Source organism: Belliella calami (genome assembly GCF_022549695.1).
Lineage (GTDB): Bacteria > Bacteroidota > Bacteroidia > Cytophagales > Cyclobacteriaceae > Belliella > Belliella calami.
In genome coordinates, this window is record NZ_JAKZGS010000004.1 from 173,015 (window position 1) to 288,357 (window position 115,343).

Genomic DNA, 115,343 nt, shown 5'->3' on the forward strand with positions numbered 1-115,343 from the left:
CGAGCACTAATTGAAGTTAGTGCATCTTGAAACACTACATTTTCTTCTGAAAAGGCAGACCAACATCTAAAATCGGATTTAAATCCTTTTTGAATTAAAAGAAGAGGAGCATTGAAAAGGCTGTTTTCTCTAGCCCTATGTACAAATTGTTTGTCCCACAACTTATTCGAATTTAAATTAATCCAAAATGCATTAATGTCTCGCTTTGCATCTATGTATTTTTGACCTATTTTATCTGATACATCCATTTTACTTCCACCCCCTGACTGTATTCCTTGCCCATAGGTATACTTTTGCGAATCAGCGATTTTTTCACCAATTGTCTTGTATGACTCTCTTAGACGTTGAATCAAATTAAAGTCCAAATAATTACCATAAACCAATACTTTCCATAAATAGTCAAATTCCTTCAATCTACTTTGGACTACTTTCTTATAGTCTCCTCGTTGAATCGTGAAGACTTTAAAGAGGGAGAAGAAACGACTTGGTTTTAGGGTAATGTGCTCAACAATATTTTCATTTGTATTTTTATCAAAAGCGAATTGATAAAACAATACTACGGCAGGAGCGATGGCTTTATCATTTGATTTATCAAAAACCTCCTTTCTAACAGGTGCAAGTTCAAAGACTTTGTTAATAACAAACTGGTCAAGTAAATATTTTCTAAACTCTTGTGCATTAATATTATACAAGATTTTACTTGTCGCTATAAAAGCAATTTTAGTTTTATCTAAGCTAAAATCACTGACTCGGAGAATAAAGGCTTGCGCTATTTCACTATTGCTAATCTCTATCTCAATCGCATATTTACCTTTTTCTAATTTCTTTCTTTTGTTTATATATTGATCGAATAACGGTTTTTTTTCTCCTTTTCCTCTTCTCCATGGAGGATTACCTAAAATGAATTCGAAAGAAACATCCCCTAAAAGGGTATTAAATTCAGCTTCTGTATTAAAAAAATCTTCTGAGAAAAAATTTTTATTATACAATAACGGAAACTTAAAAGACTCAATATCTGAAGGCTCCTGATAATCTAAAAGCGTGAGGTAAATTGAGAATATAGCAACATTGATTGCACTTTTATCCTTGTCTATTCCAAAAATATTATCGGAAGCCAACTGTATTAATTGCTTTTTGTATTCCTCAGGATTATCTAGATATGAAGGGTTGTTAAGTTGAAATTGCTCTATTATTTTACGCAATGTCTCAACCAAAAATATCCCTGAACCACATGAAGGGTCAAGCACTTTGCAATCATGTGAGTTTGGTTGATTTCTAAACTTCATCCCAACAGTTTCAGAAAGCATATAGTCAACTAAGAAAAGTGGCGTATAGTACGCTCCTTGATTTTCTTGCTGATTTTGCCCAATGAATAGCTCGTAAACATTACTGATAAATTCCACGGGGATAATTGAGAAATCGTAAAGATTGAACAAAGATATTTGCCCAGAAGCTACTTCATCTCCAGACAACAATTTAACAATGATTGAAAGACTACTTGATGAAATCGAATCAATGTCATCATCGGATATTGGAAATAAATCTCCGTTAAATTTCTTTTTCAAATACTTAAAAAATGCTTTAACATTTTGTTTATCCGATAAAAGACTACAAAACTCAAGGTTAGTCCATTTACGTGATGTCCCTTCTTTTTCAAAATCCAATTTTACCTCTCGATCAATTAGGTAACGGACAAAAATGACTTTCCCCAACAATGAATTCGTAAGATCAATGGGTAAGCCGTCATCAATAAGTAATTCTCTTGTCGCTTTAATATTGTTTAGAAGGTGATAATCAATTCGGTTACTATAACTAAAGTCTTTTTGATATTTTTCCCAAGTTTTATCTGTTACAAGTTTGAAATATGAAAAATCCTCTAGCTTTTCTGATTTTCCAAATAAGCGCAACGAATCTTTCTTTGTAATGAATTCAAACCCATTATAAATTTCCAATGAATCACCTTCTGTAATAATGACAATAGGTGATTCATTGAAATTCCATACTTCTTTGAGCTTTTTCTTTTTATCTATCGGTGAATCAAAAAATAAAATGAATGGTTTATTGTCAATTGAGAAAAAAGCATCAGGTTCAATGACATTATTCAACAGCCTTTCTACACGATTGGAAAACAAACCTTTCCAGCTGTTCTCACTCGTGAAAAAAAGCCCATTTTCTTTTGAAAGCCCAAGCTTATCAAATATTTGCTCTAAATGTCTCAATTAAAATATTATTTATCAAAAACCATTTTATTAAGATTAAATCTATCAAATTACAGCTAACTTCATTAGAAGCAAATAATTTATAAAGTCAAGTTACAAACTAAATTTGTTAATTTTTTCTTTAAATTTTATTATCCTGTAAAATTGAATTTCGATCAGGCAAAAGTACAAAATCTAAAGTACTTATTCGCTTTTAAAAAATAGTTTTCATACTGGAAATCTTATTCCCAACTCTAATTTTCAACAAAGTATTTTGCTTATTCTTTTATCAATTAAGACTAAAACTTGAAAGTCGAAGATTTACGCTAGTTTGTTAAAAACAACAGTCTACATAATTTACAAAAAATCACCAAGGGACACTTTTAATCCCTTGGTGATTATTTAAGGTTATGCTAAACTTTTGGATTAATATCCAGGATTTTGATAAGCTGATCTTGTTGCTTCATCCAATGGCGCCCCGGTTTCATCTGTCAATTGCACCAAGTAGTTGAATGGCCAAGGTCTGAAAGTATGGAAAGGTTGCATTTGTCCTTTTCCATTTCCATTTTGTCCATTTCCTCCTCCGGTATTGGAAGCCACAGGCCAAAGTCCAGTTCTGTTGGATGCCATCTGATTGTAATGCATCACTCTGTCATAGAGTATTCCTGCATTGTGCAGATCTTCCCACATGATCCCTTCGGCCAAGAACTCTCTGTTTTTCTCATTGTATATAAAATGGATAAACATGTCTCTTTTTGAACCTACCGAAGGAATATAACCCTCACGGTTAGCTTCAGGCGTACCCGGAGTGAAGTGGTTTTCTGTTATCATGATTGCATTGTAGGAATCACCAATGGCAGCATATGGTGCTTCCAATTCTGAAGCATCCAAATCTTGTGCTTCAGGGTACCACTGTGCAAAGAGTGATGGTCTGTTTTCTCCAGCCTTGAATGCCGCTCTTTGTCTCAGTACATTGATATCACCTACAGCAGAACCATAGTCTCCTTTGCGACCATAAGCTTCTGCCCTAATCAAATAAGTCTCTGCCAAACGCATCAAAATCACATCTCTCGTACCGGCTTCTGAATTGAAGTTACCTTCGTCATTGCTACCACCTCTCAAAGGATCGACATATTTTTTAACAGACAAATATGGGGCAGTTTGCGTTGCCAAGCCCATGTTCGCACCGTTGATAAACAATCTGTAGTAATACCTTCCTGTAGTGGAAGACCTCACCCATCTTACCATAAACTGATAAGGTTGGCTCATTACTTCCATTGAATCCAAAGCATTTTCACGGTCATTTTCCAAATAAATAATAGCTCTTTGGCCATTCTGAATCCTTCTGTCTCCAGCTCTTACTTCAGGTTGGTCTGCAGGCTTGTTGGCATTCCACCAAGCTGCAGTTTCTGCTGTCCAAGCAAAGGATGAGGAATTGGATCCCATATTACTGATGTATTCATGTCTGAAGGTTTTTGCATACCTTGAATCATGCATCTTGTCTTTGTAATTGTCATAACCATGATCTGTAGGCTTGAAAGTACCAAAAGGTCTTCCATAGATCATCGCCCTTGCTACTCCTGACTGCTCGGTATAGTTGCCAACGTGGTAATTGACAGATCGATTTCCGAATCTACCATTTAGTCCAGTATTCACATCAAACTGACCTGCCCACAATACTTCAGCGTGTGGACTTGTTTCAGAAATTGCTGGATCAAACAGCATGTCATAATCAGGTGCCAATCCACCAGCTCCATCAATTACCTCGGTAGCTATCTGAATGGCATTGTCAAGATCTGTAGGAACATTACCTTTATAGAGCATTCTCAAAGACTCTTCACTGCTGTTTGCAAAGTCTGCTGCCTGAGCCCTGTTAAGGTAAAGCTTGGCCAAAAAATGACCCGCTGCCCATTTTGTCAACCTACCCCTTGGAGCTGTGGTTGGCAAATTATCATAAGCAAAAGTTACGTCTTCTATTATTTGCGCATAAATATCTTCCAATGATGATTTAGGAAAATTATATACCCCATCATCTGTCCTTCTAGGTTCAAGCAACAAAGGTACATCTCCCAACTGATTGGAAATAAGATAGAATGCCCATGATCTTAGGAATAAGATTTCTCCTTTTCTTTGGTTTGCAAAAGCTTGATTTGTACCAAATACTCCAGGGGCTCCATTTTCCAATACATCCAAAGCGATGTTACAGTTGTTGATATGGGGATAAGCTCCCATTGGTGCAAAATTCGAATTGCCTGCTCCTAAGTAATTGAAAACATTATTTGCAACACTACTTAAATCATTTCCATAAATCCCAACTTCCATTCGGGCCCATGCAGGGGTAGTACTCATGTAAGCATCTGTTTCAGCTTGCGTGATTCTTGCTCCATTGGCATCCCATTCGTGCTTTACTCTTGCGTATACATAAAGCCCATTGATCAGAGATTCTAATCCGTTTTCGTCGTTGTAATAATCTTGTGTTAGATTGGAGACTTGTCTTTCGTCCAAAAAGTCCTGGCAGGAATTGAGCACTCCCAACATTGCCAAGGCTACTATCCAAATATATTTTTTCATCTTTTTTCCTTTTAAATTTGATTAAAATCCTGCTCTCAAAGTAAATACTAAACTCTGTGGTAAAATGGTGTTACTGTTCATTCCACCAAGTGGATCTCCTGCACCATTTCTGTTTTCCCATGCGGTATCATCATCAGGATTGATTCCCCATCTGACAACATCTCCACCAAAAATAAACGGATTTACTACTTGCATATTCAGCTGTAAATTTGCCATGCCAAGTTTCTCGATATACTGGATCGGAAAATCGTAAGCCAAAGAAATGTGTCTAACTGTTACAAATGAACCATCATTAAATTGCATTGGATTAGCAATATTTTCTACATTGGCACCTATGGTAGGCATTGGCCATCGTCCATTTGGATTATCAAAGCTCCATCGATCATTTTCAACTCTTCCATTTGGAAATGTTCCTCCCATACTTGGGTATCCACCAAAATAAGTCTGTCCAAATCGACCATAAGCCATAAAGCTCAAAGTCCAATTTTTGTAATTGAAAGTATTGGTAATACCACCAGTCCATCTAGGCTGTCTAGTACCCACCACAACTCTGTCATCACCATCGATTCTAAAATCTCCATTTTGATCCACGATTTTGACAGTTCCAGGATAGAAATTATGACCATTGGCATTGAAAAGAGCCATTTGCTCCAAATCTTCCGTTGTATTTTGCCAGATTCCATCATGTTTGTAATCGAAGAATGAATGAATAGGATAGCCAATGAAAAGATTGTTGGCAATCATATCTTCTGCGCCATTCACTAGCTCAAGAATTTGCTCTCTGTTAGCACCAAAGTTGAAATCTGTCTGCCATGTAAAACCATTTCTCTCAAGATTGATCGTAGATAAGGTTACTTCTAATCCTCTGTTTCTGGTACTTCCTATATTTTCAAATTTTTGGACATAGCCTGTCACAGCAGGAACCGATCTTCCAAAAATCAAGCCTCTGGTAGTCATGTCGTATACTTCAACTGCACCCGTCAACCTTCCATCAAAAAGGCCAAAGTCCAAACCAGCATTCCACTGAGTCGTTTTCTCCCAACCTAAATCAGGATTCTGTACAAGCTGAGGCAAAAACCCAATAGCAGCATCACTTCCGAATACATATGGATTTTGACTCAAAGGACCTGTTGTAGTGTATGGATTTACAGCTGAGTTACCTGTAATTCCGAATCCAAACCTTGGCTTCAATTCATAAATCCAGGCTACATCTCTCAAAAATCCTTCTTCTTGCATTTTCCAAGCTGCCGAAAAGGAAGGGAAAAAATCCCACTTATTTCCAGGCGCCAATACTGATGATCCATCATATCTTCCAGATGCAGTCAAAAGGTATTTATCTTTCAAAGAATAATTTACCCTCAACATCCAAGACTGGAGCGTGTTTTCTGTAAAAGAAGTACCATAACTGTCTGGACGACCTACTGTATTGGAATTTAGTGAATACCATTGACTTGCTGGAATCACAATGTTTGAAACACTCATCCCCATTCCTTCTCTTCTTGAATATTGAGAAGATTGAAGCAAGGTGATTCCAAAAGTATGGTCACCGACAGTTTTATCAGCAAACAATAAGTTTTCAACTACCCAGGAGAAATTTTCATCTTTTGACATTCCTGCTGTGTTTGGTCTCAAGTTGAGGTGATTTGAAGAGTTTGGACCAGTCCAAGAACCATTTCTGAAGTTCCTTATTTGTCCACCAAAATTCACTCGGTACTTCAACCATGGAGTGAAAGTCACCTCAGAAAAAATATTGGCTAAAATAGAAGTAGTCCTTCTTTCGTTAAGTGCTTGATCGATATCCATCAATGGATTCCACAAATTCAAATTACCTCCAGGATTTTGGATAATTTCACCATCTGGGGTCCTTGGCACTGCATACGGAAACTGATTGTTGGCTCTAGAGAACAGATCTTTGGCACCAGTATTACTCGTGTTAGGACCCATAAAGCCGTAATTTTGGGTTGAAAATGATCCCAAAACTGAGGACCCTACAGTCAGCCATTTGGTTGGAGTTACATCTCCGTTGATGTTTAGTGTGAACCTTTCGAAATCCTGATCCCTCTGTACACCAGTCTGGTTGTGATATCCTAGAGATAGATACAACCTTGATTTCTCTGTTCCAGATGAAAGTGACAATTGGTGGATATTGGTAATACCCTGTCTAGTAACATCATCTCTCCAGTTGTAATCTCCTACATTGTTTGAGTTGTAAATAGGGATTTGATCTGGCCATCCCAAAGCTCTTTCTTCGGCTGTAGTAGGCCTAGTTCTTGGAGTCACACCAAATTCTTCCCATTCATATCCTTGCCATACCATATCCCTTGCGATAGGATCCTGACCAAGCCCCATTACTTGTTGGTCCAAAAATGGATCTGGATACCATGGTTGGGCTGGCTCGTTTAGGTTTTCATTTTCTGCATCACCATATAATCTTCCGTTGATCAGTGATTGTCTCCAAAGGTCTACATATTGTCCTCCATTCATCCAATCAGTTAAATTTCTGTAAGAATCCATAGAGACGGTTGCACTATAGTTTACTTTTATAGAACCCTTTTGACCTTTTTTGGTAGTCACCAATATTACGCCGTTTGCACCTCTCGAACCGTAGATTGCCGTAGCCGAAGCATCTTTCAAAACTTCTATGGACTCGATATCATTGGGACTGATGTCATTGAGAGAAAAAGAACTCACACCCAGCTGAGATACGATCGGGATCCCATCGACTACATAAAGCGGCTCGTTTGAAGCATTGATCGATCTGTTTCCACGAATCCTGACAGCAGGCAATTCTCCCGGACGCATGTTTGTAGTCACATGAACACCTGCTGCATTTCCTTGTAGTGCTTGTGAAATGTTAGCTATCGGCCTTTCTTCCAATTCTCTGGAACCTACACTGGTAATGGCACCAGTCAAGTCACTTTTTTTCTGAGAACCATACCCTACCACGACTACTTCTCCAAGTTGCTGCAAGTCTTGTGAAAGTTCAATATTAATTGTACTGGAAGAATCAACTCGCATTTCTTGTGTAACATAGCCTATTGATGAGAATACCAAAATTGCATTATTGTCTGGCACAGTAATACTATATGCACCATCAATATCTGTAACCGTTCCTGTTGTGGTGCCTTTGATGACCACATTTACTCCTGGCAGTGTTACGCCATCCTCTTTATCAGTAACTACTCCAGAGATGGTGACATCTCTTTCATTATCTATGTTATCGGCACGGGACACTGTCAGGCCTAATGGAACCGTCAGCGCCACTACTAGCGTCAGACGAATCCTAAAATAGTACTGAAGCAATAAATTTTGTTTCATTTGTCTTGGGGTTTCGTTTAGGTTTATTATTGAAAATTGTTTGGATGTTTTTAATTTTAGTATCCCTTTAGTTATGAGTTTTTTGAATTGAATGATTTTTAAATTTAAATGGATCAATTAGGAAATCAATCCTGTTCTGTCATGCCTACATTCATATAAAACAAGTTTAGTTAAAATAATGAATTTAAAACTCAGGTTAGGACAGGATGGATAAAAAGCAATTTTACCATAGTTTTCCGAAGAGATTAAAACATATAAAATCAATTGAAGTCTGTGAAAGCAAGTCAAAGCCAAAACCCATGAACCAAAAAAAATTCCATTACTTTAGTTTAAAAGCCATATTTCTTGTTGTTTTTACGTGTGCTTTGACGAGCTTTACAAATGTTCACCTGATATCCTCGGATTCTTCTGAGAAAACAAAAATTTACTTAATTGGTGACTCCACTGTCAGAAACCAATCTGGATCAGGAGGTCCAGGTCAATGGGGATGGGGAACATTTTTACAGGATTTTTTCGATAGTGCAAAAGTGGAGGTTCATAATCACGCAATGGCAGGGAGAAGTACAAGGACATTTGTAAAAGAAGGTCGATGGGAAAAAGTGATGGAAAACCTCAAGCCTGGGGATTATGTCATCATGCAGTTTGGTCACAATGAAGGAAGTCAGCCTGATACGACAAGAGCAGGATATCGTGGAGTTCTGAGGGGAATGGGTGATGAAACCAAAGAGCTAACCTGGCCTGATGGTACAAAGGAAACAGTTCATACTTATGGTTGGTACTTGATGAAATTTATCGAAGATGCCAAGTCAAAAGGTGCAAATCCAATAGTCGCTTCCATGATTCCAAGAAATAAATTTCAAGAAGGATCTGTCGAACGAGCCAGTATGGATTTCGGACTTTGGGCGAAGGAAGCTGCTAGAAAAGGAGGTGCGGAATTTATAGACCTAAATGGAATTGTTGCTGACCAATATGACAAATGGGGTCAAGAAGTAGTCAAAGGCCTTTTCGAAAAAGACCACACCCATACCAATGAAGCTGGTGCCAGGATTAACGCTTGGTCAGTCATCCAGGGAATCAAATCCCTTAAAAATGAAAAACTCCTTTCCCTTTTACCAGCCAAAAAACCAACCTTGTACCTGATTGGAGATTCTACTGTCAAAAATGGTCAAGGTGATGGCGCAGGAGGATTATGGGGATGGGGAGATTTTATAACCCCGTTTTTTGATCAAGAAAAAATAAAGGTGGAAAACCACGCTTTGGGAGGGACGAGTTCACGAACATTCCAGACTTATGGACTTTGGCAAAAAGTACTTGACAAGATTGAGCCGGGGGATTTTGTTATCATGCAGTTTGGACATAATGATAGCAGTCCACTGGATGACGAAGCTAGAGCCAGAGGAACCATTCGAAGTGCCGGTTTGGAAGCACAGCATATCTACAACCCAATTACCAAGCAGCAAGAGACCGTCTATTCTTATGGACAATACCTTCGAAACATGATATTGGACACCAAAGCAAAGGGAGCTACAGCCATCGTCTGCTCTTTAGTGCCAAGAAATAGCTGGAAAGAAAACAAAGTCAACCGAGCAGCTGATGGATTCGGGCTTTGGGCAAAGGAAGCTGCTGAAAATTCCGATGCGATCTTCATAGACCTCAACGCAATCATTGCTGATGCTTATGATGAAAAAGGCGAAGCTTATGTTAGAGAACATTATTTTAACACAACTGATCACACGCATACCATTGAAGCTGGAGCAAAATTCAATGCAGAAGCTGTAGTAAAAGGAATTTCCTCTAAGCCTGAGAATCCGCTAGCCGGATTTTTGAAATAATTATTGATTGAAATTGCAATAGATATTATGACTATCTGCAATGTCGAACAATAGATAAAAAGAGACTCTAAATGTTGTGGGTAATCGTCAACAACTTAAACGCCGTGTCCTAGACAATAGGTTATAAACAACAAAAACTCAAAGTCTTCACCCAACAATATTTGTTTGGCTTTGTGCGAGCTTGTGGATAACCTTATTTGACATAAATAAACCAAATTCAGTCAACTTAACTATCCTGTAGTATGGTATACCAACGGTACAGGACGAATCAGGATGGGATGATCAATTTATCATACTAACTTTAAGATTTACTTAATCAAACCTTAAACCTTAATATTTAATGAAAGAATTATTTGACTTGAGTGGCAAAAATGCCCTCGTAACAGGAGCAACTCACGGATTGGGAATGGCAATGGCTACTTCTTTGGCAAAAAGTGGTGCTAACTTAATTTTCAATGACATTGATCAGTCAAAAATAGATCAAGCGATCAAAGATTACGCCGAAAATGGCATAACTGCACATGGATACCTTTTTGATGTAACTGACCAAAAGGCAGTAGATCAAAACATCACAGCAATAGAGAACAAGTTTGGTCCGATTCATATTTTAGTCAACAATGCAGGTATCATCATGCGTGTTCCAGCTTTAGAGATGGATCCAGAGGATTTTAGAAAAGTAATTGATATAGACTTGGTTTCTCCGTTTATTGTGTCACAACGTGTGGCCAGGACAATGAAAGATATCGGTGGAGGTAAGATCATCAACATCTGCTCCATGATGAGTGAGTTGGGTAGGGATTCTGTATCAGCTTATGCAGCAGCAAAAGGCGGCTTAAAAATGCTGACAAGAAACCTAGCCACCGAATGGGCAAAATACAATATCAACGTGAATGGCATAGGGCCGGGCTATTTTGCTACTTCCCAGACTGCTCCAATCCGAGTTGGCGGTCATCCATTCAATGAATTTATCATCAATAGAACTCCAGCGGGTCGTTGGGGTGATACTGAGGATCTTCAAGGCACGACTGTTTTCCTCGCAAGCAAGGCAAGTGACTTCGTCAATGGACAAGTAATCTATGTAGATGGCGGAATCTTGGCCACAATTGGCAAGCCAGCAAACGAGTCTTAATAATTGATTTGGGGAATATAAAAGCTTAGCTTTTTGTCTTTCGCATCTCTCGCAAACTACAAAAGAAAATGCAGTGAGTTCTGAGCTAATTTATTGTTGATTTGATCAATTCCAGAAGTCTAAAAATTAGGGGTAGGTCACACCTACCCCTAGTTGTTTTACTTTTTTATCAAAAATTCCTCCGTTGGGATGCGGACTTTTTTCATAGAACCCAACCAATCTCCTTCAGGATTAGCATAACCTACGTACATCAGAGATACACTTTTCAACCCTTCTTTTTCCAACTCCAGAACTTGATCTACAACCTTGTTATCAAAACCTTCTGCTGGTGTAGAATCTATCCTCAATTCAGCTGCTTGAGCCAACGAAAGTCCTAATGCAATATAAGCCTGACGGACAATATGTGCGAAATTCTCCTCAGCTGACTGCTTTAGGTAAATTGCCTTGAGCATGTCTGTATATGAACTAAAACGACCACGAGGTAGTCCTCTTTCGTCAGTCGTGAAATCATAGACTTTGTCAATTCTCTCAGCTGTATATCTGTCCCATGCTGCAAACACAATTACATGCGAGCAATCTCGCATACAATCTGGATTCAAAGATCCTTTGACAAGCTTTTCTTTGGTTTCTTGGTCCTCAACTACGATCAACCTAAACGGCTGCAATCCCGATGAAGTCGGGGCCAACCTTGCCGCTTCTACGATTTTATCGATATTTTCTTTACTTACTTTTTTGGATGGGTCATACGCTTTCACAGCGTGTCTCCAATTCAAATCTTCAATGAGTGACATATTTTTTATTTTGAAATGATTACAAACAGAATGACCAGCAAAGCTGGCAAAGCTTGTATGATAAATATTCTTTTAAATTATTTGATAACAGATTCAGAAATGATCAAAAGGCGATTTCAACACCACAAAGATAGCGGTAAATTTAATTGCGCACAATTAAAAACCAACACACCTTTACTTTAGTTCAAAAAAGTTAAAAAGACTTTCTTTAATTAGATATTCCCAACCTTCCATACAACTCTCTCTGCTAAATTCTGGAATATGATCAGGAAAATCTTCCAAAATCTCCACGGTAAGTCTGAGACGTGTAAATTTGCCTTCTTCAAACAATTCAAAAGAAACAGTCGAGTCTCCTTCGTAACCACCATATTTCCAGTTATACTTGATAGATTTGCCAAGTTCTACTTGGATGATTTTCCACAAGTGAAGAAAGTAATGCTTGTTGTGACGAACAAAAAATCTTGTTTCAAATCCTTCCTTGGTTTCAAATGCTTTAATTGAATTAAAAAACCAAAGTTTCATATATTCAACTTCTGTAATTACAGTCCAAACAGTCGATATCGATGCTTCAAATGTCTGCTCTACAACAATTGGGGGATCAGTTTTTTTCATCTTCAATTTGGTTTTTTTTAATACCTCAAGATCACATAGGCTTAATGATTATCATACCTTTCCCATGATATCTGCATAGCTAATTCCCATGTGGCTATTGTCGTACACAGCCTTTCCGTTTTTGATCAAAATGACTTGTGGGCTTTCATGGTAAACTCCAAAATCCTCAGCAATCTGATTGGATATTGCTCTGTAGGAAAGCAGATCAAGGTAGTAGGGTGTTACTTTTTCAAGATCCTCTTCCTTCCAATTTCTCTGCAGCCTGTTCCAAGCCATGCCACTTATGGAACAAGAGGTAGAATGTTTAAAAATCAAAACAGGTTTTTGCATACTCTGTTCTTTGATAGCCTCCAATTGGGCTGCGTTTTCGATCGTTAACCAATTTTTCATCTTAATTTTTCTTAATCTATTATCTCGTTCAATTAATTAACCGTAAAAATAGTTCCTTTGTAAATGAAGTTTCGATAGCTGGCAGGTTTTTTGAAACGAGTATATAACTTTAGCATTAATTATCCCTGAATGTCAATTCAATGAAAATAACATCCCGTGTACTGATTTTCCTTCTAATTGTATCTGCTTGCAAAAGCATCAATCCCAACAAACCCACCTATTCTGGCGAACCTGTAGTGCTTCCGCGAGCGACATCTGAGATCAATATTCCTATCGAAATTCCATTTGCTATGATAGAGGACAATCTCAACAAAGCATTGGGGCAAAAGCTCTTTGCTGAAAAAGGATTGGATTTGGGTTCAGGCTTTTTCACTGATATTGATGTCAATAGGACAGGTATGATCAAGTTATCCACATTGGATTCCAAGAAAATGTCTATCAAAATCCCAATGAAAATGACCGGTGACTTGAAGTTTGAAAAAAGGATTTTTGGTCAGAATGTAAATACTGCCATTCCATTTGACGAAACACTCACTCCCGAGATCAGTTTTAGACCGAAAGTAGGGCAAAACTGGGATTTTTCCCTAGAAGATATCAACATCGAAAATTACGGCAGATCGATGAAGTACAACTTGTTGGGTTTTGAGATTGATCTGGATCCGATGATCCGCAAGCAGCTCCAAGGGGTACTGAACAATCAGCTGAGTACATCGAACCTGTCCCGCCTGGATTTCAAAGAGATCGCTCAAGAGGCTTGGGATAATTTCTCCAAACCAATTGAAATTGACCAAGATGGGGTTAAGGCTTTTGTCTACACAAAGCCAACAAAACTCAAAATCCGAGAAGAGGTGACAGCAGATCAAAAGCTGAGATTCTTTATGGGCATTGAAGGTGAAGTGTACTCCCAAGTCGGAAAAACACCACAGACAATCAAAACACCTCTGCCTAACATTTCCTACAATGAAAGCAGTGAGAATAAGCTAGATATCATAATTCCACTCGCCATAACCTATGAAGAATTGGATCAATATCTGAATGAAAATCTTGCAGGAAAAAGATTCAAAACAGACAAGCGTACAGAACTGGAAGTGTCCAATCTAGAGTCCCAGAGTTTTGGAGATCGAACTTTGCTCAAAATGGATTTTTTGGCCATCAGAAAAGGAAGAAAGCAAATCACTGGTCAAATGTATCTGGTAGGCAAGCCAAAATATGATGCTGCGACAGAATCCATCAGGTTTGACGAGATAGAATTTGACATCAATACCAAAAATATCTTAGCTCGAAGTGCCACATGGATGAAGCAGGGTCAGGTAATCACACAGATTAAGAAACTGGCGAGCTACCCAATCGGTGAATATTTGGCTGAAGCAAGGCGTGAGTTGAGACTTCAAGGACAGCTAAGAACAGAATTTGCCGACTTCTCCCTAGTCAATCCCCAACTAGACGTAGAAGGCATCTACAACACCGAAGAAGATATCCGCATCTATCTCCGCTCCACTGGAAAAATGAATGTGAGGGTGCGGGGGCTGTAAGCTGAATTTGACAAATTTATAAATTGTTTTAGGCAAAAACATTCTTCGCCTATTTGGTATCATCTGCCTGTCACTAAATGAATTCTATCTTCTTGCAAATTCCTCTTTAGCTGTATCCAGAAAGTTAACAAAACTCACAATATTGGTTTCATAACCTATTGGTTTTACCAGCAATTCTTCATTATGATCCAAGATCACATAATAAGGCTGGGCATTGTTGTTGAACTTTGTGATTTGGAAATCTGCATTTTGTTTGCCAATGGTCTTCTTTTCCTTTCCATCATACTCAGAAACAAACCATTCTGATTCTGGCAACTCAAATCTCTCATCGATATACAATGCCACCAATACAAATTCTTCATTCAATCGCTGCATCACCTGAGGATCAGTCCAAACCCTTGCTTCCATTTCCCTACAGTTCACACAGCCATGGCCTGTGAAATCAATAAACAATGGTTTGCCGGCCTTCTTTGCTGCTGCCAAGGCTTGATCGTAGTCAAAATAACCCTGAAATCCAGGAGGAAAATGCAAAAGGTCAGCATATTTTGGGATTTCATCCAATTGGTTTGCTTCTGATATGGACGAACTTCTGTTTACCATGATGTTAAAGTCATGTGTAGCCATAGGAGGTAAGTAGCCGCTCAGGGCTTTTAGAGGTGCTCCCCAAAGACCCGGAATCAAGTAAACTACAAATACAAACGTGGAAATTGCCAGCATCAACCTTGGTACGCCGATCGTTTCCATCGGAGAATCGTGCTTTGTTCTGATTTTTCCCAAAAGATAAAACCCCAGCAAAGCAAAAATAACAATCCAAATGGCAATGTAAATATCTCTATCCAACAATCCCCAATGATAAACCTGATCTGCTACTGACAAGAACTTGAAAGCCAAAGCAAGTTCCAAGAAGCCCAAGACAACCTTCACTGAGTTTAACCATCCACCGGATTTTGGCAATGAATTTAACCAATGTGGAAAAACTGCGAATAGTGTAAAAGGAATGGCAAATGCTAAAGAAAAGGCAAACATTCCCAATATTGGCTTGATCAATGCGCCACCTGCTGAGCTGATCAATATCGACCCCACAATAGGACCAGTGCATGAAAACGAAACCAAAACCAAAGTGAATGCCATAAAGAATATTCCAGTCATTCCGCCTTTGTCTGCCTTTTCATCCATTTTGTTCACAAAACTGCTTGGCAATGTCAATTCGAACATTCCCAAGAATGCGAATGCAAAGAATATAAACACCAAAAAGAAAAAGACATTTGGTACCCAATGAGTGGAAAGCCAATTTGCAAATTCAGGGCCTTGGATAGCAGCTACGGCTGTACCTGCAATGGTGTAAATTGCAATAATCGAAAAGCCATATACAAAGGCATTTCTAATTCCCACAGCTCTGGATTTTGACCTTCCCGTAAAAAAAGTGACTGTCATAGGGATCATAGGAAATACACAAGGAGTCAACAAAGCAGCCAATCCAGCCAAGAAGGCCAAGATCATAAATCCAATCAAACCTTCCTTGTCAGAATCTCCCTCCAAATCAATGTATGTTCTTTCTTGATCTTGTGTAGCTACTTCTTCTATATTTGGCGTTTCTTCAACCTGATCAATCGAAGCCTCAATAGCAATGTCTTCTGTATCAGTTGCTGTTGTGACTTCCGAGTCAATTGAACTTGCTTGATTGGTGGTAGTAGATGCTTTGGCTTTTATGGTAAAATCCTCTTCAAATGGCACACATTGACCTGTGACATCTGTACACATTTGGTAACTAAGCAAGCCTACAATGTTGATAGTTTCAGAGGTGATTTTGATCGTTTGCTCAAAGCTTCCCGAACCTTCAAAATAAGTCACATCACCTTCCCAAACTTCATCAAACTTTTTCTTGGGATTGATTGCTTTCAGTTTCCCGACCAAGGTGAACCCGGTCGATTTCTTTTCATCCAGTTCCAACTCTGTTAACATCGGTCCCAAATCAGGATCAAAATCATTGGAATAGATGTACCAATCTCTTGGAATCTGAGCTTTGAAAACCACTTTTACTTCATCACCCACTTTTACATCTTTTTCAGACAACTGAATAGACCAGCTGGGCGGAGAAATCATCTGAGCACTCGCGATGTTGGTTAAGAATAAAAAGAGCGATAGGATCAGTGAAGATTTGATAAGTCTTGACATGGTATGTAAATGGATGCTAAACTGATTGTAAAAAGGATAAAAGAACTAAGAAAGTTCAGTAGGAAATAATTCTTGGTGAATAATGAAAAGAAAACTCCAAACAACTTAATGTAAAGTGTTTGGAGTTTGAGTGAAAACCTTTATTTGCTCGCTTCCTCTTTGAAATACTTGAAGAACAAAGCGATGGTCTCTATGCCCATGTAGTAGTTTTTCACACCATAATGCTCATTTGGAGAATGCAAGGCATCTGTATCCAAGCCAAAACCAAGCAAAATCGGATCTAATCCAAGCTCATGCTGGAACAGAGAACAAATAGGAATCGATCCTCCTTCTCTCGTAGGGATCGCTTTTTTTCCGAATGCTTCTTGGATTGCCAAGTCAGCTGCTCTGTAGCCAGGCGTATCTGTAGAAACAACGGCTGCTTGTCCTCCATGATGCGGTGTAACTTTCACTTTCACAGAAGCTGGAGCTATAGTATTGAAATGTGCTTCAAATAGCTTTGAGATTTCTTTGTGGTCTTGATTGGGAACCAATCGCATGGAGATTTTTGCGTAAGCTTTGGAAGGAAGGACTGTCTTCGCTCCTTCGCCAGTATATCCTCCCCAGATTCCATTTACATCCAATGTAGGACGAATACCAACTCTTTCGATCGTCGAGTACCCAGCTTCTCCATGTACATCATTGATGTCCAACTCTTTTTTGTATGCTTCCAAATCAAAAGGAGCATCATTCAAAGCTTTTCTATATTCAGCCGAATATTCCTCAACTTTGTCATAAAATCCAGGAATTGTAATATGGTTATTCTCATCCTGAAGAGAAGCTATCATCTTGCAAAGAATATTGATTGGATTGGCAACTGCTCCACCGTATGTGCCCGAATGTAAATCTCTGTTTGGTCCGGTCACTTCTACTTGCATATAAGATAGACCTCTCAGACCAACTGTCACAGAAGGATCTTCCAAAGAAATCATATGGGTATCCGATACCAAAACTACATCAGCTTTGAGCTTTTCTTTATTTTCTTTCACAAAAATGTCCAAATGCTCAGATCCGACTTCTTCTTCTCCTTCTATCATAAACTTGATGTTGCAGGGAAGGTCTTCATTAGCCATCATTGCTTCAAAAGCTTTGACATGCATATAAAATTGCCCTTTGTCATCTGCCGATCCACGTGCAAAAATCGCTCCTTCGGGATGTCTTGCGGTGGTTTTGATTACCGGTTCGAATGGTGGAGAATCCCAAAGCTCGTAAGGATCTGCTGGCTGCACATCATAATGTCCATAGACCAAAACAGTAGGAAGTGATGGGTCTATTATTTTTTCTCCATATACAATCGGATAGCCTGCAGTCTGACAAAGTTCTACTTGATCAGCACCTGCTTTTTCCAAACTTTCCCTTACAAATTCCGCTGCTGCAAAAACATCGTCCTTAAACTTCGGGTCAGCACTTACCGAAGGGATTCTTAGCAAGGCTATAAGTTCGTTGAGGAATTTCTCCTGATTGTCTTGGATGTATTTTTTTACTGACATATACTTGGGTTTGGATTTTTTTTCACAAAAGGCTCTACACAAACTGTTTGCAAAAGATTAAAATATTGTTTTTTATCTGAAAATGGGCATCTTCTAGGGGCATTTTCGTTTGCAAAATTACGTTTTTAATCATCAATTGCCTATTTTAGTCAAAATTTTTATCTATAAAATAGAAGCTGCTCAAAGCAGAAAGCATGGCCGAAGCTCTAGAATTTGATGAAAATAATTTCTAAATGAAACAAAGACCTTATACGTGAATTACAAATCATGTGGCCACATGAAATCGAGCTAGCCTGAGACTGTCATGAAGTGTATACCTTCCATATTGATTTCATAGCCTGTCCCGACAAATCAGGGTTATATTTGAAAAGCAAATTTTAAACACATGAAAGCAATACTTTGCCAAGAACACGGATTACCTGATTCTCTAATGTATTCTGACATTCCTGAGCCATCTATAAATAGCAAAGAGGTATTGATCAAGGTTGCCGCTTGCGCAGTCAATTTTCCAGATGTGTTGATCATCCAGAACAAATATCAATTCAAACCTGAACTGCCTTTTGCACCAGGAGGTGAGGTTTCTGGAATTATTGAGAAAGTAGGAGCTGATGTGAAAAATCTCAAAGTAGGTCAAAGGGTTTTGGCTCTGTGTGGTTGGGGAGGATTTGCCGAAAAGGTGAAGGTGAACTCAGACAGGGTGTTCCCCATTCCAGACCAAATGGATTTTACCACAGCAGCATCAACTTTGTACACATTTGGAACAGCATATCATGCTTTGAAAGATCGTGCACAAATCAAGTCTGGTGAGACCTTGCTGGTACTTGGCGCATCTGGAGGTGTTGGTTTGGCAGCGGTAGCTTTGGGGCAAGTAATGGGGGCAAAAGTTATTGCAGCAGCATCTACAGATGAAAAGCTTCAAGTTTGTGAAGAGCAGGGTGCAGAGATATTGATTAATTATGAAGCGGAGGATCTCAAGCAGCGGATCAAAGAACTCACAGATGGAAAAGGAGTAGATGTGGTCTTGGACGTAGTAGGAGGAAAATATGCAGAGCCAGCCTTGAGGGGAATGGCATGGAAAGGACGCTACCTTGTGGTAGGTTTTGCAGCAGGAGAAATTCCCAAGCTCCCTTTCAATTTGGCCTTGCTCAAAGGCTGTTCTGTGATGGGAGTTTTTTGGGGGAGATTTTCAACAGAGGAACCAGAGCAAAACCAACAAAATATCCTTGAACTGGTCGAAATGATACAAGAAGGAAAAATCTCCCAACATATTCATCAAACCTATTCCCTAAAAGATTCCCCTCAAGCTTTACAAGATATGCTAGATAGAAAGGTGATAGGGAAGGCGATGGTGAAAATTAATTTGGAGAGCTTTAGTGAAACTAGTAACTAAATTGACAACCCAACCCAACTAAGATCAAATATGATTTTCTAGAAATGAAACTTAATTATAAGACCAATAATGATAATCTTATTCTGACGTTAATTATATTCGTGCAAATTGATGGTCACAAATTTATTTGATTATGAAATCTCTTTCAGCTTTGCTGTTGTTTTTTTTGCTTATCTCGAGTTCTTATAGTCAAGGGACTTTGCCTGATAGTTTTTTGAATGGAAAATCAGTGGTATTGATCTCCAACTCCCCTCAAGCAAAACCATTATTAGGTTGGGAAAATTTGGCAGAAGAAATCCACACTGGAATTGTTGAAGCTGGAGGTGATCCTGTCGCCTATTATGAATTGGAGGAGATTACGCTGTCAGAAGAGACCCAGGCTGGTTATGCAGAGGCTTTCAACAAGAGGTTGATAAAAAATATCGTTATCCTCACGAGGAAATCTTCCGGAGAATTGATACTTCATATTGCTCCTTATACTAACAATAAGAATATGGTATCGAATGCAGGAATCTATTCCATGCAGGCAGAGAGTGTGGTTAGTATGCAGGAAAGATTGATTGCATTGGGGAGAAATATAAGGTCAAAAAACCTTTTAGTTTTGGACGTTCCAGAATTTCCAGCAAGCGAAACTTCTTTGGCAGGAGGAAATTCGAGATTTTTGAATAGGAATCCATTAAACTTAGACGTTTTCAAGCTCGGTGTGCCATTATCAGGAGCGGTTGGTGAGTCAGCATTTCTGAGTATGTATCGATATGATTTGTTGGGGAAATCTGCTGAAGCTATTGCCAACGCCCAAAAAGATGAGAAAACTGGGCTTGAAGGTATATTTAAAACAAGTTATCCACATCAAGTTGAGTATTTGTCTGAAGCAAAAACAGAAGCAGAACTTATAAAAGAAAGAGTTCAGTTTGTATTGATGCGTGTGGAAGGTAGAGAGTCAGATTTAAGAAGTAGCATGGGGCTTTCTGATTTAGAATCAGGAGATGATTCTCGGATAGTCGTGAAATATTATATCAAATTCCTCGTCCGAAACGAGCTCTACATCGGACCAGAATGGGATGCCGATCCTAATTGGAGAGTAGCTTTGAGGAAGTTTTTGGAAAATCTGAAAAAATAAAATAGGGCTCCGAAGAGCCCTACAAGAAAGCGGTGTTTATCGGGTGATTTAAAACAACTTCTCGCTTTTACTTTTATTTATCTATCGATCCGGTGACACGCTTCATGAAAGCGTTCATGGCTTCTTTTTTATCTGTACCATCCTTTATCATTTGATTAACCTCCAATGTACCATAAAGGTTCGAGAGCAATTCTCCCATCACTTCAAGTTCCTCATCCTTTAACGATGAAATCTCTGTCATATTTTCCAAAAGCTCTATGGTTTCCTTTACCCAGTCCTCATCATGGGACTCAATAAACCCTAGCACATGCTTAATTATCGGCAATCTCATTGATCAGGGTTTTAAGTGCGTCTTCTTTGTTTGTCTGAATTTGGTTGACCAATTGACCATTCTTGAAAGTTGCAAAAGTAGGAAGGTTGGTTACGGAGGCCAATTTTCTTGATTCGGGTAATTTTTCGGCATCTACATAAAGAAAAGTAATTCCTTCATATTCACCTGATAACCTCTTCATTTTTGGCTTGATTATCCTACAGTTTCCACACCAAGTAGCACCGTATTGTACCACTACTTTTTCATTTTCGTTTACAATATTCTGTAATGTGTCAGTTTCTAGTTCTTGTAACATATATAGTTTTGTTTACGTCAATATCGAAATACAAAAGTACGAATATATAAGCCCTTTCACTAATAGATATTTTCAATGCATCATCGGAATTCCAATGGCACAATGTCTCACATTTTCCTATTGATAAATACTTTCGTTGAGGAAAGGGATGAGCGCTAGGATTATAGCTTGACTGTAATAATCCTTTCTATTTACAACCCCGCTAGTCAATATACCCACTGCTCCACTTCCTTGCTTACTATTATCTTTCATAAATACTTGGTCGTCTGCCTCTCCCAGTTCTTTCCCCTCTTTGACCAAATCTGAAACGATGGACGGTAGATAGAATGTCGCTGTTTTGGCTTTTCCCACCCTTCCTTTTCTGTCCATAATCACGACCCAAGCAAAAGCATACATCTCATTGTTCTCTTCATTGATTCCTCCTTCAATTCCTACCCAATAGTCTGCTTCTGGAAATACTTGTTTTGCATTTTTTGCTCTATTGAAAGCTCCCAAATATGTTTCTTCATATCCGATAGGTTGATCACTTACCTCGGAGCTTACATTTAGTCCTTCTACCAAAAATGCCGATTCAAATGCTGCATGAAACCCAATATCTGTGCTGTTGATTTTTACAGGATTCTTACTTCCTACAATAATGAGTTGCTGTCTTTTTTCTTCTTTTATATTTTTTCTCTGTGGAAATGCCATGATTTCTTTTGTAAATGTAAAAACCTGTAGGTGCCTTTCTACAGGTTTGGAAGCTTACGCCATATTGGTAAAAACTTGATTGATATCATCATCCTCTTCTAATTTTTCGATGAGCTTGTTGATCTCCTCTTCCTGATCTTCCGGTAACTCTACCGTTGTCGTCGGAAACCATTGGAAATCAGCATTAATGATGTCTATATTTCTGTCTTCTAATGCCTTCTGCATGTTGCCAAAGTCTTCAAAAGCTGTGTAAACGAAGATTTCTCCTTCATTTTCATCTATTTCATCCAATCCAAAATCAATAAGCTCTAATTCTAGCTCTTCGATTTCATATTCACCTTGGGCAAATCGAAAAACCGCTTTTTTGTTGAACATAAAGCTTACAGATCCAGATGTACTCAAAGATCCATTGGATTTTGAAAAGTAACTTCTAATATTTGCTACTGTTCTATTGGTATTATCCGTAGAAGTTTCGATGATTACAGCTACTCCATATGGGCCGTAACCTTCATACAACACTTCTTCGTAATCTTTTTCATCTTTATTGGAAGCTCTTTTGATCGCTGCTTCTATGCGATCTTTTGGCATTGCAGCGCCTTTTGCGTTTTGAATTACTGTTCGGAGTTTAGTATTGTTGACAGGATCAGGCCCTCCAGCTTTCACTGCCATGACGATCTCTTTGCCCAAGCGTGTGAATACTTTGGACATCTTGTTCCAACGCTTAAATTTTCTCTCTTTTCTAAACTCGAAAGCTCTTCCCATATTCAGATGTTTTTTAAAAATGTAAAATTAATAAATCTTTTTAAAACGATTCATGTAATGACATGTAATCTTTTATGATTATCCCTTTCTTTGCTAAATAGGGTTTAAAATATTATAATTATCCGCTTTCATGAACGCAGCCAAACAATGGATTGGTGGATGAACGATTTGTGGTTCTATTGACCGTGAATTGTTGTCTGACGGCGAGTATCCGCAACTCACAAAGTTACTTCTTACCCTACATGCAACGTTTCGGTTACCCATATTAAATATTCAGCAAAAGCTTTTTGATGGCAATCAGGTGATGAAGGGTTTTTATAAGGAGTTTTTGTTTACTTTTTTTAAGTTAAAACCTTTCTATTGGCATTTTCAATCACTAAAAGCGCTGCTCCATAGACTCCTGCACTGTCTCCAAGTTTTGCCTTGATTATTGGTGTTTCGAATTCATTGTTGAATATCATTTGCTTTAGCAAGCTTGTGTCGTCATAGAGTGAATCTATGTGGCTCACACCTCCACCAAGAACTATGACATCTGGATCCAGAATATTGATAACTATGCTCAAGGCTTTTGCAAATCCTTCTTTTAACCTTTCGATAGTTATGCTTGCGTAAGGGTCCATTTTGCTTAAGTGTCTTTCGTGAATTTCTTTCAATGATCTGGAAGTACCAGATTGTTGGAGGTAAAATTTTTCCAATGCTGGTCCAGAGATAATTTGCTCATTACACCCTGTTTTTCCACAATAACAAGGATCTCCTTCTCCTGGAAAAAGGTAATTGTGTCCCCACTCTCCTCCAATTCCGTGCTTTCCTTGGATCAATTTTCCATTTGCTACAACGCCTCCACCTACTCCTGTGCCTAGTATAATTCCAAAAAGAACTTCATTTTCTAGGTTAGTTTCCTTTCCGACACCAAGTTTGGCTTCTGCCAATGCGAAGCAGTTTGCATCATTTGCCAAAAGTATTTTTACTGCCAATTTCTTTTCCAAATCAGTTTTGAAATCTCGACCATTGATAACTGTGGCATTGCAATTTTTCATAATTCCTTTAGAAGGAATATATGTACCAGGAGATGCAAGACCTATCACTTCTGCTTTATACCCTGAATGAGATTCCATCTTTTCGATCAATTTCTCAAATTGATTCAAAATATGGTCATATCCCAAATGAGCTTCTGTGGGTATTCTGAACCGAAACAATTCTTCAGGAACTTCTGCTGAGGCCAAGATGATTCCTTCTATCTTTGTCCCTCCCATATCAATACCCCAAAGATTATCTGAATTGAAATAGCTCATATTTACTTTTAGATTTTTGCTTGATTTATTAATTACTTTTCTTTCGTTTGGTTGCTTACAGTAATCAATGTAAAGATCGATGAATTTGCTCGGCGGAATTTCTCGTCATCATGATTTTTTTAAATTGTGCTCACATTTCCTTGATTATTTCGTAGGTCTTATTAATGGGTAATTTTCCAACTACTTCTTCCAGATTACCACACCGACTTTGCTATCTGCAGTACCATAATAGAGGTACCATCTTTCTTGAAATAAAACCAAGCCTTCCACAAACGTTGTTCCGTCCACATATTGACCAGATTTCTCAAAATCTTTTTCTGGCTTTATAAATGGTTTTGTTGATCGGTCAAGAAGTTTCCACGGTTCCAAGGGATCAAAAAGAGCTTGCCCTCCTGTGTACATTCGATTTGGTAAATTCCCAACCCCAATTGATTGGGAATTTCCTGCATTGTACAAGACGACGATTCCATCATCTGTCAATACTGCTGGAGGGCCAGCCTCTACCAGCCAAGAATCAAAATATCCTGCACGCGGGCTCAAGACTGGAACTAAGTTTTCTTCATGATTTTCCAGAGGTTCCCAATTGATCAAGTCTTCCGAACTGGCTAACCAAATGTGCGGTACACCATAATACATCCAATACTTGCCATTTATCTTGGTAGCTACCAATTTTCCATTTATTTCTTTTGTAACTAGCGCTCCAGACTTTGTCTCCATATTGAGATATTTTCCTGATTTCCAATTTTTGAATACAGGTCCATGCTTTTTCCAATTTTTCAAATCTTCTGAAGTCGCTACTGCAAGTCTTGGGTACTCCCGATTCCATTGGGTATATGTGAGGACGTAGGTACCATCTTCTGTCTCCACTAATCGTGGGTCTTCAGTTCCTCCTGTCCATTCGTAGTACTTTTGCTTATCTTCCTGCGGAAAAAATACTGGTTCGCTTTCTCTGGTATAATTGACACCATCTTGTGAAATTGCGACCCCCAATCGAGATGTGTGGCCACCTATTTCTTTCTCACCTAATTTTTCTTCAGCTCTGTAGAAAACATGGATTTTGTCATCTTTCACAATCGCTGCTGGATTAAAGGTCGCCATGGATTCCCAGTTGACAAGCCTTCCTGACATAGGGTCTTGAAAGGAAGTTGCGTCAGTAGGTTCTATGATTGCTGTTTGATTCACTTCCCTTTCGAATGGACCCAGCATCCAAGGTTTTTCATACCCCTCAGGAGGGTTTGTGCATGAAGTACATACTAAAAGAAAAAAGAAGGCTATCTTTTTCATTTTTGAATTAAATAATTAGGGTAAAACTCTCTTAAAAAAGTAAAATTAGTTTTTAATAAAACGTTTTAGCTACTCAAATTTATTTGATTTTCGACAAAAAACAAATTCCAATCAGGATCTGTAGCGGTCTTTCAGAATTTATCGTGACGCAGCAGGAAGGACAACCTTGAAAACATTTGAAAAAACTGGCCAAAATCACGTCCTTTATATTCATACTTCGTATAGTAATATGAACCTTTTGTATCAACAAAATGAACTTTTACAAACAAAATCCAATTCCGAATCTTCCGGAAACAAAATCAAAAAGAGTTGTAATTATTGGTGCTGGATTTGCAGGTCTTAAATTAGCAAGAAAGCTGATGGGAAGTGCTTATCAAGTGCTTTTGCTGGATAAAAATAATTACCATCAATTTCAGCCTCTATTCTACCAAGTTGCCACTTCTGGTCTTGAGCCAAGTGCGATCTCTTTTCCTTTGAGGAAAGTATTTCACAACTCAAAAAACATCATTTTTAGGATGGCAGAAGCAGAGATGATCGACCAAGAAGCAAATAGACTATACACTTCTGTAGGCTATATTGATTATGACTACTTAATTTTGGCAATGGGAGCAGACACCAACTATTTTGGATTGGAAAATATCGAAAAGTACAGCACTCCTATGAAGACTGTTTCTGAAGCACTTTTTATCAGAAACAAAATCATCTCAAATTATGAAACGGCCATCAATATTGGAGAGGAGGAAAAAAGGAAATCGATCATGAATGTGGTGATAGTAGGTGGTGGTCCAACAGGTGTGGAGCTAGCCGGTGCTGTGGCAGAGCTGAGAAACAATGTGTTTCCAAAGGATTATCCTGAATTGAATTTCAAAAACATGAAAGTTGTACTCATAGAGGCTGGACAAAGCCTTCTATCAAGTATGTCTGAAGAAGCCAAATCAAAGTCAAAACAATATTTGGAGAATTTGGGGGTGGAGGTTCTTGTAGATACCCAAGTTTTGGATTATGATGGGGAAAAAGTGACGCTGAAAGGGAGAGAAGCTATAGAAACAAAGACGTTGCTTTGGGCAGCTGGGATCAAGCCAAATGGAATCAGTGGAGTACGCGACGCCCAAAAAATCCCAAATGGGAGATTGATTGTAGATGAATTCAATCAGTTGGAAGGAAGTGGAAATATCTATGCTTTGGGAGATATCTGTATTAATTCGACAGTCGAAAATCCAAGAGGGCTTCCCCAAGTAGCTCAGGTAGCACTGCAGCAAGGTGACAATCTTGCAAATAACTTGCTTGGAGAATTGAAGAATAAACAATGGAAGTCGTTTAAATACAAGGATCTAGGATCCATGGCTACTATTGGGAGGAAATTGGCCGTAGTAGATCTGCCATTTGTCAAATTTCAGGGCTTGTTGGCTTGGATGACTTGGTTGTTCGTTCACCTGATGGCAATACTAGGAGTGAAAAATAAGTTGTTTATCTTTTTGAATTGGTCTTGGAATTATTTGGCTTTCGATCCAAGTTTGAGACTTTTGATTCGACCTAAGCAAATTAAAACAAAAAAAGACGAGGAACTGATGCAAGATTGATCACCTGATTTTTCCAGCTCGATTGATGATGCTTGCTAAGTACCCACTAGGAATATTGTTTGATTTGCCACCATTGATGATGGTTTCAAGATATTCCTGGTGGGGGAAGATGCCTTTTACAATTTTATCCGAAATAAAGGTAAACGCCCTAAAAGAGCCATTTTTGGTGAAAATTTCATGCTCTACAAAATCATAGCCTGGTTCAGATTTTAGGAAATAATCCTTATCTGATTCCGATACTTCGAAAAGCAAGCCATATACTGATTCATTCTTACTTTCGATTATGTTAGCCCGTGCTGAGCCATCTGGGTTTTGATAATTGAACCGAAATCCATAATGTGGCAAAACGGCTTGACTTATTAGTTTTGGTTGTTGTCCCAGCCTACTTTCTAAAGTGCTTATGTCAAGGTTGCTGGCATAACCAAAGTACAAAAATGTATCTTTATCTTTCATGTTTTTTTCATTGAAGTTAATCAAGCTTTTATCAAAACTACGAATTTTGACTTGGATCGATAGCTTTTGGCTTCAGTGAAACTTTGAGCTTTTCATCTATTTTGATTTTATGAATATACGCTTTCTTACCAGTAGCCAAACAAAATCATTTTTTTAATACCAATTGATTCACTAATAACCTATCGACTTAGAGCCAATAACGATTATCCGCAGGATTTTATGTAAAAAATCAATTACTGATAATATTGCGGATAATCATATTAACTTTTGTTAACATTTTTATTTGGCATCCATATTAAACCATCTATCAGGCGTACTGTCTAATAGTCATATTCCACAATAAAATGGAAATTAACCCAACGACCATTTCACTCCCGGGAAGTGATGGTTTTTTAAACAAATTGACTAAATATTCAAAACACAATAATATGAAAAAGCTATTATTAGTACTCGCAATATTCTCTGTAGGAATCATTACTGCTGAAGCGCAAAGAGGCCCCAGAGGAGGACAAATGTCACCTGAAAAAAGGGCTGAAATGAGAACACCTGAGAAAAGAGCTGAATTGATGACAAATCGATTGGCGGAAAAACTTGATTTATCAGAAGATCAGAAAAAAGAAGTGTATAACATACAGTTGGAGAATGCTACCAAAAACCAAGTAGAAATGGAAGCAAGACGTGAAGAGATGCAAGCCAAAAGAGAAGAAATGCAGGCTAAACAAAAAGAGCAGCAATCAAAAATCGAGGCTGTCTTGACTCCTGAGCAGATATCTACATGGAAAGAGCTCAGGAACGAAGACAAAGAAAAAATGAAAAACTTCCGTGATGCAAGAAACAACCCTGATAGAGAAAAATTTCAGCAAAGAAGAAGAGGTGTAAAAGGCAGTAAAGGAAACAAATAAATCATTTCATATAAACGGTTGGTTAATTGATATCTGAGAAAAATCTCAGAAAACATAAAGAGCAGGTCTATGACCTGCTTTTTCATTTATTTGACTTAGCGTAATTTTGGTTTTTATCTCTTCTCGTAAGCTGGCCTTTTTGGCTTGCTAAAGGCATCTTTACTGTTCAAAAGCCTCATAACTTCTTGGATCGCCGCTTCTAGCTGTGCATCTTTTCCTTTGGCAAGACTGCCAAAATCCTCCACTACTTCAATATCAGGATCTACTCCATGTCCTTCCTTGAACCATGTTCCGTCAGGGTCATACATCCTAAAAGTAGGCACAGTCACAGATCCGCCATCAATCAAAGCAGGTGCTCCTGAAATTCCTATCAACCCACCCCATGTTCTAGTACCGATCAAAGGTCCGATTTCGCGCTTTCTGAAATAGTCAGGAAAGGCATCTCCCCCTGAACCTGAGAAACCATTGATAAGCATCACTTTTGGACCAAAATTTCCAGAAGGAGGCCATGCCCAATCTTCACCGTCTCTTACAGCCCAGAAAGCCAAAGGACCTCTATCCAAAAGCTCGACAAACCTATCAGGAATCTGTCCGCCATTGTTGAAACGCTCATCGATGATAAACCCTTCTTTGTTCATCTGACCATAAAACTGACGGAACAATTCATTCTGACCATCGACACCTGTACTTGGTACGAAAATATATCCAATCTTTCCATCTGTAGCTTCTTCTACGCGTTCCCTGAATCCATTGATCCAAGCGAGGTTTCTGAGCCTAGCCTCTGAGGAAAGCGGCTTAACTAATACTTTCTTCGCACCTGTCAGGTTTGGTTGATTGTTGACTGTAAGCTGCACAGTTTTATTTGCCAATCCCTGTAATGCCGCAAAGATTGATTTTTCCGAGTCCAATGCCACTCCATTGACTTCCAAGATATAATCTCCCTCTTTCACATCTACCCCAGGCTTTTGGAGTGGTGATCTTACTTCCAAATCCCATGGGGCGCCAGCTACTATTTTTTTGATTCTGTATGCATTATTTTCAAAGGAAAAATCAGCTCCAAGATATCCTACGTTGATGTTTTCTGCACTTTCCATGCTGCCTCCACTCACATAGGTATGTGAAGCATTCAGCTCAGCGATCAAATTACCAATGATATTATTGACATCTCTTCTGGAATTAGCCTGTGCTACCAGAGCACCATATTTCGTCTTCATACTTTCCCAATCCACGCCATGCATAGTTGGGTCATAAAAATAATCCCTCTCCAATCTCCATACTTCATTGAAAATCTGCTTCCACTCTTCCGCTGGTACTACTGAAATCATCATGTCTTTTGTAGGAACTTGCTTATCCAACTTCTGACCTGGAGCTGGATCGATTACAGCCATCTGACCTCTTGCACTCACCAATAATTTCTTGCCATTGGCAGCAAGTTGAAAGCCATTGATACTTTCGATGATAGTTTTTGTTTCTTCTTCTTTAAAGTCAAAGAATTCCAGCTTTGTTTTTACATCTGAAGCACTTCCCGAATTCGGGTATCTAAGGAAAAGCAACTTTCCATCAACTGATGCTAAGGAAACGATATTTCCGGCAGGAACATCCAACATCTCCAACCTATTCTCAAAACCTTCAACTTCGAAATTGATTTTTTCAGGTTTCTTATCTTTTTCCTTGTCGGCTTTCTTTCCTTCCTCATCTTTCTTGCTATCATCATCCTCTTTTTTCACTTCTTGTGCATCATTTTTCAAAGCAATTATGGAAGGAACCGATTTGGCAACAGTACCCACGGCTATCTTGGTAGTGTTAGGATAGATAAAGGTATTGTCCAAATCAGAATATATTGGATTAAAAGTCCTGTTGGTTGTGAAAAAGACATATTTACCATCTTCACTGAAGACAGGGGAGTTATCAGAATAAAAACCGGAAGTGATTTGATTCACTTTACTATTGCCAAGGTCGTAGAGATAGATTGCAGAAGTTGCCCTGTTTTCTTTTGACATGCTATACACCAAATACCTGCTATCAGGAGACCAATTGACTTCAAAACCTTGAAGATTTCCTTCAAACATGTACTTCCCTTTGTCAATAGTCTTGACTGATCCAGTAACCGCATCAACTAACAAAACTTCCATAGCTTGATTGATCGTTACAATTTTTTTGCTGTCTGGTGACCAATAGATATTGTAGTAAAAGCCATTTTTGAATGAAGTAAGTTCTTTTGTGCTTTTGTTTTCAAGGTCTTTGAGCGCTAGTTGGTATTCACCAGAAGCATCTGTCCAATAAGCCAAGTACTTGCCATTCGGTGACCATGCTGGGTAACGCTCTGCAACACCACTGCTCGATGTCTCATTTACAACAAACCCATCTACTGCTGGCAAGTTGAAGACGTCACCACGAGCAGATACCAAAACCCTTTTTCCATCCGGTGAAATACTAGCAGACTGGATGTCACCAGAAGCATTTTTCAGTACAGGCATCAAAGCTTTTTGATCAGAGATTACCTGAACAGCCACTTCCTTTGTATTGCCCGAAGAGATATCGTAAAGATGAAGTTTACCACCCGCTTCAAATACAATCTCTTTTTCACTATTTGAAGGGAAAGTAATGTCAAAATCCTTGAATTCTGTCAGTCGCTCTTGGGTTTTGGTATTCAAATCATACTTCCAAAGATTGTTTCTGCCTTCAGGCCCTTGATCGGACATAAAATAGATAGCCTCTCCAATCCACATTGGAAGTTCGTCATTTGCATCATTAGAGGTAATATTATCGGTTTCAAAATTCTCCAAATTGAAAACAGTGATATCGGGTGCTGTTCCTCCACGATACCTTTTCCAATTACGATTTACCCTACTTCTATCAGTATAAGCGATATGTTTTCCATCTCCCGAGAAGGAAGCAAATTCTCCATAAGGTATCGGTAACTTCTCCGCAAGTCCCCCATCAACAGAAATGGTATAAAATTGGGAAAAACGTTCTTTTCCGCTTTCCCTGCCTGAAGAAAATAAAATTGATTTGCCATCAGGTGTCCAACCTAAAACGAGGTCAGACATACCATGATAGGTAAGTCTTTTGGGGATACCTCCAGTAGTAGGAATTACATACACATCATAGTTTCCATTATAATTGGCGGTAAAAGCGATTTTGCTTCCGTCAGGAGAAAATTTGGGATACATTTCCGGTCCTTCAGGTGAAGTCAGGCGCGAAGCAGTTCCTCCATCTTTTGGCAATATCCAGATATCATCGCCATAGCAAAATACAATATGGGTCTCCGATACATCTGGATGCTGCATCAATCTTGCGTCCAATTGTGCCAATGAGGAGAAACATGGCATTAATGCGAAAATTAATAATAACAGTTTTTTCATTAATATTTGGGTTAAAAGGAATCCACACTCCAAGACTGGAACATGTAGCGGTTGATTGAACCAAAGATAAATTTTATCTCAAAATACAGAATTTGATTTACAACAGTAAATCAAGTAAAGGAATACGAGACTAGTAAAAGATTGAAAATATAGTGCCATCGAAACACTCAAGATCATATCTTGCTGATTTTATGACATTTAAAACGCAACAAACAAATAAACTATATGAACAGAGCTAGAAACTGTCCTTACATCGAACAAAATATCGTTCAGTAGGCTAAAATGTTCGATTTAAGTACATAAGTTATCAATTTAGCTTTATCCTTACAAATCCCAATTCATCGTCTATATTTTCATAAAGCCAAATGGTATTGTCGAGAAAGAAATGTCTTGGTGGCTGCTTGGTGTAACTCTCCAATTTTGTTTCTTTGACTATTTTCAAGTTTTTATCTAAAACTGTCAAAAACACCTCTGAATCAAGTTCTTTTGTATTTCCATATTGGTCCAACTCTTCTCCAAATCTACTTTTACTAGACAACCTAATGTATTGCTGAGAGATTGGATCCCAAGAAATAGGCATAAAGTTGATGGATTCATAAAACTGCTTCCTGTATTCATCTGCTTCTTGCATTTCTACTTTTTTGGGCAACTTCGCTTCATTTTTGTTTCCAGTCAAAGTACTGTTCCAAGATACCAAATAAAGAGAATCCAAAATCAAATCATAGACATAGGCTTCATTGAATCCACTGTTAGTCATAATTATTTTATTATCTGCTACTGTAGCTACTGGTGGAGGTCCAAAACCACCTGCGGGATTGCCGTCAACCTCAATTTCCATTCTAAATTCATTAAGCTTAACTGTTTCAGGTAAAGCTATTCTTTCAAATGTTTCACTTTCCAGGTCAAACTTTAGCAAAAAATATTCATAATCTTCCCATTTTACATAAAGTCCAAATATGGTATTTGAGTTTTGGGGATGCTCTATCAACCTCATTGGGAAAGATCCAGAGCCATTGATTTCTTCTTCGGCAATTTGGTCAAGTTTGAAATCTTTCAGTTTTTCTCCAGATTGGTCAAAAACTGCATTGAGTCCGTATGACCATAACAAGATTTGGTCTTTGGATGTCAGTGAATAACCACCAATATACGTTCCCATGCCATTTGGACCTTCCTTTTCAAACTGAAGGGGTTCTTCCAATTTCAATTGCTCTAAGTTGATTTTATCAAACTTAGCTTGATTATGATTATAGTGAAATAAGTATTTGTTGTCTGAAGAAAGCTCAGGAGAAGACAAACCATATTGAAGGTTGATGATACCATCACCAGCATCCACCACCACCGTATCCTGGGTGAGGTTAAATTCAAAATTCTCTGAAGACTCACTTTTCTCAGTTGAACAAGCTGATGTTAGAACCAAGCCTGAAATCATTCCAATTATTAATTTTTTCATCTTATTTTAGTTTATGGATATCCTCACAAATCCCAATTCATCGTCTATATTTTCATAAAGCCAGATCTTACCATCTTTGACAAAGTGTTTGGAAGGTTTATTCTGAATTTCAGGGATTTTTGATTCTGCTATGAGGTTAAGATCTTCATCATAAATGCTGAGAAAAACTTCCGCATCAATTGGTTTGTATGCCCCATAGTCGTACTTCTCTTCTCCAAAAATAGTTTTAACAGCAAAACGATAATACCGCTTATTTTTTTCATCCCAATTAAAAACACCAAAGTTCATATCCTCTTCTGATAGTCTAGCAGTCTCCCACAGTTTTTCATAATCAACTTCTTTTGGATACTGAAACTTCTTTTTGTCTCCAACCAATGGGCCATCCCATGCCTTAAATGATAAAGAATCCGTGATCATATCATAGATATAAGCATAATTATAAGCGTTTGATACAATGATTGTCTTATTCTGATCGACTGTATATTCTACATCTTTATTTAAGCGCCCAACCTTGGAACCATTAAATAAAATCTCCGAATAAAATTCAGTGGATTTATTTATTTCTGGGAGATCTATCTTTTTGAAACTGGCATCGGAAAAATCAAAAATCAGGAGATTTATTGTGTTGGTATCCCATTCATCGTATAATGTCAGAAACTTATCCTGCTCATTTGGGAATTGGGTTATTTGAAACAACTCAAAGTCTTCAGGAAAATCTGCATCTTTCAGAATACTATTGATAGATAAATTACGAAAAAGCTTACCTTGCTGATCCCAAATCCCCTTTTTTTCATAAGACCAAAATATGGTTTTGCCTTCTGGACTGCAAGCAACGTGTCTTACAAATGAACCCACACCATCAGGTCCTTCTTTTTCATACTTGATATTATCCACTAACTGAAGCTCGTCAAGGTCAATTTTCTCAAGTGAAAAAGCATTGCGATTCCAATTGTACAGGTATTTTCCATCACTAGAAAGATCTGAAATTAAAAGTCTATCATTCAGATGCAAATACTCGTCCCCAGAATCTACCAGGACAGTATCAATGGAATATTTCAGCTCAGTCTGTATAGCATATTCCTTTTCTTTTCTTTCTGCACAAGAGAGAAATAAGACGATGCTGATTGGTATTAACAAATACCTCATCTGAGATTTAGTATAAATCATTTGATCGTCATTCTCACAAAAGCCAATTCATCATCTATATTTTCAAAAAGCCAGATTTTTCCGTCTTTGATAAAGTGTTTGGCAGGTCTATTCTGGATTTCAGGGATTTTTGATTCTGCTATCAAGTTGAAGTCATTATCAAATATGCTTAAGAAAACATCAGCTCCGCTAACTTTATAGGTTTCAAATTCCGTCAATTCTTCACTATAGATAGTTTTGAGAGAAAACCTGTAATATTTTTTGTTTTCATCGTCCCAAATAAAAGCACCGTAATTAATTTCTTCATTCGCTTTTCGCATCGCTTCGGCTCGCTCTTTCCCTTCAGCTGGTACTTCTTTTGGAAGCTGTGCAGTTTGTTTACTTCCAACCAATGGGCCTTCCCATGTTTTGAAATAGAGTGAATCCAGTCTCATATCATAGATATAAGCTTGATTGAATGAATTTAACCCCAAGATGGCTTTATCATCATAAATGGATTGCATGGTTCCTGCATTGAAGCTCCCCATCCATTGCCCTTCATACAGCATAGTGATTTCGAATTCAGACAGCTTCTGCAATTCCGGCAATTCTATCTTTCTGAAACTGTCATCAGAAAAATCAAAAATCAGGAAATAAAAATCAAGAGACTTCCATTTTCTATGCAGCGTAAGATATTTATCAGACTCATTGGGGATTTGTACAAGTCTTGATAGCATCACTTCTTCGGTATGCTCGGTATTTTCCAATAACTTGTCTATTGGCAATTCGCGAAGAAGGTTGCCTTCTTGATCCCACACTCCTTTTTTGGAAGACCAAAAGAGACAATTGTCATCCTCTGTTAAGGCAAAATCAAAAGCGAAAGCTCCGACTCCATTTGGACCTTCCTGCTCAAATTTGATTTTGTTGAGCAATTTCAGTTCATTCAGGTCGATTTTCTCAAGATTATTCGCCTCTCTATTCCAATTGAATAAGTACTTATTATCAGAAGAAATTCCGGAAGTAAAAAGCCGATTATTCAAATACAAGAACTCATCCCCTGAGTCCACCATGACCGTGTCGAAGGAATAGGTTAGGTTGCTGTTGATTTGAATATCTTTGCTAGTGTCTAATTTGCCTCCACAAGAGATTAAAAATAATAAAGCAATTAAAGTAAACAGATTTTTCATAAGAATAGAGATTAGGTGTTTAAGTTCTATAATTGATTTAACTAGTCCACATCATTGAATTTTAATTGATTTTCATCCTTACAAAACCCAATTCATCGTCTATATTTAAGTAACTGTAAATTTGACCGTCTTTTACAAATTTGGCTGTTGGTTCTGAATTGATGATTTCTGTGATTTCCCTTTCTCCGATCACTTCAAACTTCTCATTGATAATACTGATAAATACTTTAGATTTTAACTTTTCATCAGCTATTCGGGGTAACTTGTAAGAACAAAATCTGTAAAACACTTCGTTTTTTTCATCCCAAAAAAGCTCCGTAAACTTGACTTCTTCATTCAATTTGGTTTCCATTTCTGTCCTTTCTTCACTAGAGGAAACATCATTCGTATAAGTCCCTGATTTTTCATTGGCAAAAAGTGTATTGGTAATCCTATGGTATGTCAAGCTATCATTTTTGGGATCATATTCGTAGATAGCATTGAAGGCATCAGACCAAAAAATAACTTTCCCTTTATGATGTGTCAATTCAAGATTTGGTTCACTTGCATAAATTTCCATAAATCCTCCAGACTCATTTTTAAAGGTTACCCTGAAATTTTCACGTTTTTGATACTCAGGCAGCGCGATCAATTTGCTGGTTTGATTTGCCAAATCAATATGGACAATATCCGAATTCAGATCAGAAAAAAAATCTTGTATCCCACAATACATAATATCTCCAGATTCAGAAAAGCCAATTATAGACAGAGACTCTTTCTCATCTATTTTGTCCCTCAACCAATCATCGTTTAGCTTGATCCTTTGAAGGACATTTCCATCAATATCCGCTATATTAAGCTGCCCCCACTCCATGAAACCAATTTGGTCTTCTTTGACAATAAAAGTCTTGTAGGGATATTGACCTACACTGTTTGGCCCGTCTCTTTCAAATGGCTTTTTTTCAATGAGCTTCAAAGCACTGAGGTCTATCACCTCAAGATTGGAAGATTGGACATCCCAAAAATACAAAAGTGTCTTATCAAGGTTGACAAACTGACCATTGGAACTGGTAGCCGCCATCAGGATCTCATCACCAGAATCAACGACGACAGTATCCATGCTGATGGAAATTTCAGAGTAGTCTCCTGCTGATTGATTTTCTCTGCTTTCACCGCAGGAAAAAAGTAGTAAAACGAATATTGGTAAAATAAATTGTTTCATATCATAAATGTCAATTGATTTTTATACGTACATATCCCAATTCATCATCCACGTTAAGAAAACAATAGATCAAACCATCTTTAACAAATTGAGCTGAGGGTACTGTTTGAAAAACATCTGATACTTCCTTTTCTGCCATTATTTCAAAGTTTTCTTTGATGATGCTGAGAAAAATTTTCCCCTTTGTCTTCTCGTCAGCTATCTTGGGTAAGTTATAGGATGAAAATCTGTAATAGACATTGTTTTTATCATCCCACAAGAGCTTCGAAAAACTTACTTCAAGGTAGATTTTATCCATTTCTTCGGTCATCGCTTCATGGGAAGTAACATCATTTTTGTAGGTCCCCATTTTTTCGTTGGCAGTAAGTTTGCTTGTAATCATTTCAAATTTTAGAGAATCAGTCTCTGAATCATAAACATAGACATTATTGAATGCGTCAGACCAAAAAATGATTTTGTCGTAATTTTTTCCTAACTCAAGACTTGGAGAAATCATAGACATGGAAGTTCCCCCTTCTATTTCTTCCTTATGTGTAATCCGGAAATTTTCCCTTTTGTCATACTCCGGCAACTCGATCAATTGGGTAGTTTTATTTTTCAAGTCCACTTTCACTATATTGGAGTTCAACCTTGAAAAATTAGTGATTCCACAATACATCAAATCCCCATCATCCGAAAAACCAAGTACTGACAAAGAGCTCAATTCATCCAAACCCTCCTTTATCCAGTCTTCATTCAATTTGATCCTTTGTTGTACATTTCCTTTCATATCAACTAATGTCACTTGGTTCCAATTACCCAATGCAAGTAGACTATCGCCAATCATAAATCCTTGATACATATTTTGGCCAACACCATTTGGCCCTTCTTTTTCAAATCCTATCTTTTCAATTAGTTCAAGTTTATCCAAATCTATAATTTCCAAATTCGCAGATCTACCATGCCAAAAGTAAGCTTTACTCGGATCAGCGTTTGTTGGAAAAGTCGGAAAACTCGTCGTAGCCATCAAGATCTCATCCTTGGAATCTACAACAACAGTATCCATGGATAATTGAATGTCATCGTAGGAGTTTCCGTAGGTTGTCTCTTTCCTTTCACTACAAGAAGCCAAAAAAATTAAAATGATGATAGTAAGTAGGTTTTTCATATAATTCAATTTTTTTGTAATCCATAAAACCCGAAACATGTTGCTCTAATCGGTTGGTGTACTGTAATAAAAAACCTTTTATGTTTCTTCCAGCTAATCCTGTTACCTAATTGATTATCAATATAAAACGAAAGGTTTTCGTGTTTTAGATAATCAATGAATCTTCAATCTAACAAATCCCAATTCGTCATCGATATTCAAGTAACAGTATATTTGGCCGTCTTTTACAAACTTCGCAGAAGGGGTTGACTTAAATATATCAGTAGTTTCTTTTTCGCCTACGACTTGATAATTTTCATCGATAATACTTAAAAATGTCTTGTACTTGATATCCTCATCAGCGATTTTTGGAAGTTGCTGATAGGCAAATCTATAGTAAACGTGGTTCTTTTCATCCCAAAAAAGATTTGAAAAACTTATTTCCTGATTGATTTTTGCCATTTCATTGCTAAATGCTTCCTCGGAAGATACTTCATTATTATACTTCCCCATTTTTTCATTTGGAAAGATACTGTTGGTAATCATTTCAAACTTCAAAGAATCTGTTTGGGGATCATAAACATAAATATTGTTGAGGGCATTGGTCCAAAAAATAACTTTATCGTAATTTTTCTCCATTTCTAAATTTGGATGGTGCATTGATATTCCTCCACCTTCAAATGTCATTGTTACTCTGAAGTTTTCCCTTTTATCAAACTCTGGCAATTCAATCAACTTGGTATCCTTATTTTCCAAATCTATTTGTAAAATATTGGGGTTTAATTTTGAGAAATTTGTAATACTGCAATACATCAACTTGCCATCATCAGAAAACCCTCTCAAACTCAAAAATTCCGATTCATCTAAGCCTTCTTTCATCCATTCTTCGTCCAATTTGATCCTTTGCTGCACATTTCCATCAAAATCAGCAAGTGTAATTAAATTCCAATCAAAAAATGCAATTAAATTGTCATTGATGAGCATTGATTGTTGATAATCGCTTTTCCCTACCCCATTTGGACCTTCCTTCTCTAAGAGTTTTTTCTCAAGCAATTCAAGTTTCTCTAAATCTACAATTTCCAAATTGGACGACTTGCCATCCCAAAAAATCATCCTGCTTTTATCAGAATTGTAGGTCTGGGCATATGAACTGGTGGCAGCCATCAGGATTTCATCTTTAGAATCCACGACTACAGTATCCATGGATATTTGAATGTCATCGTAGGAATTACCGGAAGTTTCTACATCCCTTCCGCCACAAGAAGCCAATAAAGCAATGGATATTGCGAAAATCAATTTTTTCATAAAATGATAGTTTATAATATTTGGATAAATACTGATAACGATTCAGTTCCAACATTACTTTTTCAAGGTAGCAAAATTGAAGTCCCACCAATCACTTAACTAAACCTCCTCCTAAGATAAACTACACTTTTAAAAAATCATATATTTCTTTGGATAAATTAACATCTTCTTTGATCTTCTTGATTCCGCTTAATGCAAATGTGACGAGAGGTCCATAAAATACTAGCAAAAAATCCTCACCATAATGGATGAATTTTTGAATCCTTTAAACAAGTTAAAATTAAGACTCAATGAAAATTAGAAGCAATTCACCCTCTTGGATATCATCAATGCTTTTTTTTGTAGGTAGGATGCTTGGTTTGGAGCGAAGTGTTTTGCCACAGATTGCAGAAGTTGGGTTTGCTATAAGAGCGATTCTTACTGGTACCATCGCAGAAACCTTCGGAATAGAAATGTCAATTTTGACCATCGGTGGACTGACAGTTTTGTCTGAGTTTGTTATTCTTTTGAGAATGAAAAAAGTTGGATGATCTGAATAACTTTTCTTGAGAAAAAGAATACGAAAATTTCTGAGATGCTTTTGAAATTAAATCTGGTTACTAGCAAGAGGGATTACAACCATTTTTTTATCGTCCGTGCCTCGGGAACTGTTTCAAATGACAATCAATTTTTGATCCCAGCAATAAATTACTTGGCTATTGTTTCAGCCATGCCTACGGCATATACAATCTTATCGTAAAAATTTTCTGATTTTTGAACCTTTTATCCCCTTGAATCACTTAACTTAATTTTTTAAAATTCTTCTATTTAGCTTATATTCAATCATATGCCTTCAAATGTTTAGGACAGGCATTTCAGAGCATGTTAATCACGTCTCAAATCTTGAATCAAGTGTCTTATATCTTATCCGCCAAATCTAAAATCTACCCTCTAAAATCTAAAATTCTAATCCAAATAATACACTCTCTTGACCCGACTACTGATATTGGTGAGCAACTCGTAAGGAATAGTGCCGATATTGGTAGCCAATTCTTTGAGGGAGATGCCGGGACCATAGATCAAGACTTCATCGCCTTCTTTTGTGTCGATTTCTGATACATCTACCATACACATATCCATACAGACATTGCCAATGATTGGAGCCTTCTTTCCGTGAATCAAGACAAATCCTTTTCCATTGCTAAATCTCCGATCATAACCATCCGCATATCCGATAGCTATCGTTGCGATTTTTCCATTTTTTCCCATTTGGCCTTTGCGACTGTAGCCTACACTTTCGCCAGCTCCTAAATGCTTGATTTGGGATATTGTGGTTTTGAGCGAAGATATTGGTCTTAGCTTTTGGTCAAAAATCCCATTCACTTCAACTCCATACAATCCGATTCCCAATCTTACCATATCAAATTGGTAGTCTGGGTATCTGATGATTCCAGCGGAATTGAGTGCATGGCGCAATGGTTTGTGGTCTAAGTATTCAGAAACTAGCTCGCACATTTGGGAGAAAAGTTCTAGCTGCTGCAAAGAAAAATCTTCATGCACAGCCTCATCTGCACCTACCAAATGGGTGTACAAACTTGTTACAATCAATTCAGGAAACATTTCCACCAATTCCTTCAATTCCCCCAACTGCTGTTGGTCAAAACCCAAACGATGCATACCAGTATCCAAATCAAGGTGTATTTTCATCGAGAATTGATGGGTTCTACAGTATTTCCCGAGTTGTCTGTAAAAAAGCGGACTATAAACGACCGGCTCCAAATCATGCTTCTTAAGCAAATGAAAAGATTCCTGTGCTGGATTCAGAACCATAACCGGTAAAGTGATCCCCTCTTCTCTCAATGCAACCCCTTCGTCAGTGTATGCTACAGCCAGATAATCTGCTCGCAGCTGCTGCAAGTGATTGGCGATTTCGGTCGCTCCACCCCCATAAGCAAAGGCTTTTACCATGACCATGATTTTGGTTTGGGGAAGGACTTTGGTTTTATAGAAATTATAATTGTGGGTCAAGGCATTGAGGTTGATCTCAAGTGTAGTTCCGTGAATTCTTTGTTGTAGTTTATTCACTATACGCTCAAATCCATAGATCCTCGCTCCGGTGACCAAGATCAGGTCATTGTCAAAATGATCCTCTTGAAGCTCTGCCAGTAAATCTTCCGTATTTTGATAAAACAAGGTTTGGCATGGCAACTCTCCTTCCAAAACCTGAATTGTCTCTCCAACACCAATTAACAAATCAATTCCATAATGCTTTAGCAATTGGGCTACCTCTTGATAAACTTCGCCAGGCTGCCCGACCTGCATAAAGTCAGAAAGAAATACCACTTTTCTGTTTTTTGGCCTTTGTGCAGCCATAAAGTCCAAGGCAAGCCGCAATCCTGCCAAATCATTGTTGTAAGTATCATCAATGATCAAAGTTTCATTGTAACCTGACTTGAGCGTCAGGCGCATATCCACGGCTTTGAGATGATTGATCCCTGCTTGGATATCTTTGGCTTGCATTCCAAGCGTAAGTGAAGCAATTATCACATGTCGGATATTTTCCAATGATGCTACATCTGAAAAAGGTACCTGAAAAGTAAACATTCCCATATCAGGTTTGATCAAAAGGATTTTGGTTTTTTCAGCGTCTTTTTTGATCGTCAAAGTATAATCTGCACCTGGCTGATCGGACCAAGAAATCAAATTTTCGCCTTCAAAAGCTGACTCTAAGTATTCTGAAATCTGATCATGTTCTTTTCGATAGATTACATATTTGGAGTCCTCAAAGAGCAAAGCCTTTTCCCTCAATTTTTCAGCGATTGAAGAAAAGCCATCTTCGTGAGCTGTTCCGATGTTGGTGAAAATCCCGATATCAGGTTTGATTATTTTTTGGAGGATTTCCATTTCCCCTACCTTCGAAATTCCTGCTTCTAAAATGGCTACCTGATGATATGGAGAAATTCCAAAAACTGAAAGTGGGACTCCAACTTGACTATTGTAGCTTTTTGGGCTTTTGGCAACTGCATATTTTTGGGCCAGTACCTGGCCTAGCCACTCTTTGATGATTGTTTTCCCATTACTCCCAGTAATTGAAATGACTGGAGATTGAAATAGATCCCTTTCGAAAGTTGCCAAAAGCTGTAAACCAACCCTAGTGTCTTCTGCAAAAATCAAGTCCAATTTTCCTGATAAGCCATTTGGTTCTTTGTAGCCTTTTTTTACCAAAAAACACTTCACACCCAATTCATAGAGCTCAGGAATAAAATCGTGCCCATCAAACTTTGCCCCTATCAAGGCTACAAAAAGTGTTTGCTCAGCCTGAACCATTGATCTCGAATCAATAATGACATGCTGAATCAATACAGCTTCGAAGTTAGAAATCATTTGATCCCCTACTATTTTTCTGATTTGATTGGTAGTGATTGCCTGAATCATGGAATTGATTAAGAAAGTTAAATTAAAGTTCTCTCTTTTTGAAATATACATACTTGATCCACCTAGGAAGGAAAATCGCTCCCAGAATCAAATAAGGATAGTAAGAAAGCATTCTCCATAAGATACTTGTCACAAAAGTATATCCCGACAAAAACTCAGTAAAGAATTGGGCAAAGAAAAACTCAGCCGTACCACTACTTCCAGGGGTCGGAGAGATCATCATCACAATCCACATGATCACTTGTCTGGCAAATACAATCACATGTTCGCTTATACTTAAAGTTTCGTAAGCTGCCACCAGTGCATTTAGCATCAAGTACCTGGAACTCCATATAAAGATCGTCACTGCTATAATTGGTAGCCAATACTTCCAGTTTTTCCCTTTTAGCTCTTTTGATGCATCTATGATCTGATTGCCATATTCATTTGCGGAGCGCTTCCACTTCAATAGCCATTTGATGGAATAAATTTTTAGTAAAACCCATTTGAAAACCCTGGGTCTGTAAAACAAGGCTGCTGCCATTACAATAGAATACACCGCATAAAGACCATAGCTTGTCCAGAAAAGTATTTCAAGGCTTCTTCCAAGCTTCATTTCCATTACCCTACTTGCAGGAAAAATATTTCCTTGGGCAAAAAACAAGATTATAGGAGCTCCAATGACAAAAAACAAATTGTCCAATATTGCTGTGACCATTACATAAGCTATGGCTTTTCCCAATTTGATGCCTTCTTTGTTGAGAATAAAAATCGCAACAGCTGTCCCTCCCACGACGGAAGGAGTCACTGCAGAAGCAAACTCCCAAAGGATAATCACATAGATTGCTCGTTTCCATGTGAGCTCTTTATCTGTAATGGCTCTTATTCTATAGATATATCCAAGATCTCTAAATAAGATTACCAATATTGCTATCAAAATCGCGACGAAAGATGCATCAAAGACACCCCTTAAGGTTTTGGCATTGACGCTTGGATCCAAATAAAACATCAGGAATACGATTCCTAAGCCAATAATGACAGGAACCCAAACCTTATTTGGATTAAGCGTTTCAAAAATCTTCTTGTTGTCTAACTTCATACACTAAGCCAAAGATACCGGCTCTGTTTTTTCTACCCAAAAATTATTAAACCCTTCCCCAATCTTTATGGTAACCACAGAAAGTTGGAGAAGTTCCAAGATGGCTAAGAAAGTATAGATCACAAAAATTTTATCTGGTTTGTAGTTTATAAATTCTGTAAAAGGAACCTTATCCCTGAAACTAATTTTATCCATCACAAAGTTTTTCTGCTGTTCGATAGAATAAGGATACTGAATCACCGTGTGCTTTGTTTCATCTACTCTTGAAGAAAATTTAGCCATCACCTTCTGATAAACCTTCAATAGTTTATATAAATCCAAATCTTGCATCTCCGCTTCTACATCGTCCACTTTGGATAATTGCTTCAACTCAGCCACAATATTTCCTCTTTTCTCTTTTGCCAACTGATTGACCTCCAGAGTAGATAGATCGCCAATAACAGATTTATACTTTTTATATTCCAACAAGTGTCTGATCAGTTCCTCTCTTGGATCCACTTCTTCTCCAAGTTCATTGATTTCTGGTCTTGGAATCAGCATTTTTGACTTGATTTTCATCAACGTAGCTGCAAAGAGAATAAATTCGCTGGCAACTTCTATCTCCATTTTCTCCAAATGATGAAGATAATCAAGGAAATCATTTGTGATCTTGAATATGGGAATATCATAGATATCCAACTCATCTCTCTCTATAAAGAAGAGCATCAAATCGAACGGTCCTTCGAAAAGTGGTAATTTGATTTCGAAACTCACTGGATACTATTTATTTTATCTTAATTTTGCAGCACAATAGCATTCAAAGATATCTAAATTAATGCTAAATTAAACCCTGTCAAGACAAAAGCTTTTCTATGGATCGCTTTGGCTTGAATCTTGACAAGTACAAAACAATAGGCCAGTTAAGAGAGTTTATAATTTTTATAAAGACAAAAAAATCGCTGATGATTATTAACCCAGGTAAATTACTCGCGCAGATCGATTCCCCAGCCGATCTGAAAAAATTTTCCAAAGACCAACTTATACAAATCAGTGATGAACTTCGTCAGTTCATCGTAGACAATGTGTCCATTTATGGAGGTCACTTTGGGGCGAGCTTGGGTGTAGTAGAGCTGACTGTAGCGTTACATTTTGTCTTGAACACACCTGAAGATCAATTGGTCTGGGATGTTGGTCATCAGGCATACGGACATAAAATCCTCACTGGACGAAAAAACCAATTCCACACCAACCGGATTTATGGGGGTATATCTGGATTTCCTAAAAGAAATGAAAGTGAATACGATACTTTTGGAGTTGGCCATTCAAGCACTTCCATTTCTGCGGCTCTGGGTATGGCCATGGCTTCCAAATACAAAGGAGACAAATTAAAGCAGCATGTAGCAGTCATTGGTGACGGGTCGATGACAGGCGGGATGGCTTTCGAAGCGATGAACCATGCTGGTGTCTCGGACACAAATCTGATTATCATTCTCAATGATAATTGCATGTCTATAGATCCGAATGTTGGTGCATTAAAGGATTATTTGACTGACATCACTACTTCGCATACATATAACAAGGTAAAAGACGAAGTTTGGAACCTTCTAGGCAAGTTCAGCAAATTTGGAACATCGGCACAAGAAGTAATTTCCAAGGTTGAAGGAGCTATCAAAGCAACTGTATTAAAACAAAGCAATTTATTTGAATCCCTAAACCTCAGGTATTTTGGCCCAGTAGATGGTCATGATGTAAATCATTTGGTGGAGGTGCTTTCAGATTTGAAAAATATCCCTGGACCGAAAATTTTACATTGTGTCACTGTAAAAGGAAAAGGATATGCCCCTGCGGAAAATGGCAATAAAACTACATGGCATGCACCGGGACTTTTTGATAAAGTAACTGGAGAAATATATAAAAAGAAACCAACAGCGCCACAAGCACCAAAATACCAAGATGTATTTGGTCATACTTTGGTAGAATTGGCCAAGGAAAATGATAAAATAATGGGTGTGACACCTGCTATGCCTTCTGGTTCATCCATGAATATTATGATGAATGAGATGCCTGACAGGGCATTTGATGTAGGTATTGCAGAACAACATGCAGTTACTTTTTCAGCAGGATTGGCTACACAGGGTTTGATTCCTTTTTGCAACATCTATAGCACATTTATGCAGAGAGCCTATGATCAGGTTGTTCATGATGTTGCGCTACAAAATCTTCAGGTAGTTCTTTGCTTGGATAGAGCTGGGTTTGCTGGAGCAGATGGCCCAACGCACCATGGTGCATATGATATACCTTCGTTCAGATGTATTCCCAATATGGTAATCTCTGCTCCGATGAATGAAGAAGAACTCAGAAACCTGATGTTTACCGCAACAACATACCAAGGACCTTTTTCTATCAGATACCCAAGAGGCCAAGGTGTCATGCCTGAGTGGAGAACACCAATGCGGAATATTCCAATTGGTCAGGGAAGAATCGTAAAAGAAGGAGAAGAAGTTGCCATTCTAACCATTGGACATATTGGTAACTATGCGGTGGAAGCTTTTGAATCTTTGGAAAAGGAAGGCTTGAGCCCTGCTCACTACGACATGCGTTTTGTGAAACCTCTGGATGGAGAGCTACTTCATGAAATCTTCGGAAAATTCAAGAAAGTGATCACAGTCGAAGATGGAGCGTTGATGGGCGGATTTGGTTCAGCAGTAGTAGAATGGATGACTGATAATGGCTACTCAGCTCAAGTGAAGAGATTAGGTATTCCAGATAGAGTCGTAGAACACGGAGAGCAAATTGAGTTGCATAGAGAGTGTGGCTTTGATCCTGAAGGAATAGCTGAGGCTGTGAGGGAGATGGTTGAGGTTCAGGTTAGAGATTGATTTATGCCCACGGTTTTGAAAATTGGAGGTTTAAGATTCTTCTTTTATTCTAATGATCATGAACCAATTCATATTCATGTAGAATCTGGAGATTCAACTGCAAAGTTTAACCTTAAACCAATTCAAAACGTAAAATCAAAAGGTTTTGATTCAAAAGAACTAAAAGAAATTAGTAAATTGATTGAAATTAATATAGAGGTTCTAATTGACTCTTGGTATGAATATTTCGGTAATACATAAATCTCCATTAGCAAAAAAGGTCTGGTTTGACAAAACCAAATTCTATGTATTACTCGATGATGAAAGAGAAATAGGGATACCATTAGAATGGTTTAGAAAACTCAAATCTGCTAGTACTGAAGAACTAAATCAATATAGACTGATCGGAAATGGAGAAGGAATTCACTGGGAAGTATTAGACGAAGATATTTTAGTAGAAGCCTTGCTGTAAATTCAGCAAGGCTTTTATATTTTTACAATATGATCTCATTTACCAAACAAGGCACTGGAAAACCAATTATCTTTCTACATGGATTTTGCGAGACAAAAGAAATGTGGAAAACTTTTTCATCACAGTTATCCACTGAATTTACGGTTTACTGCCTTGATCTTCCTGGATTTGGTAGCTCTGCTTTGCATTTGGATCAACTGAATCTTGAAGAAGTGGCAGTTACCCTTCATGATTGGATGGAAATAAACAAAATCAATCAACCCATCATCATAGGCCATTCCTTAGGAGGTTATGTTGCTTTAGCTATGGCTGAGTTGCTTGGGTCAGAACTTGCAGGAATCGGATTGTTTCACTCCACAGCATTTGCTGATGATGAAGAGAAAAAACATACAAGAAACAAGACCATAGCATTTGTCAAAAAACATGGAGTGGAGAAATTTATCGAATCCTTTGTCCCTCCTTTGTTTGCTGCCCACCATCAAGAAATGTTGGAAGGTGAAATAGCAACTTTGATTCAATATGGAAAAATGACACCAAAGAAAACTGTATTAGCCTACATTGAAGCTATGCGTGATCGAAAAGACAGGTTTGAAGTGTGGGAAACTTTTACAGGCGCAAAACTAATGATAGCTGGCACGCTAGACCAAGCTGTGAAAATTGAAGCAAGCAAACTTCACCAGCCTTTCGCAACTGCTTACCATGAATTAGAAGAGGTGGGTCATATGGGAATGTTTGAAGAGGAATTGAAATGCTTGGAGATAATCAAAGCATTTTTGATTTCTTAATAAAAGATGAAAATACGGAATGATTCCAGTAATTTTAGAAAAATAACATCTTTGATTCATTTTCGATCCAACAGAGGCGGACAAGTTATTTTTATACATTGATCTAAAGCAAACATTAATATTAGAATTTTATCTTCTGACAAAGTAGAAGGTAATAATAAATAAAGGCTCTATGTTGTAAAATAACAAATTCTCAACAGAGAAGGGCGGTTGTATGCAGAGAGTAATTTATTTCTGATGAACACAATTTCAACCAAATCAAAAACCCTGAAAGGGTTTAACTTTTCAATAGCCTCCGGTGAAACCGGGGGAGAATATATCATTTACAACACCCACGACTCTGAAGGAGTCGAATTTTGTTCAACGCTATTCAATAATTTATGCATAGGAAAGACCCTGACTTTAATACTATTAAACTATAAAGATATTTTAGCGTAGTAGAAAACTACGCTTAGTCGGAGTCAACTTCCCTTTGCGTTTCCTAGCGTTCCTTTGCAATTTAATTAAACTAAAACTTCGGTATCTTGACCATCGGATGTGGATAAGTACCTCCAAGTGAAATCTTATATTCCTTCAGCTGCTTTGTGGATAACTCGAAAGGCTGATGAATATCATAACCTGGAATGGCTTGAAGCTCTGGAATCCATTGCCTAATATAATCTCCTTTTCGATCATAATTATTCGCTTGCTTGAGGATATTGAAATATCTGTTTTCCCTCGGATCATTGCCTACCCCAGCCACATACATCCAATTACCCCAATTGGAACAGACATCATAATCTATCAGTTGGCTTTCAAAATACGCTGCCCCCCAGCGCCAGTCAATGTTGAGATCATTGACTAGAAATGAGGCAACATTTTGTCTTCCTCTATTGGACATGAAGCCAGTCTCATTCAATTCACGCATATTGGCATCTATAAATGGAATGCCCGTTTTCCCTTCTGCCCATTTCCAAAAAAGTTGTTCATTTCTCACCCAGTTATCCACATTATCTTTGATTCCAGAAACCAAAAATATCTTTCGTCCATGCTTCTTTGCAATAAATCTAAAGTAATCCCTCCAAATCAACTCAAAGATCATCCAATATGTCGATTGGTTTTTCTTTCGCTCACTTTCATACTTTTTAACTTCTTCGAAAATAAATCTCGGGGAAATACAACCTAAAGCAAGCCAAGGCGAAAACTTGCTGCTATAGTCTGCACCCAATAAACCATTTCGGGTCTCTTTATATGTTTTCAGACAATCTTTCTCCCAAAAATAAGAATCTATCCTAGCCATACCTGCATCCTCGCCCCCTTTGAATTCCATTACTGCACGGAGAGAAACAGGCACTTTACCAATTCCATAACTCGAAAGATCAGGGAAATCTCCCCAGTTTATTTTAGGTGAATTGACAACTTCTGGTGCAGATAAGGGCTTTCTAACCTCCGAAAATTTCTCACATTCTTTTCTAAATTGAGTAAATACTTCCGGTGTTTGATTAATCGGAAACGGCAAATCGTCTAAATGAAATAAAGTACTTTGCCAAAAGGTAATTGCCTCAATGCCAATTTTCCATAGCGAGGATTCTAGCGCTTTTTCTACTGCTATCTCTTCAGATGTTACTTCTTCAGAGAAATAAACAGCATCAATTTGATATTCCTTAGTGATTTCAGGGATTAAATCTTCTGGTCTTCCATTCAAAATCAAAAGATTTGAGCCTAGTTCCTGAAGATTTTTTCTCAAGTTATCCACAGCTTGAATTAAAAATTCTGATTGATGGCTTCCGGTTTTTGGAAAGCCTAAATCAAGTATCCTAAATTGCCTTGGATCAAAGCAGTAAACTGGAATAATCTCTTCGGATTTTTCTATAGCGGAAAATAAGGCTACATTATCATGCAGCCTTAAGTCATTCCTAAACCAAACTAATGTACGCTTGTACTTCATTAGATTAGTAACAAGCTGTTCAAATAAAGTGTTTGGGTAATTCAAAATATTTTCCCTTACTTGATACCCGTAAACTTTTCCTGTAATATATATCTCTACAAGAATAAATTTTACATTGTAACCAATTTAAATGCAAACAGCCATAAAATGAAGAAACTAGTATTTATTTTCTTGACTCTTATTTCTACGAACCTGCTAGCCCAGAGACCACAAACGGAACAAGGAAAAGGCTCTTTGGCGTTTTGGGAAAATTTGACCAAACTATGTGGAAAATCCTTTGAAGGAGAAATGATCAATGCTTCAGAAAATGATCAATTCTATGGTAAAAAATTAGTGATGCATGTGAGAACCTGCGAAGATGGCAAAATCACAATCCCATTTCATGTAGGAGATGATCATTCTAGAACATGGGTTTTGACAATGGAAGAAGGAGACGTAATCAAGCTGAAACATGATCACAGGCATGAAGACGGTACAGAAGACAGAGTAACTCAATATGGAGGAACAAGCAGCAATACAGGCATGTCGAAGGTTCAATTTTTCCCTGCCGACCAAGAGACTACAAGCTTGATCCCTTATGCAGCAACAAATATTTGGTGGATAACTTTAGACGACACTACATTTTCTTACAACTTAAGAAGAATCAACAACGACTCTTCAATAAATGTAAAGTTTGACTTGACCAAAGAAGTTGATACTCCACCAACTCCTTGGGGCTGGGAAGATTAATGAAAATTAAAAAGGGAAGAAATCTTAAATCTTCCCTTTTTTATCTTTTAGGTAATTTTGAACTGATTTTTTGGAGGTATACCACACACGACCCTCTTTGTACGCTTCTATTTTTCCCTGGCGTGCCAGCAGACTGATGTATTCCTGTCCATAAGGCACTTCAGGCTCTTTTACTATATTGGAAATGGCATCAAAATCACCTGTAGTATCCTCCAAACTGTTTAAATAGATGGTAAGCGACCTATCGACAGCTTGCACAATTAGAAATAGCAGCTTGTCAAAATTGCCATTGTTAGCTAGATTCAAAGCTTGGTAATAGCGCTTTCTATCCACACCCAATATCACCGCAGGAGGAAAACCTTCTTTCATTAACAGTAAATTCATTAGCAGCCGAACCGTACGCCCATTCCCATCAAAAAAAGGATGCACCCACACAAACCGATGATGAAACAAAGTGACTTTTTCAAGAATATCCATTTTACTAGTATTCTCCCAGTCAATAAGATCAGTAATTAAATCAGGCACTTTTAGTGCATTGGGCGGTATAAAATTAGCACCTCCAATACGAACACCAGCCGTACGAAATCTTCCAGCAAAATCCTTTTGGATTTTATTGAGCACCAACTCGTGTACATCCAAAACGTCTCTTTCAGTAAGTTTATAATCTGATGACACCAAAGACTCTACATAGTCTATAGCATCTCTGTGGTTGACAATTTCCAAATGCTCGTTTAATGATTTGCCACCCACTGTAATCCCATCTTCAAGCACCATCCTGGTCTCTTGCAGTGTGAGTGTATTTCCTTCAATGTGATTGGAATTATAAGTCCATTCTACATTCAAGTTTTCTCTAATATTGGCTAGCAGTGCATGGGGAATTGGACGGAATATATCCAATCTTTGCTTTTTCTTATGCACTGACTGCAGCAGCTGCGAGGTATTTTCGCTTAATTGCCCTATATTAAAATCATATTTCATACCTCAAAGGTACGATTTTAAATTGAAAATCGGTAGTATTAAATTATATCCTACCCGATTTTTTTACATAACAATTCATAAACAATTACACAATCCTAAGCAATAGAAGCAACCCTTAGCATAGACAAAACTGAAAGTATCATTCCCAATAATGCAGAGATCAAATTGTTAATTCAACTGTAAAATTGAAATGATAAAGTATGATAATTGAGGCGTAAGACTTACATTTATTGTTAAGTTTGATATCTTTCCTTATGAATAAATTAACCCTAAGTAATCCTTACTTCATTTTTTTAGGTATTTTGTTATTCGGATGCAAATCCGAACCGCCTAGAGTAAATTTCCAAGACCTTTATACTGATCATTCAAATCTAAGTGGCAAAAAAGAATATCTCAACTCCCCCTATGTGACAGCTGGGGACCGGGTTTATATGGTTGGCCATCAAGATGGGACTTTTCCTGATTTGGGATGGCATGTTGAAGGAGAAATGGGAGGAATTTGGAATCACCCAATCAAATTGATGGACGGTTTTACAAATTCTATTCAGATTGAGGGAAGCTCATATTGCCTTGATAGAGCTGATCAATTCATAAATTACCCTTTTGGCAATAAGCATATTTTTTCATCTTCAATCCCCGAACTAGAAGTTCAGAGATTCCAGTTTGTTCCTGAGGGAATAGAAGGAATGGTTATCGAGTTTTCATTTACCAATAAAGGAGATGAAAAAAAGTCATTTGATTTCAATTTCACAGGGCATACTGACTTAATGCCTGTTTGGCTTGGTGATAGGGCAGGAATGATCGATGATGTGGATAACTTAACTTTTGATGAATCACGGAAAGCGTGGAGGGGAAAAGATGCTTCAAATGATTGGTATGTACTCTTCGGTTCAAATCAAGCTGGAACTGAAGATGAGGGGATCGACATTTCTTGCCTATATGAACCACAAGGCAATGGTGTGTCGGCCAATCTCAAATATACAATTACGGTAAAGCCTGGAAAGGTCAATACCCTCCGATTTTTTATAGCTGGTTCATACAAAGATCAAGATTCTGTGGAAAAAACCTACGATCTTTTGTCAAAGCATGCGGACACATATTTGAAGGAAAAAATCGAACATTATGAGAAAATTGCCTCCAAATCAAGAGTAACCATTCCAGACAAAGAACTTGAATTGGCTTTTGAATGGATCAAATATAATACAGAATGGTTGGTCAGAGATGTCCCAGAGATAGGAAGAGGCTTGGGAGCAGGAATGCCGGATTACCCATGGTGGTTTGGTGTGGACAATGAATATACGCTCAAAGGTGCAATTGCGACGGGCAGAAAAGATTTGGTCTATAGCACGATCGAACTTATCCACAAACTATCTGAAACAAATGGGAACGGCAAAATCATCCATGAAGTAAGTTCCAATGGTGTGATTTTCAACCCTGGAAACATCAATGAAACTCCGCAGTTCGCATCCTTGATATATTGGGTTTACCAATGGACTGGGGACAAAGAGTTTTTGAAAAAATATTACCCTTTCATTAAGAAAGGTTTGAAATGGCTAATGGAAGAAAATGATCAGGATGGCAATCTTTTCCCTGATGGATATGGAATGATGGAAATCCATGGACTTGAGTCGGAGATGATCGATGTGGCTGTTTACACCCAAAAGGCCTTTGCTGATGCTGCTAAGATGGCGAAAATCATGGGTGAAACAGAACAGGCTGAGAGTTATCAACATACAGCTGATTTGCTGAAAGAAAAAATCAATAAGGAATTTTGGGTTGAGGAATACAACGCTTACGCAGATTTCATTGGTACTACATCTGAGGCACTGCATTTGATAGATGCGGCAATTGTAAGAGCCGATACACTTCAAAAGCCTTGGGCGGTAGAGGAGCTGAAAGCAACTAAACAGAGGTTATCCACATATCCAAGGAACAAAAAGCAAGGATTTGTTCTCTTCCATAACTGGGTGGTCAATACACCTATGGAAATGGGAATAGCAGAAGAAGAAAAGGCAATCAAAGCACTAAACAAGGGAAGCAAATTCGTAAATCCTTTTGGGGTGTTCGTTACCGGAATAGATCGAGATGAAGCCTCCGAATCTGCTGATGGAAAATTTGAAGGGAGTAAAGTCTTTTCATACACTGGCGCAGTGATGACTTTGCCAACAGGTGTCCAAGCTATTGCAGAGAACAACTATGGAAGACCTGATGAAGCTTTGGGTTACTTACAAAGAATGACCAAATCCTTCGGATTTGCACTCCCTGGTTCGATCTATGAAGTATCGCCCGACTATGGAATGATGGCACAGGCTTGGAATCTCTACAGCTATGCGGTTCCTTTGGTGACACAGTTTTTTGGGATAAATCCGGATGCTCAAAACAAAGTTGTCCACATCAAACCTCAAATGCCAAGTTCTTGGAATTCAGCCAAAATCGAAAATGTAATTATGGCCGAAAACAGTATTTCTATGGATTTCAAAAAAGAAGGTAACGAGATTCTAATTGAAGTCAAACAAGAGAATGGAGATTGGGAAATACATTTAGATCCTTCATTTTATCCTGCAAAGTCAATCAAGCTCAACGACACAGCGTTTGATTCTGTAGAAAAGGGAACCTACTCAAGCACTGGCAAATCGATTATCTATACTTTAACATTATAATCAAATCCCAAAAGCTGTCAAAACAAGCTCTCTGGGGCCACCATGATTTCTGAATTCACAAAGATAAATTCCTTGCCAAATTCCGAGGTTAAGTTTTCCACCAGTTATAGGTATTTGAAGACTATTTCCCAAAAAACTGCTTTTTAAGTGCGCAGGCATATCATCTGACGCTTCATAAGTGTGGATAAATCGTGGATAACTATCCGGAACTAACTCATTGATAAAGGTTTCAAAGTCCCTTCTGACAGTAGGATCAGCATTTTCATTGATAGTCAGACCAGCTGAAGTATGTTTAATAAATACCTGAAGCACTCCTGCCTGTATTTGACTGATTGCTGGAATTCCATTTTCCACAATCTCGGTGATCAAATGATATCCTCTTGGATAACTTTTTAGCTGAATTTCTTGTTGGTAAAGTTTCATTTTCTAGTTAATAGCTTAAAAATAATGTCCATAAGCGCCAATTATACTTACTGAGATTTTTTTCCCATCTATCCTATATACTAGACGATGAACCTGATTAATCCTTCTAGACCAAAGGCCCGATTTACTATGCTTAAGCTTTTCTGGTTTACCAGTGCCAGTTTCTGGATGTATTTTCAACTCCTCAATCAAATGGTAAAGCTTTTTTAAAAGCGTAACATTTCCTGCTTTTTTGAGCTTTTTAATATCTTCTATAGCCTCAGGTGAAAAAATGATTTCGTAGGTCATAATCCAAATAAATCCTTAAGCTCCTGATCACTCAACTTAACTCCCTTTCCTTCTTCAAGAGATTTCAAACTCTTTTCAATTCTCTCTTTGATTTTGGGATCATCAAAGAATCTATCATTTTTTATTTTAGAAGTCAATTCATACGATTTATCTTTTCTTTTGATGACTACTCGCTCATTTTGATCTACTAAATCGAAATACTTCTTTTGATTTTCCCGAAATTCCCTAGAATTAATAACTATCATAACCTCATATTTTTGTGTACACAATAAAGTACATAAATATATGAATAAAAGTTCGAGACCAAGTATTTTTTTCAAAGGAAAATACTCCTAAAGTTATTCACACTTTTAACAGAATTTCAAAATAAAGCCTAAATATCCAAAGCTAACAATCCACTATTATTAACCCACCATCTCTGCTCCAATCCCATTCCCATCAGGAAAAACTATAGAATCCGAAGTGATCACAACCCCTCTTGCAATATCCTTTTTCAAAAGCATGGCTCCATCCATATCAACATAATCCAACAGCGGAGCAATATGGGCAATTGCAGTGATGCCGACCGAAGATTCGGTCATGCAGCCTACCATTGTTTTCATTCCCAATTTTTTTGCTTCTGCAATCATTCTTAATCCAGGAGTAATTCCTCCAGCTTTTACCAACTTCACATTGATTCCATGAAATAGCCCATGGCATTTTTTCACATCAGACTCCACAATGCAACTTTCATCTGCGATTACAGGCAATTTGCTGTATTTATACACTTCCTTCATTCCTTCCAAATCATCTTTGCCCAAAGGCTGCTCCATAAACTCCACATTCAACCTTTTCAGTTCTTCAGAAAACAAGATGGCTTGTTCTGCAGTCCAAGCACAATTTGCATCTATCCTAAAGGGAGAATCAGTATGCTTTCTAAGCTCCCTGATGATCTCCATATCATGTGGAGTCCCAAGTTTGATTTTATACAAAGGCCAATCAACCTCCTTCATCTTTTCGACCATCTTCTCAACCGAATCTATCCCTATGGTGAAATTGGTCAAGGGAATATCTTTTGGGTTCAAGTTTAAGTATTCGTATAGTTTTCTTCCCTTTTTCTTGGTAAAAATATCCCAAGCAGCCATATCCAAAGCACACTGGGCAAAAGGATTAACTTCAAAAATACTTTTACATAATTCCCAAAGTTCTTGAGGCGTTTCCCACTTTCCATTTTCCACTAAATCCCTTGCATTTTCTAGTGACTCGCAAATATTCTCCTGCGTCATTCCATAAAAAGGATTGGTCGTCGTCTCACCCAAGCCATAAAGGCCTTCGTGCTCAAGCTTCACAATGACGGTATCTTGCACATCTCTACTCTGATGCGCGATGGTAAAGGTATGCTTGAGCTCAAGGTCTCTTATAAAAAAAGATAATTTCATGGGTTCAATATTTGAAGTATGGGATAATTAATTTTTAGCTAAATTTAGCTAAAGATAATCATTCACTTATGAACACTTTAAAAAATACACTGAAAATTACAATGCTGATTTTTGTTTTGGCATGTAGTAGCAAGGTAGAAAATACGACAAATATCGACGTCAGCAATTTAGAAGTAGCATATGAACAATTCAGACAAAAAGAGCTCAATCAAAGAAGATTTAAATATGAATCAATCACAGATTTGATCACAAAGAGAGCGCCTCTTTTTCAATTTGAAGAGATCGGTAAATCAGTTGAAAACAGACCGATTTATCAATTGACTACTGGCAAAGGAGACACCAAAGTAATGCTTTGGTCACAAATGCATGGAAATGAAAGTACAGCAACCATGGCGCTCTTCGACCTGATGAATTTTATGGAAGGAAAAGAAGATGCTTTCACAGCAGTAAGGGAAAAAATATTGTCAAAAATCACGTTAAGGATAATTCCGGTGGTGAATCCAGATGGAATGAACCAATGGAAAAGAAGAAATACGCTAGATATTGACCTCAATCGGGATGCTGCTTCTCTCACCTCTCCGGAGTCCAAAATCCTGAAAAATGCAAGGGATACTTTCTCTCCACACTTTGGATTCAACTTACATGATCAACAGATATATTACAACGTATCCCAAACAGAAAAACCAGCCAGTATATCAGTTTTGGCTCCTGCCTACAACTTTAATACAGAAGTAAATGATGTTAGGGAAAAAGCAATGCAAGTAATTGTTGGCATCAATAACCTTTTGCAGGAAGTGATCCCAGGGCAAGTTGGAAAATATGATGATGCTTTTGAACCCAGAGCCTTTGGGGATAATTTCCAAAAATGGGGCACAAGCACAATTTTGATAGAATCGGGCGGCATGGCAAATGACCCTGAGAAGCAGGAAATCCGGAAATTGAATTTTATGCTACTGCTTCACGCGTTGACAGAAATTGCGGACGAAGCATACAAAAATTACGAGCTTGAAGATTATTTCTCAATTCCTGACAATGACCTGAAGCTAATGGACTTGATCATTAAAAACTTGAGTTTGAGCCAATCTGACTATCCACATCAAGTTGACATGGGGATTAGAAGAAGAGAATATGAAACGAGTGAAGGATATTACAACAATGGGAGCATCGATGACTTGGGTGATCTGTGTGTTTTTTATGGCTATGAAACTTTGGATGCAAGCGGATTGAATGTAGTCGAAGGAAAAATTTTTGAAACGCCATTTTCCAAAACTGAAGATATCACAGAAGAAAAAACCTTGGAATTGTTGCAAAAGGGATATTTAGCCGTGCGAGTTGAAGACATTAATGATAATGAACTGTATAATCTACCGATTTTGATTTTGTCAAAAAAAGACCAGATTCCATTTGGTATCAAAACTGGAGGCAATCCAAATTTCTTTCTGGAGGAAAATGGCAGTTTAAAATATGCTGTAGTAAATGGCTTTTTGATCGATTTGCTAAATAAAAAAGATCAGGTATATCGCATGAAAGTCCTATAAATCCATAATATTATCTTTAAATTTGAATAAAAGTTTCTATACTGCTTCACTAAGGGGCGAGACCTGTCAAGTTTGATATTCAAATTTACAGGATCAATTTTATTAACAAAAAACCTTTCAGGTCTATTAGAAAGAACCTCGAGGTATTTAACATACATCTATGAAACAGCATCTAACAGCCGCCATTTTTGCATTGGCTATCATCATTTCGGCCGCAATATTAGGCAATTCAATTGTCAACAGAAACAAAAAATCAGGTACAGTGGATGTCACTGGTTTGGGAGAGCAGAATTTCTCTTCTGATTTGGTTGTGTGGGAAGGGAATTTTAGCAGAGAAAGCTATGAAATCAAGGATGCTTATGCTGATTTGGAAAAAGACCGAAAAGCAGTCACAGATTATCTAGTCAACAAAGGAATTCCAAAGGAACAGATCATTTTCAAAGCTGTCAATACCAACCCGCAATACCAGCAGAATTACAACAGCAATGGGAATTTTATGGGCCGTACCTTTTTGGGATATCAATTGGATCAATCTATACAGATCGAGTCCAGCGAAGTCGATAAAGTCGAGCAAATCTCCAGAGAAATCACAGAGCTTCTTCTTCAGGGTGTCAAATTTTATTCTCAGCCTCCTAGATACTATTACACAAAGCTGGAAAGCCTCAAAATAGAAATGATCTCCAAAGCTACAGAAGATGCAAGGCTAAGAGCTGAACGTATCGCTGAGAATTCTGGATCAAAACTGGGACAATTGATATCTGCTAATATGGGAATCTTTCAGATCACAGGTCAAAATTCGGCAGAAGATTATTCTTGGGGAGGCACATTCAATACAAGCTCAAAAGAAAAAACAGCTTCCATCACAATGAGATTAAGCTACAGAGTGAAATAGGAATTGGATTTTTGCTATTTTAAAAGCAACAAAAATCCTCAAACCTTTCAGGTTTTATTGACAATCAATTAGTTATTACAATAAGCTAAATGAAACCTGAAAGGTTTTTTATCTCTATAATTCAAAATATTCCCAAATAAAAGCATACATGACAAACAACGATATATTAAGAAGCCTGCGCTATACTTTTGATTTTTCGGATGACGAAATGATTTCAATTTTTGGATTGGGAACGTTGGAAGTTGGCAGACCAGAAGTAAGTGATTGGCTCAAAAAAGAAGATGATCCTGAAAGTAAACCCATTTATGACAAAGATCTAGCTGCATTTCTGAATGGTTTGATTGTCAAAAACCGAGGAAAAAAAGATGGAGAACAGCCCTTGCCTGAGAAAAAACTTAACAACAACGCAATTTTCAGGAAACTGAAGATTGCTATGAATATGAAAGATGAAGAAATCTTGGATACATTGGATTTGATTGGTTTCAGGTTTGGTAAGCATGAACTCAGTGCCCTATTCAGAAAACCTGAACAAAGCCAATACAGACCATGTAAAGATCAAGTATTGAGAAATTTTTTGAGGGGATTGCAGGAGAAGTTTAGGCCTAGTGAGAGCTGAGTTAACCATACAATGACAACGAGGTTAAACACCTCTATGTGACACTTTCTCCAGTTCTAATTCTGGACAACTCTACTCCGAAGCATCTTGTGACACCTAATTTTCAGTGTCCACCGGAATATGAAACTTTATAATTATTGGATTATCCTCACTCTCAAATTTACTGGTATCAACATGCTTGAGAAGCGGATGGTTATCAAATGATGATCCTTCATTTTTGAGCTTTTGATAGACATTTGGTGAGATAGAACAATAAAAATACTTGGAATCAGAAGCTATCATCTGAACCCTAAAATCTTTTAATTTTCCTGTAGAGATTATTTTTTTATTCTTAGAATCAAAGAGCAAATGGTAACCAACGCCATTTCCAGTATAAGTAAAATAAATATGCTGATTGGTTTCTCTTATATTGGAAATATGTTTGAAGTATTTTGAATATCCGAATTCAACTTCATTTCCTATATAATTTTCTAAATCTTCCTGAGGCGGATTGTTTGAAGCAAAAGGGAAACTAATTTTTGGAAACATTCCATCTTTTGTTAGGCGATAGATGGTATTACTGCCTAAAATTGGAGAAATATTGAATTCGCCATCCACATTGGAAGGATAAAACTTATCATCAAGCACAACACCGTGTTGATATTGAGTAAAATACTCGATGTCATCACCATCTTTTTTGATTAAGTGATATTTATTGTATTCGGACATTTCAATCAAATCCAACCTTTGGTTTGCTGTAATGGGTGTCCACAAATAATAAATGGTGTCAATAGATGCTAAATTATTATAATTAATATCTCCTTTTATATTTAATAACGAAATGGTTTTTAGATGTTCAAAAGTTTGCAAACTGTAAACCTGTATATTTCGATATTCAAGAATTTCAATAGTTTCAGTTTGAAAATTTATATGAACGTCTCGAAAATGTAAATATTCATCAGGTGCAGGGCCTTTTTTGTCAAATACTTTTATGTTATTCCCTAATTGATCAAAAATTAAAATTTTCTTCAATTGTTTATCCACAACAATGTACCTACTCCTATCAGGAGAAATTACCAATTTGCCCAATTTTGAGATAAGCGTTTCTTTATTAGTCTGTAAATAAACGACATCATCAACCACCAAATCTGATGGCCATGCAAAATTTTGGCTTTCATTGACAACTATCTCAAAAGTTTCATCATCTTGGTTTTGACTTAAGATTTGGTTCGAACCTGAGTAGTTACATGATATAAAAAATAAATAGGCAGGAATTATTAAATAGTATTTTTGATTCATTAAAGCTTAGTAAGTTAATTTCTTTTATGTGTATCCGTTTGTTTGCACGTAGCCAATCAATAGAATGTTTGATAAATGATTTGAGCTTCTGTTGACAGTTGTCTGGTGACGAGAATCAACACATAGTACCTCTTCTGAGCCAACGTGCAACATTGTGGATGCTCATGATTTCTTTCTAATCCGAATTCATCCTTTTGTCCAGGTGAACAGTGCTTCATATTAGCTAAACATTTCTAAAGTTCAAAAACTTTGGAAATGTTTGAAATGCAAAGACTATTAAACCAAAAAAAGCGAGACTATTCAGTCTCGCTTTTTACGTTTAGTTCTATTTCTTCTCCTGAATTGTCCAGGAATCTGTACTCCGTCACTGGAAGTGATGAATCTTTGATCAATTTTACCCATTTGAAATATTTGAAAAACCACCTTACCCTTTGTGATATGATGCCATTCGTAAAGAAGGCATGAAGGTATGGGTGTAATCCAATCTGGATATTTGAAATATTTTGGATAGTAGCCATATGCTCTAGGTCTTTCTCCAGTTTATCCGCCACCAATATGGAGGCCTGGATTTTGCCCGTTCCGTTACATGAAGGGCAAGTTTCTTTAGTGACAATGTTGACTTCAGGTCTTACACGCTGTCTAGTGATCTGCATCAGACCAAATTTGGTCAATGGCAGCACCGTGTTTTTGGACCTGTCATCTTTCATCTCATCTTTCATTGCATCATAGATCGCCTTCTTATTCTCGGCTCTTTTCATATCTATAAAGTCAATGACGATGATGCCTCCCATGTCTCGAAGGCGCAATTGTCTAGCAATTTCTTTGGCAGCCACCAGGTTGGTCTTCAATGCCGTAGTTTCCTGATCGCTTTCTTGGTTGGATTTATTCCCACTGTTGACGTCGATGACGTGCAGGGCTTCGGTATGTTCAATAATAACATAACCACCTTGGGGAAGACTTATCGTCTGACCAAACAAGCTTTTGATTTGCTTTTCTATTCCAAAATTTTCAAAGAGCTTAGCTTTACCATTGTGAAGCTTCACTATTTTTTCCTTTTCAGGAGCGATAGATCTGATATAAGATCTGATCTGATCGTAGATCAATTCATCCTCTACTGTGATTGCATCGAATGATTCGTTGAGCAGGTCTCTTATGATAGAGGATGCCATGCTCATTTCTCCGATTACCTTGTCTTTTGGTTTTGCTTTTGGAAGCTTTTTCATACCATCTTCCCAAGTGCTTACCAGATTCCTTAGGTCTTTGTCAAGTTCTGTGACTGACTGACCTTCGGCTACTGTTCTGATAATCACGCCAAAATTGGCTGGTTTGATGGAAGTAATTAAGCGTACCAGCCTTTTTCTTTCGTCTGCACTACGGATCTTTTTGGATACGTTGACAGTGTTGGAAAATGGTACCAATACCAAATAGCGACCGGCAATGGAGAGCTCACAGGATAGTCGAGGGCCTTTCGTTGAGATAGGCTCTTTTACAACCTGAACCAATATTTGGTTGTTTTTAGGAAGGACATTGGAAATTTTTCCAAGCTTTTCTATATCAGGCTCTAGGTCAAACCCTTTTAAATTGTAACTGGTGTAGTTACCGTTTTTGGCCAATTTCGAAAATTTGTTAAGGCTATTGATCTGAGGGCCAAGATCCTGATAATGCAGGAAGGCATCTTTTTCATAACCTACATCAATGAATGCTGCATTGAGCCCATTGACGATTTTCCGAACCGTTCCAAGATAAATATCACCGACTTTGAACTGATTATCTTCTCCATCGGAATGGAGTTCTACCAGGCTTTTGTCTTTTAAAAGAGCGATACGACTACCGCTTTGAGCAGAATCGATTACTAATTCTGTGCTCAAATCGTGTCTCTGTTTATGTGAATGAACGTTTACTGTAAAAACTCAAAAAGAAGAAGTAATTAATTACTTCTTCTTATGTCTGTTTTTTCTAAGTCTCTTCTTACGCTTGTGCGTAGCGATCTTATGTCTCTTTCTTTTTTTACCGCAAGGCATAGTTTTAAAGATTTAAGTTGAACAATTATTTATAGCCTTTCGAGGTAGCTATCGATACTAGACAAGATCATCTGATCTGTTGTCATACCTTTCACTTTCTCAAACTGCCTTTTTGATTTATTAGTTTGCTTTGATTCGAAATAACTTACAGCTAAATAAAATTGCCCCTGAAGATTGTCAGGATGGTATTGAACCAACTCCTCAAATCTTTCAGCTGCTCTATTATATTGACCGGACTGCATAGAAAGTGCTCCCATATTAAATAAGGCATCTTCATTTTTAGGATCTGCTTCCAATATTTCCCTCAGCATGGTAATACCCTGCATAGGATTGGAAGAAGACACGTAAGTCATGGCCACTTTAGTTTTCAAATCAAGGCGTTTTGGATCTTTTTCCAAAACTTGATTCAGATAACTTCTTGTCTTTTCAGCCAATGTAGCTATTTTCTTCTCGTCCAAAGCGAATGTGTACGCTTCATAGTACGCATTCCCTGTTTTTTCTACTCTCTCTAGCTCGTTTGTCTTTTCCAAGGCACGTTCGTAATAGAACGCTGCACTGTCATATTTACTCGCCTGATAATAGAGTGAAGCAATAGAGTCTGCGAAGGTAACAAATTTTTCCTTATTATCTTCCGTTTCCAACTTTGCCAAGAGAGAGTTGATGTCTGACTTGATGGATTCATCCACTTCAGCCTCATGCATCCCAGCTTGATTGTTTGGCTCTGATTGTTCGGATTCGGTGATTTGAGCACCTCCCTCTTCATTATCCACCACAACTCTTGGAAGTGAAAATAGAATTGCTACAGCGACAATTCCAACGACGATGGCTATGATTTGAGATTTCTTCATAAGGAAAAATAGTCCTCAGGACTATTCCTGAGGAGCTAACTCTTTAATTTTTTTGCTACTCTTGATTTTCTCAATAAACACTTTGGATGGCTTGAATGCCGGTACATAATGTTCGTCGATTACAATCGCAGTGTTTTTAGAAATATTACGGGCGATTTTTTTAGCTCTCTTCTTGTTTATGAAGCTGCCAAATCCTCTCACATAAATATTGTCTCCCTCTGCCATGGAATCTTTGACAACTTTGAAAAATGCCTCAATCGTTTGAGTCACATCATCTTTCTGGATTCCAGTTTTCTCGGAAATCTTGGTAATTACTTCTGCTTTAGTCACGTTCTAATTATTTTAAATTATTATCGAATAAGCTTAACAACCTATTAACCAACTAATTTTGGGACTGCAAATTTACAAGAAGCATTTCAATATAAAAACAATTTGACCAAAATTAGCTTCATTTGTTTAACGAAATATTATTAATAAAAATTTCAATGTTTTGAATAACAATCATTTTGCCTCTATTTTATTGGACTGGTATGGTCTTCACAAAAGGGATTTGCCATGGAGAAACACCAAAGACCCATATATCATTTGGTTGTCTGAAGTAATACTTCAACAAACTCGAGTGGCTCAAGGATTGCCTTATTTTGAAAAATTTCTCGAAAATTTTCCAAAAGTAGAGGATTTAGCCAAAGCTCCATCCGAAGAAGTCATGCGACTGTGGCAAGGACTTGGCTATTACAGCCGAGCACGCAATCTCCATTACTGTGCAAAAGACATCGTGAACACATATGGTGGGAAATTCCCCAATGATTATAAATCATTGCTCAAACTTAAGGGTGTGGGAACTTATACTGCTGCTGCAATAGCTTCTTTTGCCTTTGACGAGTCTGTTGCTGTAGTTGATGGAAATGTGTTCAGGGTTTTGGCAAGATACTTTGGGGTCAGCACTGATATTGCAAGTAGCGGTGGGAAAAGAGAATTCGAAAAAATCGCCAATGAGCATATCAGCAAAAAGTATCCTGCCGAATATAATCAGGCAATTATGGAATTTGGTTCACTTCAGTGCACCCCAAACAATCCCTCCTGCAATGATTGCCCTCTAAATTCATCCTGCTTCGCGTACAACAATGACTTGGTCTCACAACTTCCTGTCAAAATCAATAAAGTAAAAGTGAAAGAACGATTTTTTACTTATATATATATAGTATGCGGCGAGTATGTAGTTGTCAAGCAAAGAGAGGCTGGTGATATTTGGCAGGGTTTGTATGATTTTCCATTGGAAGAAGGTGAAAAGAATGTTCTCCAAGAAATAAAAGAGCTAACTTTAATGCATGAATTAAAAGGGTTTGATCCAAAAGTACATTTTGATTCGGAAACAAGATTCAAACATATCCTTACACATCAAAGAATTTTTGCCAACTTTGCAACGTTTGTGATTGGTGAAAGCCATCTTTCTAAACTTCTAAATTGGGTTGAAAAAAATGACTATGAACTAGTCGATTTTTCAAGACTAGAATCAGTAGGCAAGCCTAGATTGATCGTGAAGTTTTTGAACGATGAAAAATAATACTTAAATTTAATCGTAAACTTTTTGTCAAACATTTAAACATTTACAAATATGGCTGGAGTAAATAAAGTAATTTTAGTAGGAAATCTGGGGCAAGATCCAGAAGTCAAACATTTGGAAGGTGACAAAGTCGTAGCCAATGTAAGTATCGCCACCACAGAGTCTTACAAAGACAGATCTGGAAACCGTGTGGACAACACCGAATGGCACGATTTGGAACTTTGGGACGGACTTGCAAAAATCGCTGAAAGTTATCTCAAAAAAGGGAGTAAGATCTATGTCGAAGGCAAGATCAAAACTGACAGTTGGCAAGACGAGCAAGGCAATAACCGCAAAAGAGTTAGGATAAGGGTTCAGAATATGACCATGCTTGATTCTCGTGCAGATGGCCAAGGTCAAAGCGGGCCAAGCAACAATAGCAGTACAAATTATGCTTCCAACAATAGCAGTCCACAGTCAATGCCATCACAAGCAGTGTCTGAAGGTCCAGCTGATGATGATGATTTACCATTCTAATCCTAAGTATTTCAATTGATAAACTTATTTATCAGAGATTATCCAAGATAAATTTGACTCTAATAAAATAAATTTTCAAATTTAGCTTAGTTGTGAAATTAAAAATTAGAGTACTTTATCAGAAATGGTTAATTTTGCAGAAATAATTTAATAATTAATGGACGACCCCTATCCGAGTATTTTATTGCTGGCTGAAATTTCAGAAATTTCGGCCAGCTATTTATTGATCAATGGATTGATTTTTATCCTTTTACTAATTTCTTCCGGTCTAATATCTGGATCAGAAGTAGCGTTTTTTTCGCTTACTGCTGAAGATTTACATGAAATAGATACCCAGGGAGAAGAAAATGCAAGTAAGGTTATTCAACTTATAGAAGAACCACAACGGCTTCTCAGTACTATCTTAATCCTAAACAATCTAATCAACATCGGTATTGTCACCTTGACCACTTTCGTGTCTTGGACTATTTTTGGAATGGGGGCTACTGGTATAGTAATTATCCTTGTTCAGACCATTGGGGTCACTTTTGCCATTGTTTTCTTCGGAGAGATTGTGCCAAAAGTCTACGCAACAAAAGCAAAAGTAGAATTTTCGCTGATGATGGCTCCTCTTATCAATATATTTTCGATTATCCTCAAGCCACTATCCATTTTTTTGATGAGCCTTAGCAATATCATCGAGAGAAGAATTGAGAAAAAGGGATATTCACTTTCGGTAGATGAGCTGCATCAAGCCTTGGAAATCACTTCAGAAGATACTACAGACGAAGAAAAAGATATTTTGAAAGGTATTGTGAACTTTGGGACACTTTCTGTAAAGCAGGTTATGCATTCCAGAATGGAAATCACTGCAGTAGATTTGGATACAGATTTTCATGAATTGATGGACAAAATCAACAAAAGTGGCTACTCTAGAATTCCTGTTTACAATGAAACCATTGACAGCATTGAGGGCATTCTTTATATCAAGGATTTGCTTCCACACATTGAAAAGGAAGAAGATTTTGAATGGCAAAGTTTGATTCGAAAAGGTTTTTTTGTTCCTGAAAACAAAAAAGTCGATTCGCTTCTGAAGGATTTTCAGAAAAAACACGTCCACATGGCCATCGTAGTAGATGAGTATGGTGGTACCTCTGGTTTGATTACATTGGAGGATTTGATCGAAGAAATTATCGGGGAAATCAATGATGAGTTTGACGATATCCAAGATTTCTTTTTTCAGGAAATAGATCCACAGACCTTTATTTTTGAGGGGAAAGTTTCATTGAATGATTTTTGTAAAAAATTGGATCTTGATCAGCAGATTTTTGATGAAGTGAAGGGCGAAAGTGAATCGTTGGGAGGATTGCTCTTGGAAATGAATTCCAAATTGCCAAAGAATGGTGTGAAAATCAACTTTGAGCATTTTGAATTTACCATCTTGGCTGTAGATACCAGAAAAATCAAAAAAGTGAAAGTAAGACTAAAAGATGAAGACGAAAAGAATCTAGATTCTCATGAAGATTGAGTTATATTCAAATTTGCGATCCAGTATAATATTCTGCGTCTAGCACTTTTTACAAAATGATTGTTATTCACAATTTTCAATAAAATCGAAGTTGAATCTACTGAATTCATTTTTGCAGGAGAAAAAATTAAAAAAAAATAATTTTTTTTTGTGACACCTTATAGTTTGATTTTTTATGTTTTGATTATGTTTTTTGGTTTGTTTTGAAACCATTAAAATCATAATTTACATTTATTTTTTAAGTAATGTATTTTTTATTGACCAAAGCATATTTTTTATTTAAGGTAATTAATGTCAATAAACAATACAAACTACGCAGTTAAATTGTCAATTAGTTGCTTAAATTTTAATAGAAAGAAAATATTTTGTAAATTTTGCAACTCAAATTGAAACCTATTAAACTTATTGATAATGAAAAAAGGATTATATCGTTCAGAATTCGAACATGATTCTTGTGGTATAGGTGCAGTAGTGAATGTCAAAGGAACAAAAACCCATGAGACAATCAGTGATGCACTCTATATGTTAAGTAACATGGAGCACAGAGGAGGTAGGGGAAGTGATCCCAAAACTGGAGATGGTGCGGGAATTCTCATTCAGGTTCCGCACCCGTTCCTGAAAGAAGTAACTTCAAGAGCAGGATTCTCTATTCCTGATGCTGGAAGCTATGGTGTTGGGATGACATTTTTTCCTAAAAACAAGCAACTATATAAAAGATCGAAAGAAAGACTAAACCAAATCATCAAAGAACTTGATTTCAAACTAATTGGATATCGTGAAGTTCCCGTTGATGAAACCGTACCTGGGTCAGGTGCTTTGGATGTTATGCCTGTAATTGAGCAGGTTTTTGTCTGCCACAAAGACGGACTTCAAGGCATTGATTTGGAGCGTAAACTATATGTGTTGAGAAACTACGCCACCAGCCAAATCAATAAAGAAATACCTGGTGTAAACAATGCTTTTTACTTTGCTAGTTTCAGTTCGAATACCTTAATATATAAGGGACAGTTGAGAACTGACCAAGTATTGCCGTTTTACAAAGATCTACAGAATAATAAAATCACTTCTGGACTTGCCATAGTACATTCGCGATTCTCTACCAATACCTTTCCTAACTGGAGACTTGCACAGCCATTCAGATACCTTTCCCACAATGGTGAAATCAATACCATCCGAGGAAACCTGAACAAGATGAAATCCAAGATGTCACTGATGCGTTCTGTGAATTTCACGGATTCTGAATTGTCTAAATTGATGCCTGTCACCAATAAGCAATACTCAGATTCTGCAAACTTGGATGCTTTGGTGGAATTGTTGACACTTAGTGGTCGTAGCCTTCCCCATGTGATGATGATGCTCGTGCCAGAGGCATGGCAAGACAATCAGATGATGGACAAGGATAGAAAAGCCTTTTATAAATTCCATGCTGCATTGATGGAGCCATGGGACGGACCTGCCGCTTTGCTTTTCTCTGATGGAAAATCTGTAGGAGCTACCCTAGACAGAAATGGCCTGAGACCATTGAGGTATTTTATCACCAATGATGATCGTCTTATTCTTTCATCCGAAGCAGGTGCACTGCCAATCCGTGAAGCAACCATCACAGAGAAAGGTAGAATCAGTCCAGGAAGAATGCTTTGGGTAGATTTGGAAAAAGGAAAGATCTCCTTTGATGATGAAGTCAAGGCATCTGTATGTGACAACAAACCTTATGACAAATGGGTGAGAGAAGAAAGGCTGAAACTCAGGTTGATGCCTGATCCAGAGAAACTCTCAAATCCTTACACCACAGAGGAGATCAAAAAACGCCAAACAATCTTTGGATACACTTCCGAAGAATTGAATATGATCCTCAAGCCAATGGGAGACACATCTTACGAGCCAATTGGTTCTATGGGAGCGGATACTCCATTAGCAGTTTTATCAAAGCAAAGCCAACACATATCCAATTACTTCAAGCAGCTTTTTGCTCAGGTAAGTAACCCGCCGATTGATCCAATCAGGGAAAAATTGGTAATGTCACTTTTCACCAGAATCGGTGAGAGCCATAATATATTGGACGAAAGCCCAAGACATACAAGACAGATCCATATCTCGCAGCCAGTCTTGCTAAATGAAGATTTGGAAAAACTCAAACACCTCGAAGAGCAAGGCTACAGAACTGTAACACTTCAGGCACACTTTGAAGCTGATCATCAGCCAGGAAGAATTCTTGAAGCTTTGAATAGTCTTTGTAGAGAAGCAGAAGGGGCAATTTATGCCGGCAAAAACATTATCATCATTTCAGACCGAAATAGTACTGAGTCAAAAGCGCCAATTCCGTCATTATTGGCTATAGGTGCTGTTCATCATCATTTGGTGAAAAAGAAACTGAGAACCAGAGCTGGCTTGGTAATAGAGGCGGGAGATATTCGTGAAACGCATCATTTCGCAACAGTAATTGGATATGGCGCCTCTGCCATTAATCCATATTTAGCGCTTGAAAGTTTGGTTCATCTGAACGAAAAAGGTCATCTTTCGAAAGAGATTCCAACCAAACAGCTTTTTGCCAATTATCAGGCAGCTGTGGGTAAAGGATTGCTAAAAGTACTATCCAAAATGGGGATCAGTACACTACAATCCTACCAGGGGGCTCAGATTTTTGAAGCGATAGGATTAGGTCCAGAAGTGATCGATAGATGTTTCAAAGGCACAGTAAGTAGAATTTCTGGAATTTCCTTTGATGAATTGGCTGAGGAAGTATTGATCAGACACCATGCTGCATACAATACTGACAGCCCAATATTGGAAACTGGAGGGGTGTATCAATGGAAAAGGAGAGGTGAAAAACATCTATTCAATCCAGAGACAATCCATTTACTCCAAAAATCCACTAGGCTGAATGATTTCAATCTCTACAAGAAATTTGCTGAAAAAATTAACATCCAAACAAAGGATGCCTTGACTTTGAGAGGGCTTTTTGAATTCAAAAAGAGGATATCTATCCCAATCGAGGAAGTAGAGCCGATCGAGTCAATCTTAAAAAGATTCGCTACCGGTGCCATGTCTTTTGGTTCGATCTCACATGAAGCACACAGTACGTTGGCTATAGCAATGAACAGAATCGGAGCGAAAAGCAACAGTGGAGAAGGTGGAGAAGATGAGATCAGATTCGAAAGAAAAGAAAATGGTGACTGGGAACGCTCTGCCATCAAGCAGGTCGCTTCAGGCCGATTTGGTGTAACTAGCAATTACCTCAGCAATGCTGCTGAGATTCAGATAAAAATGGCCCAAGGAGCAAAACCTGGTGAAGGTGGTCAGTTGCCAGGCCATAAAGTAGATGATTGGATAGGAAGGGTGAGACACTCTACTCCTGGAGTAGGATTGATTTCCCCACCTCCACACCATGACATCTACTCCATTGAAGATTTGGCACAATTGATATATGACTTGAAAAATGCGAATAGAAAGGCAAGAATCAATGTCAAGCTTGTATCACAAGCAGGTGTAGGAACTGTCGCCGCAGGTGTAGCAAAAGCCCAAGCAGATGTGATCCTCATTTCAGGTGCTGATGGTGGTACAGGAGCTTCTCCTTTGAGTTCTATCAGACATGCAGGATTGCCATGGGAACTTGGTCTTTCCGAAGCCCATCAGACTCTGGTGAAAAACAATCTTCGCAGCAGAGTTGTGCTACAGACAGATGGACAGCTCAGAACAGGTAGAGACATTGCCATCGCAACGCTTTTGGGAGCTGAGGAATGGGGAATTTCTACAGGAGCTTTGGTAGTAGAAGGATGTATCATGATGCGTAAGTGTCATTTGAATACTTGCCCAGTTGGGATTGCTACGCAAAATCCAGAATTGAGGAAGCTATTTACAGGAAGTCCTGATCATGTAGTGAATTACTTTATGTTCCTCGCTCAGGATCTTAGGGAGATCATGGCCTCTTTAGGCTTTGCTACGATTGATGAAATGGTAGGACAAAGTGATGTCTTGAAAGCAACAGGAAATATGAACCATTGGAAGTGGGATAAGGTAGACCTTACACCAATTTTCCACAAAGTGGAGGTTCCAGACCATGTGGGAATCCATAAGCAAATTGATCAGGAGTTTGAGCTGAAAAAAGTTCTCGATAGAAAATTGATCAAGCAAGCACTTCCTGCCTTGGAGCAAGCAAATCCAGTAACAGGCAAGTTTGAAATTAAAAATACTGATAGAACAGTTGGTGCCATGCTTTCGCATGAAATTTCAAAAATCTTTGGCAGTCCAGGACTTCCGGAAGATACGATAAGGTTCAAATTTATCGGATCTGCAGGACAGACATTTGGAGGCTTCTTGGCCAAAGGTGTAAGCTTTGAGCTGGAAGGTGAGGCGAATGATTACTTTGGAAAAGGACTTTCTGGAGGAAAATTGATCGTATATCCAAGTCGAAATGCAAATTTCAAAGCAAAGGATAATATCATCATCGGAAATGTGGCATTCTATGGAGCTACTTCAGGAGCAGCCTATATCAATGGCAAAGGTGGTGAAAGATTTTGTGTGAGAAATTCAGGTGTGGAGACAGTAGTAGAAGGAATTGGTGATCACGGATGTGAGTACATGACTGGAGGATTGGTAGTGAACTTGGGAGAAATCGGCAGAAATTTTGCCGCAGGTATGAGTGGAGGTATCGCTTATATCCTCAAAGATTACATACACTTGATCAACCCAGAAATGGTCGATCTGGATCCACTCAATGAAGATGATTTTGTAACTATCAAAAATCAACTTAAAATCCACCAAGAATTTACGAACAGTCTTTTGGCATCAGAATTCATTGAAAATTGGGAAGAATACAAAGAGCGATTTATCAAGGTCATTCCTAGAGATTACAAGGAAGTATTGAAAAAAAGAGCTTTGGAACAATCAAAAACATTAGTTTAATATGGGAGCGAAAGAAGGATTTATCCAGTATAAAAGAGAGCTGCCCGAATCACGCTCTCCAGAAGATAGAATAAACGATTACAAAGAAATATATCAACCATTTGACGGCAAAAAACTCAACGAGCAGTCGGCCAGATGTATGGATTGTGGAATACCATTTTGCCATCAGGGATGTCCGCTGGGCAATGTAATACCTGAGTTTAACGATGCAGTGTACCAGAATGAATGGGAGGAAGCTTTTCACATTTTAAGAAGTACTAACAATTTCCCAGAATTTACCGGTAGGATTTGCCCAGCGCCCTGTGAAGCATCATGTGTATTGGGGATCAACAAAGATCCTGTTGCCATTGAATTAATTGAGAAAAACATTGCCGAAAAAGCTTATGAATTGGGTTTTGTAAAGCCACGAATCCCAAAAGTTCGCACAGGAAAAACTGTAGCAGTAATAGGTTCTGGCCCAGCTGGACTCGCAGCTGCGGATCAATTGAACCAAGCGGGACATGAAGTGACGCTTTTCGAAAAAGACAAAAAAGTAGGAGGATTACTCCGCTACGGAATCCCAGATTTCAAATTGGAGAAATGGGTGATTGACCGTCGTGTAGAAGTGATGGAGCAAGAAGGTGTGATCTTCTCGACCGAAACAGAAATTGGCTTCAATATCAAAGCAGAAAATATTCTTTCAAACTTTGATGCAGTAGTACTGGCCACAGGTGCAGCACAACCACGAGCATTAAATATCAAAGGTTCAGATTTAAAGGGTGTTCATTTTGCGATGGAATTTTTGGGAAAACAAAACCAAGTAATCGCTGGTGAAATCAAGGAAAACCCAATTTCTGCCAAAGATAAACACATCATCGTCATCGGCGGTGGCGATACTGGTTCTGATTGTATTGGAACATCAAACCGTCATGGTGCAAAAAGTATCACACAGCTTGAATTGCTGCCTAAGCCTCCTCAGCAAAGAACTGTACTCAATCCATGGCCAGAATGGCCGATGACCTTGAAAACTTCAAGTTCTCACGAAGAAGGTGCTGAGCGAGTATTCTCTATACTCACAAAGGAGTTTGTCGGCAACAAAAAAGGAGAAGTAACAGGCCTTGTATTGGTGGACTTGGAATGGAAAGAAGAAAATGGAAGGATGCAGTTTGTGGAAGTTCCAGGAACGGAACGTACTGTCCCTTGTGACCTTGCATTCATAGCAATCGGCTATACAGGTCCAGCAGAAAATGGCCTCTTAGGAGCATTTGGCGTAGAAAAAATGGAAAATAGCCTTCCAAAATCAAAAGGCTATCAATCTACATCGAAGAAAGTATTCTTAGCAGGAGACATGAGAAGAGGTCAATCACTAGTCGTATGGGCAATTTCTGAAGGAAGAGAAGCTGCCGTGAGTGTTGATGAATTCCTGATGGGGAGCTCATCCCTACCTAGAAAAGATGAAGGCTTCTATCAAGTAGAGGAAGAAGTCACTTTATAATTTTACAATAAACCACTAGTTCAACCTAAACCGATCCGGGATTTCTCGGGTCGGTTTTATATTTTTCTATAAGTATCCACTAAGTTTTATGTTGGATACTATGAGGCCTTGTTTATTACCGCATCATGAATCCCATCCCACAGTACTTTTCTAGCTTCCAAAGCTTCTATGGCAGCAAGCTTGGTTTCTTCCCACTTTACAGGATCGTTTCCACAAAGGTGATCCAACATCTTCATCGCTAATGGTCCATGATGATCTTCATCCAGATGAATATGTCTTTCAAAGTAATATTCCAATGTTTCCAGTTCACCCGGCTTGCTTTTGATCAGGTCATTGACAAGTTGTCGAAATAGGTCTGGAATCAATTCTTCTCTGCCAAGTGTAAATGATGCTGCTATTTGGTGAGGCTTTCCAGCTTGCACTACGGCAAAGTTTGTTCTTAGAAAATGCTTTACAGAATTTGGCTGATCGAGACTTTCTACGGCTTCATCAAATGACTTTCCAGTTCTCAATTCTTCTATCACACTTTCGATCTTGCTTGTATCTGCCCCGGCTTCTTTCATAGCTCTCAAGTACAATTCAAAGTGACTGCAATATCCTCCTTGTCCATCTTCATCACTTTCTTCTGCCAAGACGATGTCGTTGATCAATCTTGTGACCATAGGTTCGTTGGAAGGAATCCAAGGAATACTAGTGCCAGTCAATTTCAATTGCAACGCTTTCAGTAATGTCATAAAATCCCAAACAGCATAGACATGCTGCTCCATGAATACTTGGAAGTCCTCCAGAGTTTTGAGATCGTTATAAATTGGATGTTGTAAGAGTGTAGTTCTATGTGGCTCAATGGCCTCCATTAATTTTTCAATATTCTTATTCATCGTATCAATGGGGTGTTTTTTTGATATAATTAACCTACGACTTAAAAATATGTTTGGATCTAAAAAAGCATAGTAAGATTCAGTTCATCGACTAGGCTTAGATAATCCAAAATTAAAATCTTAATCCAATCTTTATTGGGATTATGCTAGCCTGCTGTTGGATCATCATGCCAGTTTTAGCATATAGCTGAGTTTTTGGAGAGAGCTTGATCATAGGGCCTGCTGTGATTTCTCCGTAGAAGTTTCTGCTACCATTCTCATATTGATTCCAAAGTTGGCCATTACCCAATTTCAAATTTATTATGGGAGAAACCTTCTTCTTGTAGTTTGCATATTCGAAGTTAAAGAAAGCTGCTAATCCATGGTAAGTTGAAGAGGATGCTGCATAGAATCTCATATAACTAATGCCTAAACCAAGATTAAACTTATCTCGAAAGATGATTCCGTTGATGACAGAGAGTTCATATCCATTTCTATCGGATAGTGGATGACCTTGCCAGTTTGGTCCGGGATCTACATCTACTATTGTATTTCGAAACTGGAGATGTCCAGCCTCAATATTTAATGAATACTTTACTTGGCCAAAAGCAATCTCACAATAAGTTAAGCAAGAACAAAATCAAGATAAAGCTAAAGCCTTTAAGTCTCATAACGGACTAATTTATTCCGCAAATTGTAACCGTACCAAGTTTGCATAAAAACCATCTTCTTGTATGGCCAGATTCTCGTGCGTTCCTTCTTCTACAATTTCGCCATCTCTTAGCACATAGATTCTGTCTACTTTTCTGATGGTAGAAAGCCTGTGTGCAATAATGATCGTAGTCCTGTTTTTCATCAGTTCATCCAATGCTTCCTGTACCAAGCTTTCAGATTCTGCATCAAGTGATGAAGTAGCCTCATCCAAAATCAAGATTGCTGGGTTTTTCAAAATGGCTCTTGCAATGGCAACACGTTGACGTTGTCCTCCAGAGAGCTTGATTCCCCTTTCACCGACAGTTGTTTCCAAACCTTCAGGGAATTTGCTAATAAACTGCCATGCATTAGCTTTTTTGGCTGCTTCTATGATTTCTTCTTCCGTGGCATCTGGCTTGGCATAAGCGATGTTTTCCTTGATACTTCCACCAAAGAGTAAAACTTCCTGTGGTACAATTCCTATGTTTGACCTCAACTGCTTTAGGTTCCATTCTCCAATTGGCTTGTCATCCACAGTTAGTGAGCCTTTATTGATAGGATAAAAACTCAATAGAAGTTGGATGATAGTTGATTTTCCTGCTCCACTATGCCCTGCGAGTGCTACTTTTTCACCCGCTCGAATGGTAAGATTAATATTTTTGAGTACTTCTATTTCAGTTCTGGTAGGGTAAGTAAATCCGACATTTGAGAAAGAAACAGCGCCTTTCATCGGGACTTTTTGAAAATCTGCAGTGGAATACTCGGGAGCTTCTTGAAGGATTTCAAGAACTCTTTCTGAGGAACCAATTGCCTTTTGGATCTGCCCATAGATATCTCCAAGACCTGCGATAGATCCGCCAATAAAAGTTGTGTATAAAACAAATGATACCAAATCACCAACACTCATCGCGCCTGAAGCTACCAAAGTAGCACCGTACCACATCACTGCTACAATACCGCCAAAAAGAGCAAAGATGATGAAGGAAATAAAAGCCCCTCTAAATCCAGCTGCTTTCAGCGCAACTTTTACCACTTTATTCAATCCATTTCTATATCTATTTGATTCATAATCCTCGCCTGCAAAAGATTTTACAGTCATGATTGATTGCAATGTTTCTTCGACAATAACATTGGCTGCAGCCAATTCATCTTGTGCCTGCTTAGACAATGTTCTGATGAATTTCCCGAATACTATCGCAATAATCACCAAAATCGGGAAAGTAGCCAGCATGAAGATTGTCAGCTTTGGGGTAGTGACCATCAAGAAAACCACACCTGCAACCAAAGTGATAATTTGCCTGAAAAGCTCCGCCAAGGTTGTGGAAAAGGTATCTTGGAGCATACTTACATCTGCAGTGATCCTAGAAATTAGCTCCCCGGTTCTTCTTTTATCAAAAAAAGTCATCGGTAATTGTACCAGTTGACTATAAAGTGAAATCCTTACATCTCGCATGCTTCTCTCTGAAACCTTCGCAAACAACCAGACTCTGAAGAAAGAAAATATGCTTTGAACCAAAAGAATTCCCAAAAGTAAAAATGCTATTCCGTTGATATCATTGACCATCCAGGATTTTCCAGAAGCTGTATCTATCAATTTTCCAGCGACATACGGAAAAGTGAGGAGTGTCAGACTTGATAGCAACAAGAATAAAAGACCTAAGATAAATGTCCATTTATAAGGCAAAATAAACCTAAAAACTCCTCCCAATTTCCCTAGACTTTCTTTGTTGAGCTTGCGCTTTTCGTGCTCTTCTAGGGACTTACCTTTCTTTTTTGCCATTACTATGTATTATTCTGTATTAAATAGTCTGCAAATTTACACAATGATTGCTGCTAAGACTACTTGGGTTATGATTTTTTTGAAAAGATTGATTTTGGTAAAATTCATTCTTTTTTCTTTTTTCCGAAGATTCTTCTAAAGAACTGTTTTTCTTTTTCCCAGAAGAAATCAAACTGTCCCAAAACAAATCCCCAAAATAAAAGAACCAACTGATATAGTGGAAGTACGAGGAGAAGATAGAGGACGGTTTTCCAAAATCCCCCACGTTCCATGCTGATTCCCAATAAATCAAAAATCGGCTTTTTGATAAACAAAATAGTAAATCCAGTCAGTGCAAAAACAACCAAAACAAGGATGACTTGTTTTAGGCTTTTTAATTTCCACTTTGATTGGAGTTTTTCTAAAAAAGTGGGTGATTGTTTTTTATTTGGCATAACTAATTTGGTTGATTCATAGTAAAATCAACATGGGGGGTTAAGACTGTTTTGTTTTTTCATAAGAAAATCATATTTCTGGTGTCAAAGGTAACCAGGGCGCTCACTGAATGTTTTTGTTTGTCAATTTCGAATATTTTAAAGATTATGATTAGTTATATATTTGCTTAATACAAACTTTTGGTATAAGTCGCTTTCAATTTTTCTTTAACCCAAAATATTTGGATTGCCTGTAAGGATATCCAATCCGCTATTTTTGAAATCCCTATCATTCGTGAGCAACACCAAGTTGTGTTCTGTACAAATTGAGACTAGAGCCTTGTCAATAAAATCTAATTCATCAACAACAAGTAAGTTTTTTATGTTATTCTTGTTAAAAGGTTTTTCTACTACTTTGAAATTGCCTAAAATATCACTGTTGACAATGATATATATATCATTTAAACTATCTTGGCCATCTTGGCTATTTCTATAATCTTTGAAATTCAGTTGAGACTTTGTCATTGAATTTGTGAGGAGGTATTTCTCATATTCCGCTCTAATAGCTCTGTTAACAATCTCTGAAATTACTAAAAAATCAACGTATAGACTGTTCCCTCGTCTTAATAAGTTGCCAAACACCCTTGCGTAGTTTCTCTCAAAATGATGCTGCCCTGTCGGCCAAAAAAGATATATCAAAACATTAGCGTCCACAAAAATATCTCTGTCATTTAGTAGTGCAAAATCCTGCAATCTGTGAATAACTGCCATAGCTTTAACCTTTGATTATTTCATCAATACTTCTTTTCAGAGCGTCCGGGTCTTTATAGTAGAGTTTTGCTGTCTCAACCACTCTTTTTAGTGCGACTTTTCCTGATTCGGAAATATTTGATACACTAAGGTTTTTTTTGATAAAAATCTCCTCATAATCTTTATATAGTTGGCCAACTGCTGTATTTAGAAATGCAGTAGTAAGCATTTCTATGTTTTGAAAGGAAAGGTTAACCCGCTTTTGATCTGAAAACGCTGTGGTAATTAGCTCAAAAACTTTTTGCCCATCTTCGGCTTCTACTCCATATCTATCCCCGATGGTGTTTACTATATTGATTGTTATATTTTCCATATTATTAAAATATATCGTTTATGTCAATTTCACTTTTCAGTGAGTAATTGATTTTGTCATTAGTCCTAAATTGCAAATTTACAATTGTTCCGGGGAATTCCCCTTCGAACTTTCGTAGCAATTCTCCATCGCAACCAAACTGATAGAACCCATCACTACTCACAATTTGCATTTTCCCTTTGTTCATTGAAATAAATTCTTTGAGTACAGCTAATCCTATTCCACCAGAAATATCCACTTTTGTTGTTCTTCTGTCCTGAATGGCCCAATTTATTGCTTGGGTAGCGCTAAGGTTACTCCCAAATCTTCTGTTGATCTTTTCTTTAAATCCTATGCCTGTATCAACTATTGTAAATTCTATTGTGTTTTTATTGGGATAGAACTGTCCGCAAGTATATATAAATTTCGATTCACTATGAATCTGGGCATTAACGAATATTTCATATATAGCTTCAACAATCTTTTCTTTCACTCCAGCCGACATTCTTGGAAGATCCGAAGTATGTCCTTCTATCAATTCATTAATTACGTAACTTTTGAAATACTTTCCATCGGTCGGCTTCAGTTTTTGAAATTTGATTGTAGTATTATTGACATCAACAGCTCGTTGTTTTCCATAATAAGTGAGAAAGTCATTTTTTGAAAGGATAGTTTCAATTTGAGGGCTGATATAATCAAAATGAATATCGTTTAAATTTGAATTAAATTTATCCAAAACGGCACCTAAAGCTGCACTGATATTGGCAGCAAAGAACTGGTGGATTTCAACATGGATGTCACTAAACAATTCTGCTTTATAATTCTCGTATAAAGTTATCAAGCTCTGATAGCTTTCAAATGTGTTATTTATAGAGATTAGCTTACTCATATTATCATATAACAAATATAATCATTTTTCTACCCTATACACAGGATAGCGGTTATGCTCTTTTTCCTTCCAAGGTGAATTTTCATAGACCCATCTTAGTTGTGCTGATGCGCTTTTTGCCAATTCTTCGTTTTCTGATTTAGCTTTTTCCAGTGCTGTCCTTATCGATGGATTTTGAGATAAAAATTCAGCTGCCAAGTCTTCAAAAACGTACGCAGAATATCCTTCTTTGGACTGCAAGATCGTGTCGAAGAAGTTCCACGCGAAGAAGCTGTCCTCTCCCTCTGGCTCCAATACTTCGATGATATAGTTGTTGGACTCTTGGTTCATCAATACCATGAAATCTCCTTTTCTGAAATCCATCTTTTCTATTGACTTCTCAACGACAACTTTTGTATGTAAATAGTGACCCTCAAAAGGGCGCTGTCCAGTTTGGAAATCCTTGATGTGATACACCGATACCTGGATGCTGCTGTCTTGATTCAACTCCTGAATTTGTACACCATTTCTCTTCAGGTTATCGATGACTGTGTGCCAACCTTGGGGAATGATATAGGCTTTTGGTTTTTCTAATGTCAAGCCAGGCTGATAGGCATCATAAAATTTGATTTCAGTAGAAAAGGGCTTGTTGCGATCATAGTATAGTCTTGGCAAACCGGAAATATCAGATGGCTTCTGTCCTGATTCATATCCGTGAAATTCCATAAGCTTGTAAGTGCTTCTGTCTGAAGCATGGTTGAGGTTGAACTGGCTTTGTTTTGCCACTTTTTCCCTATCGGCTTTTGCCATTTTGACGATTTTTGAGGCATCTGTTTTGAAAACTTCTATGAAGCTCAGAAGTAATTCATAAGTGGAGGCGACTCTTTGGTCGTAAGGTTTGAGCATGTGAGTCTCAGGCATAAAGCTCAGAGTCTTAAATAAAGACGCGTATCCACTGCTGTATCTACCGATGTCTTTGAACTGTGGCCAGCCATCTTCTGGCTTGCTTCCGTATGCATTCACATAAGGAATCATTGGGAAATCTTTTGCTTTCATGCTTTCATAGAGCGCAGGATTCAACGTTCTCTCTAAATAGTCTCCCAACTCTCCACCCAATCGGTTATGCTGCGTTGAAATCAAGGTCATCACATGTTGATAGTCTGCTCCATTGCTGACATGAGTGTCTATAAATACCTGTGGCTTCAGCCAACTGAAAATTTCTTGAAATGATCGGGCATCTTTGGTGTCTGCTTTGATAAAATCCCTGTTGAGGTCGAAGTTTCTTGCATTTCCCCTAAATCCAAACTCCCCAGGTCCATTTTGATTTACGCGACTGTGAGAGCCACGATTTAGATGACCTCCTATGTTGTAAACTGGCGTGATAGCTATGGCTACATCAGCTGGAACAGCTATTTTCCCCAGTAAAATATCCCTCAAAAACATCATGGAAGCATCAATACCGTCTGGTTCGCCTGGATGGATACCATTATTTATGTAGAGTATTAGCCTATTATCTTGATGCCAAATTTTAGGATCAAACACTTTTTTGTCATCATACATGATAACATGTAATGGAATTCCTGAATCGGTAGTGCCTATTTCCACCATTTTTACAGTCTCAAAATCCTTGGCTAATTGGTCAAAGAAATCAATTACTTCTGAATAAATTGGTGTTTTCTGCCCTTGGGTTTTCTCGAAAAGGGTTTCATATTGATCTTGTGCGTTCATTTCACCAAAAGACAAGACTGCAATAAAAAGGAATGCAAGTTTCTTCATGCCCGAATTTGTAGAAAAAGAAGAATAAATACTAAAAGGATTTTATGATTGGTTTTGTTAAACATAATTTTATTCCGTACTTTACGTTACGTAATATGCGTAACGTAAAGTACGGAATATTGGATTTGCTAATTATAAACTAAACTACTATCGACGAAAGACCGAAAGGTTTGGTTTTGCCTAAAGGCGACTAAAGTGCATCTGAGACCTAGTGCTCTTTGTGAAAAACTTTGTGAACTTTGTGGTTATAATTTTTACCACAATGATCACAAAGTAAAAACACCAAGTTCAAAAAGAAAAAAAACACTAAAGTCTTCACCTAAAGACGGGGGATTTTCCCCCAGAGTGAGGTATTAATGCCAGAGACCTGTCAGGCTTAAATCTTGATAAATACTTTTTTGCAAATTGAGCAAATCGGTTAATTTCAACAGAAAACCTGAAAGGGCTTATCTAAATGGAATTGAAATCTGATATATAAATTATAGAGAAGCAAGAATATAAACAGTTATCCTAATGAAAAAGCCCGACAATCCCTTTGTGTTGAATACTTATCATGGAAAAGCTTATTTCTGTGACAGGGAAGATGATTTGATAGCTCTTCAAGAACATATCAAAAATGGCAGAAATGTAGTTTTATATGCTTGGAGAAGGCTTGGCAAATCAGCTTTGGTTCATCGGTTTTTTGAAGAACTGGAAGGCTCGGGTGATTATGAAACTTTGTATGTTGATTTTTTGGGAGCTATTTCTATAGAAGATGCGATTAAGGAATTGTCAAGTGCGGTTTTTGAGCGTTTTGGAAAGAATAAATCTGGCATCAATGCTACTATCCAAAAATTGATTTCTTCCATTGGGGCGACAATAAGTTTTGACCCTATTTCGGGAACGCCGACTTTGAACTTAGGATTGAGTCCATCGGGTAACGAAGAGCAATCACTCCATGCCTTGGGAGAATTTTTGGATCAGAGGAAGAAAAGAGTAGTAGTTGCGATTGATGAATTTCAGCAAGTGGCGACCTATAGCGAGACGAATGCAGAGGCAATGTTCAGGACTTGGGTTCAGAAATTTCCCAGCATCAGGTTTATATTTTCCGGAAGTCACAGGGGGATGATGGCGGAGATGTTTTTAGAGAAAAACAGGCCTTTTTATCTCAGTGCACAATTGCTTTCATTGGATCCGATTCCTTTTGAAAAATATAATCCTTTTATTCAGGCGCATTTTGGAGCAAAGAGAAAGGTGATTTCAGAGGAGATCGTCAAATCAATTTTGGACTGGTCAAGAGGGCAGACTTATACGATCCAATTGATCTGTAATTATCTCTATGCGCAATGTCAAGAAGTGAAGGAAGTGGATGTTCAGCGGGTGAAGACTGATATTTTGGCACAACAGCAGGCGATTTTTGCGAATTTCCCAAAGATGCTGACCAAGACGCAGTGGAAAGTATTTCAGGCTATAGCCAAAGAGGAACCTTTGAGGAACCCACTTTCGAAAGAATTTATCAGTAAATACCGGTTGGGAGCGGCAAGTACTGTAAGTACCGCCATCAAGTCCCTCCAAAAGCAAGAGCTAGTGATTGAAGACGATGGTGTTTTTCTTGTGCATGAAGTACTTTTGGCCAGATGGATGGCTAGATTGTAAAGAAAAAAATCCCCTTTCAGATAAATGATCATCCGAAAGGGGATTTATTGTTTTTAGCTCACTAGTGTCGTGCTAACAGCAAATTGGTGACTGATAGAATGTGTGTTAAGCATCCCTTACATTTAACGCTTAACATTGAACATTTCGACCTAGCTTTATTGATGTACTCAACTCATTATAATAGCACTAGCTTTATTTACCATTCAAAAAGACCAGCATTGAGGCTTTTCAGTGCAGGATTTTTGAATTGGGCATCTACAAGTAGGGATACATTGTGTCTGCTTCCACCATAAGACACCATTCTGATAGGATATTCTGTGAGGCAATTCATGATTTGGGCAATGCTTCCTTCAGATTCTGCAATCAAGTTACCAACTACAGAAATAATCGATTGGTTTTGATCTACTTCTACGACTCCATAAGCTTCTAATTCTCTGACAATTTCAGCAAGGTGGGATAGATCATCGATAGTTACAGACACTGCCACCTCAGAAGTAGTGATCATATCGATGGAAGTTTTGTATTTTTCAAAAACCTCAAATACTTTTCTCAAAAACCCATAAGCCAAAAGCATTCTGCTGGATTTGATTTTGATCGCTGTGATGCCATCTTTTGCTGCCAAAGCTTTTACACCTGTACCTTGCTCTTTGGCAGTGATTGTAGTACCTGGAGCATCAGGCTCCATCGTGTTTAGCAATTTTACAGCGATATTATATTGTTGGGCAGGCCAAATGGATGCTGGGTGCAGAATTTTTGCTCCGAAATATGCCAACTCAGCGGCTTCATCGAAAGACAATTGGGCTATAGGCCTTGTTTTATCCACGATCCTAGGGTCATTGTTGTGCATACCATCGATATCAGTCCAGATCTCGACTACATCTGCATTGATAGCTGCTCCAATTAGGGAAGCAGAATAATCAGAGCCACCTCTTTTGAGGTTATCCACCTCATTTCTATGGTTTTTGCAGATATATCCTTGGGTGACGAAAATACTTTCTTCAGCATAATTACCAATGATGCTTTTCAGTTTCTCAGAGATTTTTTTCAATTCCGGCTCGTGGTTCTCATCGATGCTCATGAAGTCCAATGCCGGTAAAAATACTGCTGGCACATCAAGCTCCTGAAGTAAAGTATAAAACAACTTCGTCGAAAGGAGTTCTCCTTGTGCTAGGATATCTCTATTGATTGCTTCATTGAAGGAGATCTTAAGGATGATATTCAAAAACTCAAAATGCTCTGCAATGATCTTTTCAGCTTTCTTTTGTGCAGATTCTGATTTCAACAACTCCTTGTAAAAAGTCAAATAGTGCTTGTGCAAAGTATCAATTCTTTCCTTAGCAAGCTCTTTGTTGGCATCAGCTAATGCTTCTCCAATTCCTACAAGTGCATTTGTAGTTCCTGATAGGGCCGAAAGCACTACGATTTTCTTTTGATTGTCTCTTGTAATCAGCTCTTTTACTTGATGCATTCTTTCGGGTCTGCCAACTGAAGTCCCCCCGAATTTCATTATTTTCATGGTATGTATTAGGTTTGAGGTTGTTTTTTGATTCAAAATACTTTTTTGTGTAAGGCCCTACATCGTCCGTGCCTAAGGCAATTTATAATCTCTCTCTAATATTTAGTCCCGGCAATAAATTGCCGGTCTAATATTTCGATCATGTCTACGGCATTTTTTTAATGTCCTGAAATTAGTTGACACTTTTTCTCATTGTTTTTCATTTCCATCCAAAATACCGTTAGTCCAAGTAAAGAGACCTTCCCGCAGAATTGCGGGGAGAAATCTCGAACTGAAATTTATATATACTTTTCATTTTCCCACTTCTTCGACCATAATCGAGACGAGACCTCTCCTGCCGTCGAGGTGACGTAGTCGTAGAAAGCACACTCTTAGTTCGTTTCTCGCTTCTTAGATTTTTTCTCTCGCTTTTCGTTTCTCGACTCTCACTTCTTGACAATTTTTCTTTCCTTAAAACCCAAGCATTTTGACAGCGGTAATTGCTGCTTCGTCGCCTTTGTTTCCGTGCTTGCCTCCAGATCTATCAAGTGCTTGCTGCATTGTGTCGGGAGTCAAAACTCCAAAAATGACAGGTTTGTTATATTTCAAGCTTACATTGGTGATTCCATGTGCCACTGCATCACAGATAAAATCAAAATGACGGGTTTCGCCTTGGATCACACAACCCAAACAGATTACAGCATCTATTTCTTCGATTTCAGCAAGCCATTGCGCACCTAGGGTCAATTCAAAAGAGCCAGGAACATTTTTCTTGAAGATGTTTTCTTTTTTTGCGCCATGTTTGAGGAGAGTTTCTACAGCCGCTGTATACAATGAACCTGTAACTTGGTCATTCCATTCTGATACTACAATTCCAAATTTCTTGGTGGAGATATCAAGGAGGTTTTTGTCAGTATATTGACTTAAGCTTTTCAAGGAGGATGCCATGACTTTTTGTTTAGTTTGGATTAATAAAAAAAGAGTAAGACCAGCGGGTCTTACTCTTCCTTAATGCTATTAATTATGAAGCATTACTTAGAGGCAAGACCTTCCAAGCGTGCTTTATGCTTTCGTGCGTTTGTAAACTCGTAAGATTCGAAGTATTTTTCTTCGATGGTTTCGTAGGTTTTGATGGCATTGGCATTATCGCCAGCTTCTTCATAAGCTACCGCCAATTTGTTCAAATAACGTGGGGTGAAAAACTTGTTTTCACTTTCTGAAGCAGCTTTTTTGTAAGCTGAAATAGCTTCTTTAGTGTTTCCAAGTTCAAGATATGCATCCCCTAACAATGAATATGCTTTCGCTTGAACAAAATAGTCACTAGCAGAGAATTTTTTCAAATGATCTACAGCTTTTTCATATTGACCTTCTGAAAGGTAAATAGAGCCTATGTAGAAGTTTGAAAGATTTGCGGCATCTGTTCCAGAATACTTTTCAGCGATTTTCAAAAAGCCTGCATTTGATCCGTCGCCATTCAAAGCTAAGTCAGTTTGGTCTTGTTCGAAGTAATACACCGCTTGGAACATTTCTTCCTGACCTTTTTCATTTTGATTTTGCTTGTTGATTTGCAAAAACAAGATTCCTGCTATAGCGATAACAACAGCAATTAAGATTCCTCCGAAGATTTTTGAATTTTGTCTTACAAAATTTTCTCCTCTTTCTAATCTACTTGCAATTACCTCTGGGTTTTCCAGTAATTCGTAATCTACTTCGCTATTTTTTGTTTCTTTCTTAGCCATTCTATTAAAATTATTGGCGCAAAGATATATTTCTTTAATACAAATGCAAAGCCATTGAACCAATACCTAAGATTCTGATAATAAAAAATGCAGAAATATGCGAAAATGCTGTTAAGAATGACTTTTCTTTTATGGTTTTCGAAATTTCTTTCGGGTCAAAATTCAGTTTTTCGAATTTCAGACAAAAAAAATGTGTATCCGCAATGTTGAACGTAGGGTAAAAATGAGATTTTAAATGTTGTGGCTACCTTTCAACTGTCGAAAGGACATACTTGTGCTCCATGGAGTAGTCAAGTGTACTTGAAACTGTTTTCCAACAATCAACTTTTTGCCTATGTACATTGAAGTGGATTAATTTATAAAAAAAAGCCCTTGAAAAGATTCAAGGGCTCAAATTGCATTTGTGAACAAATTATTCCATTACAAATGGATAATCTTCCTGCTTGTAGATGTCTTTGAATGCATCTTGTCCATCAGGCCAAGGAGATTCTTCTGCAAATTTCACAGAGTCATCAACTTGCTTTTTCACCTTCTTATCGATTTCTTTGATCTCCTCATCTGTCAATATTTTATTGTCCAAGATAGTCGCTTTCACTTGGGCGATAGGGTCTCTTTCTTTGTATTCCTCTACTTCTTCACGTGTTCTGTATTTTTGAGGATCAGACATAGAGTGACCTTTATATCTGTAGGTTCTGAATTCCAATAATGTTGGGCCATCGCCTTTTCTTGCTCTCTCTGCAGCTTCAGCTACTGCTTCATGGATTGCTTCTACATTCATTCCGTCCACAGGGAAAGAAGGCATGTCGTAAGCTTCGCCAATTTTGTATAGCTCAGTAACATTGGATGTTCTGGCTACAGAAGTACCCATTGCATAGCCATTGTTTTCTATCACAAAAATCACCGGAGTCTTGTATAGCATAGCCAAATTGAATGCTTCATGAACAGCTCCTTGTCTTACTGCACCGTCACCCATATGACAGATACAAAGGTTTTTGGTTCCTTGGTATTTCTCTGCAAAACCGATACCTAGGCCCATTGGAACTTGTGCACCAACGATTCCATGACCTCCCATGAAGTTTCTTTCTTTGTCAAAAATGTGCATGGAACCGCCTTTTCCTTTGGTAGTTCCGGTAGCTTTACCATACAGTTCAGCCATTACTGCACCTGGATCGGTACCAAGACCTAGCGGGTGAGCATGGTCTCTGTAGGCAGTGATCCATTTGTCATCTTTTTCCAATGCTGTGATTGCTCCAGCTGCACAAGCCTCTTGACCTATATATAAATGACAAAATCCTCGAATTTTTTGCTGACCATATAATTGACCTGCTTTTTCTTCAAACCTTCTCATTAACAACATACTTTCATACCAGAAAGCATATGTTTCTTTGGAGTATTTTGCTTTCGACTTTGCAGCCGTGCTCTTCTTTGCCATATCGTTTATTGTAAAATATGCTAAATTAGGACTCAAATATAATCAAATGGGCTGAAAATTAAGTCCGAATGCGAAAATAGTCAAAAACCCTACAGTTTCTAAAAATGTACCTGAAAAATCTCCATCTCAATCAATTTAAAAATTACCAGAAGGCTAGTTTGGTGTTTTCGCAAGAAATAAATTGTTTGGTAGGAATCAATGGATCAGGTAAAACCAACCTCCTAGATGCCATTCATTATCTTTGTCTGACCAAAAGCGCGATTAATTCTCAAGACAATCAAAATATTTTACACAATGAAGATTTTTTTACAGTTTTTGGAGAATTTTCTCTAGGTGAAAAAAACCTAGAGATTCGATGTGTGGTGGAAGCGGGCAAGAAAAAGCAATTGGTCCAAAATGGTAAGGCTATTGAAAAAATGAGTGAGCATATAGGACTTTTGCCTGTTGTAATGATTGCTCCAGACGACACAGTACTGATCAAGGATGGGAGTGAAGAAAGAAGAAGGTTTTTTGACAACATGCTTTGCCAATTGGACAAAAGCTATCTTGAGAATTTGGTGCGCTACCAGCATTTTCTCAAACAAAGAAATGCATTGATGAAGCAGTTCTCTGATTCAGGAAGATTTAACAAAGGCTTATTAGAGCCATATGATTTGGAGATTATCCAACTTTCCAAAGCAGTTGCTTCAGCAAGGGAAGTATTTTTGAGTGATTACAAACCGCTTCTATTAGACCATTATGCAAATATTTCTGGAAAACGTGAGGATGTAAATATCCAATATTTGACAAGTTGCCTCTCTGATTCATTTGAAAGTGAATTTGTTCAAAATCATCAGAAAGACCTTATCTTAAAAAGGACAACGCTCGGAGTTCATAAAGATGATTTTGTATTTGAAATAGATGGATATCCGATCAAAAAATTTGGTTCACAAGGTCAGCAGAAATCCTTCGTAATCGCTTTAAAATTGGCACAATTTGAGATTTTCCATATGATGAAAGGTGTAAAACCCGTGCTGCTTTTGGATGATATTTTTGATAAACTTGATGACTTAAGAATTGAAAAGCTAGTAAATCTAGTGGCAGACCATAGGTTTGGGCAGCTTTTTATCACAGATGCTAGACCTGAGCGATCTAAGGCAATATTAAATGCCATAGATGCCCAGACTAACTTTTTTATGGTGAGTAATGGTGTGGTATCGATTTGGGATCAGTAACTTTTTTTGGTTTTTATTTGTCCGTCGACTGACAATTTCCCTGGCCCCAACAAAAACAAACTGACAAAAACTGTCAAATAGAGTAGTGACATTTCTTGTACTGCAAATGGATCATCACCATGTGCTATAAATGCAGCTACACACATTGTTACAATTAATGGTAATAAAGAAAGTCTTGTCAAGAAGCCAATAGCCAAAAATAGCGCACAAAAGAATTCTGCAAAAATCACCAACTGTAAAGATACTGCAGGGCCTAGTCCAATTGGATCAGGGAAAGATTGAAGCTTGGCACTGAAGTCGGACAACTTAGCCCAACCATGAGTAGCCATCATCAAGCCAGCACTAGCCCGTAAAACTAAAAGTGCGATATCTTTGAACAAACTTTGGCTGTAGAAGAAGATTTTTTTCATTATTTGAAGTGTTTTGAATTTCGAATGCAATTAGTGATTTTATTTTCAAACTCTTTGTCGATATACCATTTTGATTTTATAACTTTCAAAGCCGAATTTGAAGCTTTTAATTTAACACCATATCTCATGAACACGCAATTAAATCGATTAAAAATTACATTATTTTTGTTTTTAGGAGTTTTTTTTAGTTTATCGGTAAATGCCCAAGATTATTCTGAATCCTATGTGAACTACATGTCTGATTTGGAAAAATATGTGAAAGATGATTTGTATGGAAAAGTCAGTTCTGTGCTTTATGATGTAGAAGAGGCGCCCTCACAAGAAGATTATCTTGGTTTTGTGAAAGAAATTCAGAAAGAAATCAACAAGTTTTACAAAGATCGTTCTGCAGACTTGTCCTTGGAAGAAAGAATGGAAGTTACATCCTTCAAGCATACAATGTTGGTTCAGCTTGGGGAACTGTATCTTGATAGGTCACAAGAGATGGAGGTAGAAGAAAGGTTGGAATTTTTCAAAAAATACTTATCGGAGACAGACCTGCAACATTCAATTGAAAACTTGACAGATGATTTGGCAAGGTCAATTATGATGGCTTTACATTCAGCATTGAAAGTTCCTTTTGGGATATCCGATTCCAATGTTTCTGATTACATTTTTGATGTTCCAAAAGAAGATAGAGAATTGCTTTGGGCATCGTACATCTTGAATGATGTTTTGATGCTGACGGGTAGCTATGAGGAGATAGAAGAGACTTTGAATGATTTCAAGTCAACTTATCCACAGTCTGGATATATCCAAAATATGGATAAGGGCTTGGCTTCAATGGAAAAGTTGAAAACAGGTGCTTTGGTTGAGGATTTTCAATTCCTTAATTTGGAAGGTGAGGCTGTGAAGTTGTCTGATTATGATGATAAAATTATCTATTTGGATCTTTGGGCAAGTTGGTGTGGGCCTTGTATCAACACTTTTAGGACAAAAACCCCTGATTTCGAAAGTGCATTGCGTGAATATGACGATATCGTATTGATGTATATCTCAGTTGATGATCAACCTGATCCATGGAAAAATTACCTAGACAAAAACCAAATGCGTGGAGTTCATCTTTATGCGGGCAAAGGCTTTGAAGCAGAGATCATGAAGTATTTTAAAGTGTGGGGTATTCCTAGATACTTGATTATCGGCAAAGAAAACAAACTGGTAAATGTAAATGCCCCTAGGCCAGGTGAGGAAGCGATAGAAGAATTGATAAACTTGAGAGGGATTTAAAACGATTTTCAAAAAACAGGCTCTCAATTTTTTTGAGAGCCTGTTTTACTTATGAATATTAAAATTGCGGTTAAGCCCAAAGGTTTTCAGGATATTCTCCGTCTTCATGAAGTTTTTTCAAAGAAGCGATTACTACTGGTTTATCTTCTGTATAGGTTACGCCAAACCATGTTTTGCCACCTTCAAGGACTTCTACGGCTGCTTGTCCATTTTCAATCAATGTATTTGCTACTAAAGGGATAAAAAATTCCGACTTGATGTTTTCTTTATTTGCAGGCAGGAATTCTTCCCACATTTTCTCAATATTGCTAAATACTGCATGATGAAAGCCCCAGAAATTCATAGAAACAGGTGTTCCTTCAGGAATTTCTATAGACTCACCGTCTCCGTTTGCAATTATTTTTCCATTCTCTCTAGAGATTGCTGTTCTTTCTACCATGCCTACCAATTGATTGGAATCATTCATAGAACAAACGCCCCTGCTGACCGTACCATGATCTGAGAGTACATTTTGGATAGCATAACCTACCATAGCGTGTAGATTGTTCTGAACTCCATTTGTCAGAAATTTCCCCAAAACTTCAAAAGCTTCCTTACCATAGAAATCATCTGCATTGATCACCGCAAACGGTTCTGCAATTGCATCTTTTGCACAGAGGACAGCATGCGCTGTACCATAAGGCTTTACCCTATCTGGATTTTGGAATTCCTCAGGTACAAAAGATGTCAAAGATTGAAGGACAAAGTCAACTTCGATTTTTCCTTCGATTTTAGGAAGAAATTTTTCCTTGGCAATCTCCAAGATCTCTTCTCTCACAATGAATACAACTTTACCAAAGCCACCTCTGATGGCATCATAAATAGAGTATTCCAAAATCGTTTCGCCATTGGGTCCGAAGCCGTCAATTTGTTTGTTTCCACCATATCTACTGCCCATTCCGGCAGCGAGAACCAAAAGTGTTGGTTTGTTTTGCATAACTTATAAAAGGATGATTAAAATTCCACACCCTCAAATTTACCTTTTTCCTTTTTCATACAAAGAAAATTGTTTAATAAATTATGAGTATCCGCAATGTTGCACGTAGGGTAAGAAGTACCTTTATAAGTTGCGGATACTCGTCAGCAGACAACAGCTCACAGTCAACAGAACCACACAAATCGTTCATCCAACAACCCATTGTTTGGCTACGTGCAAGAAAGCGGATAGTCATATAATAAATATTGAATCTGAATATCCGCAATTTTCTTTTTGTGATAGAAAAGAATTTATACAATTCAATGTGTATCGAGTCATGACCCGATACTAAAAGCATATGCCTCCTGTGCCGTTAGGTCTGCGGGACAAGCTTCTCCCGAATGCTTTCGGGATCGAGGTGACTTAGTCTCTTGTGTCTTGCATCTCTCCTCTCGCCTCCCATTTGCCTTACTTCTTTCAATTGAAAGTTTAAAAAATAACCACATTTCAGAAAAATTAATGTTTAGGCAAAAAATTATAATTTGAAAATTATCCAAAAATCAATTTTTTAACAAGAAATCAATCAAAATTGGTTTAAAAATAAACCAAGTTTACTTTTTTTGTAAATTTTGTTTTACATTAGCGTCTATAATTCAAGAAAACCACTAATTCTTTGACTAAAATGAAAAAAATAGAAGCAATCATTAGAACATCCAAATTCCAAGATATCTACAAATGTGTAGCAGGACTTGGGGTGAAGTTTCTTTCCTTTTATGATGTAAAAGGAATGGGTCTCGAGCACGCTCGTCCACAGACCTATCGTGGAGTGGCATTTGAGCCATCTTATATTCCAAGAACCAAAATTGAAATTGTGACTACAGAGGATTTGGTGGAATCAGTGGTCAATTGCATCCTGACAGAAGGAAAGACAGGGGAAGTTGGAGATGGGAAAATCTTCATTTCGGATGTGATAGAAGCTTATAGAATCAGAAATGATGACAAAGGAGAATCAGCACTTTAATTACAACCAAATTGAATTGACATAAAATACCTTATTACCTATTTCAACCTAACCTATACAAACCTATGAATCAAGAAATGTTTACCATAAATAACCTCTGGATGATGGTAGCCACCATATTGGTTTTCATCATGCACCTCGGTTTCGCCAGTTTGGAAGCTGGGCTTACCAGAGCTAAAAATACTGTCAATATCCTTTTTAAAAATACAATCATTCCAGCTATAGGCCTATTGACCTATGCATTTATTGGCTTTAACCTCATGTATCCAGGAGACGACTTCGTAGGAAGTTTTTTCGGGCTGGCAGGAATTGGGATTTCACTTCCTGAAGGTTGGGATACCTTTGCATATAATGAAGGCTATACTTTTTTTACTGATTTTATATTTCAGGCTATGTTTGCCGCTACTGCTGCCACGATAGTCTCTGGTGCAGTAGCTGAACGTGTCAAATTGGGTCCATTCATTTTCTTTTCCATACTTTATGTGGGAATAATTTATCCAATAGTAGGTATGTGGAAATGGGGAGGTGGATTTTTGGATACACTAGACATTCCTTTTTATGACTTTGCAGGTTCCACGATCGTACACTCAGTAGGTGGATGGGGAGCTTTGGTAGGAGCGTATCTTTTAGGTCCAAGAATTGGGAAGTATACCGAGAAAGGCATGAATGCCATACCAGGACATAATATCCCAATGGCTACCATAGGCGTATTTTTGCTTTGGTTTGGCTGGTTTGGATTCAATGGTGGATCTGTACTTACTGCTGATCCGGGAACAGTTTCTTTGGTTTTCGTGACTACAGCCATAGCAGGAGCATCAGGTGCTTTTGGAGCTTTGGTTGCATCCTATTTGAAATTCAAAACTTATGACATCACGATGGTGCTCAATGGTATTCTGGCAGGCCTTGTTGGTATTACAGCTGGAGCTGATTTGATGAGTGTTGGAGAATCTGCCATAATAGGTTTCATAGGTGGTACACTTGTGGTCTTTGCAGTAGTTTTCTTTGATCGAATCAAGATTGATGATCCTGTTGGAGCGATTTCAGTACACCTGATTGGCGGTATTTGGGGAACGCTTGCAGTAGGTCTTTTTGGAGATTTGGCAAGTATGAGCCAAGTATGGTCTCAATTAATAGGTATAGCAGTAGTTGGAGCATTTTGCTTTGTGACTAGTTGGCTGATCTTCTTCACAATGAAGCGTACTGTAGGAATCAGAGTCGATGAAAGAGAAGAAGTCGAAGGGTTGGACATTAATGAGCACAGCATGCGAGCCTATCCGGATTTTGCAACAAAAGATTAAAACAGCCATATTTCATCCATTAAAGGGCCTTTCAATTCTGGAAGGCCTTTTTTGTTTTTGGGAGAAAAGAGTCTCTCATCCTTATCGGGAGGCAAATGAATAGATATTGGAAACTTAGGAAAATCAGTAGAAAAAGTGTCAACTATTTTTATGATATGACATTCAAATTATGATGAAGAAAAATCAAATATGATCAACCTTGCCTAGCTTTTAAGCCAATTATCAAAAAGCTTTCAAACTGATATCCATACTTTTTACCTGATGTGTCAGTGCGCCAACAGAAATAAAATCTACACCACATTCGGCTACATTGGCAAGAGTTGATTCGGTAATTCCGCCAGAGGCTTCTAGGGCATATTTTCCATTGACCATCTTTACTGCTTCTCGCATCGTGTCATAATCCATATTGTCAAGCATGATGTAATCTATTCCTCCAACTCGAAGAACCTCGGCTACTTCATCAAGGTTTCTGGTTTCTACTTCGATTTTCAAATCAAGGTTGTTTTCCTGAAGGTACTTTTTTGTGGTTTTGATTGCAGTCTCAATTCCGCCCGCAAAATCTATATGGTTGTCTTTGAGCATTACCATGTCATATAATGCAAATCTGTGATTCAATCCCCCTCCAAGTACAACTGCCCATTTTTCCATCATCCTAAAATTTGGAGTGGTTTTTCTGGTATCCATAAGCTTGGCTTTTGTGTGCGCTATCAATTTTGTCAAATGGTGGGTTTTGGTAGCAATCCCACTCATGCGCTGCATACAGTTCAATACAAGCCTTTCTGTTGTCAATATTGAAGCAGCTTTTCCTTTGACTGTCAGACCAATATCTCCTGAGCTTACCAAGGCCCCATCATCTTTGAGCATCGTGACTTGCAAAGTAGGATCAAATTGCTTGAAAATTTTCTGAGCCAAAGCCAAACCTGCGATGACTCCATCTTCTTTGATCAAAAGCTGGGCTTGACCCATTTTATCGGTAGGGATGGAAGACAATGAAGAATAATCTCCAGGTCCAACATCTTCCAAAAGGGCGGCTTCAATAAATTGTCGGATTCGCGACTCGGTCAGATAGGGTAGGTTTTTCACGTCGCAAAAGTAAGAAATTAAAATATGATTAGGTCAATAATCAATACTTGATAATCTCCAAACTGTAGATTCTAAACTCTTCCTCTTGTTGTTTTCCTCTTAAGAGAATTCTGTAAGATTCACCCAAAGAGGTGTAAGTTCCAATATAATGTTTGATTTGATCACCTGAAAACCCTTCATGGATGATTTCAAAATTTTCTGGTGGGTATTTTTTGAAAAAATCCCGAATTACCAATTCGGCTTGGTTTTTAGAATATTCTCCTTGATTTCCATTTATATTTAGTTCTATTCCGTTTTCAAAAAATTTTGCCAAATCTTTACTCGATCCATTTTTCAGCGAACTGAAAATCACTTCATTTTCATTTGATGTAGCTGCATTGGTCAATAATGAAAATATACCTAAGAAAAAAAGGCAAAATATGGCGGTCAATAACTTTTTCATATTTATGGTAAAACGCAAATTTTGAGCCAATTTAATTAAAAAGAGGAATTTACTCAAATGCAATTTTAATTCACTTTTAAACTTGGCAAGGCTTCCTAGATATTGTTATGATTTTCAAGAGCAAGCCAAAATATATTGAATCTTTATTGAAATGCTAAGGAAGAATAATCATTTTTACGACATGTTGAATTGAGTTAAACCTATTAGAAAAACCTATATTTGCAATATGAAGAAGAAAGTTATACTGATGATTTTGGATGGATGGGGGATCGCCCCCAATCCCAGCGTTTCAGCTATCGACAAAGCTAATACACCATTCGTAGATAGTCTTTTTGAAAAATACCCTCATTCTAAATTAGAAGCTTCAGGTCTTGCAGTTGGACTTCCCGAAGGCCAAATGGGTAATTCGGAAGTTGGCCATATGAATATTGGGGCTGGTAGGGTAGTGTATCAAGATCTTGTAAAAATAAACAAGGCAGTTTCGGAAGGGGATTTGAATGAAAACCCGATTTTAAAAGATGCATTTTCATATGCCAAAGAGACTGGCAAGAAAGTCCATTTTATTGGTTTGGTGTCTGACGGTGGTGTTCATGCGCATTTGAATCATTTGAAAGGGCTCTGTGATGCAGCTAAAGCCAATGGGCTCAGTCAGGCTTTTATTCATGCTTTCACAGACGGTAGAGATACTGATCCAAAAGGAGGTTTGAATTATCTTGAAGATTTACAAGCACATTTAGAACATTCGGTTGGGGAGATAGCATCTGTAGTAGGGAGATATTATGCTATGGATCGTGACAATCGTTGGGAACGCGTCAAGCTTGCTTACGATGCAATGGTACTGGGAGAGGGTGAAATGTCCAAAAATATCCTGACTTCCATCAAAAAATCCTATGAAAATGGTGTCACTGATGAATTCATCAGACCAATAGTCAAAGCTAATTCGCAAGGTAAACCATTGGCATTGATTGAAGAAGGAGATGTAGTCATTTGTTTCAATTTCAGGACTGATAGAGGCAGGGAAATTACTCAAGTTCTTACACAAAAGAACTTTGAGGATTACAAAATGAGGAAATTGAATCTCAATTATATAACATTCACAAGTTACGATGAAACATTTGTTGGTGTAAAGGTTCTTTTTGAAAAAGATAACCTACAAAATACACTTGGTGAAGTTTTGGCTGAAAATGGCAAAAAGCAAATCAGGATCGCAGAGACCGAAAAATATCCACATGTGACTTTTTTCTTCTCGGGAGGAAGAGAAAAAGTTTTTGAAGGAGAGTCTAGGATTCTTTGTCCTTCTCCGAAAGTGGCTACTTATGATTTGAAGCCTGAGATGAGTGCATTCGAAATAGCAAATAAGATCAAGCCAGAATTGAAGAAAAAAGAGGTGGATTTTGTCTGTCTCAATTTTGCCAACCCTGATATGGTCGGCCACACAGGTGTTTTTGATGCAGCTGTAAAAGCATGTGAAGCTGTTGACAAATGTGCCGAAGATGTAATTACGCACGCCTTGGCAAATGGATATACGACGATTGTGATTGCTGACCATGGTAACTCAGATGTGATGATCAATGAAGATGGGTCACCAAACACTGCGCATACAACAAATCTAGTTCCTTGCATCATGGTAGATGATCAAGATCGATTGGAAGTAAAAGATGGGAAATTGGGAGATTTAGCTCCTACTATTTTGACTTTGCTAGATGTAAAAATTCCAGGGGAAATGACTGGAGACATATTATTGAAATAATGATTAAAAATACATCCTTTATTTTCTTTTTGGCTTTTCTGTTGTCTTGCCAACCAGAAAATACAAATAAGGAGGATTTCGATCCTCCTTATTTTAGATTACAAGAGTTTATAGAAAATCAAGCAGAATCGCTTGTGGGAAAGCAGTTGGCAAAAGAAATTCAGTTCAATACATCCAAGGAAATTGTTGACATTAATCCAACCGAAGAAGAATGGCTCGAGGAGTTGGATTTTTTTATGCAAGCAGATATCAACAGACCCTCTTTGGCTCAAGCGTATTTTATTGAAAAGTCCGAAAATGAAATTTCTTATTCTTTGAAAAAGGGTGAGAAAAGTAAGGTGAAGTTTCTCAAAGTCCAATTCTACGAACCTGAAAAACCAAAAACGATTGAGTTTTTGATAGGTTCCGAAAATACGTTTTATAGCTCTAATACTGAGGGCTGGCTTGAGGTAGACGAAAACACCAATCTTGTGACAAAGTTTGAGGTAAAAGGCGAGCAAAAAGTTGTGTTTTTAGACCCAATAATCATGGATTTAAATGGGCAAGTCAATAATTAAAAAATTAAGAATTTGAATATATTTGTTGCTGAATCCTTAGCAAAAATATATGAAGTTCTTGTCTTTCTACTTGTTCGTTTTTTTTGGCATAATTGTAAACTCAAATGCACAGCAAAATATCGAATGGTCTCCTGATGTAATTCTGGAATTTTCTGATTTCAAATCAAAAAGGTCAAAAATAGATCCATCTGTAGATAGTTATCTGATTCAGGCTGGTTCCAAAATTGATTTCTTGATCAACATGACCAACGCGGAGTTTATGTTTACAAAAAATTTCAATTCAAAGGTTACCGCAATTTTTAGCCCGAATGCTTCATTGATTATTGCTCCCAATGATAAAATTGCAAATAGCTTAATAAACTTTGCGAGATATCAATTTGATCTTACGGAATTGTATTCAAGAAAATTCAGGAAAATGCTTTATGAAAACAAAGGGACATTTTCCAATATTTCTTACATATTGCCTTTGTACGAAAAAATTCAGGAGGAATTGGTCGAACGAAGTGGAGAAGCAGGTGATACTTCAAGCCTCGGGATTCATGCTGACGAACTCGAAAAACTTCATTTGGCTGTAAGGCTTGAGCTTACTGATTATGAAGATTTTTGTAAAACCTGTACACCGCCGAAGAATAAAAAGAAGAAGTGATTTTCTTGCATTTTTATTAACTCCCATAATTCTCATCGAGTTCATTCTATCATCGATTCATTAATGTCCTTTCAAATGTCGCCTTTTTGAGACTTTTACAAGTCTGAGGTCGAACTGCTTTTGATAGAATAGTGGACTGAATTACAAATTTTGCTAATTCAACCAATAACTCAGTCCACTATTCACCTTGTATTATACAAAGGCAAAGAAAAGCAACCAGATAATGATCAATACTGGGAGAAGAATCGGTATTGAAAACCTGATTATGTAACCAAAGAATGAAGGCATTTTTATTCCGCTTTGCTCAGCAATTGATTTCACCATAAAGTTCGGGCCATTGCCTATGTAAGTCATTGCTCCAAAGAATACAGCGGCTAAGGATATTGCCATCAATTCAAAAGCAGAATCTTCGTAATTGTCCATTGCAAAATCTTTGACCATGGCGACATTGCTGATTTCTGCTCCTTGGGAAGCCATCGCTGCAGCTAGAAAGTTGAGGTAAGTTGGTGCATTGTCCAAGACACCTGACAAGATCCCAGTTCCCCAATATAAAGTGTTGTGAGTGATCAACTCTGCTCCCTCGGGAGATTTTGCGAAATTCCCAACTAATTCGAGAGCTGGCATCATCGTTCCGAAAATACCAATGAAGATGAAAGCGACTTCCCTGATCGGCTCAAAATTAAATTCATTGCCTTTGATGGCTTTTTGGTCTGCAAATCTATAGGAGAAATAAGCAACAGATAGCATGATTAGCTCTCTCAAGAAAGAAAATTTTTGTCCATCATAGTGGATTGCGGGAACCCATTCTATAACATTAGGATCCAAAAATACAGATGCTATCACGATTGCAAGCCACAGAAAATTTCTGGAACCAATCAACCCAAATTTGTTGGTGTAGGTAATTACTTCAAGTTCATCATTGTTGATTTTTCCATATTTTCGGTCAATAAAATAAAACACTACAGCAAGAATAGCCAACGCTACAACCCAAGCAGGCCAGTTATGTTCTAGTGTCCAAAAGAAAGGAATTCCTTTCAGGAAGCCTAAAAACAGAGGTGGATCACCTATCGGTGTAAGTGAACCGCCAATATTGCTTACCATAAATATGAAAAAAATGATATGGTAAGCCTGAATGTTTCCCTTATTTAACCTGATAAATGGCCTAATAAGCAACATAGAGGCTCCAGTAGTACCGATAAGATTGGAAATCAAAGCACCTACCAAAAGTAAAGTCACATTGGCCAGTGGTGTTGATTTTTTGTCTATTTCTATCAGAATTCCTCCTGATGCAATGTACAATGATGCCAAGAGTGCTATAAACTGTACGTATTCAGCTAGCGCATGAACTGGACCATGTACATTTCCCAAAATAAACAGATAATAAAATACTACTAAAATGGCTAGACCAACTGCCACTTTTGGATAATTGTGATGCCAGAAGTGCTCATAGAATAGCGGCCCTGTTGCGATCATCAACAGCAAAAGTACAAAGGGTATAACGAGCCATCCAGGCGCATCATGATGATGGTTTTCTTGGGCATCGTCGTGGATATGGGCAGCCACACTCGTAATAGGATCGTCTTGTGAAGCGCTGTCTAATTCTTCAGTTTGCGTATTTGTTTGTGCATTGACTAATGGAATATTGCAAACAAAGAAAATTCCGAAAAGCAGCATAAATGCAGCGATAAAATTCTTCATTCAAAGGTTTTTATAGGGTATATCAAAAGATTAAAATAAAATTCAGTTTTTTCTTCTTTTTGTTGATTTACGGTCTCAGAAGAATTAATCCTGCTAAACTACTTATTTTGAATGAAAAGGACTAACGAAAATGAATCAGCCAGTAACAATTAATACAAAATTAACGGTTACTGGCTGATGATTGGTTGATTTGTTATACGAGCTGCCTTAAGGCTAATTCAAAAGATGCCTGGGCTATTCGGTTTTTTTCTGGGTTGCTCGCATGTGTCTTTTTTAGCGCCTTAAAAATGGTCTTGCTGACATCCTTGAATATGCCATCATCGGTCATTTCTACTTTGTCAGACATGAGGTATGCAAATACCCTCGCCATTCCACAATTTGCAATAAAGTCAGGGATGACAGAAACTTTTTCATCTGCCCACATTCCAGTAGGTCCAAAGAAAATCTCAGGGTCTGAGAAAGGAACGTTTGCACCACAAGATATCACTTCTAAGCCTGCTTTTACCATTCTTTCTACTTGATCTTTATTGACCAAGCGGGATGCTGCTGCAGGAATAAAAATTTCAGACTTGATGTCCCATATTCTATTGTTGATTTCTTCAAAACTGAGCATACCCTCTGAGACTAATTTATTCCCATCTCTTTTGATAAAAAGGTCCCTTACTTCATCGAGACTGAATCCTTCTTCATTGATCAATCCGCCATCTCTGTCAATGATACCTACGATTTTGACGCCTTCTACAGCCAGAAAGCAAGCAGCAGCGGCGCCTACATTACCCCATCCTTGGATGACTGCTTTTTTTCCTTTTAACTGTCCACCCCATATTTTATAATAATGACGTACTGCTTCGGCTACACCAAATCCGGTGATCATATCAGCTACAGTATATTTTTTTGGCCCATTAGGGGTGTAATCTGGGTCTTCCAATACTTTGGAAACTCCTTGGCGCAGTTGACCGATTTTCCTGATTTTCTGTGGTTCGGTAGCATGGAAGTGGCCGTTCACAACACCTTCCTGTGGGTGCCAAAGTCCGTAGGATTCTGTGATTGGAATCACTTCGTGGATTTCATCTACATTGAGATCACCTCCTGTTCCGTAGTAGTTCTTCAGCAATGGCATGACCGCTTTATACCATCTTTTCAGTACCTCCGGCTTTCTTGGGTCGTTTGGATCAAAGTTGATCCCTGATTTTGCACCTCCGATATTTGGCCCAGAAACTGTAAACTTCACCTCCATTGTTTTGGCAAGTGATTCGACTTCTCTTTTGTCCAAGCCTTTTCTCATTCTAGTGCCACCTCCTGCTGCTCCTCCTCTTAGCGAATTGATCACTACCCAACCCTCCGCTTCTGTTTCACTGTCACTCCATTCGAATACGATCTCAGGCTGCTTATTCTCAAATTTCTTGAGTAAATCTTTCATGTCCTTATTATTTGGGGTTATAATCTTAGACAAAAATAGAAATATTTAGGAGAGAACAGGGCTTTTAGGTGATTAAAAAGCGTTGAAAATAGTTTAAGTTTAATCTAATTTTATTTCATACTGATTTAGTCGTAAAGAATTTTCATCTGGAATATCTCGCTGAATGATATATAACTTACCATTACTTGTTTGTAAACGCACTCCTGATTCTTCGGTCAGGTCAACTTCTTTATGTTCACCTTGTAAATTCAAAATAGTCAATTTTCTATGTCCTATGAGTTTCCCATCTTGTATTTGACTATGCAATCTATAAATTAATCTATTTTCATAATCAAATGCTATGTCGAGAATTCTTGTGTAAACCTCTCCTACGATCTCACCTGTTTTGCCATAGTTTTCATAATTAGTAGGAGGGGATTGTTTAAAGGATTTTGGTGTTATTTTATGATTAATTATTTCTTTTGTCTCCTGATTATAAATGAATACATCATCAAAATTAGGAAATGCATACACTATAGTGTTATTTTTTACTGAAATATGAGGTATTATTCCTTGATAATATCCTTGGTTAGATTCTTGAATTAAATTTTCAGGAACTTTTAATTTTAAAATCTCACTTGAATCAGAAATAACATTATACCGAAGAATTTCAATAAACTCATTATATATTTTAAACTTTGATTCATGTGAATTAAAGGCTTTTAACCAAAGAAATAAATCGTTGGTTTCAACATTCCAATTAGATTTTGGAATAATACTTAGAGAATATAAATGATTTTGCAGCTTTAATTTTTCTAGAATTTCGTGATAAAATACTTCTTTTAATTTTTTTCCATCGATATCTGCAATGACAACACTATTTCCAGAGCAAATATGTAAATTTTCTTTTTCTTTATATAGTGAAAAAATATTTTTATCAATTGAATTTGGCCCAGAAAACTCTAAATTAATTTTAATTTTCTTATTGGAATTTATCTCGAAAAGTTGTAATTCAGCTTGATTTCGATCATATACCAACAACTCGTAATTATTGTTTAATCCATAGAAACTTGGATTTGCATCATAAATATCATTTCCAAAGTCTAGATTAAGGATAGTCTTTTCTACAATTAGTTCTTCAAGAGTATTATTGGACTTTGGATTACATGACCCAATGATTATGCAAAAGAAAAATATTTTTTTCATTGTTAAGAAGTAGCTATGTGACTAAGATTTTGTGTAATCCTATCACATAGCTTTTAAGGTTAAAGAAAATTTAACATGTAGCATTAGATCCATTCAGTGCAACTTCATGAGGATAGAAATGACCAGTATCCATATCTTCAATCCAAATTGTATCCCCTTGACAACAATTTGAATTTGCATCTGATTCGATACTTGCAGAGGTTTCTGCACTATCTGAATATAAGTACTGCCCATGGCATCCTGCATGAGTTATACTAAGTGAGCCAATAAAGGCAAAAACGGTAATTACGATTGTTTTTTTCATAATTGTTTTTGGTTATGTTTAAAATAATTTTTTTGAAACTAATAATATATATATATATCAAAATAATTAGTTGCTTTTTTTATAAAAAATTCACCTAGCAAATGGTCTGATAATTAACGCCTTGGTTTATTTTGAATTTTTAGAACATTTCCTTAACAACGTTTTTATTCCTTTCTTTATATTTTTCGTCAACTCCTTTTGAGCAGTAGAAAAGTTAAATAAAATTTAAGAAATTTTTGATTTTATCAATCAGTGACTATTTGCTGAACCTGTTTTATCTGCGTTCTATTAAATATAGTGGCACACAGATGACGCAGATTCTTTTTGCATTTTGGAGTGAACTAAAACAAGTTCAAAAAAACACTTTAATTATACCCCTTTCTTAAACTAGGCTCTTAAGCTAAGCCAAAAACCATCCCTCCGGAACTGTCCCTACTTGCACCTGTGACAGATGCTAGGCAATTGTTCTCATTTCGTAACCTCAGCACCCCCAAAAATGCAAAAACCATTGCTTCTTTGAAATTGATCAAATCTGGGTCTGATTCAGGAATTAAGATCTCGGTGCCTAGTTCATGTTTCAATTCTTCTACAAAAAAAGTATTGAAAGCACCACCGCCTGTAAGCAGTAGTTTTCCTTTCGAATTTGGGATTACCAATTTTATCTGATGGACAGCATGCGCAATGATTGTTCTCAATTTGTCATTTGTTTCAATTGCATCATTAGCTTCCAATATTTCAAAAAAACCATCCAAATCTTCTCTTCCTAAAGATTTTGCACCTTTGACATGATAATAAGGATGATCGTTTAGTTTCTTCAAAATCTCTGAAACAATTTTTCCGGATCTGGCTATATTTCCACCTTTATCAAAAGGCATCTTCAAGGTCTTTGCATAATGATTTAGTAGGAGATTGAAGGGACAAATGTCAAAAGCTTTCATTTGATCGCCTTCTTCCATGCTGATGTTGGCGATTCCTCCCAGATTGATACAATAATCAAAATCCTGGAACAAAAGCTTATCACCAATAGGGACAAGTGGAGCACCTTGTCCACCAAGCTGCACATCCAGCATCCTAAAATCGTTGATTACTGGTATTCCCGAAGCAACATGCATCGCCCAACCATTTCCAATCTGGCGACTGAGGCCTTTTTGTGGCTGATGAAAGACTGTATGGCCATGTGAAGCAATAGCCTTTACTTCAAGCTGATGTTGGTGAACAAAATTTTTGGTCACCTCTCCCATCCATCTGCCAAATTCCACATCCAAAAGATTCAATTCTAAACTTGATAGCAAATGGGCATTGAGAAGCTCTTTTTCGAGTTTTTCGGGAAATGGAATTGTCTCTGCTTCCAAAATTTCAAACTTCCATTCGGTAGATTTTGTGAATTGACAATAGGCAATATCCAATCCATCACCGGAAGTTCCAGACATTAAGCCTATCAATTGGTATTGTTGAGACATGTTATTGGGTTAATTTTTGTTAAATAATTGAGGATAAAGTTAAAAAAAATCTTTTCAAATCAGTGCTAGATTGAAAATGACTAATTTAGCCGATGGATAGTTTTTGAAAAGAGTTGAAATTTAAACCATCAAGTTAAATTTATTTGAAAAATCTGATTATTGATATAGGGAATACTAGAATTAAGTCTGCCTTGTTTGAGGCGGAGAATGTTATTTCTGAAAAAGCCTTTATCTATTTGGAAGAGTTGATAGCTGATGTGAAAAGTTTGGATTTTGAACATTGCCTAATCAGTTCTGTAAAATATACAGAAGAAGAGCTTGCTGCAGTTTTGGACTTTGAGTTTGTTTTCCTTACAGTTCATACACCAGTACCGATTTCAAATAAGTATGCTTCTCCAGATACATTGGGTGTGGACAGAAAAGCAGCAGTGATTGGAGCTAGGGCTTTGTTTGGCTCTGGATCATTGTTGTCGATAGATTTGGGAAGTTGTATAACTTATGATTTTCTGACTTCCAAAGATGAATATTTGGGAGGATCTATCTCTCCAGGGATGAACATGCGCTTCAAGGCTATGCATCAACAGACAGCGAGACTTCCTTTGGCAGCAATCAAAGAAAATGAAAAAATAAATCTAATTGGCGACAAAACCATTTCTGGACTCCAAAGTGGCGTTTATCACGGAATACGCTTCGAAATTGAAGGGTTTATAGCAACATATCAACAACAACATCAAGATTTAAAGGTCATTATTTGTGGAGGAGACTCAAAATTCTTTGAAACCTTAACAAAAGACTACATATTTGTAATCCCCAATTTGGTCCTGTATGGATTGAATAGAATATTAACTTACAATGTCAATAAAAAATAGACTGCGATTTATAGGCGCCATAGGAGCCTTTTTCATACTTTCAGAATCTTTTTCCCAATCGAGTGCTTCTACATACAGTGCACTGGGACTTGGAGAATTCAATTTCAACGGCCTTACACATAACCAAGCCATGGGTGGTTTGGGGATTAGTTATGGGACAGGTTGGGCTGTGAACAATGTCAATCCAGCCTTGTCAACCAGAAACACAGTCTTCAACTTTCAGGCAGCTATGAATTACCGTTCTGTGAATGCTGCTACTAGTTCACAAAGTGAGAGTTTAGACGGTGGAGGCTTGTCCTATTTGGCATTATCACTTCCTTTTAAGCCTGGTAAGGTCACTTTTGGGATGGGATTGAATCAAATCAGTTCTGTGAATTATAGCATTTTGGCAAGTGGTGAAGTTGCAAATACTGACCTTACTTCCTTTAATAGGGTCGAAGGTGATGGCGGAATCACAGAGGCATATCTTTCTACTGGGATTTTGCTTGCCAAAAACCTTAGTATTGGATTGCATGGATCTTATTTGTTTGGTTCTACCATCCGTACCAATCAATTGTCGTTGATAGATACCACTGGCAATTCACAAGGGGTAACATCTGAATATTACGAGCGTTTTTCTGTAGCAGATGTCGCTGTGAAGGGTGGTATCCATTATTTCTTCAAGGCTGGGGCGAGAAGCAATATCCACCTTGGGGCAATGTATCACAAATTTGGAAATATTAACGGCAAGCAGTTTGCCAAAGTAGCTGATTTCGGTGATGCGAGTAACCCTGATAGGCCAGGTGATATCATCAATGATAATGACCGAGGAAATATTTTTCTACCAGATAGACATGGTTATGGCGTTACTTTCGAAAAAATCAATAAATTTGTTGTTGGACTAGAAGCACAGTTTCAAGATTTTAGCAAATACAGGTCTTTTACTGGAGAAACTGGAGATCTAGGAGACAGTTTTAAACTAGCACTTGGAGGTCAGATTACTCCAGACATTAGTTCTCAAGATAATATGTTTAAAAGGTCAACTTATAGAATGGGCTTGGAATATCAACAAACGCCATATATAGTTAACCAAACACAAGTGACAGATCTTGGCATCAATTTTGGAGGTTCGATTCCTGTAAACTCCCTGTCTATGGTTAATGTCGCCATCAAAGTCGGAACGAGAGGTTCGACGAATAATGGACTAATAAGAGAGAATTATGTAAACTTTAGTTTAGGCTTCTCTCTCAACGATAACTCGTGGTTTTATAAACGATCATTTGAATAAACAAAACACCTATGAAACTTAAATTTGTATTGACTGGAATAGTGGCCTTCATGGTGGCGGGATTAGCCCAAGCACAAGTTTTCAATTGGCCTTCTGATGCTGAGTTGGAAGCAAAGGCTAGAGAGTATAATGCTGCTTATGTAGATTATATGAATTCAGAGCAATTTGTAGAAGCTACTAAACCCTTAAATTGGCTTTTGGTAAATGTGCCTGATCTTAATGAGTCTCTGTATATCAATGGAGTAAAAGTTTATCATAGTGCTGCTGCAGCGACTACAGATGATGCTAAAAAAAGCATATATAAAGATTCAGTTTTGACAGTATATGACCTAAGAAAAGATAAATACGACAACGAACCAAAATGGGTAGAAAATATGGCTTATTACGCGTATCTTAATTATAAGGACGATAAAGCTAAAATACCTGTTGCAATTGAGGCTTTTGAAAGAGTCATTGAAGTAAATGGTAATTTCGCTTCTGCACAATTGTTACAAGCTTATTATGATATAGTTTACAGAAATTATGCTTACAACAAAGCATATTCTAAAGAGGAAATTGTTAATAAATATGATGAAATCTCTGCTTTTGTTGAAAAAGCAGAAGCTGATGGTTTAAATGGATCTGTAGCGTATAATACCAGAGATCAATTAATTGTAGCAATGGAATTGATCGATTGTGATTTCATTGAAAATACACTCGGAACTAAGCTTAAGGCTGATATGACCAATGAAGCCTTGGCAAATCAAATCTTCAAGTATTCAGTACAATATAAATGTTTGAGCACAGAGGCATTTACCATGGCTTTGGAAATAGTAGATTCCAAAAACCCAACATTTGCTACATCTCAAGTAAGAGGGATGAAATATATCCAAAGTAGAGAGTATGATAAAGCTCTTCCAATTTTGGAAAAAGCGTTGACTCTTGCTGAAAATGATAAGCAAAGAGCAGAAGTTCAAATGGACTTGGCAAAAGTCCATGCACAATCAGGAAAGAAAAGTGCTGCTAGAAGCGCTGCTCTTGAGGCTGCCAAGCTTGATCCAGAGAAATCAAAAGATGCTTGGACTATGATTGCACAGCTGTACATGAGTTCTTCAAATGACTGTAGAGGTGGAGAAAGTAGAGCGAAAGATTATTCTATCTATATAGCCGCATACAATGCATATCAAAAAGCTGGAGACTCATCAGGTATGGCACAAGCCAAATCAAGATTCCCATCCAAAGAAGAATTGTTTACTGAAGGTAAGCAAGCAGGTGAATCGATCAATACTGGCTGTTGGATTGGTGAAACTGTAACTTTGGCTACTAGAGATTAATAGTCAATAAAATTATATTCAAAAAAGGCGGTTCGAGAACCGCCTTTTTTCTGTTTGTATGCTTTGTGTATATTTGTGACATGTCAAGAGTTTGGATACTTATTTTATTTCTTTTTATAGCTGGATTCAGTTCTTGCAAAGAGGAAGTCGATACGAGTTTCTTGGAATCTTATTTGGGTCCTACAGGAATCGGCTATGATATTGATCTTTTTCATTCTGATAGTACTAGGATCAAAATCAACCTTAAAGCTAAGAAGCAACTTGAATTTTCGAATGGAGACAATGAATTTCCTGAAGGGATTGAGATATTCTTTTACGATGATGAGGGTGATTTGACTACTACAATCAAGGCAGACAGAGGTTATTACATCAGGAAAGATGATATTTATAGAGGGGAAGGTGACGTGCAGGTGGAGAATATGGAAAAGCAACAAAAATTAGCCTCCGAAGAACTATTTTGGAATCCCACCACCAAAAAAATCTATACAGATAAGTTTGTAACCATACAAGACCCACAAAGGCTGATAAAAGGTACTGGAATGGTGGCGGATGAATCATTTAGTGAATATGAAATCATGTCTGTTATAGATAGTAGAACTATTATCCCAGGTGAAAAAAACTAGTGTTCAGAATCCAATTTGATGGAAAAGATATTTAGTGCTATGAAAACAATTCTAAGATTTCAAAAAACCAAAATATGATTATACGCTTCTTTGCCAGTAGCTTTAATTCCATAGTCGATTGCTTGCTTATGTTCAACATATATGAGTATCAAAATCAATTTATATCGGATCTAAGCTAAATCAGGCTTTTCTTTAGTTACTGGGAAAGTTCCTTATATCCATAAACCAAAAAAACTATTACAGACAGATGAAATTGCTAGATATTATTCTTTTATCTTTGTCAGCTGCTTTGGTGATCATTGGGACACATTTGACTATCACAATAGGATTAACGATGTCTTATCCGGTCTTCATGTTTGCAGTAGTTTTGTTGTTTTGGTATAGATACCGAAAAAACGAGGCTATATTTGAAGATAAAGAAAAAGAAAATCAACAGAAAGCTGTAAAAGCAAGGAAAAAGAAATAATGGAATATCAGTATTTGACTTATGTATTGATCACGCTGATTTTTTCAGCCCTTTTTTCGGGAGTTGAAATTGCCTTTATTTCTGCAAATAAACTCCAAATAGAGCTTCAAAACAAACAGGGGATTCTCTCCGGAAAGATCCTTTCAGGTTTTGTCAAAAAACCTGGGCAATTTATTGGAACTACTTTGATAGGAAATACAATTGCGCTTGTGCTGTATGGTATTTTTATGGCAAGTTTGCTAGAGCCTTGGATCAAGGGTTGGGGTGTTGATAATCAGGCTACTATAATGTTGATTCAGACAGTTCTTTCTACGATTCTTGTCTTGATCACCGCGGAATTTATTCCGAAGAGTATCTTTATGCTCAATCCAAATAGTTTACTTGCGGGACTTTCTGTACCATTTTTGATAATTTATTTTATCATGTATCCCGTGGTTTGGTTTGTAGTTGGTTTATCAAGGTTTTTCATTATTCATGTGCTTCGATTGGAATACAGTGAAGATAAGCCGGTGTTCAAAGTGACAGATTTGAACAGTTTTATTCAAAACAACCTACATCATGTTGGTGAAGATGTGAAAGTTGAAGTCGATTCCAAGATTTTTGATAACGCAGTAGAGTTCAAAACTATCAGGGTAAGGGAGTGTATGGTGCCAAGGACAGATATCACTGCTGTAGAAATAGATGAAAGTATTGCAGACTTGAAGGAAGTCTTTGCAGAAAGTGGACACTCAAAAATCATCGTTTACAGAGAAACCATAGATGATGTGATTGGCTATTGCCATCAATTGGAGCTTTTCAAAAAGCCAAAAACGATAGAAGATATACTCACACCGATAATAATAGTGCCAGAATCAGCACTTGCAAATGAATTATTGGTGCAATTTATCCAAGAACGAAAAAGCTTGGCATTGGTAGTAGACGAATTTGGTGGTACAAGTGGTATAGTGTCGATGGAAGACATCATTGAGGAGATTTTTGGGGAGATCCAAGATGAATATGACAATGATGATCTGGTAGAGCAGAAGATTTCTGACCATGAATACCTGATGAGTGCCCGACATGAGATAGATTATTTGAATGATAAATATCAATGGGAATTACCCTACGGAGAGTTCGAAACACTCTCTGGATTAGTGATTTCTTTAGCAGAAAATATTCCCAATAAAGGCGAATCTGTCACGTATGGGGCATTTACCTTTACCGTAGTGGCCAAGCAGGACCACCGCATAGATACTTTGAAAATCAAAGTGAATTCCGCAACAAATTCCAAGAAGTAATTTATTGATAGCAAATATATTTTGAATTTAGCTTTAGATGTAATTATTTTGCGGCACTTCAAAAAACCAGAAGAATGGCATTAATTAAAAAAATCAGACAGAGAACAGGTCTTGCAATCGGTGTAATTGCAGTAGGTTTGATATTTTTCCTCGTTGGGGGAGATATATTGAGCCCTAATTCAACCCTATTGGGTGGCAATTCAAATAAGGTAGGTGAGATTGCGGGTGAAAGTATTTCTTATGAAGAGTACGTTCGTAAAATTGAAGAGGTAAAACGCGCTTTTCAGCAAAATACAGGAAGAACTCCATCTGAAGGTGAGATGTACAGTTTGCGTGAGCAAGCTTGGCAAGCACTAATCGTTGAGAAAGTCTTCAAAAATCAATATGAAGAGTTGGGTCTCACGGTTTCTGACGAAGAATTGGTGGACATGGTTCAGGGACAAAACATTGTAGCCGAACTTAGACAACAATTGGTAAATCCTCAAACTGGAGAATTCGACAGAACACAATTGATTACTTTTCTACAAAGCCTAGAAGACGCAGGTCCTGAGCAAAGAGCTTTTTGGGCACAGCAAGAAAAGCTTTTTGCAGATGCAAGGTTGAGAATCAAATATGACAACTTGTTGGCAACCTCTGACTATGCTACAAAAGCAGAAGGTAAGCTACAACATAAAATGGCTAATTCAATTGCTGATGTCGATCATGTATTTATTCCTTTTTACTCAATTCCTGATACTGACGTAGAAGTTACTGATTCTGATCTTAAATCTTATATCAGCAAGCATCAAGAGAAATTTAAGGTTTCTAATGCAGCAGATATCGAATATGTAGTATTCGAAATGCAACCAAGTGGTGAAGATTCAGCTGCAGTAATCTCTGAAATCACAAAATTGACAGGTGAGCTGAGAGCAACAGAAACGGATTCTGTTTTTGCCATGAGAAACTCTGAAGGTGATAATCCATTTAGAACGTATTTGCCAGGTGAAAATTTACCAGAATCTTTGACGACTAATGTAGATAACATCGAGGTAGGTCAAACTTATGGGCCGTTTATCACTTCAAGATCTACATATGTTTCATACAAAGTGTCATCCAAATTTGATGGAACTCCGCGAATGAGAGCTAGCCACATCCTTTTTGGTACAAATGGTTTGGAAGATGATGCGAAAGCTGAGGTAAGGTTAAATGCTGAGGCAGTGTTGAAAGACATTCAAGAGGGTTTGAATTTTGCTACAGCAGCATCGCAATATGGCCAAGATGGAACTGCACAAAGAGGCGGAGATTTGGGTTGGTTTGCAAAGGAAGATTTTGTTGCAGAATTTGCAGAAGTATCTTTTGCTACAAAATCAACTGGCTTGATCAGCAATTTGGTTGAAACCGAATATGGTTACCATATCATCAATGTCACAGAGCTGCCAAAAACAGAGACTTACAAAATCGCTGCGATCGAGTTGGAGTTGGGTCCAAGTGACGTGACGAGAAATGATGCTTTTAGAAAAGCAGATTCGTTTGCAGCGAATACAGGTAACTCGAATGAATTCAAAGCAAACGCTGAAGCAGAAGGTTACAGAATTGTTCAGGCAAATGGTGTTGATGCATTTGCAAGAAACTTGAACAACCAAGCAAACGCAAGAGAAGTGATCAGATGGGCATTCAATGATGCCTCTGAAGGAAGTGTTTCTCAAGTGTTTGAATTAGACAACAGTTATGTGGTTGCGAATTTGAAAGCAAAATATGAAGAAGGTAACGCTACGCTTGAACAGGCTAGAGCGCAAGCAACCGTTCAAGTGAGAAACGAAAAGAAAGGTGCTAAGATTGTAGAAAAGATCAAAGGGCTTACAACTTTAGACGAAATCAAAAATGCATTTCCTGACGCTGCATCTTTAGGGAATTCTCCTGATTTGAATTTATCATCTAGTGTATTGCCAGGAGTAGGTTTTGCTCCAAAGGCAATCGGTGCGATTTTCGGCCTTCAAAACGCTGGCGAAATGACAAAACCAATCCATGAAGATGTAGGTGTTATTGTTGCCAAATTGAATTCAATTACACCTGCTTCGGAAATAGCAGATTACAATAGCTATCAAAATCAAATTACCCAAAACAATTCCCAGAGAACAGCATATATGATCATGATGGCTTTGGAAGATTTGGCTGATGTGAAAGATTTCAGATATAAGTTTTTCTAAGAAACATTTCTTTGAAAGCTATTAAAACCCGTGGAAGTAATTTCACGGGTTTTTTGTTTATTTTTTCTGGGCAAATTTGGTGTATATTTTTTGCATCATCCCATTTCACCGATAACCCAATAAAGATATTTCGTAGTTGATTGCATTTTTGTGTCACTTCCTGAAAATGATTGACATTTTTTTTATTGATTTCTCTTTATTCTCTTCAGGTATTCAATTGCCCCTTCAGGGCAAAAGTGAATCAGACATTTACCATTGCATTGGGTTGAAACCCAACGTTAGTGTCATTTGCCCTTTCAGGGCATATTCTCATTTCTTTGTCAAGCATTAAGTCTCACAACGTGTCTTGAATCTTTTGTCTCGCATCTCGCATCTCACACCTCATCTCTTTGCATGAATTTCCGCTATCTACCGGTATTTGTTGGCCATTTATATATTCTTAATCTACTTCACATTTTTTTCAATCATGTTATTCTCTTAAATTCGTAATCATATGGACAAAACATTCGACAAAGAAGCCTTCAAGGAAAAGCTTGAAGCTCAAATGACTTTTCCTGCGTTATATATGTTCAAGTTTATTGTCTTGACAGGACAAGAACATGAAGTGGCTGCATTGTTGCCTAATAATGATATGGAACTTAAGAACTCAAGTCAGGGAAAATATGTAAGTGTAACCATCCGTGCGATGATGGCTTCGAGTGACGCCGTTTTGGATGTATATGAGCGCGCTTCGAAAATCGAAGGTGTAATTGCACTTTAAATAGTTAAAATCATGTGGAAAGAGGAAAATACTAAATTGGTAAAAGATTTTAAATTTGGTGATTTTCAGGAGGCTTTTGCTTTTATGACGAGAGTAGCATTTTTGGCAGAATCTCATGGTCACCACCCCAATTGGAGCAATGTTTACAATACTGTGACAATTGAGCTCACTACCCATGACGAAGGGAATATAGTGACCGAAAAAGACAGGAAACTAGCGGCAGCTATTGATAAAATTTGAAATGTCAGACGACAAACATATTCATCTTTACCTCATCCCAACTCCCATTGGTAATTTGAGGGATATAACACTTCGCGCTATTGACATTCTCAAGTCTGTGGATGTCATACTAGCTGAAGACACAAGAACCACAGGAAGGCTCTTAAAACACCTTGAAATACAAAGGCCACTTCAAAGCTATCATATCTTCAATGAACACAAGACAGTTGAGAAATTGATAGAGCGGATGGAAAGAGGAGAAGTCATGGCCATGTGTAGTGATGCAGGAACACCTGCTATTTCTGATCCTGGTTTTCTTTTGGTCAGAGCGGCTCGAGATGCAGGCTTGGAAGTCAATTGTCTTCCTGGTCCTACTGCATTTGTTCCGGCATTGGTAAATTCTGGACTGCCAAACGACAGGTTTACTTTTGAAGGATTTCTTCCACACAAAAAGGGAAGAAAAACTAGGATTGAAAGTTTGATGGAAGAAGAAAGAACAATGATCTTTTATGAATCCCCTCATCGCTTGATGAAATCATTGGTTCAGTTTTCTGAGGCATTTGGACCTGAGCGTATGGCCTGTGTATCAAGAGAACTGACAAAAATCTATGAAGAAAATGTCAGAGGCACACTTGCAGAGCTTATTGCCTATTATGAAGAGAACACTATCAAAGGCGAGATCGTAATCGTGGTGCAGGGGAAATAGCAATGATATTCTTGGGTATTTTATTGAAATTAAGATATTGTAATTATCAGAATTTAGGTAATCGGCTATCAGTTTCTACAGGTATCCCCGCATAATATCTACAAGTATCCAATTTTCATAAATATCTTTAATTTAATACCAAACCAATCAACATAACTAACGAAAATCTATGATTGACTTAAATCAAGTATTGGATCAAACCAAAGATATTGCAAAAAAGGCCGGTGCTTTTATTCGAAAGGAGCGTCAACATTTTGATCTTAAAAAGGTAGAAGAAAAAGGGCTCAATGATTTGGTCTCGTATGTGGATAAAGAAGCTGAAAAGATAATTGTCGAAAACCTTTCTAAAGTATTGCCTGAAGCTGGTTTTATCACCGAAGAAGGAACGAAGGAAGAGGAAAATAGAGAATATACCTGGATCATTGATCCTTTGGATGGTACCACGAATTTCATTCATGGGATTCCTATTTTTTGTGTAAGTATAGGCCTTCAAAAAGATAAAGAGATTATTTTGGGTGTGGTATATGAGGTGAATATGCATGAGTGCTTTTATGCGCTAAAAGGTCATGGAGCATTTTGTAATGATACACCTATTCATGTAAGTAAAGCAAAGACGCTCTCCCAGAGTCTATTGGCGACTGGATTTCCCTACAGTGCATTTTCCCAAATTGATGAATATTTGGGCATTATGAGGGTGATGATGCAGAAAACCCACGGCCTGAGAAGGCTCGGTAGTGCAGCTGCAGACTTATGCTATGTGGCATGTGGAAGGATGGACGGATATTTTGAGTATAACCTGAATTCTTATGATGTAGCGGCAGGATCTTTGATTGTACAAGAGGCTGGAGGAAAAGTTACAGATTTCAAAAATGGAAATGACTATGTGTTTGGCAGGGAAATAATTGCAACAAATACATTGATTCATGATGAATTTTGGAATGAACTCCGTAAGATTTGGGAGAAATAAGCCAAAAGCTGTTCTTTTTGCTTATTCGAACCTTTGATTTTTGCAGAGTTGCGTATAACTAATAATTAGTGAACAAAAGTAAGAGCACATGAAAAAGACAGTAATTATCATATTGGCGGTTTTTGCATTTTTATTGACAGCCTTGATCGCTGTACCATTTATTTTTAAGGATAAAATACTTGAAAGAATTGACAAGGAAATTGCCCAGTCTGTCAATGCACAAGTACATTATGACTTCAATAATATTAGCCTGAGTATTTTCAAGCGATTTCCAGATGTAAGTGTTACACTTCGTGAGTTTGGAATCAGTGGCAACCCACCGTTTCAAAATGACACTTTGGTTCATGTGGACCAATTGCAGGTGGATTTTAACCTCAGATCTGTTCTTTTTGCTGATACTCCTTCATTGTCAGGAATTCACCTCGATGGCGGTGCAGTTTATGTGAAAGTATTGGAAGATGGACAAGCCAATTATGATATTACTTTCCCTTCAGAAGAAGTAGCCGAATCTGAAAGCACTTTTGAGATTGGTATCGATTTGATAGAAATCAATAATCTGAACTTCATTTATGACGATAGACAGCTGGATTATTTCATGGCATTGGGAAATATGCAGATGGAAGGGAAGGGGAATTTTACAGCAGATGTCTATCAGCTGCCTGTGAAGCTCGAGATGCTCATAGCTGATGTCAGTTACGAAGGAACAAATTACCTCAAAAACAAAGTTTTCAAAGGAAATACCACAGTTGATGTGGATATGGAAAATATGAAATTTGCTTTTGCAGATGGAGACTTTGCACTGAATGATTTCGTTTTTGATCTTTTTGGCTTTGTAGCATTACCAGCAGATGATATAGAGATGGACTTACAGTTTGAAGGAAAAGACAATACCTTCAAAAGCATCCTTTCATTGGTGCCGGGGATTTATACCGATAGTTTCAAAGGTCTGAAGACTTCGGGAACGATGGATTTCAAAGGTTTTATGAAGGGGATTTACAATGAAAATAGTTTTCCTGCATTTGATATTTCCTTGAACGTAGCAGATGGTATGTTTCAATATCCGGATCTTCCTAGACCTGTCAGCAATATCA

98 protein-coding genes (2 of these 98 running past the window's edge) are annotated in these 115,343 nt (G+C 37.7%); 42 read left to right on the forward strand and 56 right to left on the reverse strand.

Annotated features, from left to right (window positions below):
• The 3 genes from MM236_RS07415 to MM236_RS07425 all read right to left on the reverse strand — a co-directional run.
• Positions 1-2,219: the 5' portion of an N-6 DNA methylase gene (locus MM236_RS07415; protein ID WP_241274322.1), read on the reverse strand. Its footprint begins 805 nt before the window's first position; 2,219 of the gene's 3,024 nt are visible here — the first part of the coding sequence; its start codon is at positions 2,217-2,219; the stop codon falls past the left edge of the window.
• Positions 2,220-2,624: 405 nt separating this feature from the next.
• Positions 2,625-4,769, reverse strand: a complete 2,145-nt coding sequence (locus tag MM236_RS07420) for a RagB/SusD family nutrient uptake outer membrane protein (protein ID WP_241274323.1) — start codon at positions 4,767-4,769, stop codon at positions 2,625-2,627.
• A 21-nt stretch (positions 4,770-4,790) separates the two neighbouring features.
• On the reverse strand, positions 4,791-8,087 hold the full coding sequence (locus tag MM236_RS07425; protein WP_241274324.1) for a SusC/RagA family TonB-linked outer membrane protein: 3,297 nt from the start codon (positions 8,085-8,087) through the stop codon (positions 4,791-4,793).
• Positions 8,088-8,386: 299 nt separating this feature from the next.
• Here MM236_RS07425 and MM236_RS07430 point away from each other — a divergent pair, with 299 nt between their 5' ends.
• Positions 8,387-9,919: a rhamnogalacturonan acetylesterase gene (locus tag MM236_RS07430; RefSeq protein WP_241274325.1), complete on the forward strand. Its 1,533-nt coding sequence runs from the start codon at positions 8,387-8,389 to the stop codon at positions 9,917-9,919.
• A gap of 340 nt (positions 9,920-10,259) precedes the next feature.
• Complete coding sequence (locus MM236_RS07435; RefSeq protein ID WP_241274326.1) at positions 10,260-11,048, forward strand: gluconate 5-dehydrogenase; 789 nt, start codon at positions 10,260-10,262, stop codon at positions 11,046-11,048.
• Between the two features lie 158 nt (positions 11,049-11,206).
• Here the strand turns inward: MM236_RS07435 and MM236_RS07440 are convergent, their stop codons facing one another.
• The 3 genes from MM236_RS07440 to ytxJ form a co-directional block, all read right to left on the reverse strand.
• Positions 11,207-11,839 carry an NAD(P)H-dependent oxidoreductase gene (locus MM236_RS07440; protein ID WP_241274327.1) on the reverse strand — a complete coding sequence of 211 codons (633 nt, stop codon included), beginning with the start codon at positions 11,837-11,839 and terminating at the stop codon, positions 11,207-11,209.
• Between the two features lie 174 nt (positions 11,840-12,013).
• Complete coding sequence (locus MM236_RS07445; RefSeq protein ID WP_241274328.1) at positions 12,014-12,451, reverse strand: SRPBCC family protein; 438 nt, start codon at positions 12,449-12,451, stop codon at positions 12,014-12,016.
• A 51-nt stretch (positions 12,452-12,502) separates the two neighbouring features.
• Entirely contained in the window at positions 12,503-12,841 is a 339-nt protein-coding gene (ytxJ, locus tag MM236_RS07450) for a bacillithiol system redox-active protein YtxJ (RefSeq protein WP_241274329.1), read from the reverse strand.
• Positions 12,842-12,981: 140 nt separating this feature from the next.
• Here ytxJ and MM236_RS07455 point away from each other — a divergent pair, with 140 nt between their 5' ends.
• Positions 12,982-14,373: a DUF4403 family protein gene (locus MM236_RS07455; RefSeq protein ID WP_241274330.1), complete on the forward strand. Its 1,392-nt coding sequence runs from the start codon at positions 12,982-12,984 to the stop codon at positions 14,371-14,373.
• Positions 14,374-14,457: 84 nt separating this feature from the next.
• On the opposite strand, the gene MM236_RS07460 is transcribed toward MM236_RS07455, so the two are convergent.
• Positions 14,458-16,548, reverse strand: coding sequence for a protein-disulfide reductase DsbD family protein (locus MM236_RS07460; RefSeq protein ID WP_241274331.1), 2,091 nt, complete (start codon positions 16,546-16,548; stop codon positions 14,458-14,460).
• Positions 16,549-16,688: 140 nt separating this feature from the next.
• Entirely contained in the window at positions 16,689-18,077 is a 1,389-nt protein-coding gene (locus tag MM236_RS07465; RefSeq protein ID WP_241274332.1) for a dipeptidase, read from the reverse strand.
• Between the two features lie 385 nt (positions 18,078-18,462).
• Between MM236_RS07465 and MM236_RS07470 the strand changes: the two genes are divergently transcribed.
• Entirely contained in the window at positions 18,463-19,467 is a 1,005-nt protein-coding gene (locus MM236_RS07470) for an NADPH:quinone oxidoreductase family protein (RefSeq protein ID WP_241274333.1), read from the forward strand.
• 133 nt (positions 19,468-19,600) lie between these two features.
• The gene (locus tag MM236_RS07475) at positions 19,601-20,587 is read left to right on the forward strand and encodes an NTPase (protein ID WP_241274334.1); all 987 of its coding nucleotides are present in this window, start codon (positions 19,601-19,603) and stop codon (positions 20,585-20,587) included.
• A 73-nt stretch (positions 20,588-20,660) separates the two neighbouring features.
• Here MM236_RS07475 and MM236_RS07480 read toward each other — a convergent pair whose 3' ends face one another.
• The 6 genes from MM236_RS07480 to MM236_RS07505 form a co-directional block, all read right to left on the reverse strand.
• Entirely contained in the window at positions 20,661-20,918 is a 258-nt protein-coding gene (locus MM236_RS07480) for a DUF6952 family protein (protein ID WP_241274335.1), read from the reverse strand.
• Positions 20,899-21,213, reverse strand: coding sequence for a thioredoxin family protein (locus MM236_RS07485; RefSeq protein WP_241274336.1), 315 nt, complete (start codon positions 21,211-21,213; stop codon positions 20,899-20,901). Before MM236_RS07485 ends, MM236_RS07480 begins: the two co-directional genes overlap by 20 nt.
• A 117-nt stretch (positions 21,214-21,330) precedes the next feature.
• Complete coding sequence (gene yjjX, locus MM236_RS07490; protein WP_241274337.1) at positions 21,331-21,903, reverse strand: inosine/xanthosine triphosphatase; 573 nt, start codon at positions 21,901-21,903, stop codon at positions 21,331-21,333.
• A 54-nt stretch (positions 21,904-21,957) separates the two neighbouring features.
• Positions 21,958-22,665 carry a YebC/PmpR family DNA-binding transcriptional regulator gene (locus MM236_RS07495; RefSeq protein ID WP_241274338.1) on the reverse strand — a complete coding sequence of 236 codons (708 nt, stop codon included), beginning with the start codon at positions 22,663-22,665 and terminating at the stop codon, positions 21,958-21,960.
• A 341-nt stretch (positions 22,666-23,006) separates the two neighbouring features.
• Complete coding sequence (locus tag MM236_RS07500) at positions 23,007-23,957, reverse strand: ROK family protein (RefSeq protein ID WP_241274339.1); 951 nt, start codon at positions 23,955-23,957, stop codon at positions 23,007-23,009.
• A gap of 180 nt (positions 23,958-24,137) precedes the next feature.
• A complete protein-coding gene (locus tag MM236_RS07505) occupies positions 24,138-25,241 on the reverse strand; it encodes a glycoside hydrolase family 130 protein (RefSeq protein ID WP_241274340.1) in 1,104 nt (367 codons plus the stop codon).
• A 251-nt stretch (positions 25,242-25,492) separates the two neighbouring features.
• On the opposite strand from MM236_RS07505, the gene MM236_RS07510 reads away from it, so the two are divergent.
• Entirely contained in the window at positions 25,493-26,821 is a 1,329-nt protein-coding gene (locus MM236_RS07510; protein ID WP_241274341.1) for an NAD(P)/FAD-dependent oxidoreductase, read from the forward strand.
• On the opposite strand, the gene MM236_RS07515 is transcribed toward MM236_RS07510, so the two are convergent.
• The gene (locus MM236_RS07515) at positions 26,822-27,274 is read right to left on the reverse strand and encodes a gamma-glutamylcyclotransferase family protein (RefSeq protein ID WP_241274342.1); all 453 of its coding nucleotides are present in this window, start codon (positions 27,272-27,274) and stop codon (positions 26,822-26,824) included.
• Between the two features lie 428 nt (positions 27,275-27,702).
• Here MM236_RS07515 and MM236_RS07520 point away from each other — a divergent pair, with 428 nt between their 5' ends.
• Positions 27,703-28,176 (forward strand): DUF4890 domain-containing protein, encoded by a 474-nt coding sequence (locus MM236_RS07520; protein WP_241274343.1) that lies wholly within the window; start codon positions 27,703-27,705, stop codon positions 28,174-28,176.
• Between the two features lie 113 nt (positions 28,177-28,289).
• On the opposite strand, the gene MM236_RS07525 is transcribed toward MM236_RS07520, so the two are convergent.
• The 7 genes from MM236_RS07525 to MM236_RS07555 form a co-directional block, all read right to left on the reverse strand.
• A complete protein-coding gene (locus MM236_RS07525; protein ID WP_241274344.1) occupies positions 28,290-31,541 on the reverse strand; it encodes a S41 family peptidase in 3,252 nt (1,083 codons plus the stop codon).
• A 307-nt stretch (positions 31,542-31,848) separates the two neighbouring features.
• Positions 31,849-32,991 (reverse strand): DUF4221 family protein, encoded by a 1,143-nt coding sequence (locus MM236_RS07530; protein WP_241274345.1) that lies wholly within the window; start codon positions 32,989-32,991, stop codon positions 31,849-31,851.
• Between the two features lie 6 nt (positions 32,992-32,997).
• Positions 32,998-34,137: a DUF4221 family protein gene (locus MM236_RS07535; protein WP_241274346.1), complete on the reverse strand. Its 1,140-nt coding sequence runs from the start codon at positions 34,135-34,137 to the stop codon at positions 32,998-33,000.
• Positions 34,138-34,154: 17 nt separating this feature from the next.
• Positions 34,155-35,303 carry a DUF4221 family protein gene (locus tag MM236_RS07540; protein WP_241274347.1) on the reverse strand — a complete coding sequence of 383 codons (1,149 nt, stop codon included), beginning with the start codon at positions 35,301-35,303 and terminating at the stop codon, positions 34,155-34,157.
• A 61-nt stretch (positions 35,304-35,364) separates the two neighbouring features.
• Positions 35,365-36,504 (reverse strand): DUF4221 family protein, encoded by a 1,140-nt coding sequence (locus MM236_RS07545; protein WP_241274348.1) that lies wholly within the window; start codon positions 36,502-36,504, stop codon positions 35,365-35,367.
• A gap of 10 nt (positions 36,505-36,514) precedes the next feature.
• Positions 36,515-37,651 (reverse strand): DUF4221 family protein, encoded by a 1,137-nt coding sequence (locus MM236_RS07550; RefSeq protein WP_241274349.1) that lies wholly within the window; start codon positions 37,649-37,651, stop codon positions 36,515-36,517.
• Between the two features lie 153 nt (positions 37,652-37,804).
• A complete protein-coding gene (locus tag MM236_RS07555) occupies positions 37,805-38,935 on the reverse strand; it encodes a DUF4221 family protein (RefSeq protein WP_241274350.1) in 1,131 nt (376 codons plus the stop codon).
• A gap of 290 nt (positions 38,936-39,225) precedes the next feature.
• Between MM236_RS07555 and MM236_RS07560 the strand changes: the two genes are divergently transcribed.
• A complete protein-coding gene (locus tag MM236_RS07560; protein ID WP_241274351.1) occupies positions 39,226-39,465 on the forward strand; it encodes a hypothetical protein in 240 nt (79 codons plus the stop codon).
• Positions 39,466-39,880: 415 nt separating this feature from the next.
• Here MM236_RS07560 and MM236_RS07565 read toward each other — a convergent pair whose 3' ends face one another.
• Genes MM236_RS07565 through MM236_RS07575 form a run of 3 tightly spaced genes read right to left on the reverse strand, consistent with a single transcriptional unit; the run spans position 39,881 to position 44,180 of the window.
• The gene (locus tag MM236_RS07565; RefSeq protein WP_241274352.1) at positions 39,881-42,349 is read right to left on the reverse strand and encodes a bifunctional UDP-N-acetylmuramoyl-tripeptide:D-alanyl-D-alanine ligase/alanine racemase; all 2,469 of its coding nucleotides are present in this window, start codon (positions 42,347-42,349) and stop codon (positions 39,881-39,883) included.
• Between the two features lie 22 nt (positions 42,350-42,371).
• On the reverse strand, positions 42,372-43,427 hold the full coding sequence (locus MM236_RS07570) for a lysylphosphatidylglycerol synthase transmembrane domain-containing protein (RefSeq protein ID WP_241274353.1): 1,056 nt from the start codon (positions 43,425-43,427) through the stop codon (positions 42,372-42,374).
• 3 nt (positions 43,428-43,430) lie between these two features.
• Entirely contained in the window at positions 43,431-44,180 is a 750-nt protein-coding gene (locus MM236_RS07575) for a segregation and condensation protein A (protein ID WP_241274354.1), read from the reverse strand.
• Positions 44,181-44,368: 188 nt separating this feature from the next.
• Between MM236_RS07575 and dxs the strand changes: the two genes are divergently transcribed.
• The 4 genes from dxs to MM236_RS07595 are packed head-to-tail and all read left to right on the forward strand — an operon-like array spanning position 44,369 to position 47,521.
• A complete protein-coding gene (gene dxs, locus MM236_RS07580) occupies positions 44,369-46,285 on the forward strand; it encodes a 1-deoxy-D-xylulose-5-phosphate synthase (protein WP_241274355.1) in 1,917 nt (638 codons plus the stop codon).
• Between the two features lie 3 nt (positions 46,286-46,288).
• The gene (locus MM236_RS07585; protein ID WP_241274356.1) at positions 46,289-46,525 is read left to right on the forward strand and encodes a DUF4160 domain-containing protein; all 237 of its coding nucleotides are present in this window, start codon (positions 46,289-46,291) and stop codon (positions 46,523-46,525) included.
• Positions 46,503-46,736 (forward strand): DUF2442 domain-containing protein, encoded by a 234-nt coding sequence (locus tag MM236_RS07590; protein ID WP_241274357.1) that lies wholly within the window; start codon positions 46,503-46,505, stop codon positions 46,734-46,736. The genes MM236_RS07585 and MM236_RS07590 overlap by 23 nt, the downstream gene beginning before the upstream one ends.
• Before the next feature lie 29 nt (positions 46,737-46,765).
• Positions 46,766-47,521, forward strand: coding sequence for an alpha/beta fold hydrolase (locus MM236_RS07595; RefSeq protein ID WP_241274358.1), 756 nt, complete (start codon positions 46,766-46,768; stop codon positions 47,519-47,521).
• A gap of 508 nt (positions 47,522-48,029) precedes the next feature.
• Here MM236_RS07595 and MM236_RS07600 read toward each other — a convergent pair.
• Positions 48,030-49,448: a DASH family cryptochrome gene (locus MM236_RS07600; protein ID WP_241274359.1), complete on the reverse strand. Its 1,419-nt coding sequence runs from the start codon at positions 49,446-49,448 to the stop codon at positions 48,030-48,032.
• Positions 49,449-49,595: 147 nt separating this feature from the next.
• Between MM236_RS07600 and MM236_RS07605 the strand changes: the two genes are divergently transcribed.
• A complete protein-coding gene (locus tag MM236_RS07605) occupies positions 49,596-50,177 on the forward strand; it encodes a hypothetical protein (RefSeq protein WP_241274360.1) in 582 nt (193 codons plus the stop codon).
• Between the two features lie 24 nt (positions 50,178-50,201).
• On the opposite strand, the gene MM236_RS07610 is transcribed toward MM236_RS07605, so the two are convergent.
• On the reverse strand, positions 50,202-51,155 hold the full coding sequence (locus MM236_RS07610) for a Fic family protein (RefSeq protein WP_241274361.1): 954 nt from the start codon (positions 51,153-51,155) through the stop codon (positions 50,202-50,204).
• Between the two features lie 254 nt (positions 51,156-51,409).
• Between MM236_RS07610 and MM236_RS07615 the strand changes: the two genes are divergently transcribed.
• A complete protein-coding gene (locus MM236_RS07615; protein ID WP_241274362.1) occupies positions 51,410-53,815 on the forward strand; it encodes an alpha-L-rhamnosidase-related protein in 2,406 nt (801 codons plus the stop codon).
• On the opposite strand, the gene MM236_RS07620 is transcribed toward MM236_RS07615, so the two are convergent.
• The 4 genes from MM236_RS07620 to MM236_RS07635 all read right to left on the reverse strand — a co-directional run bounded on the left by MM236_RS07620 (position 53,816) and on the right by MM236_RS07635 (position 55,944).
• The gene (locus tag MM236_RS07620) at positions 53,816-54,238 is read right to left on the reverse strand and encodes a secondary thiamine-phosphate synthase enzyme YjbQ (RefSeq protein ID WP_241274363.1); all 423 of its coding nucleotides are present in this window, start codon (positions 54,236-54,238) and stop codon (positions 53,816-53,818) included. It abuts the gene before it with no gap.
• Positions 54,239-54,253: 15 nt separating this feature from the next.
• Positions 54,254-54,526: a Txe/YoeB family addiction module toxin gene (locus MM236_RS07625; protein ID WP_241274364.1), complete on the reverse strand. Its 273-nt coding sequence runs from the start codon at positions 54,524-54,526 to the stop codon at positions 54,254-54,256.
• Positions 54,523-54,771 carry a type II toxin-antitoxin system Phd/YefM family antitoxin gene (locus MM236_RS07630; RefSeq protein ID WP_241274365.1) on the reverse strand — a complete coding sequence of 83 codons (249 nt, stop codon included), beginning with the start codon at positions 54,769-54,771 and terminating at the stop codon, positions 54,523-54,525. Before MM236_RS07630 ends, MM236_RS07625 begins: the two co-directional genes overlap by 4 nt.
• Positions 54,772-54,930: 159 nt before the next feature.
• On the reverse strand, positions 54,931-55,944 hold the full coding sequence (locus MM236_RS07635) for a dipeptide epimerase (protein ID WP_241274366.1): 1,014 nt from the start codon (positions 55,942-55,944) through the stop codon (positions 54,931-54,933).
• A 68-nt stretch (positions 55,945-56,012) separates the two neighbouring features.
• Here MM236_RS07635 and MM236_RS07640 point away from each other — a divergent pair, with 68 nt between their 5' ends.
• The 3 genes from MM236_RS07640 to MM236_RS07650 all read left to right on the forward strand — a co-directional run bounded on the left by MM236_RS07640 (position 56,013) and on the right by MM236_RS07650 (position 58,990).
• A complete protein-coding gene (locus tag MM236_RS07640) occupies positions 56,013-57,482 on the forward strand; it encodes a M14 family zinc carboxypeptidase (RefSeq protein ID WP_241274367.1) in 1,470 nt (489 codons plus the stop codon).
• Positions 57,483-57,642: 160 nt separating this feature from the next.
• Complete coding sequence (locus tag MM236_RS07645) at positions 57,643-58,374, forward strand: SIMPL domain-containing protein (protein WP_241274368.1); 732 nt, start codon at positions 57,643-57,645, stop codon at positions 58,372-58,374.
• A 148-nt stretch (positions 58,375-58,522) separates the two neighbouring features.
• Positions 58,523-58,990, forward strand: a complete 468-nt coding sequence (locus MM236_RS07650) for a YehS family protein (protein WP_241274369.1) — start codon at positions 58,523-58,525, stop codon at positions 58,988-58,990.
• Between the two features lie 96 nt (positions 58,991-59,086).
• Here MM236_RS07650 and MM236_RS07655 read toward each other — a convergent pair whose 3' ends face one another.
• The 4 genes from MM236_RS07655 to MM236_RS07670 all read right to left on the reverse strand — a co-directional run bounded on the left by MM236_RS07655 (position 59,087) and on the right by MM236_RS07670 (position 63,467).
• Positions 59,087-60,268, reverse strand: coding sequence for a DUF4934 domain-containing protein (locus MM236_RS07655; RefSeq protein WP_241274370.1), 1,182 nt, complete (start codon positions 60,266-60,268; stop codon positions 59,087-59,089).
• 296 nt (positions 60,269-60,564) lie between these two features.
• Positions 60,565-62,136 (reverse strand): Rne/Rng family ribonuclease, encoded by a 1,572-nt coding sequence (locus MM236_RS07660; RefSeq protein WP_241274371.1) that lies wholly within the window; start codon positions 62,134-62,136, stop codon positions 60,565-60,567.
• A gap of 182 nt (positions 62,137-62,318) precedes the next feature.
• Complete coding sequence (locus MM236_RS07665) at positions 62,319-63,137, reverse strand: tetratricopeptide repeat protein (RefSeq protein WP_241274372.1); 819 nt, start codon at positions 63,135-63,137, stop codon at positions 62,319-62,321.
• Positions 63,138-63,158: 21 nt separating this feature from the next.
• The gene (locus tag MM236_RS07670) at positions 63,159-63,467 is read right to left on the reverse strand and encodes an HU family DNA-binding protein (RefSeq protein ID WP_241274373.1); all 309 of its coding nucleotides are present in this window, start codon (positions 63,465-63,467) and stop codon (positions 63,159-63,161) included.
• Between the two features lie 160 nt (positions 63,468-63,627).
• Between MM236_RS07670 and mutY the strand changes: the two genes are divergently transcribed.
• The 5 genes from mutY (at position 63,628) to MM236_RS07695 (ending at position 73,100) form a co-directional block, all read left to right on the forward strand.
• The gene (mutY, locus tag MM236_RS07675) at positions 63,628-64,701 is read left to right on the forward strand and encodes an A/G-specific adenine glycosylase (protein ID WP_241274374.1); all 1,074 of its coding nucleotides are present in this window, start codon (positions 63,628-63,630) and stop codon (positions 64,699-64,701) included.
• Positions 64,702-64,752: 51 nt separating this feature from the next.
• Positions 64,753-65,217, forward strand: a complete 465-nt coding sequence (locus tag MM236_RS07680; protein ID WP_241274375.1) for a single-stranded DNA-binding protein — start codon at positions 64,753-64,755, stop codon at positions 65,215-65,217.
• 157 nt (positions 65,218-65,374) lie between these two features.
• Entirely contained in the window at positions 65,375-66,724 is a 1,350-nt protein-coding gene (gene gldE, locus MM236_RS07685; RefSeq protein ID WP_241274376.1) for a gliding motility-associated protein GldE, read from the forward strand.
• 411 nt (positions 66,725-67,135) lie between these two features.
• Positions 67,136-71,626 carry a glutamate synthase large subunit gene (gene gltB / locus MM236_RS07690; protein ID WP_241274377.1) on the forward strand — a complete coding sequence of 1,497 codons (4,491 nt, stop codon included), beginning with the start codon at positions 67,136-67,138 and terminating at the stop codon, positions 71,624-71,626.
• A 1-nt stretch (position 71,627) separates the two neighbouring features.
• Positions 71,628-73,100, forward strand: a complete 1,473-nt coding sequence (locus tag MM236_RS07695) for a glutamate synthase subunit beta (protein WP_241274378.1) — start codon at positions 71,628-71,630, stop codon at positions 73,098-73,100.
• Between the two features lie 98 nt (positions 73,101-73,198).
• On the opposite strand, the gene MM236_RS07700 is transcribed toward MM236_RS07695, so the two are convergent.
• The 8 genes from MM236_RS07700 to MM236_RS07735 all read right to left on the reverse strand — a co-directional run bounded on the left by MM236_RS07700 (position 73,199) and on the right by MM236_RS07735 (position 80,589).
• On the reverse strand, positions 73,199-73,978 hold the full coding sequence (locus MM236_RS07700) for a DUF3050 domain-containing protein (protein ID WP_241274379.1): 780 nt from the start codon (positions 73,976-73,978) through the stop codon (positions 73,199-73,201).
• Positions 73,979-74,090: 112 nt separating this feature from the next.
• Positions 74,091-74,375 (reverse strand): hypothetical protein, encoded by a 285-nt coding sequence (locus tag MM236_RS07705; protein ID WP_241274380.1) that lies wholly within the window; start codon positions 74,373-74,375, stop codon positions 74,091-74,093.
• A gap of 264 nt (positions 74,376-74,639) precedes the next feature.
• Complete coding sequence (locus MM236_RS07710; protein WP_241274381.1) at positions 74,640-76,430, reverse strand: ABC transporter ATP-binding protein; 1,791 nt, start codon at positions 76,428-76,430, stop codon at positions 74,640-74,642.
• A 104-nt stretch (positions 76,431-76,534) separates the two neighbouring features.
• A complete protein-coding gene (locus MM236_RS07715) occupies positions 76,535-76,864 on the reverse strand; it encodes a DUF6787 family protein (RefSeq protein WP_241274382.1) in 330 nt (109 codons plus the stop codon).
• Positions 76,865-77,071: 207 nt separating this feature from the next.
• Positions 77,072-77,614, reverse strand: coding sequence for a type II toxin-antitoxin system VapC family toxin (locus tag MM236_RS07720; protein WP_241274383.1), 543 nt, complete (start codon positions 77,612-77,614; stop codon positions 77,072-77,074).
• Positions 77,615-77,618: 4 nt separating this feature from the next.
• Complete coding sequence (locus tag MM236_RS07725) at positions 77,619-77,966, reverse strand: STAS-like domain-containing protein (RefSeq protein WP_241274384.1); 348 nt, start codon at positions 77,964-77,966, stop codon at positions 77,619-77,621.
• Between the two features lie 4 nt (positions 77,967-77,970).
• Positions 77,971-78,834: an ATP-binding protein gene (locus tag MM236_RS07730; protein WP_241274385.1), complete on the reverse strand. Its 864-nt coding sequence runs from the start codon at positions 78,832-78,834 to the stop codon at positions 77,971-77,973.
• 21 nt (positions 78,835-78,855) lie between these two features.
• Entirely contained in the window at positions 78,856-80,589 is a 1,734-nt protein-coding gene (locus MM236_RS07735) for a M14 family metallopeptidase (RefSeq protein ID WP_241274386.1), read from the reverse strand.
• Positions 80,590-81,102: 513 nt separating this feature from the next.
• Here MM236_RS07735 and MM236_RS07740 point away from each other — a divergent pair.
• A complete protein-coding gene (locus MM236_RS07740) occupies positions 81,103-82,224 on the forward strand; it encodes an AAA family ATPase (RefSeq protein WP_241274387.1) in 1,122 nt (373 codons plus the stop codon).
• Positions 82,225-82,420: 196 nt separating this feature from the next.
• Here MM236_RS07740 and MM236_RS07745 read toward each other — a convergent pair whose 3' ends face one another.
• The 4 genes from MM236_RS07745 to pdhA all read right to left on the reverse strand — a co-directional run bounded on the left by MM236_RS07745 (position 82,421) and on the right by pdhA (position 86,890).
• Entirely contained in the window at positions 82,421-83,740 is a 1,320-nt protein-coding gene (locus MM236_RS07745) for an aspartate kinase (protein ID WP_241274388.1), read from the reverse strand.
• A gap of 450 nt (positions 83,741-84,190) precedes the next feature.
• Positions 84,191-84,667, reverse strand: coding sequence for a 6,7-dimethyl-8-ribityllumazine synthase (ribH, locus tag MM236_RS07750; RefSeq protein WP_241274389.1), 477 nt, complete (start codon positions 84,665-84,667; stop codon positions 84,191-84,193).
• A gap of 83 nt (positions 84,668-84,750) precedes the next feature.
• Complete coding sequence (locus tag MM236_RS07755) at positions 84,751-85,458, reverse strand: tetratricopeptide repeat protein (RefSeq protein WP_241274390.1); 708 nt, start codon at positions 85,456-85,458, stop codon at positions 84,751-84,753.
• Positions 85,459-85,870: 412 nt separating this feature from the next.
• The gene (pdhA, locus tag MM236_RS07760; RefSeq protein WP_241274391.1) at positions 85,871-86,890 is read right to left on the reverse strand and encodes a pyruvate dehydrogenase (acetyl-transferring) E1 component subunit alpha; all 1,020 of its coding nucleotides are present in this window, start codon (positions 86,888-86,890) and stop codon (positions 85,871-85,873) included.
• Between the two features lie 104 nt (positions 86,891-86,994).
• Between pdhA and recF the strand changes: the two genes are divergently transcribed.
• Positions 86,995-88,104, forward strand: coding sequence for a DNA replication/repair protein RecF (gene recF, locus MM236_RS07765; protein WP_241274392.1), 1,110 nt, complete (start codon positions 86,995-86,997; stop codon positions 88,102-88,104).
• Here the strand turns inward: recF and MM236_RS07770 are convergent.
• Entirely contained in the window at positions 88,098-88,514 is a 417-nt protein-coding gene (locus tag MM236_RS07770) for a DoxX family protein (RefSeq protein WP_241274393.1), read from the reverse strand. The two genes, recF and MM236_RS07770, sit on opposite strands and share 7 nt — an antisense overlap.
• A 126-nt stretch (positions 88,515-88,640) precedes the next feature.
• Here MM236_RS07770 and MM236_RS07775 point away from each other — a divergent pair, with 126 nt between their 5' ends.
• Positions 88,641-89,780, forward strand: coding sequence for a TlpA family protein disulfide reductase (locus MM236_RS07775; protein WP_241274394.1), 1,140 nt, complete (start codon positions 88,641-88,643; stop codon positions 89,778-89,780).
• A gap of 70 nt (positions 89,781-89,850) precedes the next feature.
• Here MM236_RS07775 and MM236_RS07780 read toward each other — a convergent pair whose 3' ends face one another.
• Positions 89,851-90,756 carry a nucleotidyltransferase family protein gene (locus MM236_RS07780; protein WP_241274395.1) on the reverse strand — a complete coding sequence of 302 codons (906 nt, stop codon included), beginning with the start codon at positions 90,754-90,756 and terminating at the stop codon, positions 89,851-89,853.
• A gap of 661 nt (positions 90,757-91,417) precedes the next feature.
• On the opposite strand from MM236_RS07780, the gene MM236_RS07785 reads away from it, so the two are divergent.
• Entirely contained in the window at positions 91,418-91,756 is a 339-nt protein-coding gene (locus MM236_RS07785; RefSeq protein WP_241274396.1) for a P-II family nitrogen regulator, read from the forward strand.
• Positions 91,757-91,821: 65 nt separating this feature from the next.
• Positions 91,822-93,054, forward strand: a complete 1,233-nt coding sequence (locus MM236_RS07790; protein WP_241274397.1) for an ammonium transporter — start codon at positions 91,822-91,824, stop codon at positions 93,052-93,054.
• 222 nt (positions 93,055-93,276) lie between these two features.
• On the opposite strand, the gene nadC is transcribed toward MM236_RS07790, so the two are convergent.
• Together nadC and MM236_RS07800 are read right to left on the reverse strand one after the other, a co-directional pair.
• On the reverse strand, positions 93,277-94,137 hold the full coding sequence (gene nadC, locus MM236_RS07795; protein WP_241274398.1) for a carboxylating nicotinate-nucleotide diphosphorylase: 861 nt from the start codon (positions 94,135-94,137) through the stop codon (positions 93,277-93,279).
• 40 nt (positions 94,138-94,177) lie between these two features.
• Complete coding sequence (locus MM236_RS07800; protein ID WP_241274399.1) at positions 94,178-94,579, reverse strand: DUF4783 domain-containing protein; 402 nt, start codon at positions 94,577-94,579, stop codon at positions 94,178-94,180.
• A gap of 226 nt (positions 94,580-94,805) precedes the next feature.
• Between MM236_RS07800 and gpmI the strand changes: the two genes are divergently transcribed.
• From gpmI to MM236_RS07815, 3 genes are read left to right on the forward strand one after another with little or no spacing between them, the layout of a single operon-like run.
• Positions 94,806-96,329: a 2,3-bisphosphoglycerate-independent phosphoglycerate mutase gene (gpmI, locus tag MM236_RS07805; RefSeq protein ID WP_241274400.1), complete on the forward strand. Its 1,524-nt coding sequence runs from the start codon at positions 94,806-94,808 to the stop codon at positions 96,327-96,329.
• Positions 96,329-96,886, forward strand: coding sequence for a hypothetical protein (locus MM236_RS07810; RefSeq protein WP_241274401.1), 558 nt, complete (start codon positions 96,329-96,331; stop codon positions 96,884-96,886). The genes gpmI and MM236_RS07810 overlap by 1 nt, the downstream gene beginning before the upstream one ends.
• A gap of 49 nt (positions 96,887-96,935) precedes the next feature.
• Complete coding sequence (locus MM236_RS07815) at positions 96,936-97,532, forward strand: hypothetical protein (protein WP_241274402.1); 597 nt, start codon at positions 96,936-96,938, stop codon at positions 97,530-97,532.
• A 192-nt stretch (positions 97,533-97,724) separates the two neighbouring features.
• Here MM236_RS07815 and MM236_RS07820 read toward each other — a convergent pair whose 3' ends face one another.
• From MM236_RS07820 to MM236_RS07840, 5 genes are all read right to left on the reverse strand, one after another.
• Positions 97,725-99,230 (reverse strand): sodium:proton antiporter, encoded by a 1,506-nt coding sequence (locus tag MM236_RS07820; RefSeq protein ID WP_241274403.1) that lies wholly within the window; start codon positions 99,228-99,230, stop codon positions 97,725-97,727.
• A 193-nt stretch (positions 99,231-99,423) separates the two neighbouring features.
• Positions 99,424-100,650 (reverse strand): Glu/Leu/Phe/Val dehydrogenase dimerization domain-containing protein, encoded by a 1,227-nt coding sequence (locus tag MM236_RS07825; RefSeq protein WP_241274404.1) that lies wholly within the window; start codon positions 100,648-100,650, stop codon positions 99,424-99,426.
• A 99-nt stretch (positions 100,651-100,749) separates the two neighbouring features.
• The gene (locus tag MM236_RS07830) at positions 100,750-101,835 is read right to left on the reverse strand and encodes a hypothetical protein (protein WP_241274405.1); all 1,086 of its coding nucleotides are present in this window, start codon (positions 101,833-101,835) and stop codon (positions 100,750-100,752) included.
• A 70-nt stretch (positions 101,836-101,905) separates the two neighbouring features.
• Positions 101,906-102,139 carry a hypothetical protein gene (locus MM236_RS07835; protein WP_241274406.1) on the reverse strand — a complete coding sequence of 78 codons (234 nt, stop codon included), beginning with the start codon at positions 102,137-102,139 and terminating at the stop codon, positions 101,906-101,908.
• Between the two features lie 395 nt (positions 102,140-102,534).
• On the reverse strand, positions 102,535-103,599 hold the full coding sequence (locus MM236_RS07840) for an anhydro-N-acetylmuramic acid kinase (protein WP_241274407.1): 1,065 nt from the start codon (positions 103,597-103,599) through the stop codon (positions 102,535-102,537).
• A 143-nt stretch (positions 103,600-103,742) separates the two neighbouring features.
• Between MM236_RS07840 and MM236_RS07845 the strand changes: the two genes are divergently transcribed.
• The 12 genes from MM236_RS07845 to MM236_RS07900 all read left to right on the forward strand — a co-directional run.
• Positions 103,743-104,468 (forward strand): type III pantothenate kinase, encoded by a 726-nt coding sequence (locus MM236_RS07845; protein ID WP_241274408.1) that lies wholly within the window; start codon positions 103,743-103,745, stop codon positions 104,466-104,468.
• Positions 104,452-105,735, forward strand: a complete 1,284-nt coding sequence (gene bamG / locus MM236_RS07850; RefSeq protein ID WP_241274409.1) for a BamG family beta-barrel-assembly machinery protein — start codon at positions 104,452-104,454, stop codon at positions 105,733-105,735. The genes MM236_RS07845 and bamG overlap by 17 nt, the downstream gene beginning before the upstream one ends.
• An 11-nt stretch (positions 105,736-105,746) precedes the next feature.
• Positions 105,747-107,048 (forward strand): tetratricopeptide repeat protein, encoded by a 1,302-nt coding sequence (locus MM236_RS07855; RefSeq protein WP_241274410.1) that lies wholly within the window; start codon positions 105,747-105,749, stop codon positions 107,046-107,048.
• Positions 107,049-107,128: 80 nt separating this feature from the next.
• Positions 107,129-107,671, forward strand: a complete 543-nt coding sequence (gene lptC / locus MM236_RS07860; protein ID WP_241274411.1) for an LPS export ABC transporter periplasmic protein LptC — start codon at positions 107,129-107,131, stop codon at positions 107,669-107,671.
• A 247-nt stretch (positions 107,672-107,918) separates the two neighbouring features.
• Entirely contained in the window at positions 107,919-108,137 is a 219-nt protein-coding gene (locus MM236_RS07865; protein ID WP_241274412.1) for a hypothetical protein, read from the forward strand.
• Positions 108,137-109,414: a hemolysin family protein gene (locus MM236_RS07870; RefSeq protein WP_241274413.1), complete on the forward strand. Its 1,278-nt coding sequence runs from the start codon at positions 108,137-108,139 to the stop codon at positions 109,412-109,414. The genes MM236_RS07865 and MM236_RS07870 overlap by 1 nt, the downstream gene beginning before the upstream one ends.
• Positions 109,415-109,488: 74 nt before the next feature.
• Positions 109,489-111,600 carry a peptidylprolyl isomerase gene (locus MM236_RS07875; RefSeq protein WP_241274414.1) on the forward strand — a complete coding sequence of 704 codons (2,112 nt, stop codon included), beginning with the start codon at positions 109,489-109,491 and terminating at the stop codon, positions 111,598-111,600.
• A 493-nt stretch (positions 111,601-112,093) separates the two neighbouring features.
• The gene (locus MM236_RS07880; protein ID WP_241274415.1) at positions 112,094-112,360 is read left to right on the forward strand and encodes a DUF493 domain-containing protein; all 267 of its coding nucleotides are present in this window, start codon (positions 112,094-112,096) and stop codon (positions 112,358-112,360) included.
• Between the two features lie 12 nt (positions 112,361-112,372).
• Positions 112,373-112,600, forward strand: coding sequence for a 4a-hydroxytetrahydrobiopterin dehydratase (locus MM236_RS07885; RefSeq protein WP_241274416.1), 228 nt, complete (start codon positions 112,373-112,375; stop codon positions 112,598-112,600).
• Position 112,601: 1 nt separating this feature from the next.
• On the forward strand, positions 112,602-113,285 hold the full coding sequence (gene rsmI, locus MM236_RS07890; RefSeq protein ID WP_241274417.1) for a 16S rRNA (cytidine(1402)-2'-O)-methyltransferase: 684 nt from the start codon (positions 112,602-112,604) through the stop codon (positions 113,283-113,285).
• 169 nt (positions 113,286-113,454) lie between these two features.
• Positions 113,455-114,252: an inositol monophosphatase family protein gene (locus tag MM236_RS07895; protein ID WP_241274418.1), complete on the forward strand. Its 798-nt coding sequence runs from the start codon at positions 113,455-113,457 to the stop codon at positions 114,250-114,252.
• Positions 114,253-114,340: 88 nt separating this feature from the next.
• A protein-coding gene (locus MM236_RS07900; protein ID WP_241274419.1) for an AsmA family protein crosses the window boundary here: on the forward strand, positions 114,341-115,343 show its 5' portion. 1,994 nt of this gene lie beyond the right edge of the window; 1,003 of the gene's 2,997 nt are visible here — the first part of the coding sequence; the start codon lies at positions 114,341-114,343; the stop codon falls past the right edge of the window.

Excerpts from the sequence above, each read along its gene's own strand:
- MM236_RS07420 (WP_241274323.1), bottom strand. The coding sequence starts at position 4,769 with ATGAAAAAATATATTTGGATAGTAGCCTTGGCAATGTTGGGAGTGCTC.
- MM236_RS07425 (WP_241274324.1), bottom strand. The coding sequence starts at position 8,087 with ATGAAACAAAATTTATTGCTTCAGTACTATTTTAGGATTCGTCTGACG.
- MM236_RS07430 (WP_241274325.1), top strand. The coding sequence starts at position 8,387 with ATGAACCAAAAAAAATTCCATTACTTTAGTTTAAAAGCCATATTTCTT.
- MM236_RS07435 (WP_241274326.1), top strand. The coding sequence starts at position 10,260 with ATGAAAGAATTATTTGACTTGAGTGGCAAAAATGCCCTCGTAACAGGA.
- MM236_RS07440 (WP_241274327.1), bottom strand. The coding sequence starts at position 11,839 with ATGTCACTCATTGAAGATTTGAATTGGAGACACGCTGTGAAAGCGTAT.
- MM236_RS07445 (WP_241274328.1), bottom strand. The coding sequence starts at position 12,451 with ATGAAAAAAACTGATCCCCCAATTGTTGTAGAGCAGACATTTGAAGCA.
- ytxJ (WP_241274329.1), bottom strand. The coding sequence starts at position 12,841 with ATGAAAAATTGGTTAACGATCGAAAACGCAGCCCAATTGGAGGCTATC.
- MM236_RS07455 (WP_241274330.1), top strand. The coding sequence starts at position 12,982 with ATGAAAATAACATCCCGTGTACTGATTTTCCTTCTAATTGTATCTGCT.
- MM236_RS07460 (WP_241274331.1), bottom strand. The coding sequence starts at position 16,548 with ATGTCAAGACTTATCAAATCTTCACTGATCCTATCGCTCTTTTTATTC.
- MM236_RS07465 (WP_241274332.1), bottom strand. The coding sequence starts at position 18,077 with ATGTCAGTAAAAAAATACATCCAAGACAATCAGGAGAAATTCCTCAAC.
- MM236_RS07470 (WP_241274333.1), top strand. The coding sequence starts at position 18,463 with ATGAAAGCAATACTTTGCCAAGAACACGGATTACCTGATTCTCTAATG.
- MM236_RS07475 (WP_241274334.1), top strand. The coding sequence starts at position 19,601 with ATGAAATCTCTTTCAGCTTTGCTGTTGTTTTTTTTGCTTATCTCGAGT.
- MM236_RS07480 (WP_241274335.1), bottom strand. The coding sequence starts at position 20,918 with ATGAGATTGCCGATAATTAAGCATGTGCTAGGGTTTATTGAGTCCCAT.
- MM236_RS07485 (WP_241274336.1), bottom strand. The coding sequence starts at position 21,213 with ATGTTACAAGAACTAGAAACTGACACATTACAGAATATTGTAAACGAA.
- yjjX (WP_241274337.1), bottom strand. The coding sequence starts at position 21,903 with ATGGCATTTCCACAGAGAAAAAATATAAAAGAAGAAAAAAGACAGCAA.
- MM236_RS07495 (WP_241274338.1), bottom strand. The coding sequence starts at position 22,665 with ATGGGAAGAGCTTTCGAGTTTAGAAAAGAGAGAAAATTTAAGCGTTGG.
- MM236_RS07500 (WP_241274339.1), bottom strand. The coding sequence starts at position 23,957 with ATGAGCTATTTCAATTCAGATAATCTTTGGGGTATTGATATGGGAGGG.
- MM236_RS07505 (WP_241274340.1), bottom strand. The coding sequence starts at position 25,241 with ATGAAAAAGATAGCCTTCTTTTTTCTTTTAGTATGTACTTCATGCACA.
- MM236_RS07510 (WP_241274341.1), top strand. The coding sequence starts at position 25,493 with ATGAACTTTTACAAACAAAATCCAATTCCGAATCTTCCGGAAACAAAA.
- MM236_RS07515 (WP_241274342.1), bottom strand. The coding sequence starts at position 27,274 with ATGAAAGATAAAGATACATTTTTGTACTTTGGTTATGCCAGCAACCTT.
- MM236_RS07520 (WP_241274343.1), top strand. The coding sequence starts at position 27,703 with ATGAAAAAGCTATTATTAGTACTCGCAATATTCTCTGTAGGAATCATT.
- MM236_RS07525 (WP_241274344.1), bottom strand. The coding sequence starts at position 31,541 with ATGAAAAAACTGTTATTATTAATTTTCGCATTAATGCCATGTTTCTCC.
- MM236_RS07530 (WP_241274345.1), bottom strand. The coding sequence starts at position 32,991 with ATGAAAAAATTAATAATTGGAATGATTTCAGGCTTGGTTCTAACATCA.
- MM236_RS07535 (WP_241274346.1), bottom strand. The coding sequence starts at position 34,137 with ATGAGGTATTTGTTAATACCAATCAGCATCGTCTTATTTCTCTCTTGT.
- MM236_RS07540 (WP_241274347.1), bottom strand. The coding sequence starts at position 35,303 with ATGAAAAATCTGTTTACTTTAATTGCTTTATTATTTTTAATCTCTTGT.
- MM236_RS07545 (WP_241274348.1), bottom strand. The coding sequence starts at position 36,504 with ATGAAACAATTTATTTTACCAATATTCGTTTTACTACTTTTTTCCTGC.
- MM236_RS07550 (WP_241274349.1), bottom strand. The coding sequence starts at position 37,651 with ATGAAAAACCTACTTACTATCATCATTTTAATTTTTTTGGCTTCTTGT.
- MM236_RS07555 (WP_241274350.1), bottom strand. The coding sequence starts at position 38,935 with ATGAAAAAATTGATTTTCGCAATATCCATTGCTTTATTGGCTTCTTGT.
- MM236_RS07560 (WP_241274351.1), top strand. The coding sequence starts at position 39,226 with ATGAAAATTAGAAGCAATTCACCCTCTTGGATATCATCAATGCTTTTT.
- MM236_RS07565 (WP_241274352.1), bottom strand. The coding sequence starts at position 42,349 with ATGATTCAGGCAATCACTACCAATCAAATCAGAAAAATAGTAGGGGAT.
- MM236_RS07570 (WP_241274353.1), bottom strand. The coding sequence starts at position 43,427 with ATGAAGTTAGACAACAAGAAGATTTTTGAAACGCTTAATCCAAATAAG.
- dxs (WP_241274355.1), top strand. The coding sequence starts at position 44,369 with ATGATTATTAACCCAGGTAAATTACTCGCGCAGATCGATTCCCCAGCC.
- MM236_RS07585 (WP_241274356.1), top strand. The coding sequence starts at position 46,289 with ATGCCCACGGTTTTGAAAATTGGAGGTTTAAGATTCTTCTTTTATTCT.
- MM236_RS07590 (WP_241274357.1), top strand. The coding sequence starts at position 46,503 with ATGAATATTTCGGTAATACATAAATCTCCATTAGCAAAAAAGGTCTGG.
- MM236_RS07595 (WP_241274358.1), top strand. The coding sequence starts at position 46,766 with ATGATCTCATTTACCAAACAAGGCACTGGAAAACCAATTATCTTTCTA.
- MM236_RS07600 (WP_241274359.1), bottom strand. The coding sequence starts at position 49,448 with ATGAAGTACAAGCGTACATTAGTTTGGTTTAGGAATGACTTAAGGCTG.
- MM236_RS07605 (WP_241274360.1), top strand. The coding sequence starts at position 49,596 with ATGAAGAAACTAGTATTTATTTTCTTGACTCTTATTTCTACGAACCTG.
- MM236_RS07610 (WP_241274361.1), bottom strand. The coding sequence starts at position 51,155 with ATGAAATATGATTTTAATATAGGGCAATTAAGCGAAAATACCTCGCAG.
- MM236_RS07615 (WP_241274362.1), top strand. The coding sequence starts at position 51,410 with ATGAATAAATTAACCCTAAGTAATCCTTACTTCATTTTTTTAGGTATT.
- MM236_RS07620 (WP_241274363.1), bottom strand. The coding sequence starts at position 54,238 with ATGAAACTTTACCAACAAGAAATTCAGCTAAAAAGTTATCCAAGAGGA.
- MM236_RS07625 (WP_241274364.1), bottom strand. The coding sequence starts at position 54,526 with ATGACCTACGAAATCATTTTTTCACCTGAGGCTATAGAAGATATTAAA.
- MM236_RS07630 (WP_241274365.1), bottom strand. The coding sequence starts at position 54,771 with ATGATAGTTATTAATTCTAGGGAATTTCGGGAAAATCAAAAGAAGTAT.
- MM236_RS07635 (WP_241274366.1), bottom strand. The coding sequence starts at position 55,944 with ATGAAATTATCTTTTTTTATAAGAGACCTTGAGCTCAAGCATACCTTT.
- MM236_RS07640 (WP_241274367.1), top strand. The coding sequence starts at position 56,013 with ATGAACACTTTAAAAAATACACTGAAAATTACAATGCTGATTTTTGTT.
- MM236_RS07645 (WP_241274368.1), top strand. The coding sequence starts at position 57,643 with ATGAAACAGCATCTAACAGCCGCCATTTTTGCATTGGCTATCATCATT.
- MM236_RS07650 (WP_241274369.1), top strand. The coding sequence starts at position 58,523 with ATGACAAACAACGATATATTAAGAAGCCTGCGCTATACTTTTGATTTT.
- MM236_RS07655 (WP_241274370.1), bottom strand. The coding sequence starts at position 60,268 with ATGAATCAAAAATACTATTTAATAATTCCTGCCTATTTATTTTTTATA.
- MM236_RS07665 (WP_241274372.1), bottom strand. The coding sequence starts at position 63,137 with ATGAAGAAATCTCAAATCATAGCCATCGTCGTTGGAATTGTCGCTGTA.
- MM236_RS07680 (WP_241274375.1), top strand. The coding sequence starts at position 64,753 with ATGGCTGGAGTAAATAAAGTAATTTTAGTAGGAAATCTGGGGCAAGAT.
- gldE (WP_241274376.1), top strand. The coding sequence starts at position 65,375 with ATGGACGACCCCTATCCGAGTATTTTATTGCTGGCTGAAATTTCAGAA.
- gltB (WP_241274377.1), top strand. The coding sequence starts at position 67,136 with ATGAAAAAAGGATTATATCGTTCAGAATTCGAACATGATTCTTGTGGT.
- MM236_RS07695 (WP_241274378.1), top strand. The coding sequence starts at position 71,628 with ATGGGAGCGAAAGAAGGATTTATCCAGTATAAAAGAGAGCTGCCCGAA.
- MM236_RS07700 (WP_241274379.1), bottom strand. The coding sequence starts at position 73,978 with ATGAATAAGAATATTGAAAAATTAATGGAGGCCATTGAGCCACATAGA.
- MM236_RS07705 (WP_241274380.1), bottom strand. The coding sequence starts at position 74,375 with ATGAGATTCTATGCAGCATCCTCTTCAACTTACCATGGATTAGCAGCT.
- MM236_RS07710 (WP_241274381.1), bottom strand. The coding sequence starts at position 76,430 with ATGGCAAAAAAGAAAGGTAAGTCCCTAGAAGAGCACGAAAAGCGCAAG.
- MM236_RS07715 (WP_241274382.1), bottom strand. The coding sequence starts at position 76,864 with ATGCCAAATAAAAAACAATCACCCACTTTTTTAGAAAAACTCCAATCA.
- MM236_RS07720 (WP_241274383.1), bottom strand. The coding sequence starts at position 77,614 with ATGGCAGTTATTCACAGATTGCAGGATTTTGCACTACTAAATGACAGA.
- MM236_RS07725 (WP_241274384.1), bottom strand. The coding sequence starts at position 77,966 with ATGGAAAATATAACAATCAATATAGTAAACACCATCGGGGATAGATAT.
- MM236_RS07730 (WP_241274385.1), bottom strand. The coding sequence starts at position 78,834 with ATGAGTAAGCTAATCTCTATAAATAACACATTTGAAAGCTATCAGAGC.
- MM236_RS07735 (WP_241274386.1), bottom strand. The coding sequence starts at position 80,589 with ATGAAGAAACTTGCATTCCTTTTTATTGCAGTCTTGTCTTTTGGTGAA.
- MM236_RS07740 (WP_241274387.1), top strand. The coding sequence starts at position 81,103 with ATGAAAAAGCCCGACAATCCCTTTGTGTTGAATACTTATCATGGAAAA.
- MM236_RS07745 (WP_241274388.1), bottom strand. The coding sequence starts at position 83,740 with ATGAAAATAATGAAATTCGGGGGGACTTCAGTTGGCAGACCCGAAAGA.
- ribH (WP_241274389.1), bottom strand. The coding sequence starts at position 84,667 with ATGGCATCCTCCTTGAAAAGCTTAAGTCAATATACTGACAAAAACCTC.
- MM236_RS07755 (WP_241274390.1), bottom strand. The coding sequence starts at position 85,458 with ATGGCTAAGAAAGAAACAAAAAATAGCGAAGTAGATTACGAATTACTG.
- pdhA (WP_241274391.1), bottom strand. The coding sequence starts at position 86,890 with ATGGCAAAGAAGAGCACGGCTGCAAAGTCGAAAGCAAAATACTCCAAA.
- recF (WP_241274392.1), top strand. The coding sequence starts at position 86,995 with ATGTACCTGAAAAATCTCCATCTCAATCAATTTAAAAATTACCAGAAG.
- MM236_RS07770 (WP_241274393.1), bottom strand. The coding sequence starts at position 88,514 with ATGAAAAAAATCTTCTTCTACAGCCAAAGTTTGTTCAAAGATATCGCA.
- MM236_RS07775 (WP_241274394.1), top strand. The coding sequence starts at position 88,641 with ATGAACACGCAATTAAATCGATTAAAAATTACATTATTTTTGTTTTTA.
- MM236_RS07780 (WP_241274395.1), bottom strand. The coding sequence starts at position 90,756 with ATGCAAAACAAACCAACACTTTTGGTTCTCGCTGCCGGAATGGGCAGT.
- MM236_RS07785 (WP_241274396.1), top strand. The coding sequence starts at position 91,418 with ATGAAAAAAATAGAAGCAATCATTAGAACATCCAAATTCCAAGATATC.
- MM236_RS07790 (WP_241274397.1), top strand. The coding sequence starts at position 91,822 with ATGAATCAAGAAATGTTTACCATAAATAACCTCTGGATGATGGTAGCC.
- MM236_RS07800 (WP_241274399.1), bottom strand. The coding sequence starts at position 94,579 with ATGAAAAAGTTATTGACCGCCATATTTTGCCTTTTTTTCTTAGGTATA.
- gpmI (WP_241274400.1), top strand. The coding sequence starts at position 94,806 with ATGAAGAAGAAAGTTATACTGATGATTTTGGATGGATGGGGGATCGCC.
- MM236_RS07810 (WP_241274401.1), top strand. The coding sequence starts at position 96,329 with ATGATTAAAAATACATCCTTTATTTTCTTTTTGGCTTTTCTGTTGTCT.
- MM236_RS07815 (WP_241274402.1), top strand. The coding sequence starts at position 96,936 with ATGAAGTTCTTGTCTTTCTACTTGTTCGTTTTTTTTGGCATAATTGTA.
- MM236_RS07820 (WP_241274403.1), bottom strand. The coding sequence starts at position 99,230 with ATGAAGAATTTTATCGCTGCATTTATGCTGCTTTTCGGAATTTTCTTT.
- MM236_RS07825 (WP_241274404.1), bottom strand. The coding sequence starts at position 100,650 with ATGAAAGATTTACTCAAGAAATTTGAGAATAAGCAGCCTGAGATCGTA.
- MM236_RS07830 (WP_241274405.1), bottom strand. The coding sequence starts at position 101,835 with ATGAAAAAAATATTTTTCTTTTGCATAATCATTGGGTCATGTAATCCA.
- MM236_RS07835 (WP_241274406.1), bottom strand. The coding sequence starts at position 102,139 with ATGAAAAAAACAATCGTAATTACCGTTTTTGCCTTTATTGGCTCACTT.
- MM236_RS07840 (WP_241274407.1), bottom strand. The coding sequence starts at position 103,599 with ATGTCTCAACAATACCAATTGATAGGCTTAATGTCTGGAACTTCCGGT.
- bamG (WP_241274409.1), top strand. The coding sequence starts at position 104,452 with ATGTCAATAAAAAATAGACTGCGATTTATAGGCGCCATAGGAGCCTTT.
- MM236_RS07855 (WP_241274410.1), top strand. The coding sequence starts at position 105,747 with ATGAAACTTAAATTTGTATTGACTGGAATAGTGGCCTTCATGGTGGCG.
- lptC (WP_241274411.1), top strand. The coding sequence starts at position 107,129 with ATGTCAAGAGTTTGGATACTTATTTTATTTCTTTTTATAGCTGGATTC.
- MM236_RS07865 (WP_241274412.1), top strand. The coding sequence starts at position 107,919 with ATGAAATTGCTAGATATTATTCTTTTATCTTTGTCAGCTGCTTTGGTG.
- MM236_RS07870 (WP_241274413.1), top strand. The coding sequence starts at position 108,137 with ATGGAATATCAGTATTTGACTTATGTATTGATCACGCTGATTTTTTCA.
- MM236_RS07875 (WP_241274414.1), top strand. The coding sequence starts at position 109,489 with ATGGCATTAATTAAAAAAATCAGACAGAGAACAGGTCTTGCAATCGGT.
- MM236_RS07880 (WP_241274415.1), top strand. The coding sequence starts at position 112,094 with ATGGACAAAACATTCGACAAAGAAGCCTTCAAGGAAAAGCTTGAAGCT.
- MM236_RS07885 (WP_241274416.1), top strand. The coding sequence starts at position 112,373 with ATGTGGAAAGAGGAAAATACTAAATTGGTAAAAGATTTTAAATTTGGT.
- rsmI (WP_241274417.1), top strand. The coding sequence starts at position 112,602 with ATGTCAGACGACAAACATATTCATCTTTACCTCATCCCAACTCCCATT.
- MM236_RS07895 (WP_241274418.1), top strand. The coding sequence starts at position 113,455 with ATGATTGACTTAAATCAAGTATTGGATCAAACCAAAGATATTGCAAAA.